The sequence below is a fragment of the Nannocystis sp. RBIL2 genome (assembly GCF_026626745.1).
In the GTDB taxonomy this organism is placed as follows: Bacteria; Myxococcota_A; Polyangia; order Nannocystales; family Nannocystaceae; genus Nannocystis.
In genome coordinates, this window is sequence record NZ_JAPNJW010000002.1 from 4,900,099 (window position 1) to 5,015,186 (window position 115,088).

98 protein-coding genes and 2 pseudogenes (2 of these 100 only partly in view) are annotated in these 115,088 nt (G+C 70.9%); 53 read left to right on the top strand and 47 right to left on the bottom strand.

The features are described from left to right. The 3 genes from OV090_RS44315 to OV090_RS44325 form a co-directional block, all read left to right on the top strand. On the top strand, positions 1 to 103 hold the end of the coding sequence (locus OV090_RS44315; RefSeq protein ID WP_267710992.1) for a fibronectin type III domain-containing protein. The gene continues 353 nt to the left of window position 1, outside the view; only the last 103 of its 456 coding nucleotides appear in the window; its start codon lies off the left edge, out of view; the stop codon is at positions 101 to 103. Between the two features lie 155 nt (positions 104 to 258). Continuing rightward, positions 259 to 1,605, top strand: a complete 1,347-nt coding sequence (locus OV090_RS44320; RefSeq protein WP_267710993.1) for a copper oxidase — start codon at positions 259 to 261, stop codon at positions 1,603 to 1,605. A 444-nt stretch (positions 1,606 to 2,049) separates the two neighbouring features. Then, a complete protein-coding gene (locus tag OV090_RS44325; RefSeq protein WP_267710994.1) occupies positions 2,050 to 3,393 on the top strand; it encodes a TolC family protein in 1,344 nt (447 codons plus the stop codon). Positions 3,394 to 3,423: 30 nt separating this feature from the next. Here OV090_RS44325 and OV090_RS44330 read toward each other — a convergent pair whose 3' ends face one another. The 3 genes from OV090_RS44330 to OV090_RS44340 form a co-directional block, all read right to left on the bottom strand. Next, positions 3,424 to 3,786 (bottom strand): DUF309 domain-containing protein, encoded by a 363-nt coding sequence (locus tag OV090_RS44330; protein ID WP_267710995.1) that lies wholly within the window; start codon positions 3,784 to 3,786, stop codon positions 3,424 to 3,426. 13 nt (positions 3,787 to 3,799) lie between these two features. Next, entirely contained in the window at positions 3,800 to 5,911 is a 2,112-nt protein-coding gene (locus OV090_RS44335; protein WP_267710997.1) for an amidohydrolase family protein, read from the bottom strand. Positions 5,912 to 6,036: 125 nt separating this feature from the next. Then, positions 6,037 to 6,267, bottom strand: coding sequence for a heavy-metal-associated domain-containing protein (locus OV090_RS44340; protein ID WP_267710998.1), 231 nt, complete (start codon positions 6,265 to 6,267; stop codon positions 6,037 to 6,039). A gap of 146 nt (positions 6,268 to 6,413) precedes the next feature. Between OV090_RS44340 and OV090_RS44345 the strand changes: the two genes are divergently transcribed. The 3 genes from OV090_RS44345 to OV090_RS44355 all read left to right on the top strand — a co-directional run bounded on the left by OV090_RS44345 (position 6,414) and on the right by OV090_RS44355 (position 10,063). After that, positions 6,414 to 8,942, top strand: a complete 2,529-nt coding sequence (locus tag OV090_RS44345; protein ID WP_267710999.1) for a heavy metal translocating P-type ATPase — start codon at positions 6,414 to 6,416, stop codon at positions 8,940 to 8,942. A gap of 62 nt (positions 8,943 to 9,004) precedes the next feature. Further along, a complete protein-coding gene (locus OV090_RS44350) occupies positions 9,005 to 9,382 on the top strand; it encodes a cupredoxin domain-containing protein (RefSeq protein WP_267711000.1) in 378 nt (125 codons plus the stop codon). A gap of 90 nt (positions 9,383 to 9,472) precedes the next feature. Then, positions 9,473 to 10,063: a sigma-70 family RNA polymerase sigma factor gene (locus tag OV090_RS44355; RefSeq protein ID WP_267711001.1), complete on the top strand. Its 591-nt coding sequence runs from the start codon at positions 9,473 to 9,475 to the stop codon at positions 10,061 to 10,063. A 112-nt stretch (positions 10,064 to 10,175) separates the two neighbouring features. On the opposite strand, the gene OV090_RS44360 is transcribed toward OV090_RS44355, so the two are convergent. Beyond that, positions 10,176 to 10,610, bottom strand: coding sequence for an MgtC/SapB family protein (locus OV090_RS44360; protein WP_267711002.1), 435 nt, complete (start codon positions 10,608 to 10,610; stop codon positions 10,176 to 10,178). A gap of 12 nt (positions 10,611 to 10,622) precedes the next feature. Further along, the gene (locus OV090_RS44365) at positions 10,623 to 11,210 is read right to left on the bottom strand and encodes a hypothetical protein (RefSeq protein ID WP_267711003.1); all 588 of its coding nucleotides are present in this window, start codon (positions 11,208 to 11,210) and stop codon (positions 10,623 to 10,625) included. 35 nt (positions 11,211 to 11,245) lie between these two features. On the opposite strand from OV090_RS44365, the gene OV090_RS44370 reads away from it, so the two are divergent. The 4 genes from OV090_RS44370 to OV090_RS44385 all read left to right on the top strand — a co-directional run bounded on the left by OV090_RS44370 (position 11,246) and on the right by OV090_RS44385 (position 15,531). Continuing rightward, a complete protein-coding gene (locus OV090_RS44370; RefSeq protein WP_267711004.1) occupies positions 11,246 to 12,046 on the top strand; it encodes a hypothetical protein in 801 nt (266 codons plus the stop codon). A gap of 216 nt (positions 12,047 to 12,262) precedes the next feature. Next, on the top strand, positions 12,263 to 13,063 hold the full coding sequence (locus OV090_RS44375) for a hypothetical protein (RefSeq protein WP_267711005.1): 801 nt from the start codon (positions 12,263 to 12,265) through the stop codon (positions 13,061 to 13,063). A 289-nt stretch (positions 13,064 to 13,352) separates the two neighbouring features. After that, positions 13,353 to 14,792, top strand: a complete 1,440-nt coding sequence (locus tag OV090_RS44380) for a monooxygenase (RefSeq protein WP_267711006.1) — start codon at positions 13,353 to 13,355, stop codon at positions 14,790 to 14,792. 124 nt (positions 14,793 to 14,916) lie between these two features. Continuing rightward, positions 14,917 to 15,531, top strand: a complete 615-nt coding sequence (locus OV090_RS44385; RefSeq protein WP_267711007.1) for a TetR/AcrR family transcriptional regulator — start codon at positions 14,917 to 14,919, stop codon at positions 15,529 to 15,531. A gap of 24 nt (positions 15,532 to 15,555) precedes the next feature. Here the strand turns inward: OV090_RS44385 and OV090_RS44390 are convergent, their stop codons facing one another. From OV090_RS44390 to OV090_RS44400, 3 genes are all read right to left on the bottom strand, one after another. After that, the gene (locus tag OV090_RS44390) at positions 15,556 to 16,689 is read right to left on the bottom strand and encodes a HEAT repeat domain-containing protein (protein ID WP_267711009.1); all 1,134 of its coding nucleotides are present in this window, start codon (positions 16,687 to 16,689) and stop codon (positions 15,556 to 15,558) included. 157 nt (positions 16,690 to 16,846) lie between these two features. Continuing rightward, positions 16,847 to 19,030, bottom strand: coding sequence for a 3-hydroxyacyl-CoA dehydrogenase NAD-binding domain-containing protein (locus tag OV090_RS44395; protein WP_267712131.1), 2,184 nt, complete (start codon positions 19,028 to 19,030; stop codon positions 16,847 to 16,849). A 23-nt stretch (positions 19,031 to 19,053) separates the two neighbouring features. Then, positions 19,054 to 20,265: an acetyl-CoA C-acetyltransferase gene (locus OV090_RS44400; protein WP_267711010.1), complete on the bottom strand. Its 1,212-nt coding sequence runs from the start codon at positions 20,263 to 20,265 to the stop codon at positions 19,054 to 19,056. A gap of 135 nt (positions 20,266 to 20,400) precedes the next feature. Here OV090_RS44400 and OV090_RS44405 point away from each other — a divergent pair, with 135 nt between their 5' ends. The 3 genes from OV090_RS44405 to OV090_RS44415 are packed head-to-tail and all read left to right on the top strand — an operon-like array spanning position 20,401 to position 25,319. Beyond that, on the top strand, positions 20,401 to 21,609 hold the full coding sequence (locus OV090_RS44405) for an acyl-CoA dehydrogenase family protein (RefSeq protein ID WP_267711011.1): 1,209 nt from the start codon (positions 20,401 to 20,403) through the stop codon (positions 21,607 to 21,609). Continuing rightward, positions 21,606 to 22,619, top strand: coding sequence for a phosphotransferase family protein (locus tag OV090_RS44410; protein WP_267711012.1), 1,014 nt, complete (start codon positions 21,606 to 21,608; stop codon positions 22,617 to 22,619). Before OV090_RS44405 ends, OV090_RS44410 begins: the two co-directional genes overlap by 4 nt. Before the next feature lie 51 nt (positions 22,620 to 22,670). Then, a complete protein-coding gene (locus OV090_RS44415) occupies positions 22,671 to 25,319 on the top strand; it encodes a hypothetical protein (RefSeq protein ID WP_267711013.1) in 2,649 nt (882 codons plus the stop codon). A 15-nt stretch (positions 25,320 to 25,334) separates the two neighbouring features. Here the strand turns inward: OV090_RS44415 and OV090_RS44420 are convergent, their stop codons facing one another. From OV090_RS44420 to OV090_RS44460, 9 genes are all read right to left on the bottom strand, one after another. Beyond that, positions 25,335 to 26,249 carry a zinc metalloprotease gene (locus OV090_RS44420; RefSeq protein WP_267711014.1) on the bottom strand — a complete coding sequence of 305 codons (915 nt, stop codon included), beginning with the start codon at positions 26,247 to 26,249 and terminating at the stop codon, positions 25,335 to 25,337. A 387-nt stretch (positions 26,250 to 26,636) separates the two neighbouring features. Beyond that, a complete protein-coding gene (locus tag OV090_RS44425; protein WP_267711016.1) occupies positions 26,637 to 28,091 on the bottom strand; it encodes a coniferyl aldehyde dehydrogenase in 1,455 nt (484 codons plus the stop codon). A gap of 81 nt (positions 28,092 to 28,172) precedes the next feature. Continuing rightward, the gene (locus OV090_RS44430; RefSeq protein WP_267711017.1) at positions 28,173 to 29,729 is read right to left on the bottom strand and encodes a long-chain-fatty-acid--CoA ligase; all 1,557 of its coding nucleotides are present in this window, start codon (positions 29,727 to 29,729) and stop codon (positions 28,173 to 28,175) included. Between the two features lie 13 nt (positions 29,730 to 29,742). Next, positions 29,743 to 30,213 (bottom strand): DUF4334 domain-containing protein, encoded by a 471-nt coding sequence (locus tag OV090_RS44435; RefSeq protein ID WP_267711018.1) that lies wholly within the window; start codon positions 30,211 to 30,213, stop codon positions 29,743 to 29,745. Further along, positions 30,210 to 31,304: an NAD(P)-dependent alcohol dehydrogenase gene (locus OV090_RS44440; protein ID WP_267711019.1), complete on the bottom strand. Its 1,095-nt coding sequence runs from the start codon at positions 31,302 to 31,304 to the stop codon at positions 30,210 to 30,212. Before OV090_RS44440 ends, OV090_RS44435 begins: the two co-directional genes overlap by 4 nt. Then, positions 31,301 to 32,452, bottom strand: coding sequence for an acyl-CoA dehydrogenase family protein (locus tag OV090_RS44445; protein WP_267711021.1), 1,152 nt, complete (start codon positions 32,450 to 32,452; stop codon positions 31,301 to 31,303). The genes OV090_RS44440 and OV090_RS44445 overlap by 4 nt, the downstream gene beginning before the upstream one ends. Before the next feature lie 13 nt (positions 32,453 to 32,465). Further along, positions 32,466 to 33,704, bottom strand: a complete 1,239-nt coding sequence (locus OV090_RS44450) for an acyl-CoA dehydrogenase family protein (protein ID WP_267711022.1) — start codon at positions 33,702 to 33,704, stop codon at positions 32,466 to 32,468. Further along, positions 33,701 to 34,864, bottom strand: a complete 1,164-nt coding sequence (locus OV090_RS44455) for an acyl-CoA dehydrogenase family protein (RefSeq protein WP_267711023.1) — start codon at positions 34,862 to 34,864, stop codon at positions 33,701 to 33,703. Before OV090_RS44455 ends, OV090_RS44450 begins: the two co-directional genes overlap by 4 nt. 10 nt (positions 34,865 to 34,874) lie before the next feature. After that, positions 34,875 to 36,896, bottom strand: a complete 2,022-nt coding sequence (locus tag OV090_RS44460) for a hypothetical protein (RefSeq protein ID WP_267711024.1) — start codon at positions 36,894 to 36,896, stop codon at positions 34,875 to 34,877. A gap of 383 nt (positions 36,897 to 37,279) precedes the next feature. Between OV090_RS44460 and OV090_RS44465 the strand changes: the two are divergent. Further along, positions 37,280 to 38,958, top strand: a pseudogene (locus OV090_RS44465) (DUF3556 domain-containing protein). Here the strand turns inward: OV090_RS44465 and OV090_RS44470 are convergent. The 4 genes from OV090_RS44470 to OV090_RS44485 form a co-directional block, all read right to left on the bottom strand. Beyond that, positions 38,955 to 39,650, bottom strand: coding sequence for an STAS domain-containing protein (locus tag OV090_RS44470; protein ID WP_267711025.1), 696 nt, complete (start codon positions 39,648 to 39,650; stop codon positions 38,955 to 38,957). The pseudogene OV090_RS44465 and the gene OV090_RS44470 overlap by 4 nt on opposite strands. Continuing rightward, the gene (locus OV090_RS44475) at positions 39,617 to 40,084 is read right to left on the bottom strand and encodes a PAS domain-containing protein (RefSeq protein ID WP_267711026.1); all 468 of its coding nucleotides are present in this window, start codon (positions 40,082 to 40,084) and stop codon (positions 39,617 to 39,619) included. The genes OV090_RS44470 and OV090_RS44475 overlap by 34 nt, the downstream gene beginning before the upstream one ends. A gap of 315 nt (positions 40,085 to 40,399) precedes the next feature. Next, positions 40,400 to 41,983 (bottom strand): hypothetical protein, encoded by a 1,584-nt coding sequence (locus tag OV090_RS44480; protein ID WP_267711027.1) that lies wholly within the window; start codon positions 41,981 to 41,983, stop codon positions 40,400 to 40,402. Between the two features lie 324 nt (positions 41,984 to 42,307). After that, positions 42,308 to 42,886: a TetR family transcriptional regulator gene (locus OV090_RS44485; RefSeq protein ID WP_267711028.1), complete on the bottom strand. Its 579-nt coding sequence runs from the start codon at positions 42,884 to 42,886 to the stop codon at positions 42,308 to 42,310. A 648-nt stretch (positions 42,887 to 43,534) separates the two neighbouring features. Here OV090_RS44485 and OV090_RS44490 point away from each other — a divergent pair. From OV090_RS44490 to OV090_RS44500, 3 genes are read left to right on the top strand one after another with little or no spacing between them, the layout of a single operon-like run. After that, positions 43,535 to 44,107, top strand: a complete 573-nt coding sequence (locus OV090_RS44490; protein ID WP_267711029.1) for a superoxide dismutase family protein — start codon at positions 43,535 to 43,537, stop codon at positions 44,105 to 44,107. Positions 44,108 to 44,128: 21 nt separating this feature from the next. Then, positions 44,129 to 44,599 (top strand): hemerythrin domain-containing protein, encoded by a 471-nt coding sequence (locus tag OV090_RS44495; RefSeq protein ID WP_267711030.1) that lies wholly within the window; start codon positions 44,129 to 44,131, stop codon positions 44,597 to 44,599. A gap of 52 nt (positions 44,600 to 44,651) precedes the next feature. After that, positions 44,652 to 46,187, top strand: a complete 1,536-nt coding sequence (locus OV090_RS44500) for an FAD-dependent oxidoreductase (protein ID WP_267711031.1) — start codon at positions 44,652 to 44,654, stop codon at positions 46,185 to 46,187. An 80-nt stretch (positions 46,188 to 46,267) separates the two neighbouring features. Here the strand turns inward: OV090_RS44500 and OV090_RS44505 are convergent, their stop codons facing one another. Continuing rightward, the gene (locus tag OV090_RS44505; RefSeq protein WP_267711032.1) at positions 46,268 to 48,307 is read right to left on the bottom strand and encodes an FUSC family protein; all 2,040 of its coding nucleotides are present in this window, start codon (positions 48,305 to 48,307) and stop codon (positions 46,268 to 46,270) included. Here OV090_RS44505 and OV090_RS44510 point away from each other — a divergent pair. Beyond that, positions 48,266 to 49,699 (top strand): hypothetical protein, encoded by a 1,434-nt coding sequence (locus tag OV090_RS44510; protein WP_267711033.1) that lies wholly within the window; start codon positions 48,266 to 48,268, stop codon positions 49,697 to 49,699. The two genes, OV090_RS44505 and OV090_RS44510, sit on opposite strands and share 42 nt — an antisense overlap. An 84-nt stretch (positions 49,700 to 49,783) precedes the next feature. Here OV090_RS44510 and OV090_RS44515 read toward each other — a convergent pair whose 3' ends face one another. Continuing rightward, positions 49,784 to 50,350 carry a 2OG-Fe(II) oxygenase gene (locus tag OV090_RS44515; RefSeq protein ID WP_267711034.1) on the bottom strand — a complete coding sequence of 189 codons (567 nt, stop codon included), beginning with the start codon at positions 50,348 to 50,350 and terminating at the stop codon, positions 49,784 to 49,786. A 67-nt stretch (positions 50,351 to 50,417) separates the two neighbouring features. On the opposite strand from OV090_RS44515, the gene OV090_RS44520 reads away from it, so the two are divergent. Both OV090_RS44520 and OV090_RS44525 read left to right on the top strand, forming a co-directional pair. Further along, entirely contained in the window at positions 50,418 to 51,380 is a 963-nt protein-coding gene (locus tag OV090_RS44520; protein WP_267711036.1) for a hypothetical protein, read from the top strand. A gap of 230 nt (positions 51,381 to 51,610) precedes the next feature. Then, complete coding sequence (locus tag OV090_RS44525) at positions 51,611 to 52,102, top strand: hypothetical protein (protein WP_267711037.1); 492 nt, start codon at positions 51,611 to 51,613, stop codon at positions 52,100 to 52,102. Between the two features lie 5 nt (positions 52,103 to 52,107). On the opposite strand, the gene OV090_RS44530 is transcribed toward OV090_RS44525, so the two are convergent. Continuing rightward, positions 52,108 to 52,908 (bottom strand): hypothetical protein, encoded by an 801-nt coding sequence (locus tag OV090_RS44530; RefSeq protein ID WP_267711038.1) that lies wholly within the window; start codon positions 52,906 to 52,908, stop codon positions 52,108 to 52,110. 246 nt (positions 52,909 to 53,154) lie between these two features. Here OV090_RS44530 and OV090_RS51285 point away from each other — a divergent pair, with 246 nt between their 5' ends. Genes OV090_RS51285 through OV090_RS44585 form a run of 11 tightly spaced genes read left to right on the top strand, consistent with a single transcriptional unit; the run spans position 53,155 to position 63,913 of the window. After that, a complete protein-coding gene (locus tag OV090_RS51285) occupies positions 53,155 to 53,787 on the top strand; it encodes a cytochrome c3 family protein (RefSeq protein WP_267711040.1) in 633 nt (210 codons plus the stop codon). Continuing rightward, the gene (locus OV090_RS44540) at positions 53,784 to 56,573 is read left to right on the top strand and encodes a 4Fe-4S dicluster domain-containing protein (protein WP_267711041.1); all 2,790 of its coding nucleotides are present in this window, start codon (positions 53,784 to 53,786) and stop codon (positions 56,571 to 56,573) included. The genes OV090_RS51285 and OV090_RS44540 overlap by 4 nt, the downstream gene beginning before the upstream one ends. 1 nt (position 56,574) lies before the next feature. After that, positions 56,575 to 57,930, top strand: coding sequence for an NrfD/PsrC family molybdoenzyme membrane anchor subunit (nrfD, locus tag OV090_RS44545; RefSeq protein WP_267711042.1), 1,356 nt, complete (start codon positions 56,575 to 56,577; stop codon positions 57,928 to 57,930). After that, positions 57,927 to 58,454: a DUF3341 domain-containing protein gene (locus OV090_RS44550; RefSeq protein WP_267711043.1), complete on the top strand. Its 528-nt coding sequence runs from the start codon at positions 57,927 to 57,929 to the stop codon at positions 58,452 to 58,454. Before nrfD ends, OV090_RS44550 begins: the two co-directional genes overlap by 4 nt. After that, the gene (locus OV090_RS44555; protein WP_267711044.1) at positions 58,441 to 59,007 is read left to right on the top strand and encodes a cytochrome c; all 567 of its coding nucleotides are present in this window, start codon (positions 58,441 to 58,443) and stop codon (positions 59,005 to 59,007) included. The genes OV090_RS44550 and OV090_RS44555 overlap by 14 nt, the downstream gene beginning before the upstream one ends. Continuing rightward, positions 59,004 to 60,074 carry a hypothetical protein gene (locus OV090_RS44560; protein ID WP_267711045.1) on the top strand — a complete coding sequence of 357 codons (1,071 nt, stop codon included), beginning with the start codon at positions 59,004 to 59,006 and terminating at the stop codon, positions 60,072 to 60,074. Before OV090_RS44555 ends, OV090_RS44560 begins: the two co-directional genes overlap by 4 nt. Beyond that, positions 60,067 to 60,432 carry a hypothetical protein gene (locus OV090_RS44565; protein WP_267711046.1) on the top strand — a complete coding sequence of 122 codons (366 nt, stop codon included), beginning with the start codon at positions 60,067 to 60,069 and terminating at the stop codon, positions 60,430 to 60,432. The genes OV090_RS44560 and OV090_RS44565 overlap by 8 nt, the downstream gene beginning before the upstream one ends. 11 nt (positions 60,433 to 60,443) lie before the next feature. Next, on the top strand, positions 60,444 to 61,403 hold the full coding sequence (locus tag OV090_RS44570; protein WP_267711047.1) for a c-type cytochrome: 960 nt from the start codon (positions 60,444 to 60,446) through the stop codon (positions 61,401 to 61,403). Then, entirely contained in the window at positions 61,400 to 62,980 is a 1,581-nt protein-coding gene (locus OV090_RS44575) for a cbb3-type cytochrome c oxidase subunit I (protein ID WP_267711049.1), read from the top strand. Before OV090_RS44570 ends, OV090_RS44575 begins: the two co-directional genes overlap by 4 nt. Then, the gene (locus OV090_RS44580; RefSeq protein WP_267711050.1) at positions 62,973 to 63,611 is read left to right on the top strand and encodes a cytochrome c oxidase subunit 3; all 639 of its coding nucleotides are present in this window, start codon (positions 62,973 to 62,975) and stop codon (positions 63,609 to 63,611) included. The genes OV090_RS44575 and OV090_RS44580 overlap by 8 nt, the downstream gene beginning before the upstream one ends. Then, a complete protein-coding gene (locus OV090_RS44585) occupies positions 63,608 to 63,913 on the top strand; it encodes a cytochrome C oxidase subunit IV family protein (protein ID WP_267711051.1) in 306 nt (101 codons plus the stop codon). Before OV090_RS44580 ends, OV090_RS44585 begins: the two co-directional genes overlap by 4 nt. A gap of 81 nt (positions 63,914 to 63,994) precedes the next feature. Here the strand turns inward: OV090_RS44585 and OV090_RS44590 are convergent, their stop codons facing one another. Next, positions 63,995 to 64,711, bottom strand: coding sequence for a hypothetical protein (locus OV090_RS44590; RefSeq protein WP_267711052.1), 717 nt, complete (start codon positions 64,709 to 64,711; stop codon positions 63,995 to 63,997). A gap of 177 nt (positions 64,712 to 64,888) precedes the next feature. On the opposite strand from OV090_RS44590, the gene OV090_RS44595 reads away from it, so the two are divergent. Next, positions 64,889 to 65,983 (top strand): hypothetical protein, encoded by a 1,095-nt coding sequence (locus OV090_RS44595; protein ID WP_267711053.1) that lies wholly within the window; start codon positions 64,889 to 64,891, stop codon positions 65,981 to 65,983. A 3-nt stretch (positions 65,984 to 65,986) separates the two neighbouring features. Here OV090_RS44595 and OV090_RS44600 read toward each other — a convergent pair whose 3' ends face one another. The 3 genes from OV090_RS44600 to OV090_RS44610 are packed head-to-tail and all read right to left on the bottom strand — an operon-like array spanning position 65,987 to position 70,852. Continuing rightward, entirely contained in the window at positions 65,987 to 67,690 is a 1,704-nt protein-coding gene (locus OV090_RS44600; protein WP_267711054.1) for a hypothetical protein, read from the bottom strand. After that, entirely contained in the window at positions 67,665 to 68,666 is a 1,002-nt protein-coding gene (locus tag OV090_RS44605; RefSeq protein ID WP_267711055.1) for a hypothetical protein, read from the bottom strand. The genes OV090_RS44600 and OV090_RS44605 overlap by 26 nt, the downstream gene beginning before the upstream one ends. After that, positions 68,663 to 70,852 (bottom strand): serine/threonine-protein kinase, encoded by a 2,190-nt coding sequence (locus OV090_RS44610; protein ID WP_267711056.1) that lies wholly within the window; start codon positions 70,850 to 70,852, stop codon positions 68,663 to 68,665. The genes OV090_RS44605 and OV090_RS44610 overlap by 4 nt, the downstream gene beginning before the upstream one ends. Before the next feature lie 507 nt (positions 70,853 to 71,359). Between OV090_RS44610 and OV090_RS44615 the strand changes: the two genes are divergently transcribed. The 4 genes from OV090_RS44615 to OV090_RS44630 all read left to right on the top strand — a co-directional run bounded on the left by OV090_RS44615 (position 71,360) and on the right by OV090_RS44630 (position 75,020). Beyond that, positions 71,360 to 72,487, top strand: a complete 1,128-nt coding sequence (locus OV090_RS44615; RefSeq protein ID WP_267711057.1) for a hypothetical protein — start codon at positions 71,360 to 71,362, stop codon at positions 72,485 to 72,487. 86 nt (positions 72,488 to 72,573) lie between these two features. Then, positions 72,574 to 72,828 (top strand): hypothetical protein, encoded by a 255-nt coding sequence (locus OV090_RS44620; RefSeq protein WP_267711058.1) that lies wholly within the window; start codon positions 72,574 to 72,576, stop codon positions 72,826 to 72,828. A gap of 297 nt (positions 72,829 to 73,125) precedes the next feature. Further along, positions 73,126 to 73,818: a TetR/AcrR family transcriptional regulator gene (locus OV090_RS44625; RefSeq protein WP_267711059.1), complete on the top strand. Its 693-nt coding sequence runs from the start codon at positions 73,126 to 73,128 to the stop codon at positions 73,816 to 73,818. Then, complete coding sequence (locus OV090_RS44630; RefSeq protein WP_267711061.1) at positions 73,815 to 75,020, top strand: cytochrome P450; 1,206 nt, start codon at positions 73,815 to 73,817, stop codon at positions 75,018 to 75,020. The genes OV090_RS44625 and OV090_RS44630 overlap by 4 nt, the downstream gene beginning before the upstream one ends. A gap of 71 nt (positions 75,021 to 75,091) precedes the next feature. On the opposite strand, the gene OV090_RS44635 is transcribed toward OV090_RS44630, so the two are convergent. The 5 genes from OV090_RS44635 to OV090_RS44655 all read right to left on the bottom strand — a co-directional run bounded on the left by OV090_RS44635 (position 75,092) and on the right by OV090_RS44655 (position 78,276). After that, positions 75,092 to 75,712: a putative Ig domain-containing protein gene (locus tag OV090_RS44635; RefSeq protein ID WP_267711062.1), complete on the bottom strand. Its 621-nt coding sequence runs from the start codon at positions 75,710 to 75,712 to the stop codon at positions 75,092 to 75,094. A 184-nt stretch (positions 75,713 to 75,896) separates the two neighbouring features. Further along, the gene (locus OV090_RS44640; protein WP_267711063.1) at positions 75,897 to 76,562 is read right to left on the bottom strand and encodes a TetR/AcrR family transcriptional regulator; all 666 of its coding nucleotides are present in this window, start codon (positions 76,560 to 76,562) and stop codon (positions 75,897 to 75,899) included. A 40-nt stretch (positions 76,563 to 76,602) separates the two neighbouring features. Beyond that, a complete protein-coding gene (locus OV090_RS44645) occupies positions 76,603 to 77,238 on the bottom strand; it encodes an NAD(P)-binding oxidoreductase (protein WP_267711064.1) in 636 nt (211 codons plus the stop codon). Then, positions 77,238 to 77,723, bottom strand: coding sequence for an ester cyclase (locus OV090_RS44650; protein ID WP_267711065.1), 486 nt, complete (start codon positions 77,721 to 77,723; stop codon positions 77,238 to 77,240). Before OV090_RS44650 ends, OV090_RS44645 begins: the two co-directional genes overlap by 1 nt. A gap of 133 nt (positions 77,724 to 77,856) precedes the next feature. Continuing rightward, a complete protein-coding gene (locus OV090_RS44655; RefSeq protein ID WP_267711066.1) occupies positions 77,857 to 78,276 on the bottom strand; it encodes a DUF6640 family protein in 420 nt (139 codons plus the stop codon). 52 nt (positions 78,277 to 78,328) lie between these two features. Between OV090_RS44655 and OV090_RS44660 the strand changes: the two genes are divergently transcribed. The 7 genes and pseudogenes from OV090_RS44660 to OV090_RS44685 all read left to right on the top strand — a co-directional run bounded on the left by OV090_RS44660 (position 78,329) and on the right by OV090_RS44685 (position 86,536). Next, positions 78,329 to 79,333, top strand: coding sequence for an AraC family transcriptional regulator (locus tag OV090_RS44660; RefSeq protein WP_267711067.1), 1,005 nt, complete (start codon positions 78,329 to 78,331; stop codon positions 79,331 to 79,333). Between the two features lie 247 nt (positions 79,334 to 79,580). Next, entirely contained in the window at positions 79,581 to 80,465 is an 885-nt protein-coding gene (locus OV090_RS44665; RefSeq protein WP_267711068.1) for an ABC transporter ATP-binding protein, read from the top strand. After that, positions 80,462 to 84,046: a M1 family aminopeptidase gene (locus OV090_RS51290; protein ID WP_267711070.1), complete on the top strand. Its 3,585-nt coding sequence runs from the start codon at positions 80,462 to 80,464 to the stop codon at positions 84,044 to 84,046. The genes OV090_RS44665 and OV090_RS51290 overlap by 4 nt, the downstream gene beginning before the upstream one ends. A 166-nt stretch (positions 84,047 to 84,212) precedes the next feature. Further along, the gene (locus OV090_RS44675; protein WP_267711071.1) at positions 84,213 to 84,545 is read left to right on the top strand and encodes a metalloregulator ArsR/SmtB family transcription factor; all 333 of its coding nucleotides are present in this window, start codon (positions 84,213 to 84,215) and stop codon (positions 84,543 to 84,545) included. Further along, positions 84,542 to 85,027 (top strand): annotated as a pseudogene (locus OV090_RS51295) (SRPBCC family protein); the annotation flags it as partial. The gene OV090_RS44675 and the pseudogene OV090_RS51295, both read left to right, overlap by 4 nt. Before the next feature lie 39 nt (positions 85,028 to 85,066). Further along, positions 85,067 to 85,573, top strand: a complete 507-nt coding sequence (locus OV090_RS51300) for an SRPBCC domain-containing protein (RefSeq protein WP_346660441.1) — start codon at positions 85,067 to 85,069, stop codon at positions 85,571 to 85,573. Positions 85,574 to 85,723: 150 nt separating this feature from the next. Further along, positions 85,724 to 86,536, top strand: coding sequence for a hypothetical protein (locus tag OV090_RS44685; protein ID WP_267711073.1), 813 nt, complete (start codon positions 85,724 to 85,726; stop codon positions 86,534 to 86,536). 294 nt (positions 86,537 to 86,830) lie between these two features. On the opposite strand, the gene OV090_RS44690 is transcribed toward OV090_RS44685, so the two are convergent. The 3 genes from OV090_RS44690 to OV090_RS44700 form a co-directional block, all read right to left on the bottom strand. Next, complete coding sequence (locus OV090_RS44690; protein WP_267711074.1) at positions 86,831 to 88,141, bottom strand: hypothetical protein; 1,311 nt, start codon at positions 88,139 to 88,141, stop codon at positions 86,831 to 86,833. Positions 88,142 to 88,214: 73 nt separating this feature from the next. After that, positions 88,215 to 89,006, bottom strand: coding sequence for a DUF4331 family protein (locus OV090_RS44695; protein WP_267711076.1), 792 nt, complete (start codon positions 89,004 to 89,006; stop codon positions 88,215 to 88,217). A 9-nt stretch (positions 89,007 to 89,015) separates the two neighbouring features. Beyond that, on the bottom strand, positions 89,016 to 89,648 hold the full coding sequence (locus OV090_RS44700; RefSeq protein ID WP_267711077.1) for a DUF4331 family protein: 633 nt from the start codon (positions 89,646 to 89,648) through the stop codon (positions 89,016 to 89,018). A 435-nt stretch (positions 89,649 to 90,083) separates the two neighbouring features. Between OV090_RS44700 and OV090_RS44705 the strand changes: the two genes are divergently transcribed. From OV090_RS44705 to OV090_RS44720, 4 genes are all read left to right on the top strand, one after another. Continuing rightward, entirely contained in the window at positions 90,084 to 90,854 is a 771-nt protein-coding gene (locus OV090_RS44705) for a hypothetical protein (protein ID WP_267711078.1), read from the top strand. A gap of 843 nt (positions 90,855 to 91,697) precedes the next feature. After that, complete coding sequence (locus tag OV090_RS44710; protein WP_267711079.1) at positions 91,698 to 93,383, top strand: IgGFc-binding protein; 1,686 nt, start codon at positions 91,698 to 91,700, stop codon at positions 93,381 to 93,383. Positions 93,384 to 93,544: 161 nt separating this feature from the next. Then, positions 93,545 to 94,411 carry a hypothetical protein gene (locus OV090_RS44715; protein ID WP_267711080.1) on the top strand — a complete coding sequence of 289 codons (867 nt, stop codon included), beginning with the start codon at positions 93,545 to 93,547 and terminating at the stop codon, positions 94,409 to 94,411. 174 nt (positions 94,412 to 94,585) lie between these two features. After that, positions 94,586 to 94,981: a hypothetical protein gene (locus tag OV090_RS44720; protein WP_267711081.1), complete on the top strand. Its 396-nt coding sequence runs from the start codon at positions 94,586 to 94,588 to the stop codon at positions 94,979 to 94,981. 168 nt (positions 94,982 to 95,149) lie between these two features. Here OV090_RS44720 and OV090_RS44725 read toward each other — a convergent pair whose 3' ends face one another. Beyond that, the gene (locus OV090_RS44725; RefSeq protein ID WP_267711082.1) at positions 95,150 to 96,169 is read right to left on the bottom strand and encodes a YdcF family protein; all 1,020 of its coding nucleotides are present in this window, start codon (positions 96,167 to 96,169) and stop codon (positions 95,150 to 95,152) included. Positions 96,170 to 96,443: 274 nt separating this feature from the next. Here OV090_RS44725 and OV090_RS44730 point away from each other — a divergent pair, with 274 nt between their 5' ends. Then, positions 96,444 to 98,258, top strand: coding sequence for an IgGFc-binding protein (locus OV090_RS44730; protein ID WP_267711083.1), 1,815 nt, complete (start codon positions 96,444 to 96,446; stop codon positions 98,256 to 98,258). A gap of 73 nt (positions 98,259 to 98,331) precedes the next feature. On the opposite strand, the gene OV090_RS44735 is transcribed toward OV090_RS44730, so the two are convergent. From OV090_RS44735 to OV090_RS44760, 6 genes are all read right to left on the bottom strand, one after another. After that, positions 98,332 to 99,642, bottom strand: a complete 1,311-nt coding sequence (locus OV090_RS44735; protein ID WP_267711084.1) for a hypothetical protein — start codon at positions 99,640 to 99,642, stop codon at positions 98,332 to 98,334. Beyond that, entirely contained in the window at positions 99,639 to 100,424 is a 786-nt protein-coding gene (locus tag OV090_RS44740; RefSeq protein WP_267711085.1) for a Kazal-type serine protease inhibitor, read from the bottom strand. Before OV090_RS44740 ends, OV090_RS44735 begins: the two co-directional genes overlap by 4 nt. Before the next feature lie 352 nt (positions 100,425 to 100,776). Continuing rightward, the gene (locus tag OV090_RS44745) at positions 100,777 to 102,234 is read right to left on the bottom strand and encodes a hypothetical protein (protein WP_267711086.1); all 1,458 of its coding nucleotides are present in this window, start codon (positions 102,232 to 102,234) and stop codon (positions 100,777 to 100,779) included. Continuing rightward, entirely contained in the window at positions 102,231 to 103,226 is a 996-nt protein-coding gene (locus OV090_RS44750) for a Kazal-type serine protease inhibitor (RefSeq protein WP_267711087.1), read from the bottom strand. Before OV090_RS44750 ends, OV090_RS44745 begins: the two co-directional genes overlap by 4 nt. 32 nt (positions 103,227 to 103,258) lie before the next feature. After that, positions 103,259 to 105,253: a hypothetical protein gene (locus tag OV090_RS44755; protein ID WP_267712132.1), complete on the bottom strand. Its 1,995-nt coding sequence runs from the start codon at positions 105,251 to 105,253 to the stop codon at positions 103,259 to 103,261. Between the two features lie 380 nt (positions 105,254 to 105,633). Then, positions 105,634 to 106,047, bottom strand: coding sequence for a sporulation protein (locus OV090_RS44760; RefSeq protein ID WP_267711088.1), 414 nt, complete (start codon positions 106,045 to 106,047; stop codon positions 105,634 to 105,636). 147 nt (positions 106,048 to 106,194) lie between these two features. On the opposite strand from OV090_RS44760, the gene OV090_RS44765 reads away from it, so the two are divergent. Next, positions 106,195 to 107,760, top strand: coding sequence for a SulP family inorganic anion transporter (locus OV090_RS44765; protein ID WP_267711089.1), 1,566 nt, complete (start codon positions 106,195 to 106,197; stop codon positions 107,758 to 107,760). Further along, positions 107,757 to 108,368 carry a carbonic anhydrase gene (locus tag OV090_RS44770; protein ID WP_267711090.1) on the top strand — a complete coding sequence of 204 codons (612 nt, stop codon included), beginning with the start codon at positions 107,757 to 107,759 and terminating at the stop codon, positions 108,366 to 108,368. The genes OV090_RS44765 and OV090_RS44770 overlap by 4 nt, the downstream gene beginning before the upstream one ends. 64 nt (positions 108,369 to 108,432) lie before the next feature. On the opposite strand, the gene OV090_RS44775 is transcribed toward OV090_RS44770, so the two are convergent. Then, positions 108,433 to 109,719, bottom strand: coding sequence for a hypothetical protein (locus tag OV090_RS44775; RefSeq protein ID WP_267711092.1), 1,287 nt, complete (start codon positions 109,717 to 109,719; stop codon positions 108,433 to 108,435). A 275-nt stretch (positions 109,720 to 109,994) separates the two neighbouring features. Between OV090_RS44775 and OV090_RS44780 the strand changes: the two genes are divergently transcribed. Next, positions 109,995 to 110,639: a hypothetical protein gene (locus OV090_RS44780; protein ID WP_267711093.1), complete on the top strand. Its 645-nt coding sequence runs from the start codon at positions 109,995 to 109,997 to the stop codon at positions 110,637 to 110,639. Positions 110,640 to 110,724: 85 nt separating this feature from the next. Here OV090_RS44780 and OV090_RS51305 read toward each other — a convergent pair whose 3' ends face one another. Continuing rightward, positions 110,725 to 111,279, bottom strand: a complete 555-nt coding sequence (locus OV090_RS51305) for an SET domain-containing protein-lysine N-methyltransferase (RefSeq protein ID WP_267711095.1) — start codon at positions 111,277 to 111,279, stop codon at positions 110,725 to 110,727. 193 nt (positions 111,280 to 111,472) lie between these two features. Next, on the bottom strand, positions 111,473 to 112,678 hold the full coding sequence (locus OV090_RS44790; protein WP_267711097.1) for a hypothetical protein: 1,206 nt from the start codon (positions 112,676 to 112,678) through the stop codon (positions 111,473 to 111,475). 65 nt (positions 112,679 to 112,743) lie between these two features. On the opposite strand from OV090_RS44790, the gene OV090_RS51310 reads away from it, so the two are divergent. Next, positions 112,744 to 113,403: a LiaF domain-containing protein gene (locus tag OV090_RS51310; RefSeq protein ID WP_267711098.1), complete on the top strand. Its 660-nt coding sequence runs from the start codon at positions 112,744 to 112,746 to the stop codon at positions 113,401 to 113,403. Between the two features lie 104 nt (positions 113,404 to 113,507). On the opposite strand, the gene OV090_RS44800 is transcribed toward OV090_RS51310, so the two are convergent. Further along, a complete protein-coding gene (locus tag OV090_RS44800; RefSeq protein ID WP_267711099.1) occupies positions 113,508 to 114,041 on the bottom strand; it encodes a hypothetical protein in 534 nt (177 codons plus the stop codon). Between the two features lie 300 nt (positions 114,042 to 114,341). Here OV090_RS44800 and OV090_RS44805 point away from each other — a divergent pair, with 300 nt between their 5' ends. After that, positions 114,342 to 115,088 carry the 5' portion of a hypothetical protein gene (locus tag OV090_RS44805; protein ID WP_267711100.1) on the top strand. Its footprint extends 393 nt past the window's final position, so the window shows 747 of its 1,140 coding nt (coding positions 1-747); the start codon lies at positions 114,342 to 114,344; the stop codon falls past the right edge of the window.

Sequence of the window (115,088 nt, forward strand, 5' to 3'; positions counted from 1 at the left end):
CGACACCGACGTCGCGTCGGGCAAGAGCTACGTCTACCGCGTCAAGGCCGTCAACGCCAGCGGAGAGGCGGTCTCCGACGAGATCACGGTCCAGATCCCGTGATGCTCGGGCCTCGATCGAGGCCGAAGACGCGTCGATCGACCCGGTTCGGTGAACCGGGTTCGATCATGGATAGATCAATGTGCAGACGCCTTTGTTGCGTCTGTTGCTCACGACATGCCTGAGTCGCGGAGCATCGCAAAAATTCGAGGACAATCATGACAGACACGAAACTCAGTCGACGGCAAGCCCTCCTGGCCAGCGCGACCCTCGGGGGCGCAGCCTCCGCCTTGACGAGTCGAGAGGTGCAGGCCGCAGCTCCTGTTCACAAGTGGGAGTCGAGCTACAGCGGCGGAGGGTCCTCCGCCGCGCGCGCGCCTGGACAGCCCGGGCGCGACTACCAGCCGACTGTCACGCCCGGGGGCGCCACCCTGGAGTGGAAGATCGTCGACGGCGTGAAGGTCTATCACCTCATCGCCGAGGAGGTCGATCACGAGTTCGCCCCCGGCCTTCGCGCGCGGTGCTGGGGCTACAACGGCAGGGTCCACGGACCGACGATCGAGGCCGTCGAGGGCGACCGCGTCAGGGTCTACGTCACCAACAAGCTGCCCGCGCCGACGACGGTCCACTGGCACGGGATCTTCCTCCCGAACGGCATGGACGGGGTCGGTGGCCTCAATCAACGGTCGATCGCCCCGGGGGAGACGTTCCGCTACGAATGGACTTTCAAGCAGTCCGGGACCTTCATGTACCACTCGCACCACGACGAGATGACCCAGATGGCGCTGGGCATGCTGGGCATGATCGTCGTCCACCCGCGACCGGCGCCCCAGGGCTACCGGGTCGACCGGGACTTCGTGATCATGCTGAGCGAGTGGAAGATCGTGCCGGGGGCCAAGCGGCCCGACCCTAACGAGATGACGGACTTCAACGTCCTCACCATGAACGCCAAGGCGTACCCGGGCACGGCGCCGCTCGTGTGCCGCACCGGCGAGCGGGTGCGGATCCGCTTCGGCAACCTCAGCGCCATGGATCACCACCCGATCCACCTGCACGGCTACTACTGGAAGGTCGTGGCCACCGACGGCGGCCCGCTGCCGGTGTCCGCGCAATGGCCGGAGACCACGGTGCTGGTGCCCACGGGCAGCACCCGGGATGTCGAGTTCGTCGCCGATGCACCCGGAGATTGGGCGATGCACTGCCACATGACCCACCACGTCATGAACCAGATGGGACACGACATCCCGAACATGATCGGCGTCGACGCACGGAAGGTCGGCGCGCTCGGTGGCCGCGTCGTCCGCGGCTACATGCCGATGGGCGAGCACGGGATGGGCGACATGGCCGAGATGGGAATGCCTGTCCCGAAGAACAGCATCCCGATGGTCGGCGCCAGGGGACCGTTCGACGCCATCACGATGGGCGGCATGTTCACCATCGTCAAGGTGCGCGACGAGGACATCGGCGACGAGAACAAGGATCCCGGCTGGTACGAGCACCCGCCCGGCACTGTCGCCGATCTCGCAAGGAAGGAGGACATGGCTCGTGATGGCATCCAAGCGTGAAACTCCGATCCGCCGCGCTCTCATCAGCCACGGTCGTGCTCGTCTCCTCGCCTCGCTGCTCGCGGCGCTGTCGGCCTGCCGCGCAGGCCTCCCGCCCGAGCCTCCGGGAGCCGATCCTGCCGACCCGAGCGCTCCTGCAGCGCCGTACGAGGTTCGTGCGAATCCCTACGAGATTTCGGCCTTCGCCGACGCGCCGGCCGAGCCGCAGGACGGGCACGAGCACATGGGACATGGCCACTCCGGGCACGGGCACATGAATCACGGCGCAGCGGCCGATGACCATGCCGGACACGGGCACCATGATGGCGGTGCCTCGGAGCAGCCCGCGAATGCGCCGGCAAAGTCCGAGCACGCAGGCCACGACGGCGGCGCCCACGTGCCCGCAGCGCCTCCCAATCAGGAGGGTACTCCGCGATGAAAACCAGCGCTCTCATTCTATCGGCCGTGACTGCGCTCCTGGGATGCGCTTCGGTCCAGCCGACCCAGGCACGGCGAGACGTCGGGGAGATCGTCGAGAGCCGCGTCGGCCTGGCCGATGGGGTCCCCGAGAAGCAGGACGCGGAGAGCCGCGCCCGCGTGCGAGACCGCGTCGCCGAGCTCACCGCGGAGCCGCTGACTCTGGAGCGCGCGCTACAGGTCGCCATGCTCAACAACCGTGAGCTGCGGGCAGTGCTCGAGGAGCTCGGGGTCGCCCAGGCGGAGCTCGTGCAGGCGGGATTGCTGGAGAACCCTGTGATCGCGGGCGACCTCGTCGACTCGACCCGCGGCTTCGGCCTCGGCGGCGGGCTGTCGCTGACGCAGAGCCTCCTCAGCGCGTTCTTGATCCCCGCCAAGCGGCGCCTGGCGCAGGCTCGGCTCAATCACGCCATCGTGACGGTCGGCCAGGCAGCCCTGATGCTGGCGCGGGACGTCAAGGTTGCGTTCGTGCGCACGCAGGCGGCCCAGCAGATGCTCGAGCTGTACCGCGGCCGCGCGCAGGCGGCCGAGGTCGCTCACGAGCTGGCGCAGCGCCAGTTCGACGCCGGCAACATCAATCCCCTCGATCAGCAGCTGTTCGCCGCCGCGCTGGACCGAGCCCGCGTCGAGCTCGCCGACGCCGAGCTCGCCGCCCTGGTCGAGCGCGAGACGCTGACCCGCTTGCTCGGGCTGTGGGGCCAGGACGTCGCCTGGAAGCTCGCGGGCCCCCTCGCGGACGCCTTGCCGAACGAGGTCGAGCTCGGCCGCCTCGAGCAGCAGGGCATCGCCGACCGGCTCGATCTGTCCGCGGCTCGCGTCGAGGTGAAGTCGATCACCCAGGCCCTCGGGCTGCGTCGACGGGGCATCGTGACGGGGATCGAGGCGGGCTTCGTGATGCGCAACGAGGTCGGCAACGACGCGGGTCACGAGCCGGTCCTCGGCGGCTCGCTCGCGCTGCAGCTGCCGATCTTCGACCCCGGACACGCCGACCTCGCGCGCATCCAGGCGTACCTGCGGCAGGCGCAGCACCGCTTGCAAGACGCTGCGATCCACGCGCGCTCGGAGATCCGCGTGCACCGAGCCGAGGTGGTCGCGGCGCGCCGGAAGGTCGAGCACTACCAGAAGACGGTGCTGCCGCGCGCCGAGTCGATCACGGACCTCACGCTGCTGCAGTACAACGCGATGCTCGTGGGCACCTACCAGCTGCTCGAGACGCGTTCGGACCAGATCGAGGCGCACCGTCACTACGTCGAGGCCCTTCGCGACTACTGGATCGCCCGCAGCGACCTCGAGCTCGCAGTCGGCGGCCGCCTCGGCCCCGAGAACGAGTGATGCGCGCCGCTCTGATGATTCGTCGAGGGGTCAGTGCCGAAACGACAGCAGCGGCCCCGCGACGGCCTGCGGGGATTCGCCGGCGAACCACGCCCGCGTCGCGTCACGAAAGTCGGCGAGCGCGAGGCCGCCGGCGTCCGCCGCACACGCGTCGAGCTTCGCCAGGCCGCGCGCGAGCAGCCGCGCGGCGCTCTCGGGTTTGCCCTGCACGCGCAGCTTGTAGTGGGCCGCGGCGACCTGGATCAGGCCTTGCAGCAGGCGGCGCTCCTCGGGGTCGGTGGCGACGCGCCAGCGGTCCTCCCAGGCCTCGTGGGCGGCAAAATGGGCGCCTTCGTTGAACAGCGCGACGCCGCGCGCGAGCGGCGTGTCGAGGCTCGTCGGCGGCACGGTCATCGACCTCGCTGCATCACGGGGTGAACTCGGCGATTCGCCACAGCGCGGCTGGATCGTACATCCGGCCGCGCGCGACCACTGTCGTCACCTTGCGGACGTTGCGGATGTCGGCGATCGGATCGCCGGCCACGAGCACCAGGTCCGCCCGCTTCCCCGGTTCGACAGTGCCGACCTGCGCCTGCAGGCCCATCATGCGCGCCGGGACGCTGGTGGCCGCCTGAATCGCCGCCATCGGCGAGAACCCCGCCTGCACGTACAGCTCGAGCTCACGGTGCAACGAATGACCCGGCACCGAAATGTCCGTCCCGGCGACGATCGGGACCCCGGCGCGATGCAGCGCCCCGACGAGCGCCAGGTACTTGGAAAAAATCTCGCCGTCGAGCGCCGCCTGCGCGGGCGCCGAACCATCGAACAGCCCCCGAAGCTCGCGCGGCAGCTTGGCGAGGCCGGGCTCGCGGCGCGCGTTCTCTTCGGCGGTGTGAGTCATCAATTCGTAGAGAGCGAGGGTGTCGTCGAGCATCACCTTCTTCGCCGCGAAGGCGCGGACCACCTGCGCGAGCGGAGGCGCCGCGACGTCGGCGTCGGCGATCCGGCGCCCCCGCGCCTCGCGCGACAGCTTCCCGGCCTCGCCCGGAGCGAACAGCGGATCGAACAAGAACTGCACGTGGCTCACGCCGTCGTAGCCGGCCGCGATGGCCTCGAGCACGCTCATCCCCTCCGGCACGTGCCCGACCACCCGCATGCCGCGGCGGTGCGCCGCCTCGGCGATCGGCCGCACCAGGGAGGGCGCGACGCTCGAGTAGAGCTTGACCTCGAGGCAGCCGGCGCGCTTCAGGCGATCGAGCACCGGCGCGATGTCTTCTCGCTGCTGGATCCGCACCGTCCCGAGAGCGCGCGGACCGTCGCCGTCGACGATGCCGCTCACCAGGATCCGCGGCCCCAGCCCCTTGCCCGCGTCGAGGGTGTCGCGGATGCCGGTCACGAACTCGAGGATGTTGCCGAGGTCGCGCACTGTGGTGACGCCGGCCGCCAGATACGCGGCGCCTTGCTCGACCTGCTGCACGTGCGCGTGCATGTCCCACAGGCCAGGGAGGATCGTGCTGCCGGAGACGTCGAGCGTCGATGCGCCGGGCGGGATCGGCGTCGACGCGCGCGGTCCCGCAGCGACGATCTTGTCGCCGTCGTAGACGACCACCGCGTCGCGCACCGTGGGACGACCGGTGCCGTCGATGAGGTCGGCGCCGACGAGCGCGACCACTCCCGCCGGCCCTCGGACCGCGGCTTGCCCGACCTCGGACAGCCAGGCGACGCCGTCGGCGCCCGCGCGGGACACGAGCTCCGGCAGGAGCGCGACGAAGCCCTCGCGCGCGGCCTCGAAGTGATCGAACTCGGCGTCCCGCGTCACCACCGCGACGAGCCTGCCCGCGTCGTCGAGCCACGCGTCCTCGCGGCCCCACACCAGCCCGCGCACGCTCACGTGCTCGAGGGTCACTCGCTTGCCCTCGACCTCGTGCTCCTGCTTGCCGCGCGACTCGATCGTCAGCGTCGCCGCGGGCAACAGCGTCATGGTCGCCGGGCGGCCGCGGGCGACCCACGCGCGGAGCAGCAGATCCTGGGCGAGCAGCGGCGCGTAGCCCGAAGCGACGACGTACGCGCCGGACGGTTCGCCGCGGACGGGCGCCTCGCCGACCCGGCTGTGCATGAACGAGCCGTCGGCCGCGACGAGGACGCGCTCGTCGAGCGACGACATCCGCGAGGTCTTGCCCCACGCCTGATAATCACGCGGCGCGCCGTCGGGCCCGAGCCGGAACGACGCCGCGAGCGTCACCTGGCTGCCGCGATCCTGGAAGCCGAACGACGCCTTCGCCTCGAGCTCGCCCGCGCCGTCGCGGGTGTACGTGTCGCGCTCGACCCCGATGCGCTGCAGGAACTTGTGAAGATGAAAGACGGTGGTCTCGACCACCTCGCGCTTGCCGTCCGGCGCCCCGACCGGCCCCGCGCGCTCGCCGGGCGCCGCTTCGGCGGCGACGCCGGTCGCAGCCGGGGTCGTGGCGGACGGCCCCGGCGTCGGACGACACGCCGCGACGCAGGTGAGCAGGAACGCGAAGCGCGAGAGTCTCGACATCTCCGACCGTATATCGGACGGAGCGCCGGGATGTACAGCGCGGAGCGCCGAAGCGGCGTCACAGGGGACGCCGCCGGTGCCGCTCGAACCGAACGGCCACCCTCACGGCTCGCGCCGGGGATGGTTCACGCGGCTGCTGCGAGGGACGACTCGTAGCCGGCCTCGCCCAGCGCCGCGATCAGGTGGTTCACGCTCGTTTTGTCCTGGTCGTGACGCACGAGCACCTTGCCGTCGCTCAGCCGGACCTCCACCTCGGCGACCCCGTCCAGCTCCCCCAGGGCCGCGTGGATGTGGCGGACACACGACTGGCAGCTCATGCCCGGGACGTCGAGGATGGTTTCGTGATGCGTGTTCATGACAGGTCTCCTTGCGGCCCAGCTCTCGCGGCTCGCATCGAGGAGACGCGACGAGTCCGTGCGCATTACAGGCTCGCGTCTGCGCGTCGCCCGCCGAACGAGCTGTAATGCTTGGCAGGGTCCGGCGTCAGCGAGTCGAGGAAATCATGCCGAGCACCGCCGTCACTGCGAGAACCGCGACGCCCGAGGACGCTGCCTCCCGCGCCGACCTGCCGATCGAGGGGATGACCTGCGCCAGCTGCGTCGTCCGGGTCGAGCGCGCCCTCAAGGCCGTCCCCGGCGTCGAGGAGGCGCACGTCAACCTCGTCACGGGGCGCGCGAGCGTCACCTTCGACTCTGCGGCCGCGACGCACGCAGCGCTCACCCGGGCCATCGAGGACGCCGGTTATGAAGTGCCGCGGGCCGCGGCCGCCAGCACGACGAGCGTCGAGCTGCCGATCGCGGGCATGACCTGCGCCAACTGCGTCCGGCGGATCGAGAAGGCGCTGCGCGCGGTGCCAGGAGTGAGCGAGGCGACCGTCAACCTGGTCACGCAGCGCGCGACCGTACGCTTCGCGCCGGACACGACTTCGCCGCGTGCGCTGGTCGAGGCGATCACCAAGGCCGGCTACTCCGTGCCGAACTTCGACGCCGCCCCGGCTGCACGCTCCGAAGCGGCGACTCGGGCCGAGGCGCTCGAGCAGTCCGAGCAGCGGGAGCAACGAGGGCTCCGCCGCGACTTCATCCTCGCCGCGGCGCTCAGCGTCCCGCTGCTGATCGTGGCCATGTCGCACGGCGCCATCCCCGGCACCGAGGGCACGTTCGGCCGGTGGCTACAATTCGGCCTCGCCACGCCGGTCGTGTTCGGTCCTGGCCGGCGGTTCCTGCGGCTGGCCTGGAAGGCGCTGCGCCACGGCGCGGCCGACATGAACACTCTGGTCAGCATCGGCACGCTCGCCGCGTGGGTCTACTCGACCGTCACCCTGACGCTGCCCGGCCTGTTCCCGCACGCCGAGCACGGAGTGATGCCGCACCTGTACTACGAGGCAGCCGCGGCGATCATCAGCTTCGTGCTGCTCGGCAAGCTGCTCGAGACGCGGGCGCGCCGGCGCCTGTCCGACGCGGTCCGCGGTCTGGTCGCGCTGGTGCCGACGACTGCGCGGCGGGTCAACGACGGCCGCGAGGACGACGTGCCCGTCGAATCACTCGTGCCCGGCGATCTCGTGCTCGTGCGCCCTGGCGAGCGGATCCCGACCGACGGCGTGATCGTCCGCGGCGTGTCCGCGGTCGACGAATCGATGCTGACCGGCGAGAGCATCCCCGTCGACAAGACGAAGGACGCGCCGGTGTTCGGCGGGACTCTGAACCAGAGCGGCGCATTGGTGGTGCGAGTGACGCACACGGGCAGCGAGACCGCGCTGGCGCGGATCGTCGAGGCCGTCGAGCAGGCGCAGGGTTCGCGCGCCCCGATCGCGCGGCTCGCCGACGTCGTCAGCAGCTACTTCGTGCCGATCGTGCTCGCTATCGCAGGGGTCGCCCTGCTCGCCTGGATCGCCGTCGATCCGACCGCGGCGGGCTTCGCGGTGGCGATCGAGCGCTTCGTCGCGGTCCTCGTGATCGCGTGCCCATGCGCGCTCGGCCTGGCGACTCCGGCTGCGGTCGCGGTCGGCACCGGGCGGGGCGCCGAGCTCGGGATCCTCGTCAAGGGCGGGGCGGCGCTCGAGGCGGCGAGCCGCGTCGACACCGTGCTGCTCGACAAGACCGGCACCCTGACCGAAGGGAAGCCGGAGCTGACCGACGTCGTGCCGGACACGGGGTGGAGCGCCGCCGAGCTGCTGGCGCTGGTCGCTGCGGTCGAGCGGGAGAGCGAGCATCCGGTCGCGCGGGCCATCGTCGAGGGCGCCCGGCAGCGGGAGATCCGGGCCGCGCAGGCGAGTGATTTTCGGATGGAGCCGGGCTTCGGGATCGCGGGCAGCGTCGACGGCCGGGTCGTGCTCGTCGGGACGAGCGCCTGGCTGGGCCGCAGCGGCGTCGACGCCGCGAGTCTGGAGGCCGAGGCCGAAGGTCTCGCGGAGCGCGGACGGACCCCCTCGTTCGTCGCGGTCGACGGCGTCCTCGCCGGCCTCGTCGCAGTCGCGGATCGCCCGACCGCGGGCGCGAGGCAGACCGTCGCCAGCCTGAGGGACATGGGGATCGAGGTGGCGATGGTGACGGGCGATCGCCGAAGCACCGCGGCGGCCATCGCGGCCGAGCTCGGCATCGACCGCGTGATCGCGGAGGTGCGCCCGGAGGACAAGGCGCAGGTGGTCGCCGACGAACGGGCGCGCGGTCGGGTGGTGGCGATGGTCGGCGACGGGGTCAACGACGCGCCCGCGCTGGCCGGCGCGCACGTCGGGGTGGCGATCGGCACCGGCACCGACATCGCCATCGCGGCCGCCGACATCGCGCTGCTGCGGGGTGGGATCTCGAGCTTGCCCGTCGCACTGCGACTGGCACGCCGGACCCTGCGCACGATCCGGCAGAATCTGTTCTGGGCGTTCGTCTACAACGTGATCGGGATCCCGATCGCCGCCGGGGCGCTGTACCTGTGGACCGGCTGGTTGCTGTCCCCGGTCCTGGCGAGCGCGGCGATGTCGCTGTCGAGCGTGTCGGTGCTGACGAACTCGCTGCGCCTGCGGCGCTTCGCCACGGCTTGAGCGGGTGTAATGCCCCACCGACCGCTGCGTCAGCCCCATTGGAAAAAATGCAGGAGCTCACCATGTCCACAGTCATCCTCCCTGTCGTCCTGTCCCTCGGCGTCACCGCAGTCGTCGGCGTCCTTCCCGCCCAGGCCGATGCTGCGACCGTCGCGCAGGCGCCGGCGGTCCGTGAGATCGAGGTCATCGTCGACGGAGACTATCGACCCGGCCGCATCACCGTCGCCGAGGGAGAGCGCGTCCGCCTGAAGTTCGTCCGTCGCGAGCAGTCGCCATGCACGCGTGAGGTCGTGTTCGCCGCCCTCGGCATCCGCCGCGAGCTGCCGACCGATCAGTCGGTCATCCTCGAACTGCCGGCGCTCAGCCCCGGCGAGTACGAGTTCAAGTGCGGGATGAACATGATCAGGGGCGTGCTCGAGGTCGTGGCGCGCAAGCCCTAGCGGTGCGACGTCGCTCGCGCTCGCGCTCCCGGTCGGCGCGAGCGGAGCGTGACTGCCTGACGGCCGCTGCACGCACGAGGAGAACAGGTCATGAGCGCCCGAGAGACGCACACCGAGCCGAAGCCGACGCCTGAAGTGGTGAGCCGGCTCGTCGCCAACCACCGCGAGTTCCTCGCCTTCCTGCAGCTGCGGGTCGGCAGCCGAGCCGTCGCCGAGGACATCCTGCAGGACGCGTTCGTGCGCGGCCTCGACAAGCTCGGCGGCCTGCGCGACGACGAGGCCGCGGTCGCCTGGTTCTACCGGCTGCTGCGCAACGCGGTGATCGATCGCCGGCGGCGCGACGCCGCGGCGGGCCGTCGCCTCGACGCCCTCGCGGCCGAGCTCGAGGAGGCAGTCGAACCTGCTCCCGAACTCCACGGCGCGGTCTGTCAGTGCGTGGCGCGGCTCGCCGACACCCTGAAGCCGGAGTACGCGGAGGCGCTGCGGCGCATCGAGCTCGACGGTCTCGCGGTCAAGGACTACGCGGCCGAGGCGGGCATCACCGCGAACAATGCGGCGGTGCGGGTGTTTCGCGCCCGTGATGCGCTGAAGAAGCAGGTCGCCCGTTCGTGCGGCACCTGTGCCGAACACGGTTGCCTCGACTGCACCTGTGGCACCGGCGGCGGAGGATGCGGCTCGTGACCGCGCGAGGCCGCCTGGACGCTGGCCCGAGGCTCGCGCTGCTCTCGCCGGGGTGTTCCGACGCTTGGCAAATCGAGACAGCGCCGGGCTCGCCCTCGACCTCGTGCCGCGATCATTCGTCCCGCGTCTCTTTCACCCATGACTTGACGTGCGGGATACGCGGTACCAGGACCGCATAGACGGTGGCGATCGCGGCGACCACGTACCAGCCCATGCCGATGGACATGCCGATCGCGGCCGCGAACCACACGGACGCGGCCGTGGTCAGGTTGGTGATCTTGTCGCCGGCGGCCTTCAGGATCATGCCTGCACCGAGGAAGCCGACGCCTGACACGACCTGCGCGGCGATGCGGGCAGGGCTGCTCGGATCGGCCTGCTGCGAGATGAACGTGAACAGACACGCGCCGGCGATCACGAAGCAGTTCGTGCTGATGCCGGCGGGTTTGCTGCGTAGCTCGCGCTCGACGCCGATGGTCGTGCCGCAGAGCAGGCACACGGCGATGCGAATCAGGAATTCGAGCTCGTGTCCGACGAGGATGGCGTCCATGCGGCGCGCACTTTACTCCGACCGCCGGGGTTCAGCCCCGCCGGGGCAACGCGTGCGATAGTCACGGACCAGCACGGCGAGGCCGTCGGCCTCTGGTTCGGCCTGCAAGCGCGCGAGGACGAGGCCCGCACGCTCGGCAGGCGCGGCGGCCCGCACCTCGGCGGCGAACGTGAAGGGCGCCGCGTCGCACGCGAGCTCGTCGCACACCTCGATCTCGGCGACGATCGCCCGCGCCTCGGCGGCCAGCGCCGCCGCGAGCTGGCGATCGCACGGCACGTCGGCGGCGGGGAACTGGTGCAGCCCGTCGGCGACGTGCATCCACTGGTGCGCCAGGCGGGCGGTGGCGGCGGCGTGGTCGAGCGAGTCCGCCAGCACGACGACGCCGTCGGGGCGCACCGTGCCGCGCGCGTGGCCGCCGAAGCAGATCGTCGGGCTCGCGCCAGCGATCGCGGGTCCGACGCGCGAGCCGCGGGCCGCGGCGACCAGCGTGCGTGCGCGCTCGGCGTGGGCGACGGTACCCGCCGGACAGGGCCGCGCCGCAGGCTCGCACGCGAGGCCGGCCACGAGCAGCAGCGCGGTGAGGTGACGGCTGTCCATCACGTTCGGCGGATGATAGCGTGACGACGAGGAAAACCGTGAACCTGTCTCGCCCCGTGCGCCTCGCCTGGCCCCTCGCGGCCGCATTCGCGCTGCTCGCCGGCCCCGCGCGCGCCGATGTCATTCGTGAACCGCCGGACGACTGCCCGCCCGGCAGCGAGGGGGGCACCGGCCATTGCGGTGCGGAGTGCTACGCGCTGGTCTGCACGAACGACGACGAGTGCCCCGACGGCACGATCTGCCAGGCGACGAAGGCGTGCATTCGCGTCCTCGATTGTTTCCCGGAGCCCAAGCACGTCCACGGCGGCGCGTGCTCGCCCGGGGATACCTGCCGCGGCGCCGGCGAGACCTGCCAGGCCATCGACCTGTGCCTCCCGTCCGGTGAGACGTCGTCCAGTGGGAGCGAGACCGGCAGCAGCACGAGCAGCGGCACGAGCAGCGATAGCACCGGCAGCGGCACGAGCAGCACGAGCACCAGCACGGGGAACACGAGCACGAGCAGCGATAGCACCGGCGACGGCACGAGCAGCACGAGCACGACCACGGGGAGCACGAGCAGCACGACCAGCACGACCACCAGCGGTACGACCACTGGCACGAGCAACGGCAGCACCGAGGCGACCCCGACCACCGGTGGCCAGCCGGGGACCACCGGCAACGGCACGAGCAGCTCCACGGGCGGCGGCACGGGCAGCAACACGGGCGGCGGAGGCGGCGGCGACAAGGGCGGCTGTGCGGGTTGCCACCTCACGGACGGGCCGCACGGGCTCCTCGCCCTGCTCGCGCTCATCGGCGTTCGCAGGCGGAGGCCGCGTCGACCTGTCCCAAAAGTCATGTGAATTCGCAAGCCCGAGGACGCGCGCACCCCGGGGCGTCATCGGCTGTCTATTCGGACAGGTCGATCGTGGAGCCGGGGCTGGTGGCCAGGCCGGCCTGAATCCGTCGAGCGAGGCAGGCTCTCGCGGACCTTTCGCAGGAAGCAAAGCACGAGACCTGCGCCGAGCGCTCCGCGCGAGCCCGTGAGCCCGGCCGACGCGAATGCTAGGATGCAGCAGATGCAGCGACTCGCGATTTGTTGGTTGATGATGGCGGCGTGCGGGCCAGAGGCGCCGGAGGGCGGCTCGACCGCGACGGACCCCGATCCGTCGAGCTCGACCCCTTCGTCGACGGACACGCCGTTCCCGTCGACGAGCACGGCGTCCACCACCGAGGTACCGACCACCGGCGCGCAGACCACCGAGGGATCGACGACGACCGACAGCACGGGCGCGGAACCGTCGACCACCGGTCCGACGCCGGCGACCTCGACGACGGGCGACACCTCGAGCGGGGGCATGACCGCCCCCGAGGGCAGCACCACCGGAGAGGCCGCGCCGTGCTGCGTCGCTCCCGACGAACCGACGTCGAGCGTGCAGGCCCAGACGCCGGTCGGCACGAGGGCCCTGCCGTGGGCCGTCTACAGCATCTCGGGCGGCGAATGCGGCGGCACGCGGTTCCTGTACCTGTACTCCGAGGCATCCGGCGTGGAGGCCCCACCGTTCGAGATGGATGGCGTCGACCACCTGGAGATTTCGATCAGCAGCTACATGGACATGTGGCCTGACGACTTCATCGGCACCGGCCCTGCAGAGGTGAAGGCGCACTTCGACGGCCAGTCCGCGAGCATCGCGGGCGAGATCTCGATCCTCCAATATGACAGCGGTTCCGAGGACAACCTCTGGTGCGATCCGGAGGGGACGCCGGTCACGCCCGACGCCCACATCTCGTTCACGATCGCCTTGAAGGCCGACGGCTGGGACATCGCCGGCGAGGTGGTGGCCGACTACTGCCCGGCGCTGAGCAAGATCTGTCCGTGAGGTGCGTCGCCGGGTGCCCGTCGCTCCGGGAGCGGGCAGACCTCGGACCTCGACGATCGAATCAGCGGGCGTCTGCATGCAAGTCGGCCGAAGCCGCGACGATCGCTACGCGCGAAAGGACACGGCAGTCGCCCTCGCGCCCCCTGCGCGACCCAGCCCGTGGGCCGCCAATCCAGCGCGCCTCCCCTGCCCTGCCACGCGGCGACCACCGGCCCCGCGTCTTTCGCTCGTCCTGACCTCTCCGCAGCTCGAGTTCCCCGCCTGAGCCGCGCGGGATATCCTGGTCGCGATGTCTCGCGCGCGCTCGTTCGTGTTCACGCTGGTCGCTCTCACCGCTTGCAACGACTCGTCGAACACGCCGACGTCCGGCACCGACGCCAGCACCACCGCCGCGACCGACCCTGGCCCTGCGACCACCGACGCCAGCACCGACACGCCCGCGACCACCTCCACGACCACGAGCGACGAACCGACCACCACCTCGCCGACGGGCACCACCGGCGACCCGGTCGGGCCGACCTATTACCGCGACATCAAGGCGATCCTCGACGCCAAGTGCGCGACCTGTCACCGCCCCGGCGACATCGCCCCGTTCTCCCTGACGAACTACGACGAGGCCGGCATGTTCGCCAAGATCCTCGCCCCCGCGATCGAGGACCGCACCATGCCGCCGTGGCCGCCGGGCGCCGATTGCAATCAGTTCGCCCACGACCGCGGACTCACGGACGACGAGCGCGAGCTCGTGCTCGCGTGGATCGCCGCCGACGCGCCCGCCGGCGATCCCGACGACGCTCCCCCGCCGCCCGACGACGACGCCCCGCCGATCGCCTACGACGTGCAGATCGGGATCCCCGAGCCGTTCACGCCGGCGCAGGGGATCGCGGACGACTACCGCTGCTTCCTCCTCGACTGGCCCAAAGACCAGGAGACCTACGCGACTGCCTTCACGATCGAGCCCGGGGCGCGGGAGATCGTCCATCACGTGATCGCCTTCATCATCCCGCCCGACGAGCTCGAGGACTTCGAGGCGCTCGACGCCGCCGACCCGGGGCCGGGCTACCCGTGCTACGGCGGCCCCGGCGGCGAGGCCAGCCCGCGCGCGCAGTGGCTCGGCGCGTGGGTGCCGGGCGCCAGCTCCGGCGCGCTGCCCGAGGGCACCGGCATCCGCGTCAAGCCGGGCTCGAAGATCGCCATGCAGATGCACTACCACCCGAACGGCGCGCCGATCGCCGACCAGTCGACGATCATGGTCCGCACCGCCGAGACCGTCGCGCGCCCGGCCCTGCTGCTGCCGATCGCCCACCCCGGCTGGATGGTCGACGCCCCGGCGATGACGATCCCCGCCGGCCAGGCCGACGTCACCCACTCGTTCACCATCGACCTCGGCTCCGTCATCCAGTACCTCTACCAGGACGAGGCCATCGGCGTCGGCAAGCCGATGCTCGCCCACATGGCCGGCGTCCACATGCACACCCGCGGCGCGCGGGCCAGCCTCGTCGTCCAGAGCGGCGGCGACCCCGAGGCCTGCCTCATCGACGTGCCCCGCTGGGACTTCAACTGGCAGGGCATCTACGAGTTCGCCGCGCCGATCACGATCGAGCCGACCGACAGCGTCCGCCTCGAGTGCCACTTTGATAATTCCGCCGGCGACTCCTCGCTCAAGTGGGGCGAGGGCACCGAGGACGAGATGTGCCTCGGCATGGTCTACGTCAGCACCGACAGCCCGTGACCTGTCCTGTCGCACATGCCCTCGGGGGCATGCGCGAAGGGACAGCCTCCGTCGTCGCGCGCGCGGACGCACGAGCTCGCCGGCTGCGGCGGCGGGCGCGAGCGGTTATACTCGGCCCACTCCCATGGCGAGCGAAGACACCAAGTCGGCCCGGACGCGCGAGCGGATCCTCGACGCCGCCGCGCACGTGCTCAGCCGCAAGGGCTACGCCGGCACGCGCCTGGCCGACGTGGCCGAGGCCGCCGAGGTGCAGGCGCCGGCGATCTACTACTACTTCGAGTCGCGCGACGCGCTGATCGAGGAGGTCATGTGGGTCGGGGCCCACCGCGTGCGCATGCACGTCGAGGAGGTGCTCGCCGCGCTGCCCGCCGGCACCAGCCCCTTCGAAAAGATCCTCGAGGCCGTCGCCGCCCACCTCCGCTACGAGCTTCACATCTCCGATTACACGACCGCGTCGATCCGCAACGCCAACCAGGTCCCCGAGCAGCTGCGGGTCCGCCCGGCCGCCGAGGAGGCCACCTACAGCCGGCTGTGGCGCGACCTGTTCGCCCAGGCCCAGGCCGCAGGCCAGCTCCGCCCGGGCCTCGACATCAACGTCTCGCGCCTGCTGCTGCTCGGCTCGATGAACTGGGCCGCCGAGTGGTGGAACCCGCGCATGCGCTCGCTCGCCGACCTGGTCAAGGCGACCCAAGATTTTGTCAAATACGGCATGGGCCACCCGGCGCTGTTCGCCGGATGAACCCTTCGAAATCCAGTACGCACCTCAGCGGCGCTCGGCCATGTAGCGCCGAGCCTCGCCGCGCACCGTCGCGTCGCCGTCGGCGGCGAAGGCCGTCAGCAGCGCGTGCGCGGCGGGATCGGTGAGCTTCGCCAGCCGATGCACGACGGTCAGCCGCACCGACGGCTCGGGATCGTCCTTGAGAGCCAGCAGGGCGCTCCGGGCATCGCGGTGCGGGCTGGTCGCTAGCGCCTGGGCCGCAGCGACCCGCAGCTGCGCCGCGGACTGGGCGCGCAGGGCCTCCGTCGCGTAGCCCACTGCGGGCAAGTCGGCGGCCTGTGTCGCGGCGATGCGGACGATCGCGGCGAGCGCCCTGTCGTCATCCCACAGCGCCAGCGCCCTCGCGGCGGCGAACTTGTGCGCGTAGTCAGGCAGCTCGGCGATGCGCAGCCACTCGGGGATGACTTGCGGATCGCGCACGACCTCGAGCTGGCGCAGAGCCTCGCTCGCGGCGTCGTGTCGTTCACCGACTGCGACTGCGCCGAGCTCCCGGAAGATCCGTCCCAGCGCTGCGGCGTCGTCGGCGACGACCTCGACCGGCGCCTCGACTGCGACGGGGAGCTCTCGCCACGGCGCCTCGGCGTCGGTGCGGACCCGAATCGTCGTCTCGCCGCGGAGCGTGTACCGCCCCGGCTTCAGCCCCACGACCCAGTGAGCGAGCAGCAGCCGCGCCCGGTGATCACGCCCGGGTGCGAGGGCCACCGTCCAGCTCTGACCGCCGAACTGCGGCCCGGGGTCCGGACCCGGCAACGTCGCCCCGTCGGCGTCGACGAAGGCGAGGCGGTAATTCTCCGGGCGGCCGAGGCCGTTGTCTCCCATCCACCCGACCTCGACCTCGAGCGCGTCACCCGAGAAGACGAGCGTCGCGAACACGGGCTCGCTGACCATCACGCGCGGCTTGTCGACGGTCAACGAGACCGCCAGCGAACGCCCCTCGACGTCGTAGCGCGCGAGCGACTGCTTCGCGGCCATCGGCGTGGCCTCGGTCGACGTCGGAGCGGTCCCCGCATTCGCCACCGGCGGCGAAGGAGCGGGCTGCGAGCTCGCGGGCGGTCTCTCGTCACAGCCGAACGCGATCAGGACGAAGGCGAGAGCGGACGACGCGCTGGGACGAGCCATCGGTAGAACGTAGCAGACCCGGCCAGCAACAGATCCTGCCGCCCGGGACGTCCGACCGAGGAGCGGCGACCCGCCGCATCCTCGTGGGGCCGGGCCTCAAGGTGGTCACCGCATCGAGCGGGTCGAGGCCGCCAGCGACCTCGAACCGCGCACGGGCTCACTCGTACCGCTCGCCGCGCTCGGCCTTCGCCACCAGCGACGCCGGCGGCTCGAAGTGCGGCCCGTAGGCCGCCGCGAGCTCGCGGGCCCGCGTCACGAAGCCGCGCAGGCCGCCCTCGTATTGATTGATGTACTGCAGCACCCCGCCGGTCCACGCCGGGAAGCCGATGCCGTAGATCGAGCCGATGTTCGCGTCGGCGGCCGACGTCAGCACCCCGTCGTCGACGCAGCGCACGGTGTCGATCGCCTCGGCGAACAGCATCCGCTCCTGCATGTCGACGAACGGGATCTCCTTGCTGCCCGACTTGAACGCCGCGCGCAGGCCCGGCCAGATGCCGGTGCGCTTGCCCGCTTCGTCGTACTCGTAGAAGCCGCCGCCGGTCGAGCGGCCCTTGCGGCCGAGCTCCTCGATCATGCGGTCGACCACCGCCTCTGCGCCGTGGGGCACCCACGTCTTGCCCTGGGCCTCCTCGGCCTTGCGCGTCTCCTGGCGGATCTTCTGCGTCAGCGTGATCGTCAGCTCGTCGAGCAGCTGCAGCGCGCCCGCCGGGTAGCCGGCCTGCAGCGCAGCCTGCTCGATCGTCGCCGGCTCGATGCCCTCGCCGACGGCCGCCACCGCCTCGTTGATGAACTTGCCGATCACCCGCGACGTGAAGAACCCGCGCGCGTCGTTGACCACGATCGGGGTCTTGCGGATCTGCAGCACGAAGTCGAACACCTTGGCCAGCACCGCGTCCGACGTGTTCTTGCCGCGGACGATCTCGACCAGCTGCATCTTGTCGACCGGCGAGAAGAAGTGGATGCCGATGAAGTCGGCCGGGCGCTGCACTCCCTCAGCCAGCAGCGCGATCGGCAGCGTCGACGTGTTCGAGCCCAGCACCGCCGTGGGCTCCACGAAGCCCTCGATCTCTCTAAAAACCTTGTGCTTGAGCTCGACGCTCTCGAACACCGCCTCGATCACGAAGTCGACCCCGGCGAAGTCTTTCGGGTCCTCGGTCGGGTGGATCCGTGCCAGCAGCGCCTCGGCCTTCTCCTGGGTCGTCTTGCCGCGCTCGAGCGCCTTCTGCTCGATCTTGACCGCGTAGTTCTTGCCCTTCTGCGCGCCCGCCAGCGACACGTCCTTGAGCACCACCTCGATCCCGACCTTCGCGGCCACGTAGGCGATCGCCGCGCCCATCATGCCGGCACCGATCACGCCGACCTTCTTGGCCTGGAACTTGGGGAACCCCGTCGGACGGCTCGCACCGGCGTTGATCTTCTGCAGGTCGAAGAAGAACGCGCCGATCATGTTCTTCGCCACCTGCCCCGTCGTGAGGCTGACGAGGTAGCGGGTCTCGATCAGCGACGCGGTGTCGAAGTCGACCAGCGAGCCCTCGACCGCCGCGGCCAGGGCTGCCCGCGGCGCGGGCAACGGCGCGCCCTTGAGCTGCTTGCGCAGGTTCGCGGCCATCGCCGGCAAGACGCTCGAGATCGCCGGGCTCGCCGCGCTGCCGCCGGGGATCTCGAAGCCCTTCTTGTCCCACGGCTTGGCCGCGTTGGGGTTCGCGGCGATCCACGCCTTGGCCCGCGGGATCAGCAGGTCGACCGACGCGACCAGCTCGTCGACCAGCCCGATCTCCTTCGCCTCGCGCGGATTGAACTTGGTGCCCGGCAGGATCACCTGCGTCAGCGCCTTCTGCAGGCCGATCATCCGCACGATGCGGGTGATGCCGCCGCCGCCGGGCAGAAGGCCGAGAGTGACCTCGGGCTGGCCGATCTGGCAGCCCGGCACGTCGGCGACGAGGCGGTGGTGCGCGGCCAGGGCGACCTCGAGGCCGCCGCCGAGCGCGGTGCCGTTGATCGCCGCGACCACCGGGCGACCGAACTTCTCGAGCCGGCGAAGGTGGTCCTTCACGCGCTCGATGTGGGCGGTCTGCTCGGCCGCGCGCGACGTGTCGTACTGGCGCAGGCGATTGAGGTCACCGCCGGCGAAGAAGCTCTTCTTGGCGCTGGTGACGATCACCCCGGTGATCGACTCGCGCTCCGCCTCGAGTCGTTCGACGCTGGCCGCCATCGACTCGGTGTAGGCGTCGTTCATCGTGTTGACGCTCGAGCTCGGGTCGTCGATCGTGAGGATCACGACCCCGTCGTCGTCGCGCTTCCAGTGGATCGCAGAGGCCTTGGTGTTCGACTCGCTGGTCATCTCGGTGCCCTCGGAGTACGCGCTCACACGCGCTCGATGATGGTGGCGATGCCCATGCCGGCGCCGACGCACAGCGTCGCCAGGCCGTAGCGCAGGTCGCGGCGCTCGAGCTCGTCGAGCAGCGTGCCCAGGACCATGCAGCCGGTCGCGCCGAGCGGGTGGCCCATGGCGATCGCGCCGCCGTTGACGTTGACCTTCTCGGGCGGGATCTCGAGGTCGCGCTGCCACTTGAGCACCACCGACGCGAACGCCTCGTTGAGCTCGAACAGGTCGATGTCGCCGATCTTCAGGCCCGCGCGGGCCAGCGCCTTCTTGGTCGCCGGCGTCGGCCCCGTCAGCATGATCGTCGGCTCGCTGCCGGTCACCGCCATCGACACGATCCGAGCGCGCGGCCTCAGCCCGAGCTGCTTGCCGGCCTCCTCGCTGCCGAGCAGCATCAGCGCCGCGCCGTCGACGATGCCCGACGAGTTGGCCGCCGTGTGCACGTGGTGGATCTTCTCGACCCGGTGGTACTTCTGCAGCGCCACCGCGTCGAAGCCGCCGATGTCGCCGAGCTTGGCGAACGAGGCCGGCAGCGCCCCCAGCGACTGCACCGTCGAATCGGGCCGCCGGTGCTCGTCGTGGTCGAGCACCAGCACGCCGTTCATGTCCTTGACCGGCACGACCGAGCGCTTGAAGTAACCGTTCTTCCACGCCTGCTCGGCTTTGCGCTGCGAGCCGACGGCGAACGCGTCGACGTCCTCGCGGCTGAAGCCCTCGAGCGTGGCGATGAGGTCGGCGCCGACGCCCTGCGGCACGAAGTAGGCGTCGTACGCGGTGGTCGGGTCTTGATGGTAGGCCCCACCGTCGGCGCCGATCGGCACGCGCGACATCGACTCGACGCCGCCGGCGAGCACGAGGTCGTCCGACCCCGACGCGACCTTGGCCGCCGCGGTGTTGACGGCCTCGAGGCCCGAGGCACAAAAGCGGTTGAGCTGCACGCCGGCCACCGTCTCCGGCAGCCCGGCCACCAGCGCCGCGGTGCGGGCGATGCACCCGCCCTGCTCGCCGACCGGCGACACCACCCCGAGGACGATGTCGTCGATGCGGTCGAGCCGAAGCCCGGGGTTGCGCGGCACCAGCTCGTCGATGAGCCCGACGACCAGGTCGACCGGCTTGATGCCATGCAGCGCCCCACCCTTCAGCTTGCCGCGGGGGGTCCGCATCGCGTCGTAGATGAACGCGCTCCTTACCATGGTCGACAAGCTAGCCCGGCGATGAAAATTTTACAACGAATTAAAAAACAACGGCCGCAGACTTGACTCACGGGCGGCCCCGGGGCAACCCTAAAGTTCGGGCGCCGTTTCTCCGCGGGCCCCGGCAGGTGACGCATGGCCATCCGCTTCGACCTCGAGCCGGAGCTCGCCGCGCTGGTCCAGCGCACCCGCGAGTTCGTCCGCGACGTCGTCATCCCCGTCGAGCTCGCGTGCAAGGGCTCGCTGCACGACGCGCCCGACGCCGAGGACATCCGCCGGCGCCTGCAAGCCGAGGCGCGCGCAGCGGGGCTGCTCGCGCCGCACGTGGGTGAGCGCTGGGGCGGCCGCGGCCTCGACGTGCGCGGCCAGGCCGCCGTGTTCGAGGAGGCCGGCTACTCCTTGCTCGGACCGCTCGCGCTCAACATCTCGGCGCCCGACGAGGGCAACATGCACCTGCTCGAGCGCGTGGCCACGCCGGCGCAGCAGGCGAAGTACCTGGCGCCGCTCGCGGCCGGCCAGGTCCGCAGCTGCTTCGCCATGACCGAGCCGCCGCCCGGCGCCGGCTCCGACCCGCGCGCGCTCGCCACCCACGCGACGCGCGTCGCGGGCGGCTGGCGCATCGACGGCACCAAGTGGTTCATCACCGGCGCGCGCGGGGCCGCGTTCGCCATCGTCATGGCCCGCACCTCCGGCGCGCCGGGCGACCGCGGCGGCGCGACCATGTTCCTCGTCGACGGCGACAACCCGGGCATGCAGATCGTCCGCGACCTCGACACCCTCGACCACGCCCTGTTCGCCGGCCACAGCGAGGTCATTTTTAAAGATTGCGACGTCGCCGACGACGCGATCCTCGGCGAGGTCGACCGCGGCTTCGAATACGCGCAGGTCCGCCTGGCCCCGGCGCGCCTCACCCACTGCATGCGCTGGCTGGGCCTCGCCCGCCGCGCCCACGACCTCGCGCTCGCCCACGTGACCACGCGCGAGGCGTTCGGCAGCCGCCTCGCCGAGCTCGGCATGGTGCAGCAGCAGATCGCCGACAACGAGATCGATCTCGCCGCCAGCCGCGCATTGATTCTTCAGACTGCGTGGGTGCTCGACACCGACGGCGACGCCGGCACCGCCTCGTCGATCGCCAAGACCTTCGTGTCGGAGGCGGTCGGGCGGATCGTCGATAGGGCGATGCAGATGACCGGCGCAGTCGGCACCTCGGGCGATCTGCTGCTGTCGCGCTACTGGCGAGAGGTGCGGCCGTTCCGGATCTACGACGGCCCGAGCGAGACGCACCGCTGGTCGATCGCCAAGCGAGCCGTGTCCGCGTTCAAGAAGAATCGGGGCCGTGCATGAACCCGCCCGGGCTCGACCTCGCGGCGCTGCACCGCTTCTTCGGCGAGCGCGTGCCCGATTACGGCGGCCGGCTCGACGCGCAATTGCTCGCGGGCGGCAAGTCGAACCTCACCTATCGCCTGCGCGACGGCGTCCACGACTGGGTGCTGCGCCGACCGCCGCTCGGCACTCTGACGCCCAGCGCGCACGACATGGCCCGCGAGTACCGAGTCGTGGCCGCGCTCGGGCCGACGCGCGTGCCGGTCGCCCCGGCCGTGCTGCTGTGCGAGGACACGACCGTGCTCGGCGTGCCGTTCGCGGTCACTGCGTTCGTGCCCGGTCGCGTGATTCAGAGCGCCGAGGACGCGGCGCGCCTCGGCCCCGACGAGCAGCGCCAGTGTGGCTTCGAGCTGATCGATCGCCTGTGCCAATTGCATGCGGTCGATCCGGGCAGCGTCGGCCTCGACAACTTCGGCCGCGCCCAGGGTTACCTCGAGCGGCAGATCCGCCGCTGGATGGATCAGTGGGAGCGCGTCCACACCCGCGACGTCCCCGAGCCGGTCGAGCTGGCCGGTCGCCTGCGCCTGGGCCTGCCCACGCGCTCCGATCGCAGCATCGTCCACGGCGACTATCGCCTCGACAACGTGATCCTCGCGCCCGACCGCATCGAGGTGGCGGCGATCGTCGACTGGGAGATGTGCACCCTCGGCGATCCGCTGGCCGACCTCGGCCTCGCGCTGGTCTACTGGGACCCGCTCACCGAGCCGGTCCTGGGCGTACGGCACATTCGCAGCTCCGAGAATTTTTTCCCGGGGGCCGAAGAGCTGGTCGCGCGCTATTCACGACAGTCCGGCCGGGCCCTCGCCGACCTCGATTTCTACGTCGCCCTCGGCTTCTTCAAATTGGCAGTGATCGCCGAGGGTATCTATCAACGCTACTGCGCCGGCCTGACCGTCGGTGACGGCTTCGCGACGACCGGCGACGCAGTGCTGCCGCTGCTCCGCGCCGGCATCGAACGCCTGTCGACCTGAGCCTTCATTCAGGCATTGACATCCGCCCCGCCCTCGCAGTTGTCTCCCCGCGTGAGCGCCCCCCAGCCGCGCAAGAAAGCCCCCGCCAAGAAGGCGGCCGCGAAGTCCCCTCTCCCGCCGTTCGACGACCTCGACGAGGCCGCCCTGACCGCGCTGGCGGGCACCCTCGACAAGACGTTCGACGAGTTCGCAGTCGAGAAGAAGCTCGCCAAAGCGGTCGGCGACGCGCGGCAATATTCGCTGCTGGTCCACCTGATCGCCCACGGCGCAGTCGCGCCGCAGGCCGGCACAGTCAGCGTGGCGCTGCGACAGATGCGTCACGACCCCGACGTCGCCGTGCCGAACCTCGTCGCGTGGGTCGGCAAGCTGTCCAAGACGTCGAAGTCGTTCTGGAACAGCAAGTCGGTGTCCTCGAGCCTGCTGCCCGACTGGGACATCACGATGCAGGAGCTGGCGGCCCAGGCGTTGCTCCGCGATCCGTCCGGCTTCGTCGCCGCCGCGGCCAAGTGGAAGCAGGCCAACCTGCGCCTCGGCGCCCACTTCCTGCTCGGCGTCTCGGGCCACGCAGTGCCGGCGGAGATCGCCGCCGACGTGCTGCAGACGATCGCCGCCGCCGAGGCCGGCACGCCGCCGTTTCGCCCGCAGTTCTTCTTCGTCAAAAACGGCGCGCTGACGTCCTGGAATCTCAACAGCCGCGACGACGCGCGCGCAGTGGCCCTGCACTTCGGCGACGCCGCCGCGTGGGACGCCGCGCTGGCGACCGCGATGCTCGGCGGCAAGTGGAGCCGCGTGCGCGACGTGCCCGCGGCCGTGCTCGCCGGTCTGCCGCTCGACGCGTTCATGGCGATCCTGCTGGCCGAGAACCGCAACCCCGGCGACGACCCCGAGGCCCTGTTCGCAGTCCTCGACGCCCGCCGCGACGACCTCGCCGCGGTCGCCGACGCGGCGCGTGGCCTGGCCTCGGAGACAGGTGCACAGCGGCTGCTGCGCGAGGTGCTGCTCGTGTGGACCTTGCAGCGCGGCCTCGATCGCGGCGTCGCCCCGACCGAGGCGCAGGTCCGCGAGCTGCGGGACATCGGCCAGCCGCAGGTCTACGCGGCGAGCGAACCCGACGTGCAGAGGCCGCTGCGCGCGGCCTACGACGCGATCTTCTCCGCGTTGCCGCGGGAAGTCGCGCTGGCCATCGCCGCCGATCGCCAGGGCAGCGGCAAGCACGGCCTCGTCGCCATCCTCCGCTCGCACCTCGACCCGACGCTGCTGCAGCGGGCCATCGCCAGCGAGGGCGCGACGTCCCTGATCACCCTCGGCCCCCGCGTCCTGCCGGCCCTCGTCGAGGCGCTGCTGCAGACGCCGCCGATGTGGCAGGTCCAGCGGGCCCGCGGCCGCGTCATCGTGATCGGCACCGACCCCGCGAGCGGCCGCGAGATCTTCGCAGTCGACAGCGGCCAGCAAGTGGCCATCAGCGACGGCCTCCGCAGCGTCGACACGCCGTGGGGTACCGTCGCCGACGCGATCGCGCTCGCGCAGGCGGAGGCGTGGCTGGCGGCCGCCCACGCCCAGCACGCGGCGAAGATGCAGCAGCGCGCCGCCAGCGTCGCCGCCCTCGACGGTCAGTCCTTCGACACCGCGACCGGAGAGCTCGGCCACGCGATCCACGGCATCCTCGCCGCCGGCAGCGGCCCGCTCGACGCCGACGAGCGCGCCGCGGTCGATCGCCTCGGCCCGGTGGTGCTGCAGCTCGGGCTCGCCTGGGGTCATCCCGAGCGCACTGACAAGTTCCTCCGGCGCCTCGGCGACGACGAGCGCCAGCGCGTCCTGCAGCGCGCGATCGAGGTCGCCGCGAAGCCGCAGCGGGCCTTCGCCTTCGCCGCTCTCATGCCGCGAGCGGGGCGCGTCGCGTTCACGCGGGCGATGTTCCAGCGGAGCGCGACGGTAGTCCACGACGAGGGCTTCGCGGCCGGCCTCCGCGCCGTCGGCCCCGAGCAGGTCGCCGAGGCCACCGCGGGCATCGAGCTCGACACTGCGACGCTGCAACGCCTGCAGCGCGCGTTCACTCCGCAGCAGTTCGAGCAATTTAAAAATGCTCGCCGCCTCGCGCCGCGCACCTGGCTCGAGGACTTCGCCGCGGTCGTCCGCGAGCACGGCGGGCCCAGCGAATCATTGTACGTGCTCGAGACCGACGACCGGGCCGGCGTACCGTCCCCGCGGACTGCGTCGAGCTGGTCGGTCGTCGGCGGCCGCGGCCTCGGCATCGAGGCCCCGCTCGCGGCCGACGGCGATCCGATGGACCACGTCCTCACCCTCGACCTGCGCGAGCTGCCCTCGCTGGCGTCGCGCTACCCCGGCGCGCGCGCGATCTCGTGGTTCACGCCGTCGACTGCGCCCGATCAGTACGAGGGCGCCCGAATCGTCGCAGTCGGCGACGACGCGACGCCGCCGGTCGACGGCCGGCCGCTGCACGTGTTCACGGTCGCCGTGCCGTCGGCGGTGTTCACCGGCGGGGAGGCGCCACCGGTGCAGGCGGCGCGGCGGCTGTTGTGGCAGCGGGCCGGCTGGTGCCTCGGTGGACCTCTCGGCGTCCAGGCCGAGGTCGACCTCGACGATTTCCTCATGCAGCTGCTCGACCGGATCGGCCTCAGCTTCGGCGACGGCGCGATCTACGTCGCCGGCAGCGGCCGGGCCCTGTTTCAGGCAGGATGACGGCAACAGCACGGCTCAGCGGAAGAACGCGAACTGCCCGGACATGCGACTCCGCTGTCCGGGGGTGAATCGGTCCCTGCAACTATCATTGGTGTAATCCATGTAGTTGTGGATCGGGTCGACGCCGGAGGCCTTGCAGCTGTCACGGGTCGCGGGGCAGCCGGAGGCGGGGGTCGACTCGGCCGGCGTGTCGCTGACGAAGTCGCCGAACGTCGAGCAGCCGTTCTGAAAGGTGTGATAGAGGCCCAGCCAGTGGCCGACCTCGTGGACCGCAGTGACGCCGCTGTTGAAGCCCGCAGCGGCGCCGCCGGGCAAGGTGGCGTGGTCGACGACGATGCCGTCGTCGTCCGGATCGAGGCCGTACCACCACGGAAAAGTGGCCCACCCCAGCAGGTTCAGGGCGTTGACGACATAGATGTTGAGAGTCGCGGCGCCGCCGACCCGGAGGGTGCTCTTCGCCTCCGACTCCGCGGCGCTGTCCTGGGCCATGTTGAACCAGGCGGTCTTGCGGGTGCGAGTCACGCCGGCGCGCGCAAAGCTGAAACCTGTGCTCGCGAAGGCCGAATTGAGCACCGCGATCTGCTGATCGATCCGCGCCTCCGATACGTCGCCCACCCCGCTGTCGTCGCTGATCACATGGACATACACCGGGATCGCCGCCCGGACCTCGGCAGGAGGCGGCGCGACTGCCATGCGCTCGCGGAACTCCGCCTCCAGCGCGACGACCTCGGCGGCAGTCGGGTGATTGCCGCAGCTGCCGTCATGCGCCGGCTCGCTGGCCAGGACCTCGAGCTCGCAGGCCTCTGCCTCACAGAAGCCCCGCGGATCGTCGGTGACGTCCGGCACTTCTTCCGATTCGACCTCCTCGACCACCTCGCACGCCAGCGCGACCGCGCAGACGCCAAGCCACCACAGTCCGTTTATCTTCATACCCGTCTCCCGCCCGTTTCGAGGGCTCCGTCCAGGTATGGCGAGATCGTGCGAGGCAGCCAGCCGAGGGTCACGGGCAACGTCGGTCGCGGCACATCCCGGCGCGCGGTACGGCCTCGTGCCGCAGTGCACGCGTCGATGGACTCACGAACCACCGCAGCGCCGGGACCTTGTCTGTGATCTCAATGATCGCAGGCCGTCTGCATCCCACGATGTAGTCGCAAGCGTACACGACAGCCGCCACTCACAGCACCGGGGCCCGCGGCCCCAATGCAGCCACCACGTTCCGCAGCGCAGCAGGCGCCGCATTCATACCAGCGGGCGCGCACCCGTGCGCTTCGCCGACGCGCGGGCCTCGGAGTCGGGCCCGCGCACGACCTCCACGAGCTATCCGCCGATCTCGCGCTTCAGCGTCTTGCGGGTCTTTTCATTGTAGGGCGGCTTCAGCCCCGCGAGTCCTGCGATGTCGAGCTTCGGCTGCTTGTAGATCGCCTTCGTGTGGCTGAACGTTTTAAAACCGTCGAAGCCGTGGTAGCTGCCCATGCCGGACGGGCCGATGCCGCCGAACGGCAGGTCTTCCGGCACCCCGTGGAAGACCACGTCGTTGAGCGTCACCCCGCCGGACACCGTGCGCTCGACCACGCGGCGCTCCTCGGCCGAGTCGTCGCCGAAGTAGTACAGGGCCAGCGGGCGCTCGCCGGCGTTGACGTACGCGATCGCCTCTTCCGTGCGGTCGTACGGCACGAGCGGCAGGATGGGCCCGAAGATCTCCTCGCGGGTGATCCGCATCTCCGGCGTCGTGTTGCGGACCAGGTGCAGCGGCATCTTGTTGCTGCTCGCGCCCGCGAAGTCCTCGTTGCCCGGGTTGATCGCGATCACCTCCGCGCCCTTGGCCTTCGCGTCCTCGAGCAGGCCTTGCAGGCGCTCGCGGTGGCGGCCGTCGACGATCGACGTGTAGTCGTCGTTGGCGAGCATCGTCGGGTACAGGCGAGCGACAGCGGCCTGCAGCGCGGCGACGATCGCCGCCTCCTTGGCCCGCGGCACCAGCATGTAATCGGGCGCGAGGCACACCTGGCCGGCGTTGAGCAGCTTGCCGGCGACCACGCGCTCGGTCGCGCGGGCGACGTCGGCGCTCTCGCCGACGATCACCGGCGACTTGCCGCCGAGCTCGAGCGTCGTCGGCACCAGGTTGTCGGCGGCGGCGTGGAGGATGTGGCGGGCGATGCCGGTGCCGCCGGTGAAGATCAGGTGGTCGAACGGCAGGCCGGCGAACGCCTTGCCGATGTCCGCGCCGCCGAGGATGAACGCGAGCTCGTGCTCGGGGAAGAACCGCGCCGCCAGCTCGCGCATCAGCTCCGCGGTGCGCGGCGTGTGCTCGGACGGCTTGACCATCGCCCGGTTGCCGGCGGCGAAGATCTGCGCGAGCGGATCGAAGGTCAGGTAGACGGGGAAGTTCCACGGCGAGATCACGCCGACGACGCCCTTCGGCTGGTGTTCGACGTGGGCGCGCGCGCCCAGCAGGGCCAGCGGGAAGTCGAGCTTGCGCTTCTCGGGCCGCATCCAGCGGTCGACGTGGGCCAGCGCGTGCTTCAGCGCCTTCACCGACGACATGATGTCGGTGATCGTCGACTGCGTGGCCGAGCGGTGGCCGAAGTCGGCCGACAGCGCCTGCGTCAATCGGTCCTGGTTGTTCATCACGAGCTCGAGCGCCCGCCGCAGCCGGTCCTTGCGGATCGCCGCGCCCACCGGGAGCTCGGCGGTGAACGCCTCGCGCTGGCGTCGCAGGACGTCGCGCATGTGCGCCAGGGTCGATTCATCGCTCGCTGCCTGCTGGTTCTCCATGGTGCTCTCCTCGCTGCTGCTTCATGGTCGCGCGCCGCCGCGACGACTTCAACACCTGTTCGCCGCCGGCTCGCACCGCACTCAGCTGACCGCCCGCTCGCGACCGTGCCAGAACGGCGCCCGCAGCTCGCGCTTGAGCAGCTTGCCGGTCGGCGTGCGCGGCAGCGCGGCGACCACCGACACGCCGACGGGGACCTTGAACTTGGCCAGGTGCTGGCGAGCGAACGCCTGCAGCTCCTGCGGGTCGACCGTCGCGCCGGGCCGCGCGACCACCACCGCGAACGGCGACTCGCCCCACACGTCGGAGGGGATGCCGATCACCGCGACGTCGGCGACGCTGGGGTGCTTCATCAGGACGTTCTCGACCTCGGCGGGGTAGATGTTCTCGCCGCCGGAGATGATCATGTCCTTCACGCGGTCGTGGATGTACAGATAGCCGTCGTCGTCGAAGTAGCCGATGTCGCCGGTCTTGAGCCAGCCGTCGACCGTGACCGACGAAGCCGTGCCCTCGGCGTTGCGCCAATAGCCCAGCATGTTCTGGCGCGAGCGCGTCCAGATCTCCCCGGGCACGCCGATCGGCGATTCGGTCCCCGTGTCGGGCCCGACGATCTTCAGCTCGACCCCCTCATGCGGCTTGCCGGCCGCGCGCAAGCGGTGGCGATGCGGCCCCTGCGGATCGTGGTCCTCCGGCGGCAGCGTGACGATCGCCCCCGTGGTCTCGGTGAGCCCGTAGGCCTGCGCGAACTTGCAGCCCATCAAGCGCACCGCGCCGGCCAGCACCGGCTCGCTGATCGGCGACGCGCCGTAGACGACGAGCTCGAGGCTCGAGAAGTCGCCGGTGGCCGCAGCAGGCACCTGCTGCATGAAGTGCAGCAGCACCGGCACGAGGAAGGCATGGGTCACCCCGTGCTGGCCGATCAGCTTGATCAGTCCGGTCGGGTCGACGTCGCGGACCACCACCGACTTGCAGCCGTGGAACATGCCGACCATCGCCCAGCCGCCGCCGCCGACGTGGAACAGCGGCAGGGCGACCAGGTTGACCGAATCGCCGCTCACGCCCCACATCTTGGCCGACGTCGGCAAGAGGCCGAACACGTTGTCGTGGCTGAGCAGCACGCCCTTCGGGTTGCCCGTGGTGCCCGAGGAGTAGAACTGGAACGCGACGTCGCTGCCGGTGGTCGCCACGCCCGGATCGACGTCGGCGCCGGCGTCGCGCCAGGCCGCGTACGACTGTTGTGATGCGTCGCCGCCGATCACCACCAGGGTCTGCACCGTCTCCAGCGCCCCAGCCAGCTCTGCCACCAAGGGCATGAATTCGGCGCCGACCACGAACACCCGCGCCTCGGCGTCGTTGACGATGAACCCCACCTCGCGCGCGGTCAGGCGGAAGTTGACCGCGACCAGCACCGCGCCGAGCTTGGCGGCGGCGAACAGCAGCTCGAAGTACTCGTTGCAGTTCTTGTCGAGGAACGCAACGCGGTCGCCGAAGCCGATCCCGGCCTTTTGCAGCGCGTCGGCGACCTGGTTCGAGCGCGATTGCAGCTCGGCCCAGGTGAGGCTCTGGTCGCCGCACACCAGCGCGACCCCGTCGGGGCGATCGGCGGCGTGGGTACGGATCACGGACGAGATCGTGGTCATGTCGAGGCCTCCTCTACGGTGATGGCAGCCGGCGCAGGTAAAAGAACAGCGGCGCCGCGTCGCCCTTGCGGTCCATGACGCCGAGCACCGCGTCGTCGTCGATCTTGCGGAAGTGGTCGAAGATCGGGTGCTTGTCGTAGATCATCGTCGCGGTGGCGACCCCGCGGTAGTGCACCAGCCGCAGCGAGGCCTTGCCGAGGATCGGGTTCGCGACCCGGCGGCCGTGCTCGTCGCGGCTGACGATCGGGTCGACGTCATTGTCGTCGTGGAACGACTTGCCGACCCACCCGATCGCAGTCAGCTGCAGCTCGCCCGGGTGACCGGTGCGGAACACCCCGCCCTCCCACTCGCCGCGCATGAACGCGGTGTCGATCGGCGGCAGGGCGTCGTACAGCGCGTGCAGGGCGTCGGCGTTCGTCTCGCCGCCGCCGGCGATCAGGTCGTACAGAGCGCGCGTGGCAATCGTGGCAGTGTCGCTCGTCATGGCATCATCCTCAGGACCGGCTTGATGACCCGCCCGGCCAGCATGTCGGCCGCGGCCTCGTTGATCTGTTCGAAGGGATAGGTGGTGACGATCTGCTCGAGCGGCAGCTCGCCGCGCCGGTACCAGTCGACGAGCCGCGGGATGAAGGTGCGCGGGTCGGCGTCGCCCTCGATGGTGCCGCGCAGGCTGCGGCCGCTCGCCATCAAGCGGTTGAGGTCGAGCGTCAGGCTGGCCCCGCGCGCGCTGAGGCCGGCGAGCGCGATCCGCCCGCGCGGGTGCAGGGCGTTGTAGGCGGCCTCGATGACCTCCGGCCGGCCGGTGTTGTCGAACGCGAGCGTCAGGCCGCCGAGGCGCTTCAGCGCGGCGCCGAGGTCGGCCTGCGCGTTGTCGACGACCTCGGTGGCCCCGAGCGCGCGCGCCGTCTCGAGTCGCTCGGCGCGGACGTCGACCGCGACGATCCGCGCGCAGCCGGCGATCTTCGCCGCCATGATCGCGGCGAGGCCGACGGTGCCGCAGCCGAAGACGCCGATCGCGTCGTCCGGCTCGGGCCGCAGCACGTTGACGACCGCGCCCGCGCCGGTCTGCACGCCGCACGCGAGCGAGGTCATGAGCGGGCCCGGCAGGTCCTCGCCGAGCGGCACGAGGTTGTGCGCCGACGCGATCGCGTGGCTGGCGAACGCCGACTGGCCGAAGAAGTGCCCCGTCAGCGCGCGGCCGGCCTGCGAGATCGGCGAAGAGCCGTCGAGCCGGCGCGCGAACAGGTTGTAATCGCGGGCGTGGCGGCAGTACGCCGGCAGCTCGGCCGCACAGCTCGGACAGCGACCGCACGCGCCGAAGCTCATCACCACCCGCGCGCCGACGACGAGGCCGGTGACGCCCTCGCCGAGCGCGACGATCCGGCCGACGCCCTCGTGCCCGAGCACTGCCGGCAGGGGGGTGCCGTAGTCGTGATCCTTGGCAGTGAGGTCGGTGTGGCAGATCCCGCAAGCCTCGACCTCGACGAGGACTTCGTCGGCGCGCGGGCCCTCGAGCTCGACCTCTTCGATGCGAAACGGCTCGCGCGCGCGGGCGACTGCGGCGCGGATCTTCATGCGGTCTCCCCGATGCGCCCGATCAACCGATCGGCCAGCCTGGCCCGCTGATACGCCCCGTCGCCGAAGAGCACCTCGTTGTGCTTCTGCCGCTTGAACCAGATGTGAATGAAGCACTCCCAGGTGAAGCCGATCCCGCCGTGCAGCTGCACCGATCGGCCCGAGCCCTCGGCGGCCGCGTCGCTGGCCGCGGCCTTGGCCATGCGCGCGCACACCTCCGCGGCCGCGGGCTCGTGGTCGAAGGCGCAGGCCGCGTCGTAGACCAGCGAGCGGGCCGCGTCGATCTGCACCATCAGGTCGACGAGCGGGTGCTTGACCGCCTGGAAGAACCCGATCGGCCGCTCGAACTGCACCCGCGTGCGCGCGTACTCGGCCGTGGTCTGCAGCTGCCACTCGGCGGCGCCGACCATGTCGGCCGCGACGATCGTCAGCAGCGCCGGCTCGGCGGCGACGAGGGCCCGCGCGCCGTCGCCGGGCTCCGCGAGGACCTGCGCATCTCTGACGTCGCGCAGCTCGACGTGGGCCTGGTCGCGCGTGAGGTCGAGGATCGCGTCGGGCACCATCGTCACGCCGGGCGCGTCGACCTCGACGAGGTAGAGCCCGACCCCGCGCGACGACTTCGCCTTGACGAGCAGCGCCCCGACCTTGCCCGCGTCCTGCACGAACCACGCGGTCCCGTGCAGCGCGCCGGTCTCGTCGACGACGACGGCGGTGTCCTCGGGCTCCCACGAGCCGCGCCGGTCGGTCCCGGCGAGGCTGACCGAAAGGCCGGACGCGATCCGCCGCAGCAACTGCTGCGCGGCGTCGGAGTCACAGGCGGCCGCGACGTAGGTGGCGCACAGGGTGGCGACCAGCGGCGACGGCACCGCCGCCCGCCCGAGCTCCTCGGCGAGGCCGGCGATCGCCACGAGGCCCATGCCGAAGCCGCCGGCGTGCTCGGGCACCGCGACCGCGGTCCAGCCGAGGTCGACCATCTTGCGCCACAGCGAAGGGTCCCACACGCCCTCGGTCGCGCGCGCCGGCTCGGAGCTGGCGGCGACGAGCCGGTGCAGGGCCTCGGGCGCGCAGTGGTCTTGCAACAATCGGCGCGCGGTGTCCTTTAAAATCTGCGCGGTCTCGTCGAAGCCGAAGTCGTGCGGTCGAGTCATGGGGTGGCTCCGTTCACTTCGACTTGGCGAGGCCCAGGACGCGCTCGCCGAGGATGTTGCGCTGGACCTCGTTGGACCCGGCGGCGATCGTGAAGCCGTACGAGTTCATGTAGGCGTGCGGCCAGCGCCCGCCGGCCGGCGCGTTGGGGTCGGTCTGGTGCAGCGTCGCCGCCATGCCCTCGATCTCGCAGGCCAGCCGCGCGGTGTCTTGCAACAATTCCGAAAGCGTCAGCTTGTGCTGCAGCGGCAGGCGCAGCGGGTGATCGACAAGGGCCGGCACCGCCGCGCGCCGCTCGTTCTGCGCGAACGCTCGCTGGCGGATCAGCAGCTGCACGATCGCGTCGCGCAGCCGCGGATCGTCGCTCGCCGGTCGGCCGTGGCGATACGAGCGCTTCGCTAAATCAACGAGACCCGCGGCGCCCAGCGTCGACTCGCCGTCGTCGCCGACGCCGCCGCCCGACGACGGCGTGACCAGCGGGCCGGCGCCGCGCTCGTGCAGCAGCGTCGTCATCGCCACCGCCCAGCCGCGCCCCGGCTCGTCGAGGCGCAGGTCGTCGGCGATCGGGTAATCCTCGAAAAACACCTCGTTGAAGCCGAGCTCGCCGGTCATCTTGACCAGCGGGCGGATCGCAACGCCGTGGCCGACGCCGTCGCGGATCGGCGCCACGAAGTAGGTCATGCCCTCGTACTTGCGGGCGCGGTCGGTGCGGCACAGCAGGATCATCCACGTGGCGAAGTGCGCCAGAGTGGTCCACACCTTGTGGCCGTTGACGATCCACCGCTCCCCGTCGCGCTCCGCGTACGCCTGCACGTTGGCCAGGTCGGAGCCCGCGCCCGGCTCGCTGAAGCCCTGACACCAGACCTCCTCGGCCGAGAACAATGGCGGGAGTAGCCGCCGCTTCTGCGCCTCGGTGCCGTGATGAAAGATCGTCGGCGCCGCCATGCCGAGCCCGACGATGTTGGGGAAGAACGGCGCGCCCGCGGCCTTGAGCTCGTGGTTGGCGATCCACTGACAATCGCGCAGGCCGCCGCCGCCGTACTCGCGCGGGTAGTCACAGCCGATCAGCCCCGCCGCGTGCGCGGCCCGTTGCCAGTCGCACAGGTACTCGAGCTGTTCGATCGTGGCGATCTCGAGCGGCCCGAGCGGCAGGCGGAAGCTCGGGCGCGGCGGCAGGTTGCCGGCCAGCCACGCCTTGCAGTGGGCGCGGAAGGCCGCTTGTTCGGAGCTATCGCTGGGCGCGGATGTCGTCATCGGGTCAGCCTGCGTTCGTCGAGTCCCAATCGCCGGCCGATGATCTCGGCCATGATCTCGCTGGTGCCGCCGAAGATGCGGGTCACCCGCGCGTCGCGGTACATGCGACTGATGCGGTATTCTTCCATGTAGCCGGCGCCGCCGTGCAATTGCAGGCAGTCGTCGATCACCCGGCCCTCGAGCTCGGTGGCCAGCATCTTGGCCCCGCTGGCGACCTCGGCCGACAGCGCGCCGGCGTTGGCCAGCATCACGCAGTGGTCGATGTGGCTCTGCATCGCGTCGAGCTCGGCGCGCATGCGGGCCATGCGGAAGCGCGGGTCCTGGAACGTGCCGATCGGCCGGCCGAAGGCGGTGCGCTGCTTGACGAACTCGAGCGTGACGTCGAACGCGACCTGGGCGTGGGCGATCGCCCCGATCGCGATCTGCAGCCGCTCGACCGCCAGCGCGTGCGTCAGGTAGCGGAAGCCGTGGGTCGGGTCGCCGAGCACGTTGTGCTTCGGCACGACGACGCCGTCGAAGAACATCTCGGCGGTGTCCTGCGCGTCGAGGCCCAGCTTGTCGAGCTTGCGACCGCGCCTGAAGCCCGCCATCCCCTCTTCTACCACGAACAGGCCGATCGCGCGGTCCGCCCCGCGGCCGGTCCTGGCGGCGACGACCACGAGGTCGGCGAGCAGCCCGTTCGAGATGTAAGTCTTCGAGCCGCTGAGGACCCAGTGGTCGTCATGCTCCTCGGCGCGCGCCTGCATGCCCGCGAGGTCGGAGCCGGCGGCCGGCTCCGACATCGCCACCGCGAGGATCTTCTCGCCGCGCACCGCCGCCGGCAGCCAGCGCTGCTTCTGCTCGTCGGTGCCGTGCTGGCCGATGTACGGCGCCACCACGCGCGAGTGCAGCGTGAGGCACAGGCCCGGATCGCCGTGGCGGAAGTTCTCCTCCTGCACGATCTGCTCGTAGCGCATATCGTCGACCCCGAGGCCGCCGTATGCCTCGGGTGCCCACATCAACAGGTACCCGTGGTCGCCGGCCTTGCGGAAGATCTCGCGGTCGACCACCCCCTGGTGCCGCCAGCGGTCGACGTGAGGGGTCACCTCCGCGCGGAAGAACTTGCGGACCGCTGCGCGGAAGATCTCGTGATCGGATTCGAAGATCGTTCTTGGGGTCATCGCACCGCACTCACAGCGTCTTCATGTACTCGAGCAGCGCCCAGCGCTCGTCGTCGGTCAGCGACTGCGTGAAGTCGTGGCCGTGGTTGCCCATGCCGTAGAGGTGGCTGTTGAAGATCATGCGCGAGCGGATCTGCTTCTGCGTGATCGGCGGGGGCGACTGATAGGCTAGCGAGTTGTGCTGCGCGACCGAGTTGGCGATGTTGGCGAACAGGATGTCGATCGTCGCCATCTCCTCCGAGCACGGCAGGAACGTGCTGCTCCCCGGAGTGTCCGCGCACTGCACCTCGGTGTACTTCCAGCCGAGCTTGGCGAAGTCGTAGGCGGCGAAGCTGGGGTCGTAACCGGCGTTGGTGCCGAGGACGTTGGCCGCGGTGTATTGGCGCTTCCACACCGCCGGGCGCGCGTCGGGGTCGAGCACGCCCCACAGGTCGGGCACGCTGCCGTTGTGGAAGAACGGCGCGTTGCCCCACGCGCCGTACAGCGGCGGCGCCATGTAGCCGAACGGCTCGATCCACTCGTTGGGGCCGACCGGCGAGAAGACCGGGCCGGTGCCGTTGTCGTAGGCGGCCCGCGGGACCCGGCGCAGGGCGCTGGTGATCGGGTCGTCGAAGTAGCCGGGGTGGTCGGGGCTCATGTCGTTGTAGGCCAGGAACGAGGTGTTCCAGGCCCGCCGCTTGCGCTCGTCGGCCATCAGCTCGAAGCGCGCCGGGTCGGTGTCGATGATCTCGATCGGCGTGATCACGCCGGCCACGCCCTTGAGCCGCGGGTCGGGCAGATAGGCCGGGTCGTCGGCGTACAGCGGCGAATACACGCCGTGGCAGCTGGCGCACGAGCCGTTGCCCTCGGGCACGGGGATGTCCGGATTGGCGCCGTCTTCCCACAGGTCGCGCTCGTGGAACAGCTCGGCGCCCCACTCGGCCAGCGCCTCGTCGACCGCGTGCGGGTAGGTCGGCGGCGACATCGAGATGAAGAAGTTGTCGATGTCCTCGAACTCGGCGGTCAGCGCCCGCCGCTCGGACGCGCTGCGCAGCAGGTTGGCGATGCCGAAGGCCATCTCCGAGCGCACGTTGTCGGAGGTCAGGGCGCCGTCCCAGAACTGGCGGGTCTTGAACGCGCGGTACCACCAATTGGGCGCGCGCGACATGCCGCCGGCGTGGGTCGGGAAGTACTCCAGCAGGCTCGGCACCATCGCCATCGAGTCCATGTCGAACAGCGCCGGCAGCAGGTCGACGATGCCGATCGCGTCGGAGGCGCCGCGGCCGACGCTCCACGGGATCGGCGCCAGCAGCAGCAGGTTGAGCAGCTTGTTGGCCTGGAAGAAGTCGGCCTGCAGCAGGCCCGCGTCGTTGGCGTCGTTCGAGCGGCCCCACACGAACGGCAGCTCGGCCGGCGTGCCGAGCCGCGAGTCGTGGCAGCCCGAGCACGACGACGAGATGAGGCCGGTCCACTTGCCGTTGGCGTCCTTGGCCTGCACGAGGCCGAGCGGCAACTGTCCGCTGCCGCCGTTGGTGAGGTTGGGGTTCTCCCACGGGTACGGGTACGGGTTGTTGAACGGCGCCTTGGCCATGCCGTAGCGCTTGATCACCTGCTCGTCGAAGTCCGCGGGGCGGAACAGGTAGCCCCATTGCTTGTAGATCTCGTAGTAGTTCTTGGCCGTCGAGAACGACTGGAAGTAGGCGCGCTCGATCAGGTTCTTGCGCCCGCGCTCGACGCTGGCCCGGAACTCGCCGCAGGTCTGCGGATTGGGCGCCAGCGTGGTCACGAACGGCTCCGGCGGGTCGTGCAGGTCGACCCACCAGGCGTTGAACTGCACCGCCGCCCCCGGCTCGTTGATGCCCGGCACCACCAGAGTGCGCGGGTCGACCGGCAGCGGCGTATTGTCGGGCTTGCCCGCGCAGCCGGCCGCCAGCGGCGAACGGATCGCGGCAGCATCGAGCACCGGACTCGCCATTGCGAGGTCCGCCGTACACAGCATTGTCGTGACCGCCAGCGCGCTCGCGCCGACCATTCGTGATGTCCCCGTCCTCATCGTGCCCTCCCTACTGCTGTCGTCGGATCACCCCTGGCTCGAAAGTCGCTCCCCCTCGGGCCCGGGCGGTTTGACGAACTGTGGTTCCGTGGTTCCAGCAAGGCAGGACGCAAGAGCGAGCTCTTTCCATGCACCCATGGTTTTGAAATCACTGAGGATTCTGTCGTCGACCCACTTTACTTGCTGGCGACTAGCAAGTATACAGATCGTGTTCTGGACCGTCAAGCGCCCGCAGGAGCGCGCTTTCGCCCGCCGAGAACGCTCGCTACTCGCCGCTTTGTCGAGCCCGGCCGCGAGGCCACACCTGCCGCCTGGCGTCGCCGCGAATGCGGTGAATCGACGGCTTCCAATCGCCCCGCGCACGGCTATGATCGCCGGACTCGATGGGCTTGCTCGACCCGATCCCGCCGCCGTACGACCCCCTCGAGTGGGCCACCAGGCCCCTGCCGGAGAAGAGCCGCATGGTGTGTCGCTCGTGGGCCCTGCAGGGCTACGGGACCCCGGTCGCGGTCTACTTCGTCTATCTGTTGAAGGTCGCGCTCTACGTCGGCGGGTGGATCTTCTTCTGCGGGTTCACGCCGGGGCTCGGCGCGCCGGCGCAGATCGGGCAATGGTGGCTCGAGCCGGTCGCGTTCCAGAAGGCGATCGTGTGGAGCCTGCTGTTCGAGGTGCTCGGCCTCGGCTGCGGCAGCGGGCCGCTGACCGGGCGCTACTTCCCGCCGATCGGCGGCTTCCTCCACTTCTTGCGCCCCGGCACCACCAAGCTGCCGCTGCTGCGCGGCCTGCCGCTGGTCGGCGGCGCCACCCGCAATCCGATCGATGTCGCGCTCTACGCGATCTTGCTGATCAGCCTGGTGCGCGCGCTGGTGGCCCCGCAGCTCGACGCGGCGCTGCTGCTGCCGCTGGTCGTGCTGGTGCCGCTGTGCGGCCTGCTCGACAAGACCGTGTTCCTGGCCGCGCGCGCCGAGCACTACTGGGTCATGATCGTGGTGTTCGCGTTCGCCAGCCCGTGGCTCGCCGGGGCCAAGGCGGTGCAGGCGGCGCTGTGGTTCTGGGCCGGGGTGTCCAAGCTGAACCATCACTTCCCGGCGGTGGTGTGCGTGATGACCAGCAATTCGCCGGTCACCCGCTTCGAGTGGCTCCGTCGCCTCGTCTACCGCAGCTACCCCGACGACCTGCGGCCCTCGACCCTGGCGACGGTGATGGCCCACGTCGGCACGCTGCTCGAGCTGTCGGTGCCGATCGTCCTGATCTTCGGCGACGGCGGCGTGGTCACCACCGTCGGCCTGGTGATGATGGTGATGCTGCACGGCTTCATCCTCAGCACCGTGCCGATGGGGGTGCCGATCGAGTGGAACGTGGTCGTGCTGTACGGCGGGTTCTTCCTGTTCGGTGCGCACGCCGACGTGAGCCTCGCGGGCCTGGTGGGCACGCCGGTGCTGGCCGCGTTCGTGGCCCTGTTCACCGTGGCGCTGCCGCTGTGGGGCAACCTGGCGCCGCACCGCCTGTCGTTCCTGCTGTCGATGCGCTACTACGCGGGCAACTGGCCGTACTCAGTGTGGCTGTTCCGCGGCGACAGCTACAAAAAGCTCGATCGCCTGCGCAAGTCCTCAAAATGGTTGTACGACCAGCTCGACGTGTTCTACGAGCGCAAGGTGTCGGTCGGCCTGGTCGGCAAGGTGATCGCGTTCCGCCTGATGCACCTGGCCGGCCGGGCGCTGTGCCGCTTGTTGCCGCGCGCGGTCGACGACCCGCGAAGTACGAATGGGTCGACGGCGAGCTGGTCGCGGGCATGGTGCTCGGCTGGAACTTCGGCGACGGGCACCTGCACGACGAGCAGTTGATCGCGTCGGTCCAATCGCAGTGCGGCTTCGAGCCTGGCGAGCTGCGCTGCATCATGGTCGAATCGCAGCCCCTGCACCGGCAGATCATGCTGTGGCGGATTCATGATGCCGCCACCGGCGAGCTCGGTCGCGGCGAGATCGCCATCGCCGACCTGCGCCAGCTGCAGCCGTGGTCGTTCGACTTGCCCGGCGGCGCGGCGCAGCGCGAAGGCGCCTAACCGGCGCTCGCGGGCCGGGTCGCGGCTCGCGCGGCGCGCAGGCAGTGCTTGAGGGCGTCGCGCAGCTTGGCGAACACTGCGACGTGGGACAGGTCGACGCCGAGGGCGACGACCGTCTGGGCGATGCTCGGGTGGATGCCGGTGAGGATGCCCTCCGCGCCGAGCAGGCGGATCGCGTGGATCATCTTGATCAGGTGGCTCGCGGTGCCGGTGTCGACGACCTCGACGCCGGTGAGGTCGAGGATCGCGTAGCGGGCCCGCGTCTGGGTGACGGCCTGCAGCAGGCTGTCCATGATCTCGGCCGTGCGGGCGGTGTCGATGAGGCCGACGATCGGCATCGTCAACACGCCGTCCCACACCTCGATGATCGGCGTGGCCAACACGCGGATGACCTCCTGTTGCCGCTCGATCAGCTCGACCTTGCCGCGCAGCTCGTTCTCCGCGCGCGTCGCCTCGCTGACGTCGATCGTCACGCCGACCAGGCGCACGCCGTTCGCGGCCCCGGCCACCGGGATGTACCAGGTGTCATAGAAGTTCCCGTGCAGCTCGACCGCCTTGGTGAACTGGGGCTCGCCCGCGATCGCGGCGGCGACGATGTCGCTGTTGCCGGTGGCGCGGTACATCTCGAAGATGTTCTGGCCGACGAAGTGTTCGCTCCTCATGCCGATCGAGCGCATCGACTTGCCGTCCATGACAGGAAGGTCCCGCGCTCGTCGGTCGCCCACAGCGAGACCTCGAGGTTCTCCTTGATCGCAGTCAGCATCGTCCCCTCGAGCGCGGCGCGAGCCTCGGCCTCCACGCGGGCGGTGACGTCGTGGCCGTAGACGATCGTGCGCGCGGGCCGGTCGGCAGCCCCCGGGACGACCTGGACCCACGCCTCGAGCGCGCGCGTCGCCTCGCCCTGGCGGACCTCCCACACCTTCGGCTTCGGGCCGGCGTCGTCGACCAGCGCGCGCCACGAGCCGCGCGTCAGCGGCACCACCTCGTCGAGGTCGCGGCCCACTGCCGCGGCCGAATCTGTCCCGAAGAACAGCTCGGCATGCCGGTTCCAGGCGACCACGGTGCAGCCGGCGTCGAGCTCGAACACGATCAACGGGGCATCTTGCAGGACGCGAGATTCACTCACAGACACTGTTTATCCGACGTTCTGCCGCCCGTCCTCCGCTTCTTCGCCGACGCGCCGGCGCGTCGGCGCGCGCCTGAAATCTGTTCTATCGCGGCGCTCGCCCGCCGCGCGTCGGCGCGGGTGCGATGCACCCTCCGCCCGCCCGACCCGCGAGCGCAGGCCTCCCGGCCGATCGAGCGCGGCCGAACGCTGTTCGCGGCCGGCTCGACGTGATGACCGGCGCGCGGGCGGCAGGCTGAGGCCGCCGCCGCGGTCCGCCCGGTGATGCCGCCGGCGCTCGCGCGCGCCTGACAGCGGCGCGCGCGAGGCTTCAGCTCACAGCGTCTTGAGGTACTCGAGCACCGCGCGGCGCTCCTGGTCGTCGAGGTGATCGCCGAACGGGTGGCCGGTGTTCCAGTGGCCGGTGATCGTCGTGTCGTAGACGTGCTTGCGCTCGTCGTCGGGGGCGCCGTCCTGGCCGTACGGCAGCTCGACCCACGGCCAGCCGACGGCCTCCTCGTCGTAGTTGGTGCTGTCGTAGTCGACGCGGCGCCACCACATCGGCCGCGCCTTGCTGTTCAGCACCAGGTCGATGGTCGGCACCGAGGCGTTGTGGAAGTACGGCGCGCTGGACCAGATGCCGTCGAGCGGCGGGGCGACGTAGCCGACGAACGGGTCGCCGGTGGTGAGCTGGCCGACGTCGCCGTACCACGAAGAATTGAACCAGTCGGCGAACGGGCGCGCGTCGGCCTCGAAGGCCAGCAGCGGGTCGGTGCCGATCGTGTCGAGCGGCAGCAGCATGTTCGGGTAGGTCTCGAGCGCCGGGTCGTCGGAATACGTGCCGTGGCAGCACGAACAGTCGCGCGTGAAGATCTCCCGGCCCTGGTCGGCCAGCTCGGCGTCGATCACGAACGGGTACTTCGGCGCCTCGACCGACTCGATGAAGGCGCGGATGTTGTTGAAGTACGAGAAGATGCCCTCCGCCTCCTCGACCGAATCGGTGCACAGGGCGCTGGCGTAGATCATGGTCGCCCGGTGGTCGCCGCGCGACATGCCGTTCCAGAACAGGCCGTGCTTCTTCTTCGTGTGCCACCACGGCGGCGTGTCGACCGGCAAGATGACCTCGGGCACCACGGTGTTCGGCTCGTCGAGCCACTCGAGCGTGTTGGCGTCGTGGCGCGTGGACAGCACCGCGGCCAGCGAGTCGGCCGGGTTGGTGCCGACGACGAGCATGCGCGTGTAGTCGCCGACCGCCTGGTAGCGCTGGGCCATCCGCGTCATCTCCTCGAGCCCCGGGATCGGGATGCCGGGGATCGGGATCTCCGCCAAGAACCCGCCGATCTGCTCGGTGTAATCGGCGTCGGCCTTGCCGAGGCCGATGACGAGGTCGCCGTTGAAGTGGCCGGCGTGGCACTCGAGGCAGTTGAGCGAGACGATCTCGGCGCCGCTGCTCTTCGAGGTGTGAACGGTCCAGTTGTAGGGCACCTGGGCGTTCTTGCCGGTGCGGCCCGGGAGCGGCTCGCCCTCGCCGAAGGAGCCGAGGAGCGGCGCGGCGATCGGGAACAAGGCAAAGGGGATCCCACACGAGACGTACCCCTCGTTGAGCAGGGCGTGATAACCGGCCTGCGCGTCGCCCTGGACCTGCTCGACGCCGGGGATCGGGTAGCCCTTGCCGCAGGCGAGCGGCGCCGGCGGGTCGTCACCCGTGGTCGAGTCGCCGTGCGACGATCCGGTCGTCGGCGGGTCCACCCCAGAATCGCTGGCCTCGCTGGTGGTCGGACTGCCGGGCTCGGTGGTGGTGCCGGGGCCGCCGCCGCCGGTGCTGTCGCTGCCGATGCCGTCGGTCCCCTGGCCCGGCGAACTCTCGCCGCAGGCGCCCAGGACCAGGCAAACCACTCCAATCCGTGTTCTCTGCGTCATCGATCCCATCGCGTCACTCCTTCTCCTGGACCGTCGCGCCCCCTCTCGGAGCGACGACGGGCGAATCGCCACACCCACCTCGCGGCCCCGCTCATGACGACCTCGGTCTGGACCTCTTGGCGCCCCCCCGCGAATCCACGCAGCGGCCGGCGCGGAGCGCTCTGGCGCGATTGCAGCGGATGCATCGGGAGGCTGAACATTGTCAATGTGGCGCCATTCCGGCCTGGACCGGAATGCTCAGTGGGGGGTTTGCACCCCGAGCGTCGCCCCCGGGCGAGCGACGATTCGGATGCGATGATGACGGACCCGGCGCACGCGTGAACCTCAGGCCTGAGCCGCTCGCAGGGCGCGGGCGATGTGCGCCCGCATCAGCCCGTGCAGCTCCTTGACGGGGATGTCGGGGTTGACCAGCCAGCGATAGAGGAGGCCGTCGACGACGCTGGCGAACAGCTCGGCCGCGAGCCCGGCGTCGACCTCGGCCGCGATCTCGCCGTGCGCCTGGCCCTCCTCGACCCACCGCGTCAGCGCGCGGACGTGGGCCTTGTTCAGCTTGGCGACGTTGGCGCGGTACTCGGCGCTCGGATCGATGCTGGCGTAACGCAGCAAGTACATCGCCCGCAGCCCCTTCGGCTCGTCGACGATGAATTTGTAGAGCGCGTCGGTGACCCGCTGCAGCGCGGCCACGCCGGTGGCGCGACCGACGACCGCCTGCACCCGCCGCAGCCACTCCGCGGCGATGCTGTCGTGCACGTGGGCCAAAAGCCCCGCCTTGGAGCCGAAGCGGTGCGTGACGAGGCCGCGCGAATAACCGGAGCGCTCACCGATGCCCGCGAGCGTGGTGCCGGCGATCCCTCGCTCCACCAGCAGGCTCACGGCCGCCTCGGTCATCATCTGCTCCGACATCGCCGTTCGCTCCTCCTGGGTCCGCCGTCTTGCCTCGGAAATCATCGAGCGTTTTTTTTCTTGTCAAAGCTCGCAGTTGTCAAAGCCTTCGGAGCCCATCACGCCTTACTTGCTGGCGACAAGCAAGTTATAAAATGGCGCGGCTCGCGTCAAGCCCTCTGCGCGGCGCTTTGGGAAGCTTTCGGGTGCGACAAGGTGCGCCGCCGCCCGGCAGCGCCTGGTGCCCCGCGCCGACAGGGCGGCGATCGCAGAGCGGCAGGGCGAGGGGCGAAATCGCGGCGATACTGGTGAATCACCCGGGTTTATGAAGTCTCGACAATGGCTGAGCCCGTCGCCGGCGAATGGGCAAAGAGGGCGCCGGGTCCTCGCATTGAACGATGAGCCCGCTCGCCACCGGCGGGGTCCGCGGCGACGCGAGTTGCGCAACGCCTGACGAGGCCGGCGCAATTGCGGGTCCGCGGCGGAGGGCCCACTTTCCGCCTCCTGCCGGGGATGCGGCGAAAAACGCGGCCTCGGTGCCTCGGGTCGGTGGGGCGCCGCGAGCCGCGACCGGGCGCGTGATCATAGTTGCCGGCGTCACCCGCCGCCGTCGGGGCCGTCCGGCCGCGACGGCCGACGATTCCTTCCTGCCCCGGCCTCAGGTGAATCATGTCTCACGATTTCGCGAGAGCCTCGATCGTCTCCATCGTCTCGCTCATCCTCGCCGGTCCGACGGCCTGCGGCTCGTCGAAGTCCGACGAGGTCGTCGCTGTCGCCGAGCTCGCTCCACTGGGCGCCAGCGCCGTCGACGGCACCGTCACCTTCACCAAGAAGAACGGCGAAGTCCACGTCGAAGCGCGGATCAACGGCCTCCAGACCGGCGACCACGGCTTCCACATCCACGAGTTCGGCGACTGTTCGGCCCCTGACGGCAAGTCGGCCGGCGAACACTTCAACCCCGACGCCACCGATCACGGCGCGCCGAAGGCCCCCCGCCACCACGCCGGCGACCTCGGCAACCTGGCCGGCGGCGGCAGCGGCAAGCAGACCACGCTCGACATGAAGCTCGAGGGCTTCACCCTCGACAACGGGCCGCGGGGGATCCTCGGCCGCTCGGTCGTGGTCCATGCCGCGCCCGACGATTACACCTCGCAGCCGGCCGGCAACTCGGGCGCGCGGATCGCCTGCGGCGTCATTCGCCTGCGCGGCGGCGACACCCAGCCGATCACCGCGCCGAAGTGATTGTTTGCGGAGGACCGCGCCATGCATCGGCCCGAGATCTACGAGCTCCTGGCCCGTGAGCACGAGGAGCTCGACGAGCTGTTCCACGAGCTGCTGGCGGCGAAGGGCAAGCTCGCCGCCGGGCTGCTGACGCGGGTGCGCCTCAAGCTGGTGCCGCACTCGCGCGCCGAGGAGGCCGTGTTCTACCTGCGCCTGCAGGACGACGAGCGGACCGCCGAGAAGGTGCGCGTCGGCTTGGCGGAGCACCGGCAGGTCGAGGCGCTGCTCGACGAGCTGCTGGCAATGTCGCCGCGCGACGACAATTGGGCCGCGCGGGCGCGCGTGCTGGCCGACATGGTCGGGCGCCACGTCGACGAAGAGGAGGGCGAGCTGTTCCCGCTGGCGAAGCGCGTGCTCGACCCGCAAGAGGCGCAGCGGCTCGCCGCCGCCTTCGAGACCGAGCGCGACCGCGTATGGGAGTACATCCTCGGCGAGCAGCGCGGCGCGGCGTGACGGTGCGGCGGATCGCGCTTGACCTTCGCGCGCCATCGTCAACATTGTCGGCATGGCTGAACACCCCGTAGAAGGTACGAGCTCGCTGTGGCAGGCCACCTGCGACGTGCCGAGCTTCGCCCCGCTGACTCAGGACATCGAGACCGACGTGTGCATCGTCGGCGCGGGGCTCGTCGGCTTGACTGCGGCGCTGCGGCTGGTCCGCGCCGGCCGGCGCGTCGTCGTGCTCGACAGCCAGCAGCCGGGCCGCGGCAACACCGGCCGGACCACCGCGCACCTGTCCAGCGCGATCGACGACCGCTTCAGCGAGCTCGCCCGCGTGCGCGGCCTCGACGCCGCGCGCAAGGCGTGGGAGAGCCACGCGACGGCCATCGATTGCATCGAGGCGATCGCCCGCGACGAGGACATCGCCTGCGACTTCGAGCGCCGCGACGGCTACCTGTGGCTGGCCCCCGAGCAGGACCCGGACATCCTCCGCCAGGAGCTCGAGACGGTCCACGCGTTCGGCTGGCACGGGGTGCAGGCGATGGACGAGGACCCGGTGTTCCGCCGGCCCTGCCTGCGCTTCCCCGACCAGGCCCAGTTCCACCCGCTGAAGTACCTGGCCGGCCTGTGCGCGGCGCTGAAGCGCAGCGGCGCCGCGATCTTCGGCGACACCCGGGTCGAGAACGTCGAGGGCGGCGAGGAGGTCGTCATCACCACCGAGGAGGGCCGCCGCGTGCGCAGCAAGGCCGCCATCATCGCCACCTGCTCGCCGATCTGCGACCGCTTCGCCATCCACAGCAAGCAGGCCTCCTACACCACCTACGCGATCGGCCTGCGGGTCCCCGCCGGCGTCGTGCCGCCCGGGCTCTACTGGGACACCATCGACCCCTATCATTACGTCCGCCTCCAGCCGGGCAGCGAGGCCGAGGGTGACGTCCTGATCGTCGGCGGCGAGGATCACAAGACTGGCCAGGCCGACGACGGCGAGCGCCGCTTCGCCGCCCTCGAGGCGTGGACGCGCGAGCGCGTGCCCGCGGCGCAGGAGCGGCTGTACCAGTGGTCCGGCCAGGTGTTCGAGACGCTCGACGGCCTGGCGCACATCGGCCCCGACCCCGAGGGCGCCGCGAATGTCTACATCGCTACCGGCGATTCGGGCATGGGCATGACTCACAGCACGATCGCGGCGATGATGCTGAGCTCGCAGATCTGCGACGGCGAGAGCGAGTGGTCGCAGCTCTACGACCCGCGGCGCAAACCGCTGAAGGCCGGCGGCGAGTTCCTGCGCGAGAACGCCAACGTCGCCGCGCAGTACGCCGATTGGCTGCGGCCCGGCGAGGTCGGCTCGATCGACGAGGTCGCGCCCGGCAGCGGCGCGATCCTCCGCTCGGGCCTGCACCGCGTCGCCGTCTACCGCGAGGAGAGCGGCGAGATCCACGCCTGCTCCGCCGCCTGCCCGCACCTCCTCGGCTCGGTCACGTGGAACCACCTGGAAAAGACGTGGGACTGCCCGTGCCACGGCTCGCGCTTCGATCGCCTCGGCGAGGTGATCGCCGGCCCCGCCCGCTCCGGCCTTCGCGTGCTCGACCCGCGGACGCTGCGTTGATTCGGGGTCCCACCGCGGACCCGCTGATGTCGACATTGCTCCGGCTCGCGCCGGCCATTCCCAGGAAGCGCGGCCCTGCCTCAATTCGGTCGCACGTCGCCGGCCCGCGGCGCTCGCGTCTCGCGGGCCACGCGGGCGAACGTCGACAGCGCGCGGTCGAGGCGGGCCAGGCCGCGCAGGGCCGGGTCCGACGAATCGGCGCGTTCGACCACCCGCGGCGCGCACGGCGGTTTGCGGGCGGCGAGTGACTCGGCGAGCTCGCGCGCGCGGTCGGCCAGACGAAGCGCGACCGCGTGAGCGCGCTGCACCGCGGCCTCGTCGAGCGCGCGTGGGTCGAACATCAGCAGCGGGCGCGCGTGGAAGCACACCGCCGCGAACGCGAAGAACAGGCGCCGCGTCTCGCGGGTGGAGGGCAGCGGCACCCCGCCGGCGGCGCCCTGGACCTCGCTCCGCACGTCACGCAGCTTGCGGTCGAGCGCCCGCGCGGTCGCGCGACGGTCGGCGCGCTCGGGCCCCGGCAGCGTGTACGTGACCGCGAGGTCGTCGGCGAGCAGGCGCAGCGCGTCGACCATGTGGGCGCGGATCGTCCCGCGCGTCGACACCGGGAACACCAGCATCGCCACCCCCGCGCCGACCAATACGCCGACCAGGGTCTCGAGCACGCGCAGGTACAGCAGCTCGTCGGAGAACATCCCCAGCAAATTGTAGAGCACCGCGATCAGCGTCGTGAACGCCGCCACCATCCACGCGTAGGCGAATTGCAGGGTGTAATAGGCGATGAACATGCACGTGAACAGCACCACCAATTCGAGCGGCACCAGGCCCTGGATCGCGTGGGCCACCAGCAGGCCGACGATCACGCCGACCAGGGTGCCCGTCATTCGCTGCCACGCGCGCGCCAGCATCGCCCCGCGCGTGTTGGCGCGGTTGAACACCATGAACGCCGCCATCACCGCCCAGTAGGCGCGCGAGCTGGCGACCGCGTGCCCAGCCGCCAGCGCCAGGCCGGTCGCCAGCGTCGCCTGGGCGGCCAGGCGCAGCGACCACGTCCACGTCGGCGTATTGCGGCCAGCGGCCGGCTCCGGCTCGCGCGCCTCGCCGCGGGTCGTCGGCAGTTGCGCGTCGAGCTTGAGCGCGGCCAGGAGCGAGCGCAGCGCTCGCTCGAGCATGCAGGCGCTGCGGGTCGCCTTCGTCAGCGCCGCGATCGCCTCCGCGGCCGCCGCCTCGTCGCCGGAGCGCACCGCGCTGCGAGCGGCCAGCAGCGCCGCCGCGATCGCCTGCCGCGCGGGCGGGGCGAGCGCGATCGTCGGCACCGCCGCCGCCGCGACCTCCTGCAGCGCCAGCTCGAGCGCGAACACCTGCTCGCGCAGCGCCGCCGACCTCGCGCTCGCCGGATCGACGCGATCGATCTGCTCGTCGATCGCCAGCGCCGACTCGTTGATCGCCCCCAGGGTGCGCCGCAGCGCCAGCACCCGCCGCGGCGTCTCGCGCCCCTCGGCCACCAGCGCCGCCAGCTGGTGCAGCGCCACCGCTACAGTCCGCCGCAGCGCCGCCAGGCGCAGCCGCAGCCGCGTCTCCGGCCGCTCGCGCACGACCCAGAAGCGGGCCGCATAGGCCAGCGCGGTGGCGATGCACACGCTCGTCAGCATCAGCGGCAGACGGGTCAGGTCGGCGCGGAAGTACAGGGCGAAGAAGTAGCCGAGGAAGCCGATCATCCCGAGCGCCAGTCCGCGCGGACCGAACCGGCGCACCAGCACCGCGACGAACGCGTTGGCCAAAAACAGCCCGTCGCGCAGCCACGGAATGCCGTGGACCAGCGTGCCGAGCAGCAGCGCCGCGCAGGCCACCGGCGCCACCAGGGCAGTGGTGATCCGCTGGGCCCGCGTCGTCGGGTCGTTGACGGTCGCCACCCCCATCATCGCCACGTTGATGCCGACGAGCGCGACGCTGGTCGGCTCGCCGAGCGCCTCCGCGAGCTTGTGCAGCAGCGCGGCCGCGGCGATCGCAGTGAGGGTCACGCGCGCGGCCTGCCGCAAGCGCACGAGCTCGGCGTCGGCGATGACCACGACGTCCGCGAGGTGGGCCGCATCGAACCCGCGCCCGCTGTTCGCCTGCGCCATGGCCGGCCGATCTATGGCCCGAAGCGAGCGCCGCGCAACTCGGTTCCGGGACGCCGGTCGCCGCGCGCGGTCGCGGCCGCGGCCGCCTCGCGGGCGCCCGTCGGGGCGCAGACCGCGACCACGGCAGGCGCATTCAGACAGTTCATTGCTCGGCAAGCGCCGTCCACGAACTCGGTGCGACGCACGTGGGGAGAGCTGATAAGATGTCTCATCGCTCGCCCGCTTCTCCACCTCGTATCGCGCAAGGCGGCCGCACTCGCGAGCGACCGAAGCCGTCACCGCCTCGAGACCGGCGCCCGAATGGCTGTCGCCCTGCTGTGTGCCTGCAGCGGCAACGCCAGGAGTCCCGGCCATTCGCCCACCGCGTCCTCGACGCACGAATTACCTGCGGGGGACCTCCCGGCCTGTTCGCGCCCGGCCCATCTGTTGCCGGCGAATCCTCCCGCGCTCGCCGATCCCTCGGTCGCCTTCCACGATTCGGGTCTCGCGGCCGAGGTGAGCCATTACCCGTCGTCTCGCTTGTACTCCGGCGAGTCTGGACCTCCGCTGCCGCCGGCGGATGTCGGCGTCCTCGACGATTTCTGGTGGGGGGAGCCGTGGGTTCTGAATCCGGGCACCGAATCCGGCGGGCAACGCCGGGTCCAATTCGCCTGCGATCGAGAGACATACCGTGTGGGGTTCTGGATGGACGCCAAGGACCTACGACCGACGAACCGCTCGGAGACGCTCCTGGTCGCGCGCCCCGAGCTCCCGCGCCAGTCGCACGAACGACTCCCCGGAGTGCGCATACCCGCCGGCAGCGCGCTCCTCCTTGCTCCCGTCGGGGACGGCGCGGCGACGGCGGCTGTCTACGACGATCAGGAGCTCGTGCGCGCCGAGGGCTATATCGCCTCGACGGTGGTCGACGTCGTCTACAAGCCCGCGGAGCAGCGGCCCGAGACGATCGCGTTCGACGGCTCTCTCACCGGTGCGACCGTGGTCGTTCGCGACGCGCCGCGCGGGGCGGAGCTCGCCCGCTTGTCGCTGCGCGAGCCGCTCGCGGTCACGCAGCTCGAGCGTCGCGGCGACGCCGTACTCGTGCGAGCCCACCGCTCAGGCGCCACGGTCGTGGGATGGGTCGACGGCGTCCAGTTCGACCCTCGTCCGCGGTGGACCGAGCAGCGACAGCCCAAGGGCGGTGGCGGTGGCGCCGAGATCGTGGGGAAGCACCCCATCGAGCTCGCGGCCGGCACGCTGCTGGTGCACGAGGACTCGGGGCAAACGCTGGGCGTCGTGACGCGCACGGGGACGTTCTCTTGCGTCGGCCCCTGCGAAGCACAAAGGCCCAAGGTCATGATCGTTTGCGGCTATGAATTGCGCCTTCGTGCGCTGCCTCGCAATTGTTCCGAGTGACTTGCGCTGCACCGCGGCGCTCGACCCACCGAACGAACATGTCCTTCAAGACATGCCCTTCGGGACACCCCTTTTAAAAATTTCTCAGTCCGCCGGCCGGTAGAGCACGTCGGTGCGGAGCACGAACTTCTCGCCGCGCGTCACCTCGCAGGCCTGGTGCAGCACGCGGTGCTGGAACAGCAGCGCCCGGCCGAGCTGGGGCGTCACAGAGGCCCCCAATTCGACGAAGTCGGTCGCCCCGCCCTCGAAGCCCTCGTTGAGATAAAACACCAGAGTCAGCAGGCTGCGCACCCCGTCGGCCAGCTCGACGATCGTGTCCCAGTGGGCCCCGTGGCGCTCGCCCGGGCCGTAGCGGTACAGCCGCAGACGCGGGTTGGCGCCGGCCAGCACCTGCCCCGACAGCCTCGCCGGCACCTGCGCCCGCACCCGCTCGAGCAGCGCGTTCGCCTCGTCGGCGTCGTCCCACATCACCCGCGTGTTGTTGCGCGTCTCCGGCTCGACCACCGGCCCTCCGCCGGGCCCGACGATCGGCGCCACCTCGGCCTGGCCCTCGCGCATCTTCGCCACGTACGCCGCGCATTCCTCCGCCGACAGCGCCCCATCGACGGTCCAGTGGAGCGGGCAGGTCAGGTCGAGGAAGCCGGCGTACATCGGCCGCGATCCTAGCAGCCGCCCGCGACGCGCGGCAGGCCGCCCGCGCCGTGGTACCGTCGCCGCGATGTCGATCGTGTTCTCGATCCGCGCCCTCGTCGTCGAAGGTCAGCTCGCAGGCGTGCGCGCGGGCGACCCGCGCGAGACCGTCCACGCGCACCTCGGCCCGCCCGACGAGCAGGTGGCGAGCACGAGCGAGGAGTCGGAGATCTGGCGCTACGGCAACTTCGAGATCTCCTTCGAGGACGAGGTGGTGTACCAGCTGCGTCACCACGCCCTGGGCGACCTCGAGGCAGGCCCTGGGCGCGAGCTCGAGGCGTGGATCCTCGGCGGACCGGCGGCGCCCGATCGGGACGCAGTCGTCGCCCGCCTCGTCGCCGAGGAGGTGCCCTTCGTCACCGGCCACGGCTGGGACCACCGCCGAATCTTGCAGGTGCGGGGCGGAGCTCGCCTGCTGTTCGACCGCGACGAAAACACCGGGGGCGAACTCTGGCGAGCGATCGAAACCAGCGCTCATGCCCGCGGCTTCACGCCCGACCTCGCGCCGCCGACGGGACCGACCCTCGACCGATTCTTGTTGATACGCCGGATGTCCGCGTACACGAGCGCCCACGTGCTTCTCGGCGTCTTCACCACGGCCTCGCTCGCCGACGCCGCACGAGCGGCCTACCTCGCGCGCTACACCGCCGATCCAGCCAGCGACCCCTGGCACGAGCAGGCCTACAAGGATGACGGCCTCGTCGCGAAGGACCTCGAGGTCCGATGTTTCTCCGGCCCCGCGGAAGCGACCGAGGTCGTCGTCGTCAGCGACTACTCGGAGGGCTTCGGGCAGATCGTCCGCAGGTTCGACTCCCTGCACGAATCCATGGCCGCGGCCGAGGTCCGGATCGCGGCCTTGAACGACGTCGAGGACATATTCCCGCACTACGCGCTGCCGCAGCTCGCCCGCCTCGACGCGCTGCTCTCGGACGCCGAGAAGGACCAGCCCGATTACCGCGATTATTCCGATTCGGAAGAGCCCGAGACGTAGCGAGCGGACGCGCCCGCTGGGCGAGGCCGTACGGCTGAGTCTGTTTCATAGCAGCCTCGACCGTGCATAGCGAGCAGCGCGGACCGCGAGGCCATCACCGTCGAGCTCGCCATGAGCGCCACGATCCGGCTCGCAGCGGCGGCTCCGCGCGTCGAGTTCGCCCGCCCCGCCGATTTGCTGCATACATTGTTCGCACTCCCACGAAAGGCCGGCGGATGACCCCCATAGGCATGAAGACGGTGATCGCGCTGTTCGACACGGCGGCTGACGCGAAGTACGCGGTCGACGCCCTGCTCCTGCGCAAGTACGACCGCACCGACATCAGCGTGGTCGCCAACGACCTCGCCACCTTGCACGAGGCCCCGCCGCACGCCGGCCAGATCGCCGCCGGCGCGCTCAGCACGATCGTCGGCCTGGCCGCGTTCGCCGTGCCCTACGCCGGACCCGTGCTCGCGGCCGGCCCGATCCTCGGCGCCCTCGGTGCCGTGGGCGCCGAGGAGATCGACAATCCCGGCTGGCTGGCCCCGGCGCTGGTGAAGATCGGCATCCCCGACGGCGAGGCGCGCAAGTACAGCGACGCGTTCAACCGCGGCGGCGCCGTCATCACCGTGCGCACGCGGGAGATCGACGCCGACAACGTCGCCCGCCTGCTGTCCGCCTGCGGAGCGGTCGACGTCGACGAGCGCGTGCGCCCCGAGTCACGCCGGCGCTCGACCGGCTGATCGGGTCACGGCCGCGGCTCGCGGTGCGAGCGATCGTACGGAAAGCGATCGCCGTGCGGCTTGGCGCAGCGGACGAAGCAGCGGTGCCGCACCAGCTCGCGCCACTCGTCTGCAGTCAGGTCGTCCTCCGGATCGGGCGGCCCCGGCGTCGCGTCGACATTATAAAAGAACTCGCCGGCGATCGCGTAGTCGCGGCGGAATCGGGTGCGCCACTGCGAGTTGCCGCCCCAGCCGTGCGACAGATCCTGCGCCGGGCGATTGTTGCGAGCGTACGCCCAGTACAGCGTCGACCCCTCCGCGATTTCTTTAAAAAGATGCCTCCGTCCGGCGGCCACGCGGACCCCGGCGCGCGCGAACAACAGCGGCCCGAGCGTGTGCCCCGGCCACTGCTCGGCCAGCACTCGCGGCGACGCGTCGTCGTCGGCGTCTTGCTCGACGATCACGACCTCATGAAAAAACGGGTGAAAGCGCGGCTCGCCGATCCGCTGCATCTCGAACGCTGCCATGAATTCATCATAGGCCGTCGGCGGCACCGCGATCGTCCAGCCCCCCCCGTAGCCCGGCCTGCGCGCGAAGCCCAGGCGCAGCAGATCGCAGACGCGTGACATCGCGTAGAGGCGCCAGCAATCCTCGATCGTCCGCGCCGGCACCTCCGTGACCCGCGCCGCCGCCAGCGCGCCGAACCACCGCCGCTCCGCCTCGTGCGCCCGGGCCCACGGCAGCACCACGTCTTCGGCCAGGCCGGCGCCGTCGTAGTCGAGGATCGCCTCGTACAGCTCGCGGTACGGCCCCTGGTCGCTGTGCATCGACACCAAGCCTACGCCATATGGCCGCTCGCCCGCACGGCGATCGAGCGAGCGACTCTCGCCGGCGGTTGCCCCGCGGCCCGCCGCGCCGCGGTGACGTGGGTCATGCGATTGGCGGCCGTGGCCGCCGCGATCGGCCCACGCCCGCGGGCGCCCTCCGGTCGCGCCCCGCGATCGCTTGCGACCCGGGCGATCGCCGGCATAGCAGACACCGCTCGCAAACGAGCGCCGCAGCGCCGGAGAACCGTGGCCCAGCTCTTTCGCCCATCCGCGGACCGCCGCGTCCGCCTGGTCCTGTGGGGCCTCCCGCTCGGCCTCACCCTCGCGGGCGTCGTCGGTTACTACCTGGCGAGTTCGGACTGGAGCACCGGCGTCGGCAACCCGCTCGCGCAGCCGGTCCCCTTCAGCCACGACCACCACGTCGGCGGCCTCGGCCTCGACTGCCGCTATTGCCACGAGACCGTCGAGCGGGCCGCCTTCGCCGGCATCCCCGCGACCGAGACCTGCATGCATTGCCACGCCCACCTGTTCGCCGACGCCCCCCTGCTCGCGGCGGTGCGCGACAGCTGGGCCGCCGACCGACCGATCCGCTGGCAGCGCGTCCACGACCTGCCCGACTTCGTCTTCTTCGATCACAGCATTCACGTCCACGCCGGCGTCGGCTGCGAGACCTGCCACGGCCGCGTCGACCGGATGCCGCGGATCCGCCAATACGCCGACCTGTCGATGAAGTGGTGCCTCGAATGTCACCGCGACCCGGCCCCGCACCTGCGGCCGCCCGAGGCGGTGTTCGTCATGGGCTGGCAGCCCGACCCGCACGCCCCGCCCGTCGCCCTCGACGACGCGCCCCACGTCAGCTGCTCGGAGTGCCATCGATGAGCGACCACGATCCGCTCGGCCGCCGCGCCTTTTTGAAGCGCATGAGCGCCGGCCTGGCCGCCGCCGGCCTCGGCGGCTGCCTCGAACGCGACCCGCCGGAGCGGATCGTCCCCTACGCGCGCCAGCCCGAATACATCGTCCCCGGCGTGCCGCTGTACTTCGCCTCGGCCTTCACCCGCGACGCCTACGCCTACGGGATCCTGGTCGAGACCCACGAGGGCCGCCCGACCAAGATCGAGGGCCACCCCGAGCACCGCGCCAGCCTCGGCGCGACCTGTCCCTTCGGACAGGCCACGGTGCGCGAGCTGTACGACCCGCGGCGCTCGACCGGCGTGCGTCGCGGTCACGAGCCGAGCAGCTGGCCGGCGTTCTTGCGCGAGGCCCGGGGCTGGTTCGCCAAGGGCCGCCGCGTCGGCGTGCTGACCGGGCCGACCACCTCGCGCATGCTCGAAGGCGGCCTCGCTCGCCTCGCCGCGCGCTGTCCCGGCCTGCGGTGGTTCGTGTCGAACCCGGTCGGCCGCGACAACCTCCACGCCGGCCTGCGGCGGCTGTTCGGCGGCGCCTTCGCCTGTCACTACCGCCTCGATCGCGCCCGCGTCGTCCTGAGCCTCGACGACGACCTCCTGTTCGTCGATCCCGGCCGCCTGCGCCACGCTCGCGCGCTCGCCCTGCGGCGGCGGGCCGAGCTCGACCCCGCCGAGGCGCTGCGGCTGTACGCGCTCGAGAGCTACCCCGGCCTCACCGGCGCCGCCGCCGATCACCGCCTCGCCGCGCGCGTCGGCGACATCCCCGGCCTCGCCCGCGACGTCCTGCGCGGCGTCCTCGGCGACCCTCTCGACGACCCCTGGCTCGCCGCCGCGATCGCCGACCTCAAGTCTGCCGGCCCGACCGGCCTCGTCGTCGCCGGCCCCAATCAACCGCCGCAGGTCCACGCCATGGTCCACGCGGCCAATCAGTTGCTCGGCGCCGCCGGCCGCACCGTCGTCTACACCGAGCGGCTCGAGCGTCAGCCCGAGGGCCCCGAGCACGCCCTGCCGGCCCTCGTCACCGCCCTCGCGCGGCGCGAGCTCGACGCCCTGCTCGTCCTCGACGAAAACCCCGTCTACACCGCCCCGGCCGACCTCGGCTTCGCCGACGCCCTGGTCGGCGTGCCGTTCACCGCCCACCTCGGCCTCTGGCGCGACGAGACCGGCGAGCGCTGCCGCTGGCACCTGCCGCTGGCGCACCCGCTCGAGACCTGGGCCGACGCCGCCGCCGACGACGGCGAGATCACCCTGTCGCAGCCGACCATCCGCCCGCTGTACGACGGCCTCAGCGCGCCCGAGCTGCTGGCCGCCCTGACCGACGACCCCGCGCGCGGGCGTGACCTGCTCGAAAGGACATGGAGCGACCGCGCCCCCGCCGACGTCGACCTCGCCCAGTGGTGGCGGTCCGCGATCCACGACGGCCGCCTGCCCTCACCCGCGACCGCGGTGACCACCGCGATCCGCGGCGACGTCCTCTCTTCATTGCTCTCAGAACATGTCCCATCGGACATATCATCCCCCGACCTCGCGCTCGCCTTCCGCCCCGACCCCGCCGCCTGGGACGGCCGCTATTCGCTCGACCCGTGGCTGCAGGAGCTGCCGCGGCCGATCACCCGGCTCATGTGGGGCAACGCCGCCTTCGTCGCCCCCGAGACCGCCCGCGCCCGCGGCCTCGCGCACGCCGGCGGCGTGCGCCTGCGCGTCGGCGATCGCAGCATCGACGCCCCGGTCCACGTCCTCGCCGGCCACCCGCCCGATCAGATCACGGTCCACCTCGGCTACGGCCGACGCGCCCCCGCGGCGGGCGTCGGCTTCGACGCCTATCGCCTGCGCAGCGCCGGCGCCCCGTGGGCCGTCGCAGTCGTCGCCGAACCGCTCGCGCACGACGGTCCGCTGATCGTCGATCGCCACCGCGGCGACGAGCACGAGCACGGCGACGAGCACGCCCGCTGGCTGCTGCGCGGCGAGCCGGCCCACCTGCTCCCGCCCGGCCTGCAGCCCGCCTCGATGCAACCGACCCGCCCCCCCGCCGAGCACGCGTGGGCCATGGCGATCGACCTCAACGCCTGCATCGGCTGCAACGCCTGCGTGATCGCCTGTCAGGCCGAGAACAACATCCCCACGGTCGGCCCCGTCGAGGCCGCGCGCGACCGGGCGCTGCACTGGATCCGCATCGACACCTACGCCGACGACCGCGGCGAGGGCCCGCGCTGGCGGTTCCAGCCGGTGCCGTGCATGCAATGCGAGCACGCCCCGTGCGAGGTCGTGTGCCCGACCGGCGCCACCCAGCACAGCCACGACGGCCTCAACGACATGACCTACAACCGCTGCTTCGGCACGCGGTATTGCGCCAACAATTGCCCCTACAAGGTCCGGCGCTTCAACTTCTTCGACTACGCCGGCCGCGACCTCGTCCCCCTCGATCTCCAGCGCAACCCCGACGTCACCGTGCGGACGCGCGGGGTCATGGAGAAGTGTACGTATTGCGTGCAGCGGATCCGCGGCGCGGAGATCGCTGCGCACCGCGAGGGCCGGATCATGGGCCCCGTCGCCACCGCCTGTCAGGGCGTGTGCCCGGCCCGCGCGATCGAGTTCGGCGACCTCGCCCGGCCCGACGATCCGGTGCTCGCCCTGCGCCAGGACGCCCGCGCCTACGCGCTCCTGCCCGAGCTCGGCACCCGCCCGCGCACCAGCTACCTCGCGCGCCTCGTCCACCCCAACCCTGCCCTGCGCGCCGCGGCGCCGCCCGAGGAGAAATGACGTGACCCCCCGCGTCGACTCCGAGCGCTGGACCGAGGGCGAGCCCGACCTCGCCGCGATCAACGACCTCGTCGTCGGCACAGTGCAATCGCCGCGGACCCGGCGGAGCTGGCTCGTAGCCATTGCTCTGGCCGGCCTCGGCGTCCTCGCCCTCGCCCTCGCAGTGTTCGGCGTGTTCTGGTGGTATGTCGGGATCTGGGGCGTCGACACGCCGGTCTACTGGGGCATCGCCATCACCAACTTCGTCTGGTGGGTCGGCATCGCCCACGCCGGCACTTTGATCAGCGCGATCCTCCTGCTCGCCGAGCAGCCGTGGCGGCGCTCGATCAACCGCTTCGCCGAGGCGATGACCCTGTTCGCGATCGCCTGCGCCGGCATGTTTCCCTTGCTGCACCTCGGCCGGCCCGAGTTCTTCTACTGGCTCCTGCCGTACCCCAACACCTACGGCTACTGGCCGCAATTCCTCAGCCCGCTGGTGTGGGACTTCTTCGCCGTCGCCACCTACGGCACAGTCTCTCTCGTCTTCTGGTACGTCGGCCTGGTCCCCGACCTCGCCACCATGCGCGACCGCTCGACCGGCCTGCGCGCGCGCGTCTACGGCGTGTTCGCGCTCGGCTGGCGCGGCTCGGCGCGCCACTGGGAGCGCCACCAGACCGCCTATTTGCTGCTCGCCGGCCTCGCCACCACCCTCGTCGTCTCGGTCCACACCATCGTCAGCTTCGACTTCGCCATCGCCCAATTGCCCGGCTGGCACACCACCGTGTTCCCGCCCTACTTCGTCGCCGGCGCGATCTTCAGCGGCTTCGCCATGGTGCTGACATTGCTGATCCCCGTGCGCGCGTGGCTCGGCCTGCGAGCACTCGTCACCGCGCGGCACCTCGACTACTGCGCCCGGCTCATGCTCACCGCCGGCCTCGTCGTCGCCTACGGCTACGCCGCCGAGCTGTTCTTCGGCTGGTACAGCGGCGATCCGCACGAGCGCGACCTCCTCGCCAGCCACCTCCACGGCCGCTCCGCCCCGCTGTTCTGGCTGATCATCGGCCTCAACGTCGTCCTCCCGCAGTCCTTGTGGTGGCGGGCCGCGCGGCGCAGCACCGTCTGGCTGTTCGTCCTGTCGCTCGCCATCAACCTCGGCATGTGGCTCGAGCGCTGGCTCATCGTCATCAGCTCGCTCGAGCACGGCTTTCTGCCGACCACCGGCGGCGCGTATTGGCCGACCTTCTGGGACTGGCTCACTCTGGCCGGCACCCTCGGCTTCTTCGTCTTCTTCATGCTGCTGTTCCTCCGCTTCGTCCCGGCGATCGCCATGTCGGAGCTGCGCGAGCTGGTCGCCGAACGGCGGCGGAGGGGCGCATGAACGGCCTGCGAGGCCTCCTGGCCGAGTTCGCCGGCGCGGACGACGTCCTCGCGGCCACGCGCGCGGCCCGGCGCGCCGGCTACGTCGCGCTGGAGGTGTTCTCGCCCTACCCCGTCGAGGGCGTGGCCGAGGCCCTCGGATTTCGCACGCGCCTCGCGTGGGTCACCTTCGTCGCCGGCCTGCTCGGCGGCGCGGCGATCTTCCTGTTCCAGGGGTGGGTCCACGCGATCGACTGGCAGCTCGACATCGGCGGTCGGCGGTCCTTCGCCGCCCCGGCGTTCATCGTCCCGACCTTCGAGATCACCATCCTCGCCGCCGCGCTCGCCACGGTGTTCGCCATGTTCGTGAAGAACGGCCTGCCGCGCCTGCACCACCCTCTGTTCGCGGTGCCCGCGTTCGAGCGCGCCAGCCAGGACCGCTTCTTCCTGTTCATCGGCGCCGACGACCCGCGGTTCGCCGAATCGACGGTACGCGCATTCCTCGGGTCGCTCGCCCCGCTGGAGGTCCACGATGTCTCGCGCTGACGCCGTCGTCCTGCTCCTCGCGCTCGCCGCCTGCGAGCAGAAGATGCGCGACCAGGCCCGCCTCGACCCGCTCGAGCCGGCCGCCTTCTTCGCCGACGACATGGAGGCGCGCAGCTTGCCCCCCGGCGTGGTCCCGCGCGGCCAGGCCCGCCTCGACCGCCACCTGTGGCAGGGTCGAACCGCCGACAACCTGTTCGTCGCCACCTATCCCTTCACCCTCACCCGCGCCGACCTCGCCCGCGGCGAGCAGCGCTACGCCATTCATTGCACCCCGTGTCACGGCCGGCTCGGCGCGGGCGACGGCGTCGCGGTCCAGCGCGGCTACCCTGCCCCGCTCCCCTTCACCACCCCGCGGCTGCAGGGCGCCCCGGTCGGTCATTTGTTCGACGTCGTCACTCACGGCCGGGCCACCATGCCCGACTATGATCATATCGACGTCCACGACCGCTGGCGGATCGTCGCCTGGGTGCAGGTGCTGCAATTGAGCCAGCACGCCCCGGCCGCGGTGCTCGGCGCCGACGACCGCATGCACCTCGTGGAGGCCCGGCGATGACCCTCGTCCTCGGCGCCACCCTCGTGCTCGCCGCCCTCGCCGCCGCGGCCGGCCGCGCCTCGCCGGCCTTCCTCCACGCGTGGCTGCTCGCCTGGCTGCTGTGGCTCGGCGTCGCCCTCGGCGCGCTCGTCTTCCTCTGCATCCACCATCTCGTGCGCGGCCGCTGGGGCGCCACAGTCCGCCCGCTGCTCGCCGCGATGACGCGCACCCTGCCCCTGCTCGCGCTCCTGTTCTTGCCGATCGCCCTCGACCTCGCCGTCCTCTACCCGTGGACCGATCTCGAGTGGTTGCAGGCCGCACCCCTGCGCGCCGCCAAGGCCGCCTACCTCGACGCTGACTTCTTCCTCGCCCGCGCCGCGGTCATCCTCGTCGTCTGGAGCGTCCTCGCGTTGCGCCTCGCGCGGCCGGGGCGGCGGCGGCCGGGGCTGGCGGCGCTCGCCCTGGTCGTCTTCTTCGCCACGGTCACGATCGCCGCGGTCGACTGGATCCTCTCGCTCGACCCCGACATGAGCACCAGCGCCTTCGGCCTCGCCCTCGCCACCGGCGACGCAGTGGCGGGCTGGAGCGCCGTCGTGATCGCGGTCGCCCTGGTCCACGGCCGCAGCGCCCACGCCCCTCTCGTCGTCCCCGAGCGCGCGCAGCAGCTCGGCACCCTCCTGTTCGCCGCCCTGATGTTGTGGGGGTACATCGCCTTCACTCAATACTTGCTGGTGTGGGGCGCCGACCTGCCGCGCGAGGTCGGGTGGTTCTTGCCGCGGCTCCACGGCGACTGGGGCCGCGTCGCCTGGTCCCTCGTCGGCCTGCACTTCGCCGCCCCGTTCGTCCTCCTGCTGCAGCGGCCGATCAAGCGCAGCCCCGCGCGCCTGGCCGCGGTGGCCGCATTGCTGTTATCGATGCACTACGTCGAATTGCTGTGGCTCGTCGTGCCGTCGCGCGGCCTGCCGCTCGGCTGGCTCGACCTCGCGGTGCCGCTCGGCCTCGGCGCCTCGTGGGCGCTCGCGGTCGCGGTGTTGCTCGGGCGCGGCCCGCTCATCGGCTTGCCGGAGGAGGACATCGACCGTGTCTGATCAATCCTACGAGCGCGAAGATCTGCCCGACCACCGCCGCGGCTTGCGGGGCGCCGGCGTGATCGTCGGCGGCCTCTTGCTCGGCGGCTTCCTGGTCGCTGGCATCGCCGTCCGCGTGTTCGGCCCCGCCCCGAGCGAGGGCCTCGAGGGCGCCATCCCCACCGACGCCCTCCGGCAATTGCGAGCCGACGTCGAGGCCGAGTGGGCCGCCCGCGCCGACGTCTGGGAGTGGCTCGATCACCGCCACGGGGTCGCGCGGATCCCCGTGTGGCGCGCCGCCGAGATCTCGCTCGCGCGCGGCTTCCCGACCCGCCGCGACCCCCCGCGACCCGTCACCGCGAGGTTATTTAAAAGATGACGCTCCTCGCCATGCCCTTCGAAGTGCTGCCCGCGGCCGCCAGCGCCACCAGCGGCGCGGTCGACCTCGTGGTCTTCCTCGTGTTCGCGGTGATCGGCCTCGTCAGCCTCGGCGTCCTCCTTGCGATGGTCGTGCTCGTCGTCCGCAACCGCCGGCGCCCCGGCAACCTCACCGGCCGCGGCCACGATCCTGCCACCATTTGGAAGACCGAGCTCGGCTGGTGCGCGCTCACTGCGGTCGTCTTCCTCTGCCTCTTCACCCTCGGCGCAGTCACCTTCGATCGCATCGAGCGCGTGCCCACGGGCCCCGACGTCCTCGACGTCGCAGTCACCGCCAAGCGGTGGATGTGGTCGTTCCAGCACCCCAGCGGCCGCCGCGAGCTGTCGCAGTTGCACGTCCCCGCCGGCCGCGTGGTCCGCCTCCACCTCAGCAGCGAGGACGTCATTCACAGCTTCTACGTCCCCGCCTTCCGCCTCAAGCAGGACGTCGTGCCCGGCTGGCTGCGCACCGCCTGGTTCCGCGCCACTGCTCCGGGCACCTACGCCCTCGCCTGCGCCGAGTACTGCGGCACCGAGCACGCGCTCATGCGCGCCGACGTCGTCGTGATGGAGCCGCACGTCTACGATCATTGGCTCGCGCAGGGCGACGATCCGCGCCCGCCGCTGGCCGCCGCCGGCCGGGCCCTGTTTCAGAAGCTCGACTGCGGCGCCTGCCACGAGACCCGCCTGCGCCGCCGCGCCCCGCCGCTCGAGGGCCTCTACGGCCGCCCCGTGACCCTGCGCGACGGCAGCAGCGTCCTCGCCGACGACGACTACCTCCGCCGCAGCATCCTGCGCCCCGACGCCGACATCGTCGCCGACTACCAGGGCGGCGTCATGCCGACCTACGCCGGCCTCGTCGACGACGACGAGCTGCTCCTCCTCGTCGCCTACATCCGTTCGCTCGCCGACGCCGAGGGGGTGAGCCCATGAAGTCGTGGCTGACCACCACCGATCACAAGCGGATCGCCCTGCTCTACCTCGGGACGATGACGCTCTTCTTCACCCTCGGCGGCCTGCTCGCCACGGTCATCCGCGTCGAGCTCGCCACCGCCGCCTCCGATCTCGTCACCGCCGAGACCTACAACCGCCTGTTCACGCTGCACGGCGTGATCATGGTGTTCTTCTTCCTCATCCCGTCGATCCCGACCTTCCTCGGCAACTACCTCCTGCCGCTGATGCTCGGCGCGCCCGACCTCGCGTTCCCGCGGCTCAACCTCGCCAGCTGGTACGTGTTCGTCGCCGGCGGCCTGCTCACCTTGACTGCCATGATCGCCGGCGGCCTCGACACCGGCTGGACCTTCTACACCCCCTATTCGACCACCTTCAGCGATTCGCACGTGGTCCTCGCGGTGCTCGGGGTGTTCCTCGCCGGCCTGTCGTCGGTGTTCACCGGCATCAACTTCATCGTCACGACCCACCGCCTGCGCGCGCCCGGCCTGACCTGGATGCGCCTGCCGCTGTTCGTCTGGTCGCTCTACGCGACCTCGCTCATCCTGGTGCTGGCGACCCCGGTGCTGGCGATGACCCTGCTCCTCGTCGCCATCGAGCGGGGCCTGCAGATCGGCATCTTCGACCCCGAGGTCGGCGGCAGCCCGCTGCTGTTCCAGCACTTCTTTTGGTTCTACTCGCACCCTGCCGTCTACATCATGATCTTGCCGGGCATGGGCGTCATCAGCGAGCTCATCCCCTGCTTCTCGCGCAACCGCCCGTTCGGCTACGAGTTCGTCGCCGCCTCGAGCCTGGCCATCGCGGTGTTCGGCTTCCTCGTGTGGGGCCACCACATGTTCGTCGCCGGCCAATCGTACTTCGCCAGCGTCGTGTTCTCGTTCCTCTCGTTCGCCGTCGCGGTCCCGAGCGGCGTCAAGGTGTTCAGCTGGCTGGGCACCATGCACCGCGGCTCCGTCTGGCTGACCACGCCGATGATCTACGCGCTCGGCTTCGTCGCCCTGTTCACGATCGGCGGCGGCACCGGCCTCGCTCTGGCGATGCTCGCCGTCGACGTCCACCTCCACGACACCTACTTCGTCGTCGCCCATTTTCATACGATCATGGTCGGCGGCATGCTCATGGCCTACCTCGGCGGCCTGCACTTCTGGTGGCCCAAGATCAGCGGCCGCCTGTACTCCGAGCGCTGGGGCCGGATCGCCGCCTACATCCTGCTCATCGGCTTCCTGCTGACCTTCCTGCCGCAGTTCCTGCTCGGCACCCAGGGCCTGCCGCGCCGCACCGCCTCGTACCCGCCCGAGTATCAATTTTTACAGGGCCTGTCGTCCGCCGGCGCGACCATCCTCGCTGTCGGCTACGTCCTGCCCGGCATCTACCTGCTCGCGTCCCTGGTCCGCGGCCGCCCCGCCGGCGACAACCCGTGGGGCGCGACCGGCCTCGAGTGGCAAACCACCTCGCCGCCGCCTCCCCACAACTTCGCGGCGCCGCCGGTCGTCACCGACGACCCCTACGATTACCCGCGCGCGCCCCAGCCCACCGCGATCGGAGCCGGCCATGTCTGAAGCCGTGCGCGAGCCGTTCGCCGACCTCCCCCATCAACGCGACGCCGTCGCGCTCGGCATGTGGGCCTTCCTCGGCCAGGAGGTGCTGTTCTTCGGCGTCCTGTTCGTGTTCTACACCAGCCTGCGCCTGCGCCACCCCGATCTGTTCGCGGCCTTCGCCCCGCGCCTCGACTGGCGCCTGGCCACCGCGATGACGGTCGCCCTGCTGCTCAGCAGCTTTACCATGGCGCTCGCCGTCCGCTTCGCGTTCACACGAGCGCGCGTGAAGCTGCTGTTGTCATTGCTGGCGACGCTGGCCCTCGGGGCCGCGTTCCTGGCGATGAAGGGCTGGGAGTACGCGCACCACTTCGCCCGCGGCGAGACGCCCTTCGTCGACCTCGCCGACGAGCTCGGCCCCGGCCCCGGCCTGCCGACCTTCTTCGGCCTCTACTTCGTCCTGACCGGCTTCCACGCGCTGCACGTGCTCGGCGGCCTGGTCGCCCTCGCATGGCTGGGCTTCGCCGCCTGGCGCACGCCCGCGATGGACCTGCGCGGCTCGCCGGTGATGGCGGTCGGCCTCTACTGGCACTTCGTCGACATCGTGTGGCTGTTCCTGTTCCCGGCCCTGTACCTCGCAGCGAGGCTCACATGAACCGTCACGACGACGAGAGCACCCCCGCCCCGAGCGTCGGCGCCGCGCTGATCGTCCTGCTGGCGCTGCTGATCTTGACGGCCACCACAGTCGGCCTGGCCTTCCTCGAGCTCCCGCCGGCGGTCCACGTGGCCCTGGCGATGACGATCGCCGCGATCAAGGCGGCCCTGGTCGCCGCCGTGTTCATGCACCTGCTGCGCGAAGCCCCGGCGACCCGCCTGGTCGCGCTCATGGCGGCGATCTTGCTGGCGATCTTCATGCTCATGGTGACGGTCGACATCCGCCACCTCGGCGGCGACTGACCGGCTACGCACCTCCCAACCACAAGAGGCGCAAATGACGGACGCGTCAGCCGCGTGGAATCTTTGGAGGCATGAGCGCGCTCAGCGGCCAATCTCTGCGAGCACCAGCGCGTGCGCGTACAGGTCGTTGTCCGACAGGTTGGCGAAGGTCGTCAGTTGCTGCAGCGCCTCGCCGCGGCTGAACGCGATGGCGGCCGCCGAGCCCAGCAACGCAAGCTCGGGGCTCACCGCGAACACCGAAGCCGCGAGATAAATCCCCTCGATCGGTCCCTGCAGCTCGCGCAGCTGCAGTTCGTGGCGGTGTGCATCGATCCACTTGACCACGCGTGCGGGCACCTCGCGTAACTTCGCCTCGTCGCTTCGGACCGCATGGCCGATGAGGCGCGCGAGGTGAAGCTCGCCGTGGATCAGCTCGCGGACCAACTGGCGCTGACGGCGGAGGCTCTCGTAGGTATCGCGGACCACATAGTCCGGGCTCCGCACGACCCGCTCCGGCAGGCCGTCGAGTCCTTCGACCGGCAGAGTAGCGACGCCGAACTCCGCTGCCACATCCAGAATGTGCGTGCGCATGCGCGGCCGCTCGCCGAGGAGCTCGACAAAGAATTCGCGGTCGATGAGGCCGTTCCGGCTCAGCACCGTGACCACCCCGTGCGACAGCAACTCGTGCGTGATGCCCTCCCCCGGCAATTGCGATGTGACCCGCTTGCCGTACAAATTGGTGACGAAGCGGCGCAGCTCGGCGGCATCCATCAGTTCCTGGAACAGACCCTCGAGGCGCTTCAACAGACTTGGTTGCATGAAACTCTCCGCACCAAGGTGCCGCCCAGGGCGCCGGACGATCACCTCGAGCAGCCACGTTCATGCACGCACGGTCCGACGTTCCACGTCGAAGGGTACGCCGCAGGCAGCCGCGGGCCGGCCCGAGCGACGCCGGACGAGTCGACACCTTGGGCGCGATGCGCTATTCTGCGCATCGTGCCGCGCCTCGCCAGTCTCACCGCCGCCCTGGTCTTCGCCGCATGCAACGGCGGCAGTGGCCAGCAGACAGGCTTCAGCACGAGCATCACGACGGCGCCGGTGAGCACCACCTCGAGCGGCTCCGGCTCGTCGACCTCGACTTCCAGCTCGACGAGCGCCGCAGACGACTCGGCAGCCGCCAGCTCCGAGGTCTCCTCCAGCTCGACAGGCTCCACAGGCTCCACCGGCGCGATCCCCGACCTCGGCCTGGTCCCGGACGGCGGCGACGGCCCGCCTCCCGGGTGCAAGGGCAAGGTCGACTTCCTGTTCACGATCAGCAGCCACCCGACGATGGAGATCAAGCAAGCGCGGCTGAAGGCCAGCTTCCCGAGCTTCATGGCCACCTTGGAAGACGAGTTCGCGGACTTCGACTACCACATCATGTCCTCGAACACGTCCGGGTTCTGGGGCTATCCGAGCTGCGTCGGCTGCCAGGACATGTGCGAACAGCTGCCCGAGTACCCCTGCGGAACCTCGCCGGAGCCCTGTGACTCGATCCGCGGCGCGGGCGTCACCTACCCGATCGGCGAGCACGCGAGCAACGAGCGCTGCGAGCTCGCCAGCGGTCTCCGCTACATCACCGCCGGCCAGCCCATGCTCGAGGACGCGTTCACCTGCATCGCGTCGATGGGCATCAACGGCGCCGATGGCGTCGCCGAGACCACCATCCTCGCGCTCGCCGACGACCTCGACGGGCCTGGCGGATGCAACGAGGGCTTTCTCCGCGAAGACGCCCTGCTCGTCGTCGTCGCCATCCAGGACACTTACGATCAGGGCAGCGACGGCACCGCGGAAGACTGGCGCGATGCGCTGGTGGAGGCGAAGGGGGGCGACGCCGATGCGGTGGTCCTGCTCGTGATCTCGACGGACATCGACGACCCCTTTGGGCTGTGTGGTTATGACCCAGGGGACGAGCACGAGCTTCGTACGTGGACCGAGCTCATGCAGCCGAACGCCCTGTTCGGCTCGATCTGCGCCGAGGGGTACGGCGACTACTTCGCCACCGTGGCGAAGATGATCAAGTCGCAGTGCGACGTGTTCGTGCCGCAGTGAAGGCTAAGGGTAGAGGCGCAGGGCGAAAGCTCGCGGCTGCAACCCATCGAACTCGCTGCCCGCGACGTACACGTAACCCCAGGCGTCAACCGCCAGACCTGCGGCCTCGTCTGGCCCCTGACCGGGCCCGTTGCGGACCACTTCCCAGGCGGCTGCACCCATCGGTCCGGGGATGGCGAAGATCCACGCATTCGTGTCGGTCTGCGGCTGTTGCAAGGTTCCGGCGATGACGATCTTGCCCTCGCGATCCTCGCCGACGGCGAGACCGACCGCGTCGTTCGTCGGTGTTGGCTCGAGCCGCATCGCAATCGACTCGCCCACAGCGGAAAACCAGCGCGTCATCACCTGGCGGATCGAGTTCTTGTCGCGCCCCCACCCGGTCACGACGAAACCGCCCGCCCGCAACGGTCCCACGGCCATCCCGGCGTCTTCATCCATCAGTTCGCCCGGGGAGGTCCACTCGGCGAGCGGCTCATTCTTCAAGTCATGCCGCAGGACGACCGTCCGCCGGACGAGTTGATTCTCAAAGTCCAGGACCTGGCGCTCGCCGACGACCACGATCTCGTCACCGACCACCGCCACGCCGCGAGCAACCTCGTCCCGTGTGTTGAATTTGTCCTCATCCGAAGACGCCGCGAACGCCCGCTCGTCGAGCAGATCTCCCGTCTCCGCCGAGATCCACCACACCCGCAGGTCATGCGTGTTCGGCCCTTGCTCGATCGCCCCGGCGAGCACCAGCACATCATCCACCACTGCGATCGCGTTGACCGACGTCTCGAGCGGCCCCGTCCAGATCGGCCCCTTCGCCTCGCCGAATTTCACCCGCGACACCGCCCACTGCGTCGACCCGAGCTCCGGCCGCGTCCACGCCACGAACGCTGCGTCGTCACTCGCCGCCGCGATCGCCGGCCCGCGCCCACCACCTGTCACCGCCACTGGCCCGAGCAGCACCGGCTCGCCCTCCGGTTGCCCCGTCGTGCCGTCGATCCGCACCGCCACTGCCTCGAGCCCGTCGTTCGTCTCGAAGAAGCCGGCGGCCCCGATCCCGTTGCCGAGCAGCGTCGCCCCGCAGAAGCCGTTGATCGGCCCCGCCTTCACGTAGGGCGGCCACACATCGGTGCCTCCTGGTTGCACATCGATGAGCAGCGCCTTCTCGTCCTCCCCGCTCCCGCCGTCGGCCGCGTGCACCACTGCGCGGATCGTGTGCATGCCGTCCCCCGGCACATCATCCGAGGTCACGTCGAGCACATGCACCGGGCTCGCGGGCACCGCCCCGAGCACCAGCGGCGCGTCATTATTATTTAAAAACAGGTCGATCGACGTCACCGGCCGCGACGTCCACACCGAGACCTGCACCTCGCCGGCCTCGATCATTGGTGACGGATCTAAAAAGAGCTCGACCTCGACCGGCAGCGCCGCCTCCCCGCCCGACCCCGACCCGCCGCCCGAACTCGATGCCTCGTCCGTCGACGCGCTCGCGCTCTCGCTGTGTCCGGTCACGGTCTCGATCCCGCCGCTGACACTCGAGTCGTTGCCGCTCGACGAATCAGTCGTGCAGCCTTCCACCTCGGCACAGCCCACGAGCGGGGGCCACGGCGCCGTGCAGGCGACGGACGACGCGAACGCGAGGAACAGCGACACGCGGGGAGCGGTGGACATCCGGGGCCTCACGGGCATTGGCTCAAAAACGAGCACGGAAAGCAACACCGCCCGGAACGGGAATAAAAGCCGTCTGCGACGGCCTCCGGGCCATGCGGCGCGCGCCCACACCCACGAGCACCGCGCCGACCACCGTCGCCGCCCCGCCCGCCAGCGCCAGCGCCAACGTCGGCGGTCCCAGCCGCTCGTACTCTCGCCGCAGCGCCGCGTCCTGCGCGAGCTGCCCGTCCGTTGCATGACCATCGACCTTGTCGCGAAGCTCACGCGCCTGGCGTTGAACCTCGTGCATACCGACGCCCGTGTACGTGACCACGCTCGCGAGCACGACGCCCAGCCCGAGTGCCACGCCGCCACCGATCACGAGGTCGCGTCCCGCTCGCGGCGAGGACGAGCTCTTCGCCGGCGGCAAGCTCCGCCGCGAGACCGGAAGCAGCTCGTCCTCCCTCTGGCGGTCGGACCCCGGCTTGGCGGGCGCGATCGAGTCGGCCGCCTGAGGCGTGCTCGCTGAAGCCTCGACCGATACAGCCGAGGAAGCCGGCGGCTCCGCCGACGCTGCGACCCCCGGCGATGCCTCCACCGACGCATTGCCTGCGACACCCGGATCCGTCGGCACCCCGCTCTTCCCCATGAGCAACGGCGCCTCGGCTTTGGGCTGCTTCGCCGGCCCCTCGCAACGCACCTTCGCCTCGCGCTCGCGCGTCGTCAGATCGCCCCGCAATTTTTCAAAGCTCGCGCGCTGCTCGGCCGACTGATTCTTGATCGCCACGCTCCGGTCGAACAGCCGGCGCGCCGCGCAGAGGTGCCGCGCCTCGCCTGTCTTGTCGAACAGGGCCAGATAGGAGCGATGCGCGACGTTGAGGTACAGCGCGCGCTGCTCGTCGCTCTTCGCCTCCTTCGCGCGCTGCACGAACAGCTCCGCCTTGCAGCGGTTGTCGGTGAGCTCGCACTTCCTCGCACCGCTTGTAGGCGACGCGGCGGCTTCGAACGCGAGCAGGCCCGCGAGGGACCAGGACATCAAACTCATGGCGTGTACTCCTCGATAAAAGTCTGCGGATCGGTGGGCTCGAAGCGGATCGATCGGAGCGCCTCGACCACGCAGCGCCGGGACTCGTCGTTGCTGCCGGGAACCTCGACCCGCGCGAACTCGCTGCGTCCTGCGGTCGTCTCGAACTCGACCAGCAACAGGCCGCCCGCGAGCTCCGAGCAACGGCGGAGATCGACTGCCGCTCGATCGACCGCCTCTCGCATCGTCGGCAGCGGCGCAGGCGGCAACACCGGTGCCGGCGCCGGCGCAGCGACTTCCGGAGGCGGACGCGCAGGCGGCAACACCTCCTCGGTTCGCGCGATGGGCTGTGGCGCCGGCGTGGGCGACTCAAAAATCACCTGCCACACAGCAAGACCCACGAGCACCGCGCCGAGCGCCGCAAAAACCATCATCAGTGGCCAGTTCGTGACGAGCGCCGCGGGCACGCCGACCGCAGGCCGAGCAGCGACTGAACCAGTCGCGGCCCGCGCGACGGTCGGCCCCGATCCCGCGTTCTCCTCCTCATCACATGTCTCTTCGGCCATCTCATCCGCGGCCGCCTCGAGCTTTGCCAGCAGCCCCCGCATGTCGACCCGCGCTGTCGGCTCGTCCGCCAGAGTGTTGAGCAACGCGCTCGCCAGCGCGGGCGGACACGACTGCACGTGCTGCCGCGGCGACACCCACTCCCCGCGCTCGTCTCGCGTCGGCCGCCGCCCCGTCACGAGCTGGTAGAGCAGAAGCCCGAGCGAGTACACGTCGCTCTTCGCCGTCCAGCCCTTGCCCGCTCGGGCCTCCGGCGCCGTCCAGTCGAGTCGCTCGAGCCCGCCGGTCCCGAGCTTCACCCGCGCCTCGGGCGGCGTCGGGTAGCGCTGCTCGACCATGGCATAGAACTTCGCCTCGAACTCGACCATCCCGCAGTCGATTAGCGCCGCCGTCGGCTCGCCCTCGAGATCGACCAGGACGTTTTGCCCGTGCACGTCGCGGTGCAAGATCCCCTGCGCGTGCAGGGCCGCCAGCGCCCCCGCCAGCTGCCGCCCCACGGCGATCACCTGCTCCGGCTTCAGCCTGCCGCCCAGATAAAAACTTCGCGCCGACTTGCCGCGCATCAGCGACATCGCGATGTACGGCCGCTTGCGCGTCAGGGCCGTGCGGCAGTCGAACAGCTCCGGCAAGGCGGGATGTCGCACTGCTCGCAGGGCCCGCGCCTCCCGGGCGAAGCGCACCCGCTCCTCGGCGTTTTGACACGCGCGCTCGCTCAGGATCTTCAGCGCCACGTAGCGCGTCGCGTCGCGGTGGTACGCGCGATGGACCTCGGCCTTCGCGCCGGCCCCGAGCAGCTCGATCAACTCGTAGCAGCCCTCGAACAGGAACGGCGAATCATCCTCGACGTGCTCGAGCCGCACCCGCTCCAGGCGGCTCTGAAACTCCGCGACTGTGGCGATCCGGTCCTCGGGCACCGGCGCGAGCGAATCGGTGACCAGCCTCTCGAGCTCGGGCGGAACGCCGCAGCCGGGCCGGGCCTCGCGCATCGGCCGGTAGTCGACGAGGTCGGGCAGCTGGCCGGTGCAGAGCAGATAGATCGTCGCCCCGAGCCCGAACACGTCGAACCTCGGGTTCGGGCGCTCGAGCGCCGCCTCGGGCGGATAGAAGCCGTCGGTCCCGAGGACCTTCCCGACATCCGTCTGGTGCCGCGCGGGTGGCTCCCCCGTGCTCTGCACGCGCTGCCACGCGTCGACCTTGGCGATCCCGAGATCGATCAGCTTCACGAACGGGCGGCTGGTCGCGCTGCCGACCACGACGATGTTGCTCGGCTTCACGTCGCGGTGAATCACACCGACGTCGTGCAGCGCCTCGAGCGCCGCCGCGACCTGGGCGATCATCTCCGCCACCTCGAGCCACGGCAGCGGGCCCTCTCGCTGCAATCGCTCGTCGAGGTCCTGGCCCGGCAATCGCTCGAGCACCATGAACGGGGCGCCGGCGTCGGTCTCTCCGACCGCGAGGACCTGCACGAGATGCGGGTGCCGCAAGCACGTGAGGATCCGTCCCTCGTCGACGAAGCGACGCCGTGCGTCCTCGTCCGCGCTCATGAGGACCTTGATCGCGGCGTTGAGGTCCTTGCACGCCCACACACACGAAGTGCCGCCCGACCCGAGCAGCTCGCCGAGCTCGAACCGCCCGCCCACCACGCGCGCACCCTCGGATGCTCGAACACTCGCCGGAGCATCACCCGTGGGGGTGGCGTCGTCCTCGCCCGCAATGGCGAACAGGGTCCAGCCCCGAACGTTGGGGCGCGGCGGAACGGGGCCCTTCATCACGACGCAGGGTGCCACACGCGCCTCGACCATCACGACCTGAACATAACATCATGTACGTTCAGGCATGTCGGAAGAGAGTTCGTTGCCTGCGCAAGGAAGTAGAAACAGCGAGCTTGAAGCAAGAATATGCAAGCGCCGCGACAAACGCATCCGAGGAATCGCTGCCATCATTGGGCCTTGTCTCATTCGCCTTTGCTTCGATGGAGACCGCGGCGAGCTCCGCGTCCACTCCCGCGGCCGCGAGCTCCAGCAACGCGAAACGCGATCTCGACCATCAGGGAAAGTGCACGCCTCGATACCGACCCCGCCCCAGTCACGGTCCGCCAGCGCGTCTATCGCGGCCTTCTCTTCAGCAGCGGCCTCCGCTACGCTCGCTGCGTGATCGACGAGCTGCTCGCGCTGGACCGCACGCCCCTCGACCCGCGCGTGCGGGAGGCTTGCGCCGCGGCTCTCGTCGCGCGTGGCGACCCTCGCGGCCGCTTCCTCGCCCTCGACGCCGAGCTGGCCGGGACGCCGACGCGCGCCCCTCGCCCGCTCGTCTACCGCCCGACGAGCAAAGAACCCCAGACTGAATTCGGACCCCGCCAGACCGCGCTGGACGAGCTCGCGCGCACCCTCGATCCCGCCTGGCTCGCCCGGGTGGGCGCCCTCAGCCACCGCCGCATGCACCCCTGGAGACCGCCCAGGCGCCCAGGCGAGCCGCCCACGATGCTCCCGGGCGCGCTGCGGGAGGTCGACCTGAAGCCGCCGCCGGCGAGGTTGGCCCTCGACAACGTCGCCGCGACGCTGCTGCAATCGCTGCGCTGGGCGCTCCCCGGTCCGGTGACGGAGATCGCGGTGCACGGCGGCGGCGACGAATGGAACGCCTGGGTGTACCCGATCTACTGGTGTACGCGCCCACCTGGTCGCGACACTGATGACAGGCCGCAAATCGTGGAATTGCGCGTACCGCCGCCCGATCGCCTGCGCGCGATTCGACTGATTCGCGAGATCACCGGTTGCAACCTGCGGACCGCGAGGGATCGGCTGGACCAGCCGCCGTGCGTGCTCCTCGAGACGCACGACGACGCCCAGGTCGAAGCGATGATCGACCGAGTCGCCGCCGCGGGGGGCCAGGCGGCCGTCCGCGGCGAGGATCTGCCGCCCGGAGAGACTCCGGTCCTCGCCGAAGGGGTCTCGTTGCTCGAGGCTGGGGACCCGACCGAGGTGGTCTTGCGGGCGGACGCGGAGGGCCTGGAAGTGCGGAAGTTCGCCATCCGCTGGACCCACCCGCACAAGAACGAGCGAGCCCACGTCCTGCGAGCGCGCTGGCTCTGGAGCGAGCTGCCCGCCGATCCCGCGGAACGAATCGAAGCGGTGCGCCCGACCATCGAAGCAGTCGTGGCCGAGCGGCGCGCATCCTTCGTCGCCTGTCGCCTCTGCCACCGGCTCACGCCCCCGGAGTGGCGATTCGGGCCTGACGCGTGCTCGTCGTGCGCCGAGAAGCACCTCGGCGTGGTGTACTGAATGCTGGCTTCACCCGGCTTGACGCGGGAGCGCTCGGCAATGAGGCCCGCTGTACGACCGAGCGTCCTCGATGGTATCTTCCCGCCATGCCCACGGAATCCGCCCTGTTCATCGCTCGCCGTGGCTGGTCGTCGGTGCTCAAGAAGACGAGCCATGTCTACGTCGCGTGGTGCGAGGCGCGTGACGACGAGTTCGTCGATTACGAAGAGAATTGGCGCCCGTTCCCCGAGCTCTTGCCGTTCCGACGGTGGGAGTCCAGTCTCCAGGACACCGAGCTAGCCACGCTCGTGGCCTTGGTGCGGGGCGAGCCGCCGTGCTGTGACGCCCCGCCAATGATGTGAGCGCACGATCCGGCAGTAACGGGCAGCGATTCGTAATACGCGCTCGCCGTCGAATGCCACGAACCGCTCCTCTCCTCATTCGCTAGCTCGCTGCCGCTCCGCTGTCTTCCGCGTCGGGCCCCTCCGCCACGGCGCGATTCCGCCCATGCGCGCGACACCGCCCCGCGCGCATTTTCCCGTCCCCAGCGCGCCGAAATTTTAAGAAGACTCCTTGCGCCTTCGTAAACGCCCTGCCATGGTTCTTTGACCCGATGACCGGATTTCAAATTTGGTCACGAGGTCAAGGAGACCCTCGAAGTGGCCGAACGCCCGCAGGACAGCGCCAACCGCGCAGACCGTATTCTCGACGCCGCCGGCGTGCTGCTTTTGCGGCTCGGCTATCGCAAGGTCACCATCGAGGACGTCGCGAAGCAGGCCGATGTCGGCAAGGGCACCGTCTACTTGCATTGGCGCAGCAAGGAGGCGCTCTTCACCGCCCTGGTGATGCGGGCCTCCATCGAGTTGACCGAGGAATTGCTCGCGCGGCTGCGCGCCGATCCATTCGAGGTGTTGCCGCACCGATTCGTCCGCTCCTCGTACCTCGCGGCGGTGCGGCGGCCGGTCATGTTCGCTTTGCTGACCGGCGACACCGAGCTGCTCGGCAAGCTGAGCCAGGGACCGCTGCGCCAGATCAAGCTGCAATCCGGGACGCACTACTCGCAGATGATGATCGCGCGCGGCCTCCTGCGCGGCGACATCCCGCACATCGATTACACGATGCGGGCCGCGATCCTCGGCTTCTACCTGCTCGAGCACCTCGACCGTGAAGCCACCAATTTCGCCGCGGAGGCCAAGGCCGACGCGATCGCGCACGTCGTCCGGCACGGCTTCGAGCCGGCCGGCGTGCCAGATCCGTCGGTCGTCGCCGACGCGGCGGCGGAGCTCGCCGCGCTGCTCGAGGGCTTCCTCTCGCGCGGTCGCGTGTGGATCTACGAAGGAAGGATACCATGACGAACGTCGCTGATACGTGGGGCATCAACCCGCAGCAGTTTTGGCTGCGCGGGCAAACACCGGACAAGCCCGTGAGCTACGACCCGGCCACCGGCATGTGGAACGTGTACGGCTACGCGGAGACCGTCCACATCCTCGGCAATCCGGCCACCTTCTCCTCCGACACCCTGCGGGTCTTGCCCGAGAGCATCTTGCGCCGGGGCAAGGACATGCGCGAGGGCAACCTGGTCCAGATGGACGAGCCGGACCACAAGAAGCTGCGCCGGCTCGTCAGCGAGGCCTTCACCCCGAAGGTCGTCGCCGACCTCGAGCCGCGGATCGCCGCGCTCACGCACGAGCTGCTCGACGCCGCGGCCCAGCGCGGGCGCATGGAGCTGGTCGCCGACCTCGCCTACCCGCTGCCGGTGATCGTCATCGCCGACCTGCTCGGGGTGCCGAGCAGCGACCGCCACCTGTTCAAGCAATGGGTCGACAAGATGCTCGAGTACTCCGGTCAGTTCTCGCTGGTGAAGCAGAGCGCCGAGCAGGACCGGGCGATGGAGATCGTGTTCGAGCAGCGGCAACTCCTCCTCGACTACCTCGAGGGCCACGCCAAGGAGCGTCTGCAGCGGCCGCGCGAGGACCTGCTGACGAAGTTGGTCCACGCCGAAGTCGACGGCGAGCGTCTCACCACCACCGAGGTCGTCAACTTCGCCAACATCCTGCTGGTCGCCGGGCACATCACGACGACGATGCTGCTCGGCAACACCGTCCTGTGCCTCGACGCCCACCCCGAGCACCTCGCCCGCGTCCGCGCCGACCGCCGGGCGCTGCCGGGCGCGATCGAGGAGTCCCTGCGCTTCCTCAGCCCGTTCGCCGCGGTCGGTCGCGCCACCCATACCGAGACCGAGCTCGGCGGCGAGCGGATCCCCGCCGACAAGCTGCTGATGGTGTGGATCGCCGCGGCCAACCGCGACGAGCGGCAGTTCGCCCGCCCCGACGAGTATGACCCGACCCGCGATCCCAACCCGCACATCGCCTTCGGCCGCGGGATCCACTTCTGCCTCGGCGCGCCGCTGGCCCGGCTCGAGGGTCGCGTCGCGCTCGACATCCTGCTCGATCGCTTCCCCGACCTGCGCACCGACCCCGACGCGCGCCCGGAGTTCATCCCCAGCCCGAACATGACCGGGGTGCGCAAGCTGCCGCTGCTGCTCGGATCGTGAGCCGCAGCGCGCGCTCCATGCAATGATGGGGCGCTGCCGGACCCGAGCGGTCCGGCAGCGTGACGCGGGCGTCACTCGTTGACGATGATCTCGTACTGAGTGTACGCCGGCAACGTCGGGCAATCGGGGTTGTCCATCGTCGGCCCCGCCGCGAGCGAGAAGTCGAACGACCCCGCGATCGTCGGCGTACCGGCGAGGATGCCGGTCTCGACGGTGAACTCGAGCCCCGCGGGCAGCTCGCCCTCCGGCGTCCAGGTCGTGTTGTCCTCGAGCCCCGGCACCGTGAAGGCGATCTCGACCGCCACGCCGACGGTCAGCGGCTCGATGCTCTGCGGCTCGATCGGCGGCAAGAAGTTCTCGCACCCCTGGCTCGTGGTCAGCGTGTCAATCGTCGTGTCCGTCGTCGTCGTTGCGGTCTCGGTCTCGCCGACGGTCGGGTCCGTGGTCGTGTCGCTGGTGGTCGCGGTCTCGCTCACGTCCGTGGTCTCGCCCGTGCTCGTGGGCTCGCTCGTGCTCGTGGGCTCGCTCGTACCGGCCGTCGGATCGTCGGTGGCGGTGCCGGTGGTCGTGCTAGTGTCCGCGTCGGTGCTCTTCTCGGTGTCGGGTCCGCAAGCGACGAGCGCCAGGCCCAGCATCCATGCGCACTTGCGCGAAGGAGTCGTGATGTTCTCGAGTAAGAAAAAGCGATTCATGCGAGTGCGTCTAGCACGCGCGCAAGGAAGGGTCGAGCCGCGCGCCCCCTGGCGACCTGCGAGCAATCTCCACTTCGCTCCCGCGCCCCTGCGACGTTTTCCGTGATCCGCGGACTCGCGTCGTCGGCCTCGGTGAGCGCCTCACCCCGCGTCTGCCGGCAGCGGCTCGTTATTTTTGTCGCGATCAGCCGCGCTTCTTCCTCGTCGCCTTGCGCCCCACGCCGCCATCGCGCAGCAGCGCCGACGTCAGCATCCCTGCCAGCCACTCCTGCCAGCGATCGGCCGACCAGCCGCGCTCGAGCACCAGCAGGCGGAACAGCTCGCGGTTCGTCAGCGCCCAGAACACGTCGCGCGCAGCCTCGACGTCGAGGTCCTCGCGCAGCTGCCCCGCCTCGGCCAGCGCCTCGATGACCCCGCGCTGGGCCTCGCGGCGATCGAGCTCGCCCTCGCGCTCGAGCGCCGCCAGCTCGGGCGCCACCACTCCGACCCCGCGCAACAGCTCGAGCTCCGCGCGCTCGCCCTCGTAGACGGTGCGGGCGATCTTCGCCGCGAACGCCAGCCGCTCCGCCGGCTCCTCGGTCGTCAGCGCGGCCGTCACCGCCGTCTCGTACGCCGGCCCGAACCGCCCCTGATTGATCAGCTCCGCCACGATCCCGCGCTTCGAGCCGAACGCCGCGTACACCGTCGGCGCGGCCACTCCAGCGGCGCGGGCGATCGCGTCGATCGTCGTGTCCTCGTAGCCGTGCGCCGCCAGCAGCGTGCGCGCGGCCGCGAGGATCTGCTGCCGCGTCGCGTCGGCCTGGCGGCGGCGCGCGGGCGAGTGATACGGACGGGCTTCGGGCTTCGCCATCGCGTCGTCTCGGCGCGGCCACCATACCGCAGCCGCGGCGTCAGTATGCGACCTCGACCAGCGCGCCGACGGTCGCTCGGTCGTCGAGGTGCGCCAGCATGTAGTCCGCGAGGTCCGCGCGAGAGATCGTCGTCGCTCGCGCGAGCGGCGTGTCGATCGCGTAACGGTAGCGGCCGAGCCGCCGCCCGTTCGTCAGCCGCGGCGGCCGCACGATCGTCCACTCGAGCGAGCTCTGGCGCAGCCTCGCCTCCATCGCCCGCAGATCGTCGAACGGGTGGCTCAGCAGCGGCTGCAGCACGTGGCGCATGAACATGCGCAGCGGCCACGACTGCAGCGCGCCGTCGCCGAGCCCGAGCGCCGAGACGCAGCTGATCCGCCGCACCCCGCAGCGCTCCATCGCCGCCAGCATGTGGCTCACGCCGTCGCGGCAGATCGTCGTCGGCGCGCGCGAGCTGCCGGCGCCCAGCGCCGACACCACCGCGTCATGACCCGCGATCGCCGCCTCGACGTCGTCCGCGTTCGCCACGTCGCCGCGGCGCACCGTGAGCCGCGCGTGTCGCAGCGCGATCGCCTCGAGTCGGCGCGCCACCGCAGTCACGGTGTGCCCGGCCTGCAGCGCTTGCTCGACGAGCCGCTCGCCCGTGCCGCCCGTCGCGCCGAATACCACGAGTCTCATCACGACCCTCCGTGCGGCTGCGGCGGCCCGCTCTGCACCCACGATTCGGCGATCTTGCCACCCGCCATGCGGTACATCGACATAGCCGGCACCACCACCGCCGCGCCGCTCGGCGGAGCGCCGCGGAACGGCTCGACGTGCCGCCCGAACAGCTTCCACCGCACCGCCACCCGGTCGCCCTCGGCCATCGCGTCCTCGACCACGAACCGCGGCCCCTCGAAGGTCTTTCTCAAAAACGCAGCCCCCGCGGCCATGCCCGCGGGCCCGCCGATCCCGTTGTTCGTGTTGACGAACTCCGCCGCGATCAGCTCGGGCAAGACTTGATCTTGCCCCCCGTTCAAGACCTCGTCGAACAAGCGCAACACCGCCGCCTTGTTGGCGGCCGCCACCTCGGTCCCGGACATCGCAACCTCCTCGCTGCAGGCCGACAGGCACAGCACGACGGCGAGGGCCTGCAGCCTGCCGGACGTGGTGAAGATGAGCATGCAGAACAATATTCAATATTGTTTTATAAAGTCAAATGTTCGATTTCGCTCGCATCCGAGATCGATTCCGCGCCTCCGACCGCGTCATATTTTCTGTCCCTGAGAACATGTCCATACAGACATCCATCGCCCCTCAGCGCCCGCGCCGACTCCACACCCAGCTCACCGCCAGCAGCCCGACGAACACCGCGTCGCCCCACGCCTGATTGAGCGTCAGGCCGCCGACCCGCGGCAACCTCCCCGCGAACTCCGGATCGATCACAGTAGTCCCGGGAAACAACAGCGCCGACGCCTGCGTGAGCCAGTAGATCGCCAGCACCATCAACCCCGGCACGAACCGCCCCGGTCGCCACAGCCACACCAGCCCGAGCAGCCCGAGCGCCCCGCCGAGCGCCATCGTGTGCGCGCTGTGGAACTTCGCGTGGCCGCTCCATTGAGGATTATAAAGATGGGTCGCGTTCCAGTCGGCCGCGAACGGCAGCACGATCGTCAGCAGCGCGACCACGCTGGCCAGCACGCGCGGGGCCCTCGCTCGCATCGTCGAGTCTTCCATGCGTTGAGCCTTAGCGCGGCCCGCCTGGACGCTCCATGATACGCTGTGCGCCATGGTTGATGCAGCGTCCAGCCATCCGCCCGCCGATCCGCTCGCCGGCGTGCTCGACCTCGTGCGCCTGCGCGGCACCGTGCTCGGGGTCGCCGAGCTCGGCGCGCCGTGGGGCCTGCGCTCGCCCGGCTTCGAGGACCTCGCTGTCCACATCGTCGTGCGGGGCGGCGCTCACCTCGAGCTCGAGGGTCGCCGCCACAGCCTGGCCCTGCGCGCCGGCGACGTCGCCCTCGTCGCAGCCGGTCAGGTCCACGCGATCCGCGACGCCCCGCGCAGCGGCGTGGTCTCGTTCCGCCGGCTCCGCCGCGCGCCGCGGGTCGACAGCCGCACCGTGCGCTGGGGCGGCGACGGCCCGCGCACCACTCTGGTCGTCGGCTGCCTCGAGCTCGACGCGGCCGGCCGCGACCTCCTCACCGCCGCGCTGCCGCCGGTGGTCCACCTGCCCGCCGAAGCCGCCAGCGCCGGCCAGCTCGGCCTCGTGCATGCGCTCGCCGGCGAGGTCGCCCGCCCCGGCCTCGGCGCCGAGCCGGTGCTCACGCGCCTCGCCGAGCTGCTGTTCATCCAGGCGCTGCGCACCTGCATCGCCGCCGGCACCGCCGAGCACGGCTGGCTGCGCGCCCTCGCCGACCCGGCCATCGCCCGCGCGCTCGCTGCAGTGCACGCCGACCCCGGCGCCGACTGGACCGTCGCCGCCCTGGCCGCCCGCGCCGGCATGTCGCGCTCGGCCTTCGCCCCCGCGTTCCACCGCCTCGTCGGCGAGCCGCCCCTGGCCTACGTCACCACCTGGCGCATGCGCACCGCCGCCCGCGCCCTCGAGCAAGACGCCGCAGTCAGCCTCAAGGAGCTGGCCGCCCGCGTCGGCTACGGCTCCGACGAAGCCTTCAGCCGCGCCTTTAAAAATTGGGCCGGCGCCCCGCCGGGCCAGTACCGCCGCGCCGCCCGCGAGGCCAAAGTCGAGGCCCGCCCGCATCACCGCGGCCTCGGCCCCGACGAGCCGCGGCGATGACTACGACCTGTCCCTCGGGACATTCATGATACTTCCCACCGATGTCCCTGTATCGACATTTCCGAATGACGCCACAGTAGCAATGTTCCGGACCGTCCGGTCCTGACGCCCGGCGTTCGCAAATGGGACTGGACCGTCCGGTCTCGGGATCGTGGCCGCAAGACCGCGACACAGGCAATTCGTGCTGCGCCCGGGAACCACCGCCAATGCGCGCTGTCCGGACCGCGATGACTCTCCGGTGGTTCCCATGCAACTGACAGTCCGCGACCTCTGTAAAACCTATCCCAACGGCGTACGCGCGCTGAAGCACGTGAGCCTGCAGATCTCGACCGGCATGTTCGGCCTGCTCGGGCCCAACGGCGCCGGCAAGTCGACCCTGATGCGCACGCTCGCCACGCTCCAGGATCCCGACAGCGGCTCCGTCGAGTTCGACGCCTTCGACGTCCTGGCCCACAAGGAGCGCCTGCGCGAGGTCCTCGGCTACCTGCCGCAGGAGTTCGGGCTCTATCCGAACCTCTCCGCCGAGACGATCCTCGACCACTTCGCAGTGCTGAAGGGCGTGACCGACCGCCGCGAGCGCGCCGCTCAGGTCCACGCCCTGCTCGAGCAGACCAACCTCGCCCCGGCCGCCAAGCAGGCCGTGGGCGGCTACTCGGGCGGCATGAAGCAGCGCCTGGGCATCGCCATCGCCCTGCTAGGCCGCCCGCGCCTCGTGATCGTCGACGAGCCGACCGCCGGCCTCGACCCGACCGAGCGCCACCGCTTCCTCGACCTGCTCGGCGAGATCGGCCAGGACATCGTCGTCATCCTCAGCACGCACATCGTCGAGGACGTGCACGAGCTGTGCGGCCAGTTCGCGATCATCAGCCACGGCGAGGTGCTGTACAGCGGCTCGCCGGCGGCGGCGGTCGACGGGCTGCGCGGGCAGATCTGGCGCCGCATGGTCACCCGGGCGGAGCTGCCCGAGCTGCAGCGCGGGCTGCACGTGATCGCCACCCGCTTCGTCGCCGGTCGCCCGCTCGTCCACGTGCACCACCCCGAGTCGCCCGGGCCCGGCTTCGCGCCGGTCGAGCCCGACCTCGAGGACGTGTACTTCTTCCACATCAGCAGCCGGACGCGGAGGGCCCCGTGACCCAGCTCCTGAGCTTCGCCCGCCACGAGCTGGCGTATCACCTGCAGCGGCCGGTCACCTACCTCTACATGCTGGCCCTGCTGCTGCTGTCGTTCCTGTATACGGCCACCGGTTTCGCCAGCATGGTCCTCGGCGGCGCATTGAACCTCGACGCGCCGTGGCTGCTGAACCGCAGCGTCGCGCACGTCACCCTGATCGGCTCGGTCCTCGTGTCCGCGATCGCCGGCACCGCCGTCCTCCGCGACTTCGAGTTCAAGACCCACGAGCTGCTGTTCACCACCCGCCTGCGCAAATCGAGCTTCGTGTTCGGCCGCTTCCTCGGCGCCTACGCCGTCACCCTCCTGGTGTTCGCCTGCAGCGTGATCGGCCTGTGGCTCGGCGCGCACATGCCGTGGCTCGACCCCGACAAGCTCGGCCCGTACGTCCCGGGCGCCTACCTCGTCCCGCTCGTCTTCTACGTCGTGCCCAACACCTTCGTGCTGTCCGCGCTGTTCTTCGCCGTCGGCGTGCTGACCCGCAGCTACATGGCCGTGTACGTGCAGGGCGTGGTGTTCTTCCTCGGCTACTCGATCGCCACCGAGTCGCTGAGCAAGCTCGACAACGAGCTCTTCGCCGGCCTGCTCGACCCGTTCGGAGTCGCCACCACCGACCTCGCCGAGCGCTACTGGACCATCGTCGAGAAGAACACCCTCGTCACCGCGCTCGAGGGCCTCCTCCTCTACAACCGTCTGCTGTGGATCGGCATCGCCCTGCTGGTGCTCTTCGTGGCCCACGCGCTGTTCCGCATGGACGCCGCTCGCGGCATCCGCGGCCGCAAGCCGCGGCGCTGGCTGGAGCTCGAGGGCGCCGCGCGCCCGCCCACGCCGCTGCCGGTCGTCACGCCGCGCCGCGGCCTCGCGGTCGACCTCACGCGCCTGCTCGCCCAGGTCCGCTTCTACTACCTCGGCCTCGTGCGCGACCGGACCTTCCTCGCATTCGTCGCGGTCGGCTTGCTGTTCACCGTCCACGGCTCGAGCTACTCCGACGTCCTGTGGGGCACCCCCACGTGGCCGGTCACGTCCGCGATGACCGACGTGATCCGCAACAACGCCCGCCTGTTCTTCATCATCCTCGTCCCGCTCTACGCCGGCGAATTGATGTGGCGCGAGCGAGCGCTCCGCTGCGACCAGCTGCTCGACGTCACCCCGACCTCGCCGGTGGCCGTCCTGGTCGCCAGGCTGGTCTGTCTGGCCCTCGTATACGCCACCCTGATCGCGGCGATGATCGCCGGCGGCGTCCTGGTCCAGACGATGAAGGGCTATTATCATTACGAGCTCGGCGTCTACCTCGGCGTCCTCTACGGCTTCTACTGGCCCGAGCTGGTGCTGCTCACCATGATCGGGGTGTTCTTCCAGGTCGTCGCCGACCACAAGTACCTCGGCGTGCTGCTGGCGTTCGTCTACTGGGTCCTGGTCCAGGCCTTCGGCGCCTGGGGCCTCGACCACAACCTGCTGCGCTTCGCCTGGGCGCCGCAGGTCGAGTACTCGGCGATGAACGGCTACGGCCCGCACGTCGCCGCGGCGATGTGGTTCAACCTCTATCACTTCGCCACCGCCGTGCTGCTGCTGGTCCTGGCGCGCCCGTGGCTCATGCACGGCACCCCGACCGGCCTGCGCGACCGCCTCCGCCTGGCGCGCGCGCGGATGAACCGCCGCTGGATCGCCGCCCTCGCCCTCGCCCTCTTCGCCTGGCTCGGCGTCGGCGGCTACGTGTGGTGGAACACCAACGTCCGCAACGTCTATCGCAGCAGCGAGGACGAGGACGCCCTGGCGGCCGAGTACGAGCGCAATTACGGCCAATACCAGCACCTGCCCCAGCCGCACGTCGAGGCCGTCGACGTCCGCGTCGACTTCTTCCCCGAGCGCGGCCACGCCACCGCCGTCGGCCGCTTCAAGCTCGTCAACCGCGACCCCGCCCCGATCGAGACCCTCCACGTGTTGCTCCCTCCCGATATCGAGATCCGGGCGATCGAGTTCGACCGACCCGCGACCCTCACGGACGCGGACGAGCGCATTCACTACCGCATCTACCGCCTCGCCGAGCCCCTGGCGCCGGGCGGCGAGATGGGCCTGCGCTTCGACATCGCCGACCTGCGCGAGGGCTTCGGCAACCTCGGCCGCACCACCGCCCTCGTCGCCAACGGCAGCTTCTTCACCCAATCCGCCATGCTGCCGAGCCTGGGCTACCAGAGATCGCGGGAGCTCGACGACGACGACCGGCGCAAGGAGCAGGGCCTGCCCGAGCGCTCACGGCTGCCTTCGATCGACGACGCGCGCGCGCGCGACCGCTTCCCCGGCGAGCCCGCCTCCGACTGGATCGAGTACACCGGGACCGTGTGTACCGCCGGCGACCAGCTCGCAGTCACCGCGGGCGAGCTGCAGCGCGAGTGGACCGAGGGCGATCGGCGCTGCTTCACCTACGCCCCGGTCGGCAAGATCCGCGCTTCGGTGCCGTTCCTCTCGGCCCGCTACGAGGTCCTGCGCGACGCCCACGACGGCGTGGCGATCGAGGTCTACTACCAAAAGGACCACGAATTCAACGTCGCCGCCATGGTCGAATCGGCCAAGCGCTCGCTCGACTACTGCAAGCAGAACTTCGGCCCCTACCCGCACCGCCATTTCCGGATCCTCGAGTTCCCGCGCTACGAGAGGTTCGCCCTGGCCACCCCGGGCACCATCCCGTACTCCGAGAACATCGGCTTCATCGCCCGAGTCCGCCCCGACGACCCCGATGACCTCGATTATCCGTACTTCGTCACCGCCCACGAGGTCGCTCACCAGTGGTGGGCCTATCAGGTCGCCGGCGGCGGCGTCCAGGGCTTTACGATGCTGAGCGAGTCGCTGGCCGAGTACACCGCCCTGATGGTCATGGAGAAGCGCTACGGCCCGCAGGCTATGAAGCGGTTCCTCGCCCACGAGCTGCGCGACTACCTCACCGGCCGCGCCGCCGAGCGCAAGGCCGAGATGCCGCTCGCCCTCAACGAGGCCCAGATGTACATCCATTATCAGAAGGGCTCGCTGGTGTTCTACGCGCTGCGCGAGTACATCGGCGAGGAGCGGGTCAACGCCGCCCTGGCCGCCTTCCTCGACGAGTTCGCCTACAAGCCGTCGCCGTTCCCGACCTCGCGCGACCTGGTCGCCCGCCTCCGCGCCGTGACCCCGCCCGAATATGCGTACCTGATCGAGGACATGTTCGAGACGATCACGCTGTACGACAACAAGGTCCTCGAGGTCACCAGCGAGCCGCTCGCCGACGGCAAGCACCGCGTCCGCTTCAAGGTCGCCGCCCGCAAGCTGAAGGCCGACGGCCTCGGCGTCGAGACCGAGGCCCCGCTGGCCGACTACATCGACGTCGGCGTGTTCGCGGCCCCCGGCCCGGGCGACCACGAGGTCGGCGCGCCGCTGTGGCAAGAGCGCAGGAAGTTCACCACCGGCGAGATGGAGCTCGACGTCGTCGTCGACGGCCCGCCGCACCGCGTCGGCATCGACGCGCGCAACCTCCTGATCGACCGCAACCCGAAGGACAACACCGCAGTCCTGTGACCGGCGGCCCGGCGGGCCCGAAGGCCATGTCCGAAAGGACACCTTCGGACTCGCCCGGTCTCGCTCGTTTCCGCGCATTATCTGCTGTGCGAGCCCCTGGCCACCCCTGGGGCTCGCACATTTTCGCCCTTGAAACATTCACCCGTTCGGGTGAACATATTCGCGCATGAGCCTCGACCACACCCTCTCGGCGCTGGCCGACCCGACGCGCAGGGCCATCTTTCAGCGGCTGAGCGGCGATGAGGCGCGGGTGACCGACGTCGCGGAGCGGTTCCCGATCTCCCTCAACAGCGTTTCAAAACACATCCGCGTGCTCGAGCGCGCCGGCCTCGTGCGCCGGCGCGTCGCGGGCCGCGAGCACCTCCTCACCGCCGACCGCAGGCCCCTCGACGAGCTGGCGGCATGGGTCGAACAGACGCGCGCGTTCTGGTCCACCAGGCTGGACGCGCTCGAGGCCCTGCTCGCCGAAGACGACCCCGATTGCAAGGAGCGACGATGAACGACCACGGACAGATCCTCGACCCCGGCACCGTACGCATCGAGCGGGTGCTCCCCGGCCCCATCGAGCGGGTCTGGCGCTACATCACCGAGTCCGAGCTGCGCGCCCGCTGGCTCGCGGCCGGCGCGTTCGAGCTGCGGCCCGGCGGTCGCGCCGAGCTCCGCTTCGACCACGCCTCGCTCTCGGCCGAGAAGGCTTACCCCGAGCGCTACAAGAGCGCCGAGGGGGCGCGCGGCGTCGAGACAGTGCTCGCCTGCGAGGCGCCGCGGCTGCTCACGATCACCTGGGGCGGCGCCGGCCAGCCCGCCGAGGTGTCCTTCGAGCTCACGCCTATCGACGACAGGGTACGGCTCGTGGTGACCAGCCGGCGCCTGGCCACCCGCGACGACCTCGTCGGCACCGCCTCCGGCTGGCACGCGCACCTGGCGATCCTCGGCGACGTGCTGGCCGAGCAGCCGCCGCGCGGCTTCTGGTCGACGCACGAGGCCGCAGCGCGAGGTTATGCGCAGCGCATGGAAGTCATGGACGAATACTTCCGCGGGTCGAAGAGCACCGGCCGCGAGCTCCGCGATCACGGCAGCGCGTGGTCATCGCTGCTGCGCCGCCGCCTGGGCGCGCCGATCGAGCGCGTATGGGCGGCGTGGACCGACCCCGAGGTGCTCCCGAAGTGGCTCGGCAAGCCGACCGGCACCTTCGCGGTCGGCGGCACCATCGTCCTCGACCTGTCCCAGCCGCGCCCCACGACATGCAAGATCGTCGCGTGCGAGGCGCCCACCCTCCTGCGCACCACCTGGCGCTACGGCGACTTCGGCGAGAGCGAGGTCGAGCTCCGCCTCGCCCGCGACGGCGACGGCACCACGCTCGAGCTCGAGCACTTCGCCTGCAGCACCGCCGACGAGGCCCGCGGCACCGGCGGCGGCTGGGAGGTGGCCATCCACAGCCTCGACAATTTCTTGCGTGGCCTGCCTCCGCCCAGCGACATCACGTTCCCGGCGATGGACCACGCGTGGTCCAGAGTGGCCGGATGATGTCCTGAAGGACATGTCACGGCGGGCAGCGGACTCGCCCGGCGCAATGCCATGACATGTCCCATGAACCATGTACATGCCGACGCGCGCCTGCGCCCGCTGCAGCCGCTTGCGCGCCGTCGCGGGCGCCGGCTATCGTCTCGATTCAGCATGACGCCGTTGAGCGACGAGGCCCTGGAGCAGCAGATCGCCGCCGCCTTCGAGGCCGACGATCCCGCCGCGCTGCTGGCGATCGACCGGGCCCACGCGCTCACCCTGCCGCAGCTCGAGCGGGTCGCCCAGGCGCTCGTCGAGCTCAACGACGAGCTCGGCGTCGACGACGACGACCCCGGGCCGCTGCTCGCGCGCGCCGCCCTCCTCCGCCACGGCCGCGCCCTCGCGTGGACCTTCACCCGCGGCCGCGCCAGCTACGCCGTGGGCCGCGAGCCGCGGTGGTCGATCCTCGACGCGATCGCCTTCGCCGAGGCGTGGGACGAAGGCCTCGAGCTCACTGCCCCGGTCACGGCCCGGCTCCCGTGGCCCAGGGAGCTGGCCGCCCGGCTCGCGCTCGACTACGCCACCGACCTGCTGCACGAGCTGCGCGGCGCCTGCGACGACGAGACGCGCGATCTGCTGGTCGCGCGCCTGGCCGAGCTCCGCACTCTCGCGCCCGACGACCTCGACCGCAAGCAGCACATCGATCGCGAGCTCGATGCACTGGCAGAGAAAGCCGACCGGTCCGCCAGGCGCAGCGCGGACGCGGCCGAGGCCGCCGGCACCGACCCCGCGCTCAACGAGCGCGCCTACGCGTGGGAGGGCGCAAGAATCGCCTGCCTCGCCGTCCAGCGCTGCCTGGCCGGCCCGCATGAGGCGCTGGGCGAGCTGTTCGAGCTGCGGCGCCAGGCCGTCTATCCCATTCACGCGGCCGAACACGACCGCGACCGCTGGTACTCGCGGGTGATGGCGGGTACGATGATTTGCTGAACGGCGACGAGCTCGTCCCGGACGCCGTCGCCCTCCTCGATCGACTGTTCCGCGCGGCGCTCGAGGCCTACATCGCCGCGCAGTGAGGAGCTTCGGCGGCGTCTGGCCGTGTAAAACTTCAGGACATGTCCGATCGGACAGTTCACGCCGCGGCGGAAGAGATCGGACTCGACGTGGACGCGATCTCGGATCCATGCACGCGCGTGACGCGGATCGATCGCCACGCTGCCGAGAGCGCCCTGAAACCGGGGCGGGAGATCTCCACTTCCTTTTTTAAAAGGGAAGCGACCGCGGTCAGTGAGCGTGGTCGTCGCTCGAATACCGCGGGTTCATCGCCAGCAGCAGCGCCGTCTGCTCCTCGGCCGCTTGCGTGTGACCCAGCGCGGCGTGGGCCTTCGCGGCCACGTCGTGCAGCCGGGGCGTGCGATACGGCGAGCCGAGCGCCTGCTCCGCGAGCACCAGCGCCTCGGCCGGCTGACCCGTCTGCAGATACGCCTGCGCCAGGGCCACCTGTGCGTCGCCGCCCGGGCGCGCCGCGTGGTTGGCCTGCGCCAGCTCGAGCGCCCGCGCCGCCGGTCCGAATTGCAGGTAGTGCTGCAGCGCGTGACCCATGGCCGACTCCGGGAAGCGCGCCAGCTGCTCCTCCCAGCGCGCGGCCGCTCGCGCGATCAGCTCCTCGGCCCGCTGTGATTCGCCCGTGTGGCGATACAGGCCCGCGAGCGCGTCCATGTGCTGCGGCAGATCTGCGGTGCGGACCAGCGCTTCGTAGATCTCGATCGCCCGCGCGTGATCGTCGCGACGGTTGTGGATCTCCGCGATGTGCTCCTGCACCAGCCACCAGCCGGACAGCTCGCTGTCGGCCTCCTGCAGGTGCTTCAGCGCGAGCCGCAGATCGCCGCGCTCCATCGCCACCACGCCGAGCTGCAGCTTCATCCACGCCCTGCGGCGCGGATCGTTGGGGCCGGTGGCCTGCAGCGCTGCTTCCAACAGCGCCTCGGCCTGGGCCGGGTCGCCGGTCTTCGCGTGATAGAGCGCGAGCTCGGCGGTCGCTGCCACCGGCGAGGCCGCGGCGACCGCGGTGAGCTCCGCGAACGCGGCCTCGTACTGCCCGCGCTGCACGGCGATCTCCGCGCGCAGCACTCGCGCGCTGGTCTGCTCGTCGCGTCGCGGCACCGCGCGGCGGTCCATCATGTCGAGGTACTTCTCGGCCTCGCCGAGGCGGTGAATCGCGAAGTTGAAGCGCGCGGCCACCAGCAGCGGGCCGCTGCCCGCGGGCGCCATCGAGAACGCGTCGTCCAGGACCGCCTCGACGCGGGCGAAGTCGTGGATCTGGTTCGTCAGCCCCGCGCGCTCGAGCAGCGCCGAGCCGAGGTGCATCCGCGTCAGCCAGTCGCTGGAGCGACCGTCCGCGCGCTTCTGCAGACCGTCGATACGGCGATCGAGCTCGTCGAGCAGCGCCGCATAGCTCGGACCTGCGGTCGCGGCCCGCGCCTCGGGCGCGACGATCGACGGCGCAGACGTCTCGCCGCGGAAGAAGAAGTGCGACACGAGGGCCGAGACACCGAACGCGAGGACGGCCGAGACGAGGATCGTTTTGCGGTCCATGACTGTCGCTGCGAGGCCTCGATGGCGGCTCCCCGGAGGTTGGCACGACCGGGGAGCCGTCGGCAAACGCCGCCTACAGGTGCGGCGGCGCCAGGAACGGGAACTCCGCCTTGAACGGCACGTCGTTCTCCGGCGGGTTCAGCGGCAGGTCGGCGAACAGCGTCAGCGGCTGATCGGGGCCGAGCTTGAGCAGCACGGCCGCGAGCGTGATGTCGACGACCGGGTCGGTGAGCGCGCGGCCGTTCGGGTAGCCGGTCGGCTTGCTCGGATCGTACTTGATCGTGTCGGGCACGATGACCGGCCCCGCCTGGTCGACCGTCTCCTGCACGGTCGCGGGCACGAGGTTCAGCATCATCAGGTCGTCGTCGAACGCGTCGTGGAAGAACGTGATGCTCGCGCCGATCTCGGGCAGCCACATGCCCGCGGCGTCCTCGACCGGGTTGCTGGCGTTGTAGTCGTCGCGGATCGAGATGTCCGAGCCCATGTTGAAGCCCAGACCCTGCGCCGCGGCGATGCCCGCCGTCCCGGCCTCGACCGCGCCGTGGCGGTCGATCTGCGTGTACGCGTCGAACGGCTCGGTCGGGAACACGAAGCCGTCGTCACCGCCGGTGTCGGTCGTGCCGTTGGTGGTCGTCGGCGACGTGGTGGTCGTCGGCGCCGTCGTCGTCGTCGTCGTCGCCGTCTCGTCCTCCGTCGTCACCGTGCCCGTCGGCCCCGTGGTGTCGGTGGTCGACGCGGTGGTGTCGGTCGTCTCGTTGGTGGTCGTCGTGGCGTCGGTGTCGGTGCTGCCCTTGTCGTCGCCGCACGCCGGCGCGAAGAGCAGCGCCGTCGCGAGAACTGCGTGGATGGTCACGTAAGTCTTCATGGTGGCCTCCTACTCCTTCCTCGCGGAGGTCGCCCACACCTGGATCGGGTTCCCGCCGGTGAGCACGTCCGTGTCGATCTCGATCGCCGCCGCGGTCACGTTTAACCCGGCGAGGAAGTCGCGCTTGCTGTCGAAGCTCACCGCCGCGGTGTCGAGCCCCTCGAGGTAGCCCTGCGCGTCGAAGAAGAACGGGTCGTCGGCGTGGCCCGTCCACACGCGCGCGAACTGTCCGGCGTCGAAGGTAGACTCCACCGGTCCGACCGCCGGCACGTCCGTGCCGGGGATGCCCGTCCACTGGATGCCGATCTCGTCCTTCGCGTTGGTCCCGTAGCGCCAGTAGAACGTCAGGTCCGCCACGTTGTCGCCGTCGTTGTCGACCTTGATGGCGTACAAGGCGTTGCCGTCGTACAGCGCCGAGTCGTCCGGCTGCGGGCGGCTGTCGTTGAAGCCGGCCCAACAGACGATGATCGTGGTCTTGTTGGCGCCGCTCTCGAACACGTAGACATCGGTGATGTCCTGCGCGGCGTCCATCTTCACGAGCGGAGACTCGTCGTGGTCGGACGCGCGGACGTTCGACGCCCACCAGTTCCCCCCGCAGATCGCAGCAGCCGCCACGATCACCAGCCCAGATTTCGCTCTCAAGTTCTTGTACATCGAGCCTCCTCGTCCGGTCGGGCCCGCCAGAGCCGCGACCGTCGTCAAGTCGAAAGCATCCTACTCCTCCGCGGGTGCTTTGGATCTGCGGCCGACACGGCGAACACGAAATTCTCTCGGGCGACGACGCGCCTCCGCTCATTCGCGCGACGCGGGCGGCGAAATCGGCCGCGCTCGCGCCGGGTACGCCCCACCTCGGCCGATGAGGGCCAACAGGGCCGTACGAACAGGACGACCGATCGGATCGGCAGCAGGCTCGACAAATTTTTTGCCGGGACTCACCGACCGAATACGAGCATTCGACCGCACATTCATAAACCTTGCGAAGCGCAAGCGCGCGGCCGACGGGCCGGTTCGGAGCGTGTAACTTCCGCGGCGCCGTTACGATATCCTCGCGGACCACACCTGCGAAGGATGCTCCTGATGCGTAAGGCAGCTTGGATTCTCATCTCCCCGCTGATTCTCGGCCTCGTCGCCTGCGGCGACAACGGGAACACGACCACCGAGTCCACCACCGACGGCACGTCGCAAGCCACCACCGACGCGACGACGGACACGACGACGGACGGCACCACGACGACCACCACCGGGACGGATACCGAGAATCCGACGACCGGGCCGGACACGACGACGACGACGTCCCCGACGACGCCGACCTCGACGACCGACGACACCACGACGACGACCGACACGACCACCACCGGCGGCGAGGTCACCTGCGAGGCGTACTGCGGGATCTACCTCGACGCGTGCACCGACTTCGCCGAGTACGACAACATGCAGGCCTGCCTCGACCAGTGCGGCCAGTGGCCCGTCGGCACGCCCGCCGACACCGCCGGCGACACGCTCGGCTGCCGCCTCTACCACGTGACGGTCGCCAGCACCGTCGACGCCAACGAGCACTGCCCGCATGCCAGCCCGAACGGCGCCGGCGTGTGCGTCGACGCGGGCGCGCCCAGCTGCGACGACTACTGCACCGACTACTTCGCCAACTGCACCGCCGACCTCAACATGTACAACGACGAGGCCGACTGCCTCGATCAGTGCGGCCACTGGTACCCGGGCACCAGCGCCGACGTCGACGGCGACACCGTCGGCTGCCGCCTGTACCACGCAGGAGTCGCGGCGACCGACGACGAGCTGCACTGCCCGCACGCGGGCCCCGGCGGCGCCGGCGTGTGCGTCATCCAGTGACGATCGCCGCGCGGGCCCGCCCGCGCGCCTGGGACGAATGACGCGAGCGCGACGACGAGGTCGTCGCGCTCGTGTGCTTTTTTACGGGGCCCCTCGGCCTCACCGCAATGTCGGGTGTGGGCAATCGACTGCGAGGTCGGCTCCCTGCAGCTCGACGCCCGCCGCGCTCGGCGCGCTCCGCGACGGGACCCGACTCGCGCGACCAGGGCGATGCGGCCGACCACAGCGCGAGCTCCCGGTCTGCGCCGCGTGCTCCCGGCCGCTGTAGCTCGGGCACTGCGGCGAGGATCACGACCTTTCCGCGGTCCACGGCGAGGAATGTCGGCACGGCCCAGCGTCTGCAGCAGCCGACGTCGGTGCCATCGGCGATCCCTTAATAATAGGACCCGCTCGTCGCCACCCAGCTGGGCACCCACGACAGCGAGCACAGCAACGAGCTTGCCTCGGTCGGTCGTGACGCGGATCGTTTGCCAAGATTTTCCCGGCAGAGGCGTCGCGGCGTCGGCGTCGGCCGACGCGCACTGCCACGCATGTCGCCCTCGGCTTCCTCCTCGCCAGTCCGCGTGAGCGCGGCGACACGCGGAACGCCTGCGCGTGGCGCAGCCGCGCCTCGGCTCCCGTGGTCATCGCGGCGTGGCCTTCGTCGTCCGCGGGGGGACGCGCTCGGCCCCGTTCGTCGCCCGCTCATCGAGTCGTCCGCTCGCAGCGGCCCCGGAACTGCCGGACCGCCTCGTATGGCGAACATCTCGGCCCGCGCTCGACTGCGCGCATGAACCTTCGGTCAGGTACGAAATCACCCGCGGGGCGATCGCCTCCAGACGGCGTTCGGCCTACCATCTGCACATGCGCCGCAGCTTATCCCTGGGTCTCCACGTCCTCGTCTGCGCCTGCGCCGCTGCGCCCGCCGCCACCACCGAGGGCGGCACGACGACCGGCACGACCTCGCTCCCCGCCACCACCGAGATGACCACCGGCCCCGGCACCACCGAGTCATCGACCTCGACCTCGACCGCGGGTCTGCCCACCACCTCGACCACCGCGAGCCCGACCGGCACGAGCACCACCGGGGGAGCCAAGTTCGACCTGGGGGCGATGCCCGACATCAACGACACCGGCCCGGTCGACGAGAGCACCTGCGAGCTCGCGGCGATGAACCTGACCAGCGCCGGCTGCCTGTTCGCGCCGACAGTCGGCGACAGCGGCACCGATCTGCCGTGGGCCGTCGTCGCCGCCAACACCAGCGGCAACGTCGACGCCAACGTCACCCTCTACGGCGCAGCCGGCGAGGTGATCGAGGCCGCAGCGGTCGCGCCCAAGCAGCTTCACACCTTCATCCTCCCGGCCCTCTCGGCCGCGCTGACGCAGCACGCCATGCCGGTGCAGACCGGCGTCCTCAAGCAGGTCCTGCGGCTCGAGAGCGACGTGCCGGTGGTCGCCTATCAGTTCAGCCCGTATTCGTCGTCGCAGGTGGCGACCGCCGACGCCTCGCTGCTGCTCCCGGCGCACGCGTGGGGCCAGGACTACCTGGTGCCCAGCTATCACAACAGCGACTTCTCGGCCAGCTGGGTCAGCATCGTCAGCATGGTCGACGGAAACGAGGTGACCGTGGAGATGCCGACCGGGATGCAGGGTGGTACGGAGGCCGGCGGCGGCGTCCCGGGCCTCGCCGGCGGCGGCAGCAGCACGCACACCGTCGACGCCCAGCAGGCGCTGCGGATCGTCTCGCCGAGCGGCAGCGTCGCCGACTTCACCGGCATGCGCGTCAGCAGCACCGCCCCCGTCGCCGTCATGACCGGCTCGCCGGCGATGAGCCTGCCCGGCCCCGGCATGAACTATTACAAGGACTACCTCGAGGAGCAGGTCCCGCCGCGCACGGCTTGGGGCAAGGACTACGCGGTCGTCAAGTTCCGCCCGCGCAGCGACGAGCCCGACCTCTACCGCTTCATCGCCGACAAGGACGGCACCGTCCTCACCTTCACCGGCGACCACCAGGACGAGGTCACGCTCGACGAGGGCCAGTTCCACGAGCTCCTCACCGCCGCGTCGTTCCGCGTCGAGGGCACCGAGGCGTTCATGGTCGCCCACTACATGCTGAGCCAGGACCAATCACACGGGCCCAAGGACGACGCCGAGTACCCCGGCGCCTTCATCTCCAAGAATTGCGACATCCCCTCGCAGGACACCACCGAGCTCGGCGACCCCGCGATCACCTTCATCCCGCCGACCGCCCAGCACCGCAGCAGCTACACCTTCCTGACCCCCGAGACCTACGGCTGGGACATGCTCACCGTGGTCGCCCCCGAGGCCGGCTGGAACACGATCGAGCTCGACGGCACAGCGTTGCCCTCGCCGACCCCGCTCGGCGTCGGCGACCTCGCCTACGCGCGCTTCCTGATCCCCGACGGCCCGCACGACATCCGCAGCCAGTCGGTCAAGTTCGGCATCGAGGTCTATGGTTACGATTGCCGGATCAGCTACGCCTACCCCGGAGGCCTCAGCCTCGGCGAGATCAACCAACCACCGGGGTGACGCGACCCTTCGCTTCGTCGGCGAGCGACACTCCGGCGCCGAGAAACCGGTATCCAACAGGCGAACCAGCCGCGGGTCCGCTCGCGCTCCACGGCGCGCGAGCGCGGCAGACTCATGCCTCCGCGTGCAATCGCTCGTGGTGCCGCGATAGAGTCGCAGCGATGATTCGCGACATCCTCACGCTCCGGGCGCGCCTGCGGGTCGCCTCCGTCTCGCTGCTCACCGCGGCAGGCTGCGCGTCGCCCGGCACCTCCGAGGTTGTCCCCACGCCGAAGGCCGTCGAGCCGGTCGCGGTCGACAAGCCCACGACGAGCCCCCAGCCGCCGTCCGACCCGCCGGACCCGCCATCCCCTCCGATCGCAGAGCCACCCATTTCACAATACCCGCGACCGACCTGCCCGTCCGGCACCTGGTCGGGCACCCTCGAAGAGGCCCAAAAGCGCACCGCGGACCTGACGAAGTCGCTCGATTGCCCCGCCGCGATCCACGGCATCGTCGACCCCGAGCGAAAGTCCGCGGAGGCCCCGCCCGGCGCGCGCGCACACCTCGACGAGGCCGCCACGAAGGCCCTCGGCGCCGGTCATTGCAGCTACACCGCCGAGCTCGTCCGCCTCGCCTGCGACACGTTCGTCGAGGGCTGCGTCGGCGAGACGATCGCCGCGCTGGTGGCCACGCGCGCGGCCCGGCGCTGCACCGATCCGTCCGTCACCGCCGGGCTCGCCAGGATCGCCGACGACGAGGCCGAACACGCCGCCCTCGCGTGGGCCACAGTCGCCTGGGCAGTCACGCAAGGCGGCGAGACCGTGCGGTCGGCCGTTCGCGCCCTCGCGCGCGACATGCACGCCGCGGCCATGCGCGCCGAACCGCCCGCGCCCGCTCCGTCGACCGCTTTGCTGGCCCATCACGGCCGCCTCGACGCCGCGGCCCACCACGCTTGCCTCGTCGACGCCTGGCAGCACCTGATCGCCGACGCCGTCGCGGAGCTCTGCGGCGATTCGCACCCCGCGAGTGACCGCGCGCAGGCGTGACCGCGAGGCGCTGCCTCGACCGCGGAGGCCCACGCATCGCACGGCCTCTCGCCCGCGACCTGCGCGGCCAGCCCGCGAGAGGCCGGACCGCGCGTGTTCGCCACGCACGGCCTCTCGCGTGACCGCCACCCACGGCCGCTCGCGCGCGGATGCGCCGGCGCTAGACTGCGAATCATGGTCCCGCCCGCCCTCAGTCCGCGCTGGCTCCTCGTCCTCCTCGTCACCGCGGCGCTGTGGACCGGCCTGGCGATGCTCGCCGCCTATCTCAACACCGGCCAGGGCCCGACGCTCGAGACCCTGCGCGGAGCGGCGCTGTCGCTGTCGCTCATCGCCGCGGTGCCGGTCGTGTTCGGCTTTCTCGGCGCCCGCCTCGGCTTCCTGCTGGCGCAGGTCGGACTGCTCCTCGGCTACGTGCTGCTGATCCGCGCCTTCGCCGGACCCAACACCGGCGGCTTCGAAGACCTGGCGGCCGTCGCCACGTTCCTGATGCTCGGCGCGATCGGCCTCGGCGTGGGCACCGTGATCGACATCATTCGCTGGTTCGTCCGCAAGCGGCGGTCTGTCGGCTGAGGCGACGGGCGCCGCGCCGTACCCTGCGGTGAGCGCTGGCACCTATCGCTGCGAGGATGCGCCGAGCTAGCGCACGTGGCGGTGCGGATCGGTGAAGGAGGGTCGGACTGCTCCGCGCGCGCGACCGCGGGCGAGCCGCGGGCCTCCGCTCCCACCTCGCGCGCTCCGCTATCGCTCCGGCAGGAACGGCGACAGCCACGCCGCATAGTACGCCAGCACCTCGCGCCCGACGAACCACGGCTCCTTGAGCAATCGCCGGCTCATCGTCGCCGGCACCGTGTAGGCCAGCACACCCGCGCGCTCGAACAGCAGCTTGACCCGCGGCTGGTGATAATAATGGCTGACCGCCAGCACCCGTCGCACCCCGCGCTGCTGCAACCATTCGGCAGTCTGCTCGACCGTCGCCGCGGTGTCGACTCCCAGCTCGTCGAGCACGATCGCCGAGGCCGGCACCCCCGCCGCGATCGCCCGGGCCTTCATCGCCTGCGGCTCCGAGACCCCGTGGTCCTCGTCGATCGCCCCGCTCATGATCAAGCTCGGCGCCAGCCCCCGGTGGTACAGCCGGATGCCCTCGTCGACGCGGTCGGCCAGCGCCAGCGACGGCGTCCCGTCGCTGTAGACCCGCGCCCCGAACACCACGATCGCGTCGGCCTCGCGGGCGTAGCGGGTCGGGCCGAACGTCAGCATCAGCAGCAGCGGCAGCGCGCACGCCACCCCCGCCGCCGTCGCCAGGCTGCGCGCCACCTGTCCCGAAGACCATACCCTCGCTGGCCCCGACCGCGCCGCCGTGACCGCCAGCGCCAGCGACAGCGCCAGCACCAGCACCGAGCTCGGGAACGGCAGCGGCGTGGCGATCCGCCCGCCCAGCAGCAGCGCGAAGTAGACCGCGGTGTCCCACGCCGCCGCCAGCGCGACCGCCAGCAGGCACACCACTGCCAGCACCCGCGCCCACCCCCGGCGCAGAGGCCCCAGCCCGCGGGCGATCAGAGTCGCCGACAACATGGCCTTGAAGACAGATGAACCTGTCCCCTCGGGCAGGCTGATCCACGCCCCCGTGACGTCGAAGCGCGGCCCCGCGATCGCGGCGCCGAGCACGTTGAGGGCCACGAACACCCCCAACGCCAGCGCCGTGTCCGGCAGCCACGCGCGGGCGCGAGCGCGGGGGCCGTCCTGGGCGTCGGAGCGCATCGTCACCCCCTACCACGCGCCGGCGCGCGCCGACATTCCCGGCGGCCGGCGATCGGGTGGAACACCTCGTCTGCGCCGGCCGGCTGCGCGCGGGCCGAGGTCGAGCAAAACGACGAAACCTCCATGCTCCTTGGGACATGTCTCCTCGAACATCCCCAAGTGAAGCGCTCGCTAGCGTGCGCGACCTCGCCGCGCGCTCCAGCGCCCCGAGATTCGCCGCCCCGACGGCGATATCTGCTTTACGAGCGCGAGGGGGAGCCCCTACGCTGCCGCCATGACGCATCGCCTGTGTATGAACGCGTGTACCTCGGCAGCCCTCGCGGCCTCGCTCCTCGCTGCGTGCGGCGACAACGGAGGCGGCTCCGCGACCAACGTCGCGACGATGTCTGCGGGGACGACCACGGCGACGACCGACCCGGGGACCACCGCTGCCAGCAACACCGACACGCCGACGACCACCCCGCCGACCGAGGGGACCGGGACGCAGGGCATGACGGAGACGGGCACCACGCAGGGTCCGACCTCGACCGGTCCGGGCACCACCGACACCCCGGTGACGAGCACGACCGGCCCCGACACCACCACCACCGGCCCGGGCACCACCACCGTCGACACCACGACCACGCAGGGCACCACCACCGTCGACACCACCACGACCACCGGCGACTCGACCACCGGTGAAGACCCCTTCTTCGGCGAGATCCCCGAGACCTGTGAGCAGGCCGAGCTGTCGAAGAGCACCGTCGGTTGCGCCTTCTACGCCCTCGACATGGACTCGCACGACTCCGCCGAGACCGGCCAGTTCGCGGTCGCGGTCGCCAACGTGCAGAAGGACCAGCAGGCCACGATCACCATCGAGCGCAAGCAGGGCGGCGTGTGGAACATGATCGCCGGCCCGACCCCGATCAACGCGCTCGGGCTGCAGACCTTCAACCTGCCCGATCAGCACACCGACGACAGCCAGCTCGCGCCCGGCTTCGCCTACCGCGTCAAGTCGACGGTGCCGGTGATCGCCTACCAGTTCAACCCCGTCGACGGCTCCGCCTCGTACCTGTCGGACGCCTCGATGCTGTACCCCGTCACCGGCCTCGACTCGATCAACCACGTGATCGCGTGGACGTCGATGATGGACAACACCAACACCTTCCAGCACAGCTACGCCAGCGCGGTCGCGGTGATGGACAACACCAAGATCAAGGTCACGCCGAGCACCACCACCGCCGCGGGCTCGGGCGTGCCCGCCGGTCAGCCGGGCGTGCCGTTCGAGATCACCCTCAACGAGGGCGACGTGCTCAGCGTCGCGGTGCAGAGCCTCGGCACCTCGATGACCGGCACGATCTTCGAGAGCGCCAAGGAGACCCCGTTCATGCTGTTCGCCGGGCAGGAGTGCGCCCTCATCCCGGCCAACGTCTGCTGCTGCGACCACATGGAGGAGCAGATCAGCGGCGTGCGCCTGTGGGGCAAGCACTTCATCGGCGCGCGCACGGCCGTGCGCAGCGTCAACGCGCCCGAGCCGTCGCTGTGGCAGATCTACGGCGCCGAGGACGGCACCACCGTCACCCTCAACGCCGACGCCCAGATCACCGGCCTCCCGCCCAACCCGATCATCCTCGACAAGGGCGAGGTGGTCGAGTTCTACGCCGGCGGCCCCATGGCCGAGCCGGGTGACTTCGAGATCACCGCCGACAAGCCGATCGGCGTGATGAACTACATGACCGGCGCCGAGAACCTGCCGGACCAGTTCTTCAGCATCGGCGACCCCGCGGCCGTGCAGATCCCCTCGGTCGAGCAGTTCCTGCCGCGCTACGTCATCCTCGTGCCCGCGACGTGGATCAACGACGTCGGCGTGTTCACCCGCGAGGCCGGCGCCACCGTCACCATCGACGGCGTCCCGATCCCCGACTCCCAGTGGAACCCGGTCGCCGACAGCGACTACGAGGTCGCCCGCGTCCCGCTCGGCGACGGCGTCCACGTCCTCGAGGGCGGCGAAGTCCCGTTCAGCGTCATCGTCGTCGGCTGGGACCAGCACGACAGCTACTCGTACCTCGGCGGCACCGGCACCAAGATCGTCAACCCGACGCCGATGTGATTCTTTTATAAGAATATACATGTCCTGAAGGGCATGCCCCTGTGGGCATGCCCTTTCGTACATGTTCTTTCAATCATCCGCCGGACAGGCGGCCCAGCCACGGCTGGTAGTTGCCGCCGTCCTCGCCGAGGAAGCTGCCGCTGACGACCACCGCGCCGCTGCTGGTGAACGCCGCGGTGTTGCCGTCGCCCCAGCTGAACGGCCCGCCGAACTCGTGCTCGAAGCTCCACAGCAGCGCGCCATCGGGCCCGAGCAGCCCCACCCACAGGTCACGCCGCTGGCCCCACTCGTTGTCGGGCTGCGGCGGCTTGTCGGCGCCGCCGGCCAGCACCAGCGCGCCGTCGCAGCGGACCGCGCCGCCGAAGGCGATGTCGTCCTGGCTCTCGATCGCCAGCGGCTGGGTCCACGCGATCGCCCCGTCGCCGGTGAACTTGCGCGCAGAGAAGCCCAGGCCCGGATCGGCGTCGAACGAGGCCGTCAGGAACGCGGCGCCGTCGTCCGCGGCGAACACCGAGCCCGGCTTGTCTTCGCTCTCGAGGTCGACCGACCAGAGCGGCGCGCCGCTGGCGTCGAAGCGGCCGACCCACAGGCGGTCGGGGAGCTCGGCGCGGGCGGCGATCGCCGTCGAGCCGTCGGCGCCGACGTCGAGGCGGACCCGGAAGTCGAGGGTCTCCGGCGCCGCGAGCGTGGTCTCGGCCTTCACGTTGCCGAACCGATCGAGCCGCACGTGGGAAAACGGCTGATCGAACGCCCACTCGACCACGGTGATCGCCTCGCCGTCGGCCGCCAGCTTGCCTTCCGGGTCGTACGAGCCCCACGGCTCGACCGGCGGGCGCTCGTGCTCCCAGCGCCACAGCTTGGCGCCGTCGGGCGCGTAGCGCAGCACCACCAGGCGCGCGTCGGTGGTGCCCATCGTCTCGGCCTGGACCGAGAGGATCACCTCGCGCACCAGCACGTGGACGAACCCCTCCGGGTCGACCGCGACATCGAGCGCGACGTCGTCGAGGCCGTGGGCGCCGGCGTAGACATCGGTCCACTTTACGCCGCCCGCGGCGTCGCGCAGCTCGACCACCGCGTCGCCCGCGGCCGTGCCGCCGGCGATCGCCACCGAGTCGTCGGGCCCGGCCGCCAGCCACGGCACGAAGCCCGGGAGCATCGCCGCCGACTGCGACCACTCGAGCGCGCCGCCGCCCTCGCCGGGCGCGCACGCCGGCGCGTCACCGGTCTCGACGTCGCCGCTCGAGCTGGTCGGCGCGCTGCTGCTGCCGGTCTCGGAGCTGCTGCCGCTCGTGCTGCCGTCGTCGGTCTCGGACTCGCCGCCCCCGCCGCCGCAGGCGACCAGGACGGACAACAAGGGGATGACTGCGATCTTCGCCGCCGTCATGACCGGGCCCTCCGCCGCCGCGCGGCCAGCACGAGGAGCAGCGCCAGCGCCGGCGCGCCGACGGCATCCTGTCCCAAAGAGCAGCCGGACTTGCGCTGGTGCTCGCCGTCGTGGCCCTCCGAGTCCGAGCTGGAATCACTCGATCCGCCGGGCTGCTCGCCCGTGGTCTCGCCGCCGCTCGAGTCGTCGCCCGTCGAGTCGCCCGGGCCCGTGCTCGTGCCCGCGTCGGGCCAGTCGCTGGTGCTCTCCTGCGGCTTGCACACGCCCTCGTGGGCGATCGCCACGCCCGCGCAGGTCTCGGCGTAGCAGGCGTTGCCGTAGCTGTTGCCGTCCACGCCACAGACCGGCTCGTACTCCCCGCCGCAGCCGCAGTAGGCCGGCTGGATCCGCGCGCACTCCTCTGCCGTCAGGCCGCTCTGGGCGATCCACCCCGAGAGGGCCGGGTGGGTCATGTCGAGCAGGCGGGCGTTGTTCTCGCGCTCGGCGATCTCGCCGGCCACGTCGGCGAAGCCCGAGTCGATGACGAGGTGACCGACCGCGCACGCGACCCCGCCCTCGTCGATGAAGAACGGCACGCGCTCGCCGATGAACTCGGGGTTGTGCGGGAACAGACCGGCCAGGCGATAGGCGTGCAGGCGGTCGAGGTTGCGCGCGCGCTCGGCCTGCAGCGCCGGCGGCAGGTGCGACGTGTCGCGCGCCCGCAGCTCCGTCTCGACCGCCTCGAGGTGTCTCTGGATACGGGCCTGGTCGGCTTCGACCTGGCCCGTGACTTCAAGTGCCAAAAAAATCAATCCAAGCATTGCGCATAGCGAAGCACTCAGGGGCGGTCGCGTCAAGGCGCCGGCGCGCCGGCGCCCGCGAGCGCAACCTCGGTGGCCCGCAGCAGCGGCTCGGCGGCCACCGGCGCATCAGCCACTCGGGTCGGCCACCGCTCGGAAGTCCGCGCCCCGAGCGAGGCCATGCGCTCGAACTCCGGGCCGAGCTCGCCCGACAAACTTGACGCCGACGTGCCCGCTATATCCCGACCATCAATTGACCATGCCCGAATGAACATGGCTTATCGGACATGCTCATAAAAACATGCCTGATAGGCAATGTCCTTCGCAGCATGACCCTTCGGGCATGCCATGGCGCTCAGCCCCCGCACAGCCGGCCCAGCCACGGCTGCGACTTGCCGCCCTCCCCGTCGAAGCTCCCGCTGACGACCACCGCCCCGCTCGACGTGAACGCCGCGGTGTTGCCGTCGCCCCAGCTGTGCGGCGGGCCGAACTCGTGCTCGAAGGTCCACAGCAGCGCGCCCTCGGCCGCCATCATCCCCGCCCACAGATCCATGCGCTGGCCGGATTGCTTGTTGCCGCCGAGCAGCAGCAGGGCGCCGTCCGGGCGGATCGCGCCGCCGAAGCGGATGCCCTGCAGGCTCGCGTCGGGCAACGGCTGGGTCCACGCGACCGACCCGTCGCCGGAGAACTTGCGCACCGACAGCACGCCCGGGTTCTCGTTCAGCGACCCGAGCACGTAGGCCGCTCCGTCCTCGCCGACGAGCACGGAGTCCGGGTGGGAGTCCTCGTCCTCGAAGTCGAGCGACCAGCTCGACGCGCCCTGGTCGTCGAAGCGGCCGACCCACAGCCGGTCGGGGTCCCCGACGCGGGCGGCGATCACCACCGAACCGTCGGGACCGAGGTCGTAGCGCGAGTTGTAGTGGAGCCACGCCGGCACCGCCAGGGTCGTCTCGCCCAGGACGTTGCCGAACGCGTCGAGGCGCACGTGCTCGAACGGGCCGTCGAAGGCGTGCTCGACCACGAAGATCGCCTGGCCGTCGACCGCCAGCTTGCCCCCCGGCGAATACGAGGTCCACGGCGCGGCCGGCGGGCGCTCGTGCTCCCAGCGCCACACGTGGGCGCCGTCGGGCGCGTAGCGGAGCACCACCAGGCGGCCGTCGTACGTGCCCATCTGCTCGCCTTCGACGGCGAGGATCGACTCGGCCACCAGCACGTGGATGAACCCGGCCGGGTCGACCGCCACGTCGACCGCCCGGTCCTGGAGGCCGTTGACGCCGGCGTAGAGGTCGCTCCACAGCGTCGCGCCCTGGGCGTCGCGCAGCTCGACGAACGCGTCGCCGTCGTCGCCCACGCCCGTCTGGCCGGCGAGCACCACCGAATCGTCGGCCCCGCCGGCGAGAGCCGGCATGAAGCCGGGCAGCTGCGCCTCGCTCTGCGACCACACGAGCACGCCTCCGCCGTCGCCCGGCTCGCACGTGGGCGCCGGCAGATCGCCCGTGCTCGCCTCGCCCGTGCTCCCCGCGCTCGCCTCGCCCGTGCTCGCCTCACCCGTGCTTGCGTCGACCGTGCTTTCCTCGCCCGTGCTCGCGGCGCCCGTGCTCGCCTCGCCCGAAGGATCGCTCGTGGTACCGGAGTCGCTGCTGCCGCTCTCGGTCTCGGCCTCGCCGCTCGTGCCCGTCGTCGGCGGTTCGTCGGTGGGTTCGTCGGTCTCGCTGCTCGTGCTCGTGGCGCCCGACCCCGAGCCGCCGCTCGGGTCGCCGCAGGCGAGCACGAGCGACAGCAGGGGCAACGCCGCGATCTTCGGCGTCGTCATGCCCGAACCCTCCGGCGCCGCGCGACCAGCACGAGCGACAACGCCAGCGCCGGCGCGCCCGACGAATCCTGTCCCAAAGAACATCCGCTCCGGCGCTCGTCCTCGCCGCCCGACCCGCTCGAGCTGCCGGGCTCCTCGCCCGCGGTCGTCTCGCTCGACGTGGGCGCGCTCGACGTCGTCCCACTCGTCGCCTCGCTCCCCGTCGTCTCGCTCGACGTCGTCTCACTTCCAGTCGTCTCACTCGACGTCGTCCCGCTCGCGGTCGTCTCACTCGACGTCGTCCCGCTCGTCGTCTCACTCGACGTCGTCTCGCTCGTCGTCTCACTCGACGTCGTCTCGCTGTCCGTCGCCTCGCTCGTCCCGCTCGACGTCGTCTCGCCGCCCGTCGTCTCGTCCTGGCCGGTGCCCGTGCCCGGCTCCGGCCAGCCGCTGCTGCTGCCCTCGCCCTTGCACACGCCTTCGTGGGCGATCGCCACGCCCGCGCAGGTCTCCGCGTAGCAGGCGTTGGCGTAGCTCACCCCGTCGACGCCGCACACCGGCGTGAACTCCGGGCCGCAGTCGCAGTATTCCGGCTGGATCCGCGCGCACTCCTCCGCGGTCAGGCCGCTCTGGGCGATCCACCCCGACAGCGCAGGGTGGGTCATGTCGAGCAGGCGGGCGTTGTTCTCCCGCTCGGCGATCTCGGCGGCCACCTCGGCGAAACCTGACTCGATGACCAGGTGACCCACCGCGCACGCGACCCCGTCCTCGTCGATGAAGAACGGCACGCGTTCGCCGATGAACTCCGAGTTGTGCGGGAACAGCCCGGCCACGCGATAGACGTGCAGGCGATCGAGGTTGCGCGCGCGCTCGGCCTGCAGCGCCGGCGGCAGGTGCGACGTGTCGCGCGCCCGCAGCTCCGTCTCCACCGCCTCGAGGTGTTGCTGGATCCGCCAGCGGTCGGCGTCGACCTGGCCCACGACCTCGACCGTCCAAAAAATCAACCCAAACATCGCGCCCAGCGAAGCACCCCGGCGCGGGCGCGTCAAGGCGCGGGCGCGCCGGCGCCCGCGAGCGCCGCCTCGGTGGCCCGCAGCAGCGGCTCGGCGGCGACCGGAGCACCGGTGGCTCGCGTCATCCACAGGTCGGGCGTCAGCGCCCCGAGCGAGGCCATGCGCTCGAACTCCGGGCCGAGCTTGCCGGCCTTGGCGATGTGCTCCTCGATCTGGAACGCGATCAGGTGGCCGAGCGGGTAGTCGGACAGGTACAGCGGATACGAGATCATGTGGCTATAGATGCCGAGCAGCGGCGTGCCCGGGCTGCCGAGCACCGGCGCGTAATAGCGGTCCCAGATGTCCTGTGCGATCTTCACCACCGCCTCGCGCAGCTCGGCCGGGGTCGCCTCGGGGTGGTCGTACATCCAGTGCCACGCGGCGACATCGACCAGGGCGACGCCGGCGATCTCGAAGGTCGCCCAGAAGTCGGCCAGCACCCGCTCGCGCTCGCTCGCCGGGTCGGGCTTGCCGACGCCGAGCAGCTCGAGGTCGCGGGCCTGGAACACGAACGCGAGCGCCTCGGTGAACGCGTTGTTGGGCACGCCGGCGAGCAGCGTGTGGTCGACCGAGTACAGCGAGAACACCTGCTCGACGTTGTGGCCGAGCTCGTGGACGGCGATGTTGTAGCCCTTGTAGTCCATGCCGCCTGTGCCCACGCGCGTGCGCAGGTGCGGGAAGTCGCCGCGTCGCAGCGACTGCAGCGCGTGCCCGGCCCCGCGCGACGGGTCGACGAGGATGTGCTCGGCGAGGAACTTGGCCTTCGGCGCCGCGAAGCCGAGGCCCTGGAGCAGCCGCGGCATGTCGCGGGCGAACGCCTCCGGCGTCGGGTAGCGGGCCTTCGTGCGCTTGTCGAGCTCCGCCTCGGAGTGGGCCGCGTTGCCGCGGAAGCCGGCGTACCACAGGTCCTGCGGCCCGAGCTCGCGGCCGAGGCGCTGCTTCATCAGCGCCGCGGTGCGGGCCACCAGCGGCGACGTCAGCACCTGCTCGAGCAGCGCCTTGACGCGGGCCTCCGGCAGCTCGCGGCCGAGCTCGAAGCTGCGGGCGATCGCGGTCGGGGCGATCGGCACGTACTTGTCCTCTTGCCGGGCCGCGTGGAAGTTGGCGAGCAGCTTGCGGTAGCGGACATCGTCCTCGCGCGCGCCGTCGAGTGCGACCGGGCGCGGCGGCGCGTCGGCCTCGACCTCGCTCGCCGGCGCGGCGCTCACCGCGTTGGTGAACGGGTCCCAGTCGACGTGCGGGTTGTCGATCACCGCCGCGGGGATCGTCTGGGTCACGATCCGCTCCATCACCTTGACGATCATCTGCTGCTTCTTCAGCCCGTCGGGATCGGCGTAGCGGCCCTTGAGCTCGTCGCGCAGGTTCCAGTGGCTGATCAGGCGCAGGCCGGACGGGAACGGGCGCGCACCTGTCTCATCGACCAGGTGGTGCATCCAGACGTTGTACTGCGCGATGTAAAGGTCGGCGTCGGCGGTCACGCGGGTCACCGCCTGGCGCACCTCGGCCGGCACGCGGCGGCCGAAGCGAGCGCCCAGGCGGACCTCGGCCCACTCCTGGCGGCTGTACTTCGGGCCATGTTCGCTGCGCTCGGCCAGAGTCGTCAGCGGGAAGTTGAGCAGGACCACGAAGCCGACCTTGGCCTGGAACAGGTCCTCGGTGACGTGGGCGAACGGATCGTAGGTGGCGAGCAGCGGGTCGACCCCCAGCATCGGGCCGGTGTCGACCTCCGTCGCGCGCCGGACCTCGCGGCCGACCTCGTGGGTGTGGCCGTCGATCTGCTCGAACACCGACTCGAAGCGGGCGAACGTGGCCGCCAGGGCGACCGGGTCGCTGATGAAGTGCTCGCGCACGAAGGCCGCCAGGTCGCCGTCCTCCGGGCGCCACAGCGCCGCCACCTGCGCCAGCCCACGCTCGATGCGGGCGCGGTGGCCCTCGCCGTGCTGGCGCAACAACTCGGTCGTCAGTCCCGTGAGGTCGGGCGGGGTCATCGGCGGGTCCTCCGGCGTCGGGGAGATCGCGTCGGGCACGGGCGTCGGCGCGGCGGTCGTCGGGGCGGCGGTCGTCGCCTCCGCCTTGGGCGGCGGAGGACCCGCCGCGGGGCCGCGGTCGCACGCGAGCGCGAGCACGAACGGGACCAGGGACCGAAGATTGCAGCGACGAAAGCGGACGGGCGCGGACACGACCGGACGAGTGTACCCGGACCGACGCGTCTCGATCCTGTCCGAAGAGACAGATCTGCAGCGAATCGGCCGGCGAGCTCGACCGTGACGAGCGCAGGAGAGGCCGCTGCCGGGCGATCGACGGCCACGAGCGCCGAGGCTCCGCAGACCGGCTGGGCTACCGACTTACGGGGCGCCGCGAGGCGGGCTCAGACGACCACGTCGACCAGGGCGCTGGCCTTGGGGTGGCGGCCGGAGGCCTGCAGCTTGGCGGTGACGCGGTAGCGGCGGTGGGTGGCGGAGGGCTCGAGGTCGGCGGGCAGGGGCAGCACGACCGGCACCTGCAGGCGCTCGCCGGGGCCGAGGGAGCGGCCGAGGGGGATCGTCACGGCGGCGGCCTCGCGCCAGAAGTCGAAGTCCCCGTGCCTGGGGTTGTCGTAGATGAGGCGCTCCTCATCGAGGCGGAGGAGCACCCCCTCCAGATTCACATCATGCTCGCCGCCGACCAGCTCGAGGGTGCCGTGGAGGTCCTCGCCGGCGCGAACAGCGGCCTGGAGGTCACGCAGGGCGATCCCTTCCCCGTTGCTGACGATCGCGTGCTTGATCCGTTCGATAAAACCCATGGCTGCGAGTGGTTTTGTAGCACCGTATGATGCATCCTTCATCTGAACCTATCTTCGCGTATTTATTATCGGTGGACTCTTCTCCTGATTCTTGCCATCACATCGCCGTCGCCGCCGATTAAGCCAGCTTCATCCTCGATGCCGCCCTTGACTCCAGACAAGCAGCCCTGGCACGCGCACCTGGCCGCCGACATTCCGGCCTCGCTCGTCGTCTTCCTCGTCGCTCTGCCGCTGTGCCTGGGCATCGCCCTGGCGTCCGGAGCGCCACTGCTCTCGGGGCTGTTCGCGGGGTTCGTCGGCGGCCTCGTCGTCGGCGCCTTGAGCGGCTCGCCGCTCAGCGTCAGCGGTCCGGCCGCCGGCCTCACCGTCGTGGTCGCCGCCGGCATCGCCGAGCTCGGCGCCTACCCGGCCTTCATCCTCGCGGTCGTGCTCGCGGGGGTGATGCAGCTCGGCTTCGGCCTGCTGCGGGCCGGCGCGGTGGCCCACTTCGTCCCGGTCGCGGTGGTCCACGGCATGCTCGCGGCGATCGGCTGCATCCTCGTGCTCAAGCAGGTCCCGCACGCGCTCGGCTACGACCTCGACTTCGAGGGCGACGAGAGCTTCGTCGGCCAGGGCGGCGGCAACACCTTCACCGACATCATCGCCGCGGTGCAGCACGCCGACCTCGGCGCCTTCATCATCTTCGCCGCGGCGCTGATCGCCCTGCTGGCGTGGCAGAAGGTCGGCAAGAAGATGGTCGGCTCGTGGATGCCGCCGGCGCTGGTGGCGGTGGTCGTCGGCGCGGCTACCAACGAGCTGTTCCGGCGCTACGCCCCGGGCCTGCACCTCAGCGAGAACACCCACCTGGTCGCCATCCCCGACCTCAGCGGCCTGTACGGCATCCTGTTCGCGCTGCCGTTCCCCGACTTCTCGCGCCTCGGCGACCCGGCGGTGTGGCGGGTCGCCGCCACCATCGCGGTCATCGCCAGCGTCGAGTCGCTGCTGTCGGTCGGCGCCTCCGACAAGCTCGACCCGTTCCACCGCATCACCCCGACCGACCGCGAGCTCAAGGCCCAGGGCGCCGGCAACATCGTCTCGGGCCTGCTCGGCGGCCTGCCGATCACCGCCGTCATCGTCCGCTCGTCGGCCAACATCGACGCCGGCGCGCGCACGCGGATGTCGGCGATCCTCCACGGCGTGCTGCTCCTGCTCAGCGTGCTGGTGCTGGCGCCGATCCTCAACCACATCCCGCTGTCGGCGCTGGCCGCGGTGCTGATCGTCATGGGCCTGCGGCTGGCCAGCGTGCGCGTGTTCCACGAGCAGTACCAGCGCGGCAAGGGCCAGTTCGTGCCGTTCCTCGTCACCCTGGCGGCGATCTTGCTCACCGACCTGCTGGTCGGCGTGGCCATCGGCGTCGGCGTCGGCATCTTCTACGTCATCCGCAGCAACTTCAAGTCGGCGATCGTGGTCAACCACGAGGACCACGAGTACCTGATCCGGTTCGCCAAGGACGTCTCGTTCCTCAACAAGCCGGCGCTGCTGCGCGCCTTCTCGACGATCCCGAGCGGCGCCACGGTGCTGATCGACGGCACCCGGGCCCAGTTCATCGACCCCGACATCGTCGACGCGATCGACGACTTCCTGCTGTCGGCCAAGGCCCGCAACATCACGGTGGAGCTGCGCCGCAGCGCCACCAGCCTCAACATCCACTTCAAGCAAGAGGCCGCCGCATGAACCCCGCCCGCCGCCTGCTCCTCGCCAACAAGTCGTGGGCGCAGGAGCGACGCGCCATCGACCCCGAGTTCTTCCAGCGCCTTGCCGCCGGCCAGCAGCCCGAGTTCTTGTGGATCTCCTGCTCCGACAGCCGGGTCCCCGAGACCCAGCTGACCGTCACCGACGCCGGCGAGCTGTTCGTCCACCGCAACGTCGCCAACCTCGTCCGCGCCGACGACACCAACGTCCTGTGCGTGATCCAGTACGCGATCGAGGCGCTCAAGGTGCACCACGTGATCGTCTGCGGTCACTACGGCTGCGGCGGCGTCAAGGCGGCCATGAACGGCGCCCCGCCCGGGCGCCTCAGCCACTGGCTGGCGCCCGTCGCGGAGATCTACCAGCAGCACCGCCAGCAGCTCGACCTGCTGACCGAGGACGAGCGCTGGGCCAAGCTGGTCGAGCTCAACACGGTCGAACAGGTCCACCGCCTGGCCGAGACCGACGTCATCCGCAACGCCTGGGCCAACGGCGAGTACCCCTACCTGCACGCGTGGGTCTACTCGCTACCTGACGGCCTGATCCAGCCGCTGCTGACGCTGAGCCCCAAGGGCCCGCAGAAGCTGCTGTGAATGCGGATGTCCCGCAGGACATGCTCCATACGGCATGTCCTGCGAGACATCTCCCGTCGCGGCCTCAGAAGCGCACGAGCAGGCCGTCGCGGGTCACGGAGATCCGCCCGCTCACGCGCGGCTTACGGACGCCGAGCACGAACATCGTGATCCCGGCGGCGAGCAGCGGGAGCGCGACCAGGTGGCCGATCGCGGTGCTGCGGGCCGCGTCATCTTTCGCCGTCTCGTACTCGGCCTGCGACGCGAACTCCAGCTTGCCTTGACGGATCGCGGACAGCTTCGCCAGGTGGGCGCTGCCGAACACGAACATCCCCAGGCCGGCCGCGATCGGGGCCAGGCTGGCGAACGCGAAGTTGCGGTAGCGCCGCTCCCGGTGCTCCTGCCACGCAGTGCGTCGCTCGATCTGCGCCCGGTCGAGCTCGTGGATCCGCTCCCGCAGGAAGCGATCGGTCCCCTTCACGTGCTTCAGCGCCGCCGCGGCCGCCTCGCGTCCGTGCGTGGCGCCGACCGCCTCGTGTTGCAGCCGCGCCAGCGCGTCCGGGTCGACCAGCGGCGGCGGCGGCTTCGTTCGCGGCGTCGCGCTCACGCCCGACATCACCGGGTCCCACGGGTCCGCCAGTCCGTCGGCGCGCAGCTGCTGCGCCAGGTAGTCCTCGGGCTCGACCCGCGGTCGGCACGCGAACCTCCCGTCAGGCGCGCTCAGCACGATCGACCGGAAGTGCGCCGTGCTGTCGCACAGCTCCTGCACCTTCGCCTCGCAGTCGCGCGGCCGCCAGCCGAAGAACCCGCGCAGCTGGACCTGCAGCGCCTCCCCCTTCACCGTAGCGACCAGCCGCCCGCGCGCGTCCGGGTGCTCGGCGTCGAACGCCGCCTCGACCTCGAGCGCGAACTCCCGCCGCAGCTCGACCTGCGCCGCCGCGTGCTCCTGCTTCCTCGCCGCGTGCGCGCGCTTGCGGCAGCCCTCGAGCGCGGCGATCGCCGCGTCGCGCTGCGGCTCGGACGCGAACCGGTGCAGATAATCGTGAAGCTCGACCAGCCGCTCGAACGGCGCCTCGCAGCTCGCGCTCACCGCCTGCGCCTCGACGAGCCGCGCCTGATAGATCGCCAGCTCGGCGTCGCTGCTCGGCTCGCTGCCGGCAGTGACCGCCGCGAGCCGCTCCTTCGCCGCCGACTCGGCCGCCTCCGCGGCGCGCAGCGCCTCCTCTGCCTGCGCCTCCTGCACGGTCGCCGCCCTGGCCTCGACCTCGAGCTCGGCGCGGCGCTGGACCTCCTGGGCCGGCGCCTGCGGCGGTCGCATGTCACAGCCGCTCACTGCGAGCGCCACGAATACACACACCGGCTTCTTCGACATACGAGCGCCGCCCGGCGCTGCGTGGGGCAACCCGCCGCTCGCTCGCCGCATTCCGCCATCCTCGTTGCCGACTGGCGCAAGCGTCTCTCCGAGGCCGACGCGCCTCCTGCGCGGTCTCGCAGCCCCGCCCCTGCCGGTGCGACGGCGCCCGCGAGGCGTGACCGCGAGGCTCTCGGACGCCGCGAGAACGACGATTTGCCGCCGGGCCTTCCGACCCCGCCACGCCGACGACCGGCCCGCGGGCGCGGCCACGCGGGACGCGATATCGTGGGGCGATGTTTGCTTCGCTTACCTCGCTCGTGGTCGCCTCCAGCCTCCTCGTCGTCGCCGCCGGCGAGCCGGCCCCGACCCCCGCCGACGCCACGAGCGCGCCGAGCTACATGCAACCGATCTACGTCGACCCGCCGGCGGGGTACTACGATCCGCCGCCCGGCTACTACGATCCGCCGCCCGCGTACTACGAATCCGACCCGCCCGGCGGCGCCCCCGTTCATAAAGATCCGCCGGCCGCGTATTACGATCCGCCGCCCGGCTGGTACGACCCTCCGCCCGGCTATTACCTCCCGCCCGCCGGCCTGCCCGCGCCGCTGCCGATCCCCGGCGAGCCCGTGGCGTTGGCCGACGACGCCTGGCAAAAGTGGGCCAAGCGCCACGATCAGCTGCGCGGGCGCCAGATCGGCTGGGGCGTCGTGCTCGGCCTCAGCGTCCTCACCCTCGGCATGATCGCCGCGTTCCCCCCGTCCGACTGCCGCGATTGCGGCATCTTCGGCCGCCCCGTCCTGGGCCTCGGCGCCCTCGTCCTCGGCAAGATCTCCCTCGTCTCCAGCATCATCAACGGCGTCGCCCTGGCCCGCCACAACCGCGACCGCCCGACCCCGAACCTGAGCTTCGGCGCCGGCTCCGTCCAGATCAATTTTTAAGACCTTGAATCCTCCTACCGGACATGTCCGATAGGGCATGCCCGTTCGAGCATGACCAAAAGAACATGTCCACGCGGACCGCCGCTCAGACGCGCAGGTACGCCAGCGCGTGCGGGCGCAGGCGGGCCTGGGCGCCGGGCGGCAGGTCGCAGAAGCTGGCGATCCGGCCGCGGCAGCCGGGCGCGCCGCAGGAGCAGTGGACGCTCCAGCCCGGTTCGCACATCGACGTGCTGTAGTCCCACAGCACCTCCTCGCCGGCGCGGATCGGCCGCAGCGTGTGGAGGGTGACCGAGCCGTCGACGAACCCGAGATTCGGCTCGCAGCCGTGGTTCATGAAGTCCTCGATGTCCTCCGCGCCCGGCGGGCTGACCAGCCACAGCTCCGGGCCGACCTGCATCGCGTACAGGTCCTCGGCGACCGTCGACCCCGCCACCAGCACTCCGCCGAACGTCAGCACCGGCTCGCCCGGCGCGATGTCGCTGCGGGCATACACGCCGCGGCCGTGGACCTCCGACCCGCGGACCTCGAGCAGCTGCCGGCTGCGCGCCGGGCTCACCGCTCGCGGCGACAGAGAGCGTCGCAGCGCCGCCTCCGCCTCGTCGTCGCCGCGGCCTCGCGCCGCCTCATGCTCGTCGTACACGCGCGGAACGTAGCAGCAATTGTCACGACCCCCCGGCCCCCGCGATCACACCTGTCGTTGCGGCCAGCTCACGCGCCTCGCCCCGCCGCCGCGAATGTACATATCCCACCCCGGCCGTGCCCGATCTGACTCTGGGGACATGTCTCGACTCAGCGCCCGCACCGCCGCCCGACGCTGCGTTTCGCTGCAGCGCTCACCACGCGACCGGCGTCGGTTGCAGACGATCGTCGTCCCCGCCGTCGCCCACCCCGCCGTACGCGTTGCTGCCCCAACACAGCACCTGCCCGTCGTCGGTGAGGGCGCACGCGTGAAGCTGCCCGACCACCACCTGGTTCGCGCCCGCCACCGGCAGCGTCGCCGGCGCCGCGCAGTACGGCTCGGGCGGCGCCTGCCGGGGCGACTCCGTCACCTCCACCACGTACTCGCGCGGCTCGTCGCAGCCCGGCCACAGCAGCCGCTCCGGGCCCCATTCGCGGCCCCAGCCGCGGGCTGTCCCATCGGCCAGCAGGGCCGTCGTCCGGTACTGCCCCGCCGACAGCCGCTGCGCCGCCCCCAGGCCGAGCACCGGCGCCGGCGGTCCGACCGTCGTCTCGCCGCCGTCGCCGCGCTGGCCGAACGTGTCGCCGCCCCAGCACACGGCTGTCCCATCGGACAGGGACGCGCACGCGTGGTCGAAGCCGGCCGTCAGCCCCCGCGCGCCCGCGATGCCCTCGACCGGGCTCGGCGTCAGGTGGTCGCGCCCCGACCCGTCGCCGCACTGGCCGTACTCGTTCCAGCCCCAGCACAGCACCTCGCCCGCCGTCGTGCGCGCGCAGCTGAAGCCGTAGCCGACCGCCACCTCCGCCGCCGACTCGAGCCGCACCACCGCGACCGGGCCGGTCGAGAACATCCCGCCGTCGCCGAGCGCCCCGTGCAACCCCTGGCCGCGGCACATCACCCCGCCGCTGCCGACCACCGCGCAGTCGTGATCGAGCCCGAGCGCCAGCTGCCGCACATCCCGCCATCCTGCCACCGGCTGCGGCTGCGCGCGCACTGCCGGCGCGCCTGTTTCGGCCTCCACCGTCGGGTTGCGCCCCCAACACCACACGCTGCCGTCGCCTCGCACCGCGCACGTGCGGTCGCCCTCCGCGGCGATCTGCACCGCGTCGTCGATGCCGACGACCGCCACCGGCCGCAGGCGCAGCGTCGCCGCCCCGTCACCGAGCTGACCGCTCGCGCCCATGCCCCAGCAGCGGACCTGCCCGCCGCGCACGCGCGCGCACGTGTGGAACGAGCCCGCCGCCAGCTCCTCGACCACGAGCTCGCCCGGCTCGTCGCCGACCTCGACCGGCGCGCGGCCCCACCAAGCGGGGCCGCAACCCGTCAGCGCCGCTGTCACCATGGCCCACGCCCACCGCACGCGCCCCGCAGCATAACCGATCGCCGCGGCCCTGGCGCGGCCCCCGGCATGGTACAAGGCGCCTCGTGGACTCGCCGGCAGGACAGCTGCAACGCGCGCGCGAGCAGGCGCGGGCCCGCCTCGGCGACGGCTACGCCCTCGACCTCATCGACCAGGACACCCTCGACGAGCGCCTCGAGGCCGTCGAGCGCGCCGCCACCGTCGCCGAGATCGACGCGCTCACCGCCGACCTGCGCCCGGCCGCGACGACCGCGCTGGTGCCCACCGCCGCCGCCCTAGCCGTCCCCGACCCGCCGACCCGGCTGCGCGTCCTGTTCAGCTCGGTCGACCGCACCGGCGCCTGGCACGTCGCCGCCCGCACTCACGTCCGCGTCCTGTTCGGCAACGCCACCCTCGACCTGCGCCAGGCCGTCCTGCCCGGCGGGCCGATCGAGCTCGACGTCAACATCGTGTTCGGCAACCTCGACATCATCATCCCGCCCGGCTGGCAGCTCGACAACGAGTGCGGCGCGATCCTCGGCTCGGTCGAGCAGCTCAGCGGCCCGCCCCCGCCCGGCAAGCCGCGCCAGCTGCTGCGCGTGCGCGGCCGCGTGGTCTTCAGCAGCCTGACGATCCACGAGCGCCTGCCGGGCGAGAACGCCTGGGGCGCCCGCAAGCGGCGCAAGCGCGAGCACAAGGCCCTGGCCCAGCGCAGCGCCCGCGCCCTGCCGGCCGGCGACGATTGATACTACCTGCCCATCCGGGCATGTCTCGAAGAGCATGTTCTCGAAGGCATGCCGCCTGAGACATGTCCGCCAGGACATGACCCTCGCGACCCGTTCGCGGCGCGTCACTCGCAGGTGACGACCCGGGGCGCGCACTCCGACAGCGCTGCTTCCACCGGCTCCTGCATGCAGCGGAAGCGCTCGATCGGGTCGGGCTCGGCCAGGCAGGCGTCGAAGTAGGCCACGTCCTTGAGCAGCACCGTCTCGTCGGGGCCGGACGCGGCGGGGGGGCCCTCGGCCTGGCAGGACGCGGTCGCGCGGCGGACCATCGCCGCGCTGCCGTCGGCGAAGATCCGCATCCCCGTCATGCTCCAGCTCGGCGCCACGTCCTGCGTGAATATCCACGCGACGAAGCCCGGCGTGCGGGCCTGCATCGCCGTGAGCACGCAATCCATGTGCTCGATCTCCTCGTCGCCTTGCGACACCGCCGCGCAGTCGCGCTCGCAGTGGAGGAACGCCACCGGGCACAGCTGCTCGCCGCAGGACTCGTCCTCGGCCTCCGGGTCGCACTCGCACGCGCCCTCCGCCTCCACCGCGGTCGTGCCCGCCTCGCTGGCGCTCTCGGTCTCGGCCTCGGAGCCGCCGGAACAGGCGGCCATGCCACAAATCAGGGTGCTGAGAAGAAGGGTTCGCATCATCGGTTGCGGCCGAAGTAACCGGCTCCGACGAAAAAATTGCCCGCCCTTCGCCGCCACGCGTGCGCTTTGCCGGGGCACCCGCGAGACCGGGACGGGAGCCGGCGCCGGACGCCTGCGAGCGCAGCCCCTGTCTCTCGCGGACCGCGGCCTGAAGGCCTCTCGACCTGTCTCTTCGGACATATTGACAGTCATCCGACGGCCGGGCGATCCTGGCCTGAAATGAAGCGAATCATCCGCGAGCGGACCCTACGAATGAGCGCCATGGCGGGCGCGATCGCCTGCAGCGTCGGCTGCGGCCCGGCCGAAGACGGCAGCTCCGGGGCGAGCCAGGCGACCGGGGTCACCAGCGTCACCGGCGCCACCGGCAACACGCAGGGCAACACCAGCGTCACCGGCGTCACGGGTGAATCGACCGGCACCGACTCCGACTCCGGCGTCCCGACCGGCACGAGCGGCCCCACCACCGACGAGCCGACCGCCGGCGCCACCAGCAACGACTCCTCGACCCCCAAGCTCGACCTGGCGATGGCCGACTTCGGCGCCCCGCCGACCGGCGACGGCTGCACCAAGGTCGACTTCCTGTTCGTGCTCGACAACTCGATCTCGATGGGCGACGAGCAGCAGAACCTCGCCAACAGCTTCCCCGGCTTCATCAGCACCATCCAGTCGCAGGTGCAGGCGCAGGATTACCACATCATGGTGATCGACACCGACGACCAGGACAAGTGGGGCGAGAAGTGGGACAAGTGTCACAATAAGTGCATGACCGACGATCCGGGCGACAACTGCCTGACCGTCTATTTCCCCGACATCATCTGCGGCATGGAGCCGCCGGCGCCCGAGGCCTGCGATCAGACGCTCGGCGCCGGCCGCAACAAGGGCGCCGGCGGACCGCCGATCGCCTGCCCGATCGACGACGGCCTGCGCTACATGACGCAGGACCAGGGCGACCTGCCCGCCGCCTTCGACTGCGTGGCCGACATGGGCGCGACCGGCAACTCCAACGAG

Coding starts and splice junctions, on each gene's coding strand:
- OV090_RS44320 (WP_267710993.1), top strand. CDS start 259: ATGACAGACACGAAACTCAGTCGACGGCAAGCCCTCCTGGCCAGCGCG.
- OV090_RS44330 (WP_267710995.1), bottom strand. CDS start 3,786: ATGACCGTGCCGCCGACGAGCCTCGACACGCCGCTCGCGCGCGGCGTC.
- OV090_RS44335 (WP_267710997.1), bottom strand. CDS start 5,911: ATGTCGAGACTCTCGCGCTTCGCGTTCCTGCTCACCTGCGTCGCGGCG.
- OV090_RS44340 (WP_267710998.1), bottom strand. CDS start 6,267: ATGAACACGCATCACGAAACCATCCTCGACGTCCCGGGCATGAGCTGC.
- OV090_RS44345 (WP_267710999.1), top strand. CDS start 6,414: ATGCCGAGCACCGCCGTCACTGCGAGAACCGCGACGCCCGAGGACGCT.
- OV090_RS44350 (WP_267711000.1), top strand. CDS start 9,005: ATGTCCACAGTCATCCTCCCTGTCGTCCTGTCCCTCGGCGTCACCGCA.
- OV090_RS44355 (WP_267711001.1), top strand. CDS start 9,473: ATGAGCGCCCGAGAGACGCACACCGAGCCGAAGCCGACGCCTGAAGTG.
- OV090_RS44360 (WP_267711002.1), bottom strand. CDS start 10,610: ATGGACGCCATCCTCGTCGGACACGAGCTCGAATTCCTGATTCGCATC.
- OV090_RS44375 (WP_267711005.1), top strand. CDS start 12,263: ATGCAGCGACTCGCGATTTGTTGGTTGATGATGGCGGCGTGCGGGCCA.
- OV090_RS44380 (WP_267711006.1), top strand. CDS start 13,353: ATGTCTCGCGCGCGCTCGTTCGTGTTCACGCTGGTCGCTCTCACCGCT.
- OV090_RS44385 (WP_267711007.1), top strand. CDS start 14,917: ATGGCGAGCGAAGACACCAAGTCGGCCCGGACGCGCGAGCGGATCCTC.
- OV090_RS44390 (WP_267711009.1), bottom strand. CDS start 16,689: ATGGCTCGTCCCAGCGCGTCGTCCGCTCTCGCCTTCGTCCTGATCGCG.
- OV090_RS44395 (WP_267712131.1), bottom strand. CDS start 19,030: ATGACCAGCGAGTCGAACACCAAGGCCTCTGCGATCCACTGGAAGCGC.
- OV090_RS44400 (WP_267711010.1), bottom strand. CDS start 20,265: ATGGTAAGGAGCGCGTTCATCTACGACGCGATGCGGACCCCCCGCGGC.
- OV090_RS44405 (WP_267711011.1), top strand. CDS start 20,401: ATGGCCATCCGCTTCGACCTCGAGCCGGAGCTCGCCGCGCTGGTCCAG.
- OV090_RS44410 (WP_267711012.1), top strand. CDS start 21,606: ATGAACCCGCCCGGGCTCGACCTCGCGGCGCTGCACCGCTTCTTCGGC.
- OV090_RS44420 (WP_267711014.1), bottom strand. CDS start 26,249: ATGAAGATAAACGGACTGTGGTGGCTTGGCGTCTGCGCGGTCGCGCTG.
- OV090_RS44425 (WP_267711016.1), bottom strand. CDS start 28,091: ATGGAGAACCAGCAGGCAGCGAGCGATGAATCGACCCTGGCGCACATG.
- OV090_RS44430 (WP_267711017.1), bottom strand. CDS start 29,729: ATGACCACGATCTCGTCCGTGATCCGTACCCACGCCGCCGATCGCCCC.
- OV090_RS44435 (WP_267711018.1), bottom strand. CDS start 30,213: ATGACGAGCGACACTGCCACGATTGCCACGCGCGCTCTGTACGACCTG.
- OV090_RS44440 (WP_267711019.1), bottom strand. CDS start 31,304: ATGAAGATCCGCGCCGCAGTCGCCCGCGCGCGCGAGCCGTTTCGCATC.
- OV090_RS44445 (WP_267711021.1), bottom strand. CDS start 32,452: ATGACTCGACCGCACGACTTCGGCTTCGACGAGACCGCGCAGATTTTA.
- OV090_RS44450 (WP_267711022.1), bottom strand. CDS start 33,704: ATGACGACATCCGCGCCCAGCGATAGCTCCGAACAAGCGGCCTTCCGC.
- OV090_RS44455 (WP_267711023.1), bottom strand. CDS start 34,864: ATGACCCCAAGAACGATCTTCGAATCCGATCACGAGATCTTCCGCGCA.
- OV090_RS44460 (WP_267711024.1), bottom strand. CDS start 36,896: ATGAGGACGGGGACATCACGAATGGTCGGCGCGAGCGCGCTGGCGGTC.
- OV090_RS44470 (WP_267711025.1), bottom strand. CDS start 39,650: ATGGACGGCAAGTCGATGCGCTCGATCGGCATGAGGAGCGAACACTTC.
- OV090_RS44480 (WP_267711027.1), bottom strand. CDS start 41,983: ATGACGCAGAGAACACGGATTGGAGTGGTTTGCCTGGTCCTGGGCGCC.
- OV090_RS44485 (WP_267711028.1), bottom strand. CDS start 42,886: ATGTCGGAGCAGATGATGACCGAGGCGGCCGTGAGCCTGCTGGTGGAG.
- OV090_RS44490 (WP_267711029.1), top strand. CDS start 43,535: ATGTCTCACGATTTCGCGAGAGCCTCGATCGTCTCCATCGTCTCGCTC.
- OV090_RS44495 (WP_267711030.1), top strand. CDS start 44,129: ATGCATCGGCCCGAGATCTACGAGCTCCTGGCCCGTGAGCACGAGGAG.
- OV090_RS44500 (WP_267711031.1), top strand. CDS start 44,652: ATGGCTGAACACCCCGTAGAAGGTACGAGCTCGCTGTGGCAGGCCACC.
- OV090_RS44505 (WP_267711032.1), bottom strand. CDS start 48,307: ATGGCGCAGGCGAACAGCGGGCGCGGGTTCGATGCGGCCCACCTCGCG.
- OV090_RS44515 (WP_267711034.1), bottom strand. CDS start 50,350: ATGTACGCCGGCTTCCTCGACCTGACCTGCCCGCTCCACTGGACCGTC.
- OV090_RS44520 (WP_267711036.1), top strand. CDS start 50,418: ATGTCGATCGTGTTCTCGATCCGCGCCCTCGTCGTCGAAGGTCAGCTC.
- OV090_RS44525 (WP_267711037.1), top strand. CDS start 51,611: ATGAAGACGGTGATCGCGCTGTTCGACACGGCGGCTGACGCGAAGTAC.
- OV090_RS44530 (WP_267711038.1), bottom strand. CDS start 52,908: ATGCACAGCGACCAGGGGCCGTACCGCGAGCTGTACGAGGCGATCCTC.
- OV090_RS44540 (WP_267711041.1), top strand. CDS start 53,784: ATGAGCGACCACGATCCGCTCGGCCGCCGCGCCTTTTTGAAGCGCATG.
- OV090_RS44550 (WP_267711043.1), top strand. CDS start 57,927: ATGAACGGCCTGCGAGGCCTCCTGGCCGAGTTCGCCGGCGCGGACGAC.
- OV090_RS44555 (WP_267711044.1), top strand. CDS start 58,441: ATGTCTCGCGCTGACGCCGTCGTCCTGCTCCTCGCGCTCGCCGCCTGC.
- OV090_RS44560 (WP_267711045.1), top strand. CDS start 59,004: ATGACCCTCGTCCTCGGCGCCACCCTCGTGCTCGCCGCCCTCGCCGCC.
- OV090_RS44570 (WP_267711047.1), top strand. CDS start 60,444: ATGCCCTTCGAAGTGCTGCCCGCGGCCGCCAGCGCCACCAGCGGCGCG.
- OV090_RS44575 (WP_267711049.1), top strand. CDS start 61,400: ATGAAGTCGTGGCTGACCACCACCGATCACAAGCGGATCGCCCTGCTC.
- OV090_RS44580 (WP_267711050.1), top strand. CDS start 62,973: ATGTCTGAAGCCGTGCGCGAGCCGTTCGCCGACCTCCCCCATCAACGC.
- OV090_RS44585 (WP_267711051.1), top strand. CDS start 63,608: ATGAACCGTCACGACGACGAGAGCACCCCCGCCCCGAGCGTCGGCGCC.
- OV090_RS44590 (WP_267711052.1), bottom strand. CDS start 64,711: ATGCAACCAAGTCTGTTGAAGCGCCTCGAGGGTCTGTTCCAGGAACTG.
- OV090_RS44605 (WP_267711055.1), bottom strand. CDS start 68,666: ATGAGTTTGATGTCCTGGTCCCTCGCGGGCCTGCTCGCGTTCGAAGCC.
- OV090_RS44620 (WP_267711058.1), top strand. CDS start 72,574: ATGCCCACGGAATCCGCCCTGTTCATCGCTCGCCGTGGCTGGTCGTCG.
- OV090_RS44630 (WP_267711061.1), top strand. CDS start 73,815: ATGACGAACGTCGCTGATACGTGGGGCATCAACCCGCAGCAGTTTTGG.
- OV090_RS44635 (WP_267711062.1), bottom strand. CDS start 75,712: ATGAATCGCTTTTTCTTACTCGAGAACATCACGACTCCTTCGCGCAAG.
- OV090_RS44640 (WP_267711063.1), bottom strand. CDS start 76,562: ATGGCGAAGCCCGAAGCCCGTCCGTATCACTCGCCCGCGCGCCGCCGC.
- OV090_RS44645 (WP_267711064.1), bottom strand. CDS start 77,238: ATGAGACTCGTGGTATTCGGCGCGACGGGCGGCACGGGCGAGCGGCTC.
- OV090_RS44650 (WP_267711065.1), bottom strand. CDS start 77,723: ATGCTCATCTTCACCACGTCCGGCAGGCTGCAGGCCCTCGCCGTCGTG.
- OV090_RS44655 (WP_267711066.1), bottom strand. CDS start 78,276: ATGGAAGACTCGACGATGCGAGCGAGGGCCCCGCGCGTGCTGGCCAGC.
- OV090_RS44660 (WP_267711067.1), top strand. CDS start 78,329: ATGGTTGATGCAGCGTCCAGCCATCCGCCCGCCGATCCGCTCGCCGGC.
- OV090_RS44665 (WP_267711068.1), top strand. CDS start 79,581: ATGCAACTGACAGTCCGCGACCTCTGTAAAACCTATCCCAACGGCGTA.
- OV090_RS44675 (WP_267711071.1), top strand. CDS start 84,213: ATGAGCCTCGACCACACCCTCTCGGCGCTGGCCGACCCGACGCGCAGG.
- OV090_RS51300 (WP_346660441.1), top strand. CDS start 85,067: ATGGACGAATACTTCCGCGGGTCGAAGAGCACCGGCCGCGAGCTCCGC.
- OV090_RS44685 (WP_267711073.1), top strand. CDS start 85,724: ATGACGCCGTTGAGCGACGAGGCCCTGGAGCAGCAGATCGCCGCCGCC.
- OV090_RS44690 (WP_267711074.1), bottom strand. CDS start 88,141: ATGGACCGCAAAACGATCCTCGTCTCGGCCGTCCTCGCGTTCGGTGTC.
- OV090_RS44695 (WP_267711076.1), bottom strand. CDS start 89,006: ATGAAGACTTACGTGACCATCCACGCAGTTCTCGCGACGGCGCTGCTC.
- OV090_RS44705 (WP_267711078.1), top strand. CDS start 90,084: ATGCGTAAGGCAGCTTGGATTCTCATCTCCCCGCTGATTCTCGGCCTC.
- OV090_RS44710 (WP_267711079.1), top strand. CDS start 91,698: ATGCGCCGCAGCTTATCCCTGGGTCTCCACGTCCTCGTCTGCGCCTGC.
- OV090_RS44715 (WP_267711080.1), top strand. CDS start 93,545: ATGATTCGCGACATCCTCACGCTCCGGGCGCGCCTGCGGGTCGCCTCC.
- OV090_RS44720 (WP_267711081.1), top strand. CDS start 94,586: ATGGTCCCGCCCGCCCTCAGTCCGCGCTGGCTCCTCGTCCTCCTCGTC.
- OV090_RS44725 (WP_267711082.1), bottom strand. CDS start 96,169: ATGCGCTCCGACGCCCAGGACGGCCCCCGCGCTCGCGCCCGCGCGTGG.
- OV090_RS44730 (WP_267711083.1), top strand. CDS start 96,444: ATGACGCATCGCCTGTGTATGAACGCGTGTACCTCGGCAGCCCTCGCG.
- OV090_RS44735 (WP_267711084.1), bottom strand. CDS start 99,642: ATGACGGCGGCGAAGATCGCAGTCATCCCCTTGTTGTCCGTCCTGGTC.
- OV090_RS44745 (WP_267711086.1), bottom strand. CDS start 102,234: ATGACGACGCCGAAGATCGCGGCGTTGCCCCTGCTGTCGCTCGTGCTC.
- OV090_RS44750 (WP_267711087.1), bottom strand. CDS start 103,226: ATGTTTGGGTTGATTTTTTGGACGGTCGAGGTCGTGGGCCAGGTCGAC.
- OV090_RS44755 (WP_267712132.1), bottom strand. CDS start 105,253: ATGACCCCGCCCGACCTCACGGGACTGACGACCGAGTTGTTGCGCCAG.
- OV090_RS44760 (WP_267711088.1), bottom strand. CDS start 106,047: ATGGGTTTTATCGAACGGATCAAGCACGCGATCGTCAGCAACGGGGAA.
- OV090_RS44770 (WP_267711090.1), top strand. CDS start 107,757: ATGAACCCCGCCCGCCGCCTGCTCCTCGCCAACAAGTCGTGGGCGCAG.
- OV090_RS44775 (WP_267711092.1), bottom strand. CDS start 109,719: ATGTCGAAGAAGCCGGTGTGTGTATTCGTGGCGCTCGCAGTGAGCGGC.
- OV090_RS44780 (WP_267711093.1), top strand. CDS start 109,995: ATGTTTGCTTCGCTTACCTCGCTCGTGGTCGCCTCCAGCCTCCTCGTC.
- OV090_RS44800 (WP_267711099.1), bottom strand. CDS start 114,041: ATGGCCGCCTGTTCCGGCGGCTCCGAGGCCGAGACCGAGAGCGCCAGC.